General features: G+C 60.7%; 108 protein-coding genes, 4 tRNA genes and 2 pseudogenes (1 of these 114 running past the window's edge). 43 read left to right on the top strand and 71 right to left on the bottom strand.

The annotated features are described in order from the left end of the window. The 12 genes from ACINK1_RS08770 to ACINK1_RS08715 form a co-directional block, all read left to right on the top strand. Window positions 1-37: the 3' portion of an aromatic amino acid lyase gene (locus tag ACINK1_RS08770; protein ID WP_376803759.1), read on the top strand. 1,493 nt of this gene lie to the left of the window's left edge; only the last 37 of its 1,530 coding nucleotides appear in the window; its start codon lies off the left edge, out of view; its stop codon occupies window positions 35-37. A gap of 155 nt (window positions 38-192) precedes the next feature. Beyond that, a complete protein-coding gene (locus tag ACINK1_RS08765) occupies window positions 193-1,752 on the top strand; it encodes an ABC transporter substrate-binding protein (protein ID WP_376800874.1) in 1,560 nt (519 codons plus the stop codon). Between the two features lie 26 nt (window positions 1,753-1,778). Further along, window positions 1,779-2,762 carry an ABC transporter permease gene (locus ACINK1_RS08760; RefSeq protein WP_395760078.1) on the top strand — a complete coding sequence of 328 codons (984 nt, stop codon included), beginning with the start codon at window positions 1,779-1,781 and terminating at the stop codon, window positions 2,760-2,762. After that, window positions 2,759-3,613, top strand: coding sequence for an ABC transporter permease (locus ACINK1_RS08755; protein WP_376800876.1), 855 nt, complete (start codon window positions 2,759-2,761; stop codon window positions 3,611-3,613). The genes ACINK1_RS08760 and ACINK1_RS08755 overlap by 4 nt, the downstream gene beginning before the upstream one ends. Next, window positions 3,579-4,595 (top strand): ABC transporter ATP-binding protein, encoded by a 1,017-nt coding sequence (locus tag ACINK1_RS08750; protein ID WP_376800877.1) that lies wholly within the window; start codon window positions 3,579-3,581, stop codon window positions 4,593-4,595. The genes ACINK1_RS08755 and ACINK1_RS08750 overlap by 35 nt, the downstream gene beginning before the upstream one ends. Further along, a complete protein-coding gene (locus ACINK1_RS08745; protein WP_376800878.1) occupies window positions 4,592-5,542 on the top strand; it encodes an oligopeptide/dipeptide ABC transporter ATP-binding protein in 951 nt (316 codons plus the stop codon). Before ACINK1_RS08750 ends, ACINK1_RS08745 begins: the two co-directional genes overlap by 4 nt. Then, window positions 5,539-6,723 carry a mandelate racemase/muconate lactonizing enzyme family protein gene (locus ACINK1_RS08740; RefSeq protein ID WP_376800879.1) on the top strand — a complete coding sequence of 395 codons (1,185 nt, stop codon included), beginning with the start codon at window positions 5,539-5,541 and terminating at the stop codon, window positions 6,721-6,723. The genes ACINK1_RS08745 and ACINK1_RS08740 overlap by 4 nt, the downstream gene beginning before the upstream one ends. A gap of 36 nt (window positions 6,724-6,759) precedes the next feature. Beyond that, window positions 6,760-7,761: an ornithine cyclodeaminase family protein gene (locus tag ACINK1_RS08735; protein ID WP_376801000.1), complete on the top strand. Its 1,002-nt coding sequence runs from the start codon at window positions 6,760-6,762 to the stop codon at window positions 7,759-7,761. Beyond that, window positions 7,758-8,573, top strand: a complete 816-nt coding sequence (locus ACINK1_RS08730; RefSeq protein WP_376800880.1) for a phosphate/phosphite/phosphonate ABC transporter substrate-binding protein — start codon at window positions 7,758-7,760, stop codon at window positions 8,571-8,573. Before ACINK1_RS08735 ends, ACINK1_RS08730 begins: the two co-directional genes overlap by 4 nt. Window positions 8,574-8,692: 119 nt before the next feature. Then, the gene (locus ACINK1_RS08725) at window positions 8,693-9,502 is read left to right on the top strand and encodes an ABC transporter ATP-binding protein (RefSeq protein ID WP_376800881.1); all 810 of its coding nucleotides are present in this window, start codon (window positions 8,693-8,695) and stop codon (window positions 9,500-9,502) included. After that, window positions 9,499-10,302: an ABC transporter permease gene (locus tag ACINK1_RS08720; RefSeq protein ID WP_376800882.1), complete on the top strand. Its 804-nt coding sequence runs from the start codon at window positions 9,499-9,501 to the stop codon at window positions 10,300-10,302. The genes ACINK1_RS08725 and ACINK1_RS08720 overlap by 4 nt, the downstream gene beginning before the upstream one ends. After that, a complete protein-coding gene (locus ACINK1_RS08715; protein WP_376800883.1) occupies window positions 10,299-11,351 on the top strand; it encodes an ABC transporter substrate-binding protein in 1,053 nt (350 codons plus the stop codon). The genes ACINK1_RS08720 and ACINK1_RS08715 overlap by 4 nt, the downstream gene beginning before the upstream one ends. Before the next feature lie 3 nt (window positions 11,352-11,354). On the opposite strand, the gene mog is transcribed toward ACINK1_RS08715, so the two are convergent. From mog to ssb, 10 genes are all read right to left on the bottom strand, one after another. Further along, a complete protein-coding gene (mog, locus tag ACINK1_RS08710; RefSeq protein ID WP_376800884.1) occupies window positions 11,355-11,906 on the bottom strand; it encodes a molybdopterin adenylyltransferase in 552 nt (183 codons plus the stop codon). Further along, window positions 11,899-13,056, bottom strand: a complete 1,158-nt coding sequence (gene tgt / locus ACINK1_RS08705; protein WP_376800885.1) for a tRNA guanosine(34) transglycosylase Tgt — start codon at window positions 13,054-13,056, stop codon at window positions 11,899-11,901. The genes mog and tgt overlap by 8 nt, the downstream gene beginning before the upstream one ends. 4 nt (window positions 13,057-13,060) lie before the next feature. Then, entirely contained in the window at window positions 13,061-14,128 is a 1,068-nt protein-coding gene (gene queA / locus ACINK1_RS08700) for a tRNA preQ1(34) S-adenosylmethionine ribosyltransferase-isomerase QueA (protein WP_376800886.1), read from the bottom strand. Between the two features lie 39 nt (window positions 14,129-14,167). Next, the gene (locus tag ACINK1_RS08695) at window positions 14,168-14,605 is read right to left on the bottom strand and encodes a peptidylprolyl isomerase (RefSeq protein ID WP_376801001.1); all 438 of its coding nucleotides are present in this window, start codon (window positions 14,603-14,605) and stop codon (window positions 14,168-14,170) included. 215 nt (window positions 14,606-14,820) lie between these two features. Continuing rightward, complete coding sequence (locus ACINK1_RS08690; RefSeq protein WP_376800887.1) at window positions 14,821-15,027, bottom strand: hypothetical protein; 207 nt, start codon at window positions 15,025-15,027, stop codon at window positions 14,821-14,823. 7 nt (window positions 15,028-15,034) lie between these two features. Then, window positions 15,035-15,592, bottom strand: a complete 558-nt coding sequence (locus tag ACINK1_RS08685; protein WP_376800888.1) for a peptidylprolyl isomerase — start codon at window positions 15,590-15,592, stop codon at window positions 15,035-15,037. 40 nt (window positions 15,593-15,632) lie between these two features. Continuing rightward, window positions 15,633-16,124: a pantetheine-phosphate adenylyltransferase gene (coaD, locus tag ACINK1_RS08680; RefSeq protein ID WP_376800889.1), complete on the bottom strand. Its 492-nt coding sequence runs from the start codon at window positions 16,122-16,124 to the stop codon at window positions 15,633-15,635. A gap of 3 nt (window positions 16,125-16,127) precedes the next feature. Then, window positions 16,128-18,878: a DNA gyrase subunit A gene (gyrA, locus tag ACINK1_RS08675; protein WP_376800890.1), complete on the bottom strand. Its 2,751-nt coding sequence runs from the start codon at window positions 18,876-18,878 to the stop codon at window positions 16,128-16,130. Window positions 18,879-19,161: 283 nt separating this feature from the next. After that, on the bottom strand, window positions 19,162-20,277 hold the full coding sequence (locus tag ACINK1_RS08670; RefSeq protein ID WP_376800891.1) for a M20 family metallopeptidase: 1,116 nt from the start codon (window positions 20,275-20,277) through the stop codon (window positions 19,162-19,164). A 52-nt stretch (window positions 20,278-20,329) separates the two neighbouring features. Further along, on the bottom strand, window positions 20,330-20,806 hold the full coding sequence (gene ssb / locus ACINK1_RS08665; RefSeq protein WP_376800892.1) for a single-stranded DNA-binding protein: 477 nt from the start codon (window positions 20,804-20,806) through the stop codon (window positions 20,330-20,332). Between the two features lie 240 nt (window positions 20,807-21,046). Here ssb and ACINK1_RS08660 point away from each other — a divergent pair, with 240 nt between their 5' ends. The 4 genes from ACINK1_RS08660 (at window position 21,047) to trmFO (ending at window position 27,729) form a co-directional block, all read left to right on the top strand. Then, on the top strand, window positions 21,047-22,195 hold the full coding sequence (locus ACINK1_RS08660) for an alkane 1-monooxygenase (RefSeq protein WP_376800893.1): 1,149 nt from the start codon (window positions 21,047-21,049) through the stop codon (window positions 22,193-22,195). Between the two features lie 68 nt (window positions 22,196-22,263). Next, a complete protein-coding gene (gene uvrA / locus ACINK1_RS08655; RefSeq protein ID WP_376800894.1) occupies window positions 22,264-25,224 on the top strand; it encodes an excinuclease ABC subunit UvrA in 2,961 nt (986 codons plus the stop codon). A 259-nt stretch (window positions 25,225-25,483) separates the two neighbouring features. Next, a complete protein-coding gene (locus ACINK1_RS08650) occupies window positions 25,484-26,329 on the top strand; it encodes a patatin-like phospholipase family protein (protein ID WP_376800895.1) in 846 nt (281 codons plus the stop codon). Beyond that, on the top strand, window positions 26,326-27,729 hold the full coding sequence (gene trmFO / locus ACINK1_RS08645) for a methylenetetrahydrofolate--tRNA-(uracil(54)-C(5))-methyltransferase (FADH(2)-oxidizing) TrmFO (RefSeq protein ID WP_376800896.1): 1,404 nt from the start codon (window positions 26,326-26,328) through the stop codon (window positions 27,727-27,729). The genes ACINK1_RS08650 and trmFO overlap by 4 nt, the downstream gene beginning before the upstream one ends. Window positions 27,730-27,732: 3 nt before the next feature. Here trmFO and ACINK1_RS08640 read toward each other — a convergent pair whose 3' ends face one another. The 6 genes from ACINK1_RS08640 to yajC form a co-directional block, all read right to left on the bottom strand. Then, complete coding sequence (locus ACINK1_RS08640) at window positions 27,733-28,842, bottom strand: sulfite oxidase (RefSeq protein ID WP_376800897.1); 1,110 nt, start codon at window positions 28,840-28,842, stop codon at window positions 27,733-27,735. A gap of 90 nt (window positions 28,843-28,932) precedes the next feature. Continuing rightward, complete coding sequence (locus tag ACINK1_RS08635; protein ID WP_395760081.1) at window positions 28,933-29,814, bottom strand: phytoene/squalene synthase family protein; 882 nt, start codon at window positions 29,812-29,814, stop codon at window positions 28,933-28,935. After that, complete coding sequence (locus ACINK1_RS08630) at window positions 29,814-30,200, bottom strand: Mth938-like domain-containing protein (protein WP_376800899.1); 387 nt, start codon at window positions 30,198-30,200, stop codon at window positions 29,814-29,816. The genes ACINK1_RS08635 and ACINK1_RS08630 overlap by 1 nt, the downstream gene beginning before the upstream one ends. Beyond that, window positions 30,197-31,144 (bottom strand): protein translocase subunit SecF, encoded by a 948-nt coding sequence (secF, locus tag ACINK1_RS08625; RefSeq protein ID WP_376800900.1) that lies wholly within the window; start codon window positions 31,142-31,144, stop codon window positions 30,197-30,199. Before secF ends, ACINK1_RS08630 begins: the two co-directional genes overlap by 4 nt. A 15-nt stretch (window positions 31,145-31,159) precedes the next feature. Further along, the gene (gene secD / locus ACINK1_RS08620; protein WP_376800901.1) at window positions 31,160-32,758 is read right to left on the bottom strand and encodes a protein translocase subunit SecD; all 1,599 of its coding nucleotides are present in this window, start codon (window positions 32,756-32,758) and stop codon (window positions 31,160-31,162) included. A gap of 31 nt (window positions 32,759-32,789) precedes the next feature. Continuing rightward, the gene (gene yajC, locus ACINK1_RS08615; RefSeq protein WP_376800902.1) at window positions 32,790-33,125 is read right to left on the bottom strand and encodes a preprotein translocase subunit YajC; all 336 of its coding nucleotides are present in this window, start codon (window positions 33,123-33,125) and stop codon (window positions 32,790-32,792) included. A 169-nt stretch (window positions 33,126-33,294) separates the two neighbouring features. On the opposite strand from yajC, the gene ACINK1_RS08610 reads away from it, so the two are divergent. Next, entirely contained in the window at window positions 33,295-34,146 is an 852-nt protein-coding gene (locus ACINK1_RS08610; RefSeq protein ID WP_376803756.1) for an ATP-binding protein, read from the top strand. A 4-nt stretch (window positions 34,147-34,150) separates the two neighbouring features. Here ACINK1_RS08610 and ACINK1_RS08605 read toward each other — a convergent pair whose 3' ends face one another. The 12 genes from ACINK1_RS08605 to ACINK1_RS08550 all read right to left on the bottom strand — a co-directional run bounded on the left by ACINK1_RS08605 (window position 34,151) and on the right by ACINK1_RS08550 (window position 47,245). Next, window positions 34,151-35,431 carry a M23 family metallopeptidase gene (locus tag ACINK1_RS08605; protein WP_376800904.1) on the bottom strand — a complete coding sequence of 427 codons (1,281 nt, stop codon included), beginning with the start codon at window positions 35,429-35,431 and terminating at the stop codon, window positions 34,151-34,153. 140 nt (window positions 35,432-35,571) lie between these two features. Then, window positions 35,572-36,267: a protein-L-isoaspartate(D-aspartate) O-methyltransferase gene (locus ACINK1_RS08600; RefSeq protein WP_376800905.1), complete on the bottom strand. Its 696-nt coding sequence runs from the start codon at window positions 36,265-36,267 to the stop codon at window positions 35,572-35,574. Window positions 36,268-36,276: 9 nt separating this feature from the next. Beyond that, window positions 36,277-37,041: a 5'/3'-nucleotidase SurE gene (surE, locus tag ACINK1_RS08595; protein WP_376800906.1), complete on the bottom strand. Its 765-nt coding sequence runs from the start codon at window positions 37,039-37,041 to the stop codon at window positions 36,277-36,279. 12 nt (window positions 37,042-37,053) lie between these two features. After that, window positions 37,054-38,340, bottom strand: coding sequence for a serine--tRNA ligase (serS, locus tag ACINK1_RS08590; protein WP_376800907.1), 1,287 nt, complete (start codon window positions 38,338-38,340; stop codon window positions 37,054-37,056). Between the two features lie 66 nt (window positions 38,341-38,406). After that, complete coding sequence (gene tatC, locus ACINK1_RS08585; protein ID WP_376800908.1) at window positions 38,407-39,219, bottom strand: twin-arginine translocase subunit TatC; 813 nt, start codon at window positions 39,217-39,219, stop codon at window positions 38,407-38,409. A gap of 64 nt (window positions 39,220-39,283) precedes the next feature. After that, complete coding sequence (gene tatB, locus ACINK1_RS08580; protein ID WP_376800909.1) at window positions 39,284-39,817, bottom strand: Sec-independent protein translocase protein TatB; 534 nt, start codon at window positions 39,815-39,817, stop codon at window positions 39,284-39,286. Between the two features lie 140 nt (window positions 39,818-39,957). Next, window positions 39,958-40,737 (bottom strand): SMC-Scp complex subunit ScpB, encoded by a 780-nt coding sequence (gene scpB, locus ACINK1_RS08575; protein WP_376800910.1) that lies wholly within the window; start codon window positions 40,735-40,737, stop codon window positions 39,958-39,960. Next, the gene (locus ACINK1_RS08570; RefSeq protein ID WP_376800911.1) at window positions 40,730-41,545 is read right to left on the bottom strand and encodes a segregation and condensation protein A; all 816 of its coding nucleotides are present in this window, start codon (window positions 41,543-41,545) and stop codon (window positions 40,730-40,732) included. The genes scpB and ACINK1_RS08570 overlap by 8 nt, the downstream gene beginning before the upstream one ends. Further along, on the bottom strand, window positions 41,538-42,608 hold the full coding sequence (gene nagZ, locus ACINK1_RS08565) for a beta-N-acetylhexosaminidase (protein ID WP_376800912.1): 1,071 nt from the start codon (window positions 42,606-42,608) through the stop codon (window positions 41,538-41,540). Before nagZ ends, ACINK1_RS08570 begins: the two co-directional genes overlap by 8 nt. Window positions 42,609-42,725: 117 nt before the next feature. Next, window positions 42,726-44,195, bottom strand: coding sequence for an SPOR domain-containing protein (locus ACINK1_RS08560; protein ID WP_376800913.1), 1,470 nt, complete (start codon window positions 44,193-44,195; stop codon window positions 42,726-42,728). 62 nt (window positions 44,196-44,257) lie between these two features. After that, window positions 44,258-46,018, bottom strand: coding sequence for an arginine--tRNA ligase (argS, locus tag ACINK1_RS08555; RefSeq protein ID WP_376800914.1), 1,761 nt, complete (start codon window positions 46,016-46,018; stop codon window positions 44,258-44,260). Between the two features lie 24 nt (window positions 46,019-46,042). Continuing rightward, complete coding sequence (locus ACINK1_RS08550; protein WP_376800915.1) at window positions 46,043-47,245, bottom strand: deoxyguanosinetriphosphate triphosphohydrolase; 1,203 nt, start codon at window positions 47,243-47,245, stop codon at window positions 46,043-46,045. Window positions 47,246-47,345: 100 nt separating this feature from the next. On the opposite strand from ACINK1_RS08550, the gene erpA reads away from it, so the two are divergent. The 3 genes from erpA to ACINK1_RS08535 all read left to right on the top strand — a co-directional run bounded on the left by erpA (window position 47,346) and on the right by ACINK1_RS08535 (window position 48,896). Beyond that, complete coding sequence (gene erpA / locus ACINK1_RS08545) at window positions 47,346-47,684, top strand: iron-sulfur cluster insertion protein ErpA (RefSeq protein ID WP_376800916.1); 339 nt, start codon at window positions 47,346-47,348, stop codon at window positions 47,682-47,684. Between the two features lie 63 nt (window positions 47,685-47,747). Continuing rightward, complete coding sequence (xth, locus tag ACINK1_RS08540) at window positions 47,748-48,539, top strand: exodeoxyribonuclease III (protein WP_376801002.1); 792 nt, start codon at window positions 47,748-47,750, stop codon at window positions 48,537-48,539. A gap of 51 nt (window positions 48,540-48,590) precedes the next feature. Further along, complete coding sequence (locus tag ACINK1_RS08535) at window positions 48,591-48,896, top strand: hypothetical protein (RefSeq protein WP_376800917.1); 306 nt, start codon at window positions 48,591-48,593, stop codon at window positions 48,894-48,896. Window positions 48,897-48,966: 70 nt separating this feature from the next. Here the strand turns inward: ACINK1_RS08535 and ACINK1_RS08530 are convergent, their stop codons facing one another. From ACINK1_RS08530 to ACINK1_RS08450, 17 genes are all read right to left on the bottom strand, one after another. Further along, window positions 48,967-49,665, bottom strand: coding sequence for a tetratricopeptide repeat protein (locus ACINK1_RS08530; protein ID WP_376800918.1), 699 nt, complete (start codon window positions 49,663-49,665; stop codon window positions 48,967-48,969). A 97-nt stretch (window positions 49,666-49,762) separates the two neighbouring features. Next, entirely contained in the window at window positions 49,763-51,487 is a 1,725-nt protein-coding gene (gene ilvD, locus ACINK1_RS08525) for a dihydroxy-acid dehydratase (RefSeq protein ID WP_376801003.1), read from the bottom strand. Window positions 51,488-51,749: 262 nt separating this feature from the next. Then, the gene (locus tag ACINK1_RS08520; RefSeq protein WP_376800919.1) at window positions 51,750-54,614 is read right to left on the bottom strand and encodes a valine--tRNA ligase; all 2,865 of its coding nucleotides are present in this window, start codon (window positions 54,612-54,614) and stop codon (window positions 51,750-51,752) included. 91 nt (window positions 54,615-54,705) lie between these two features. Beyond that, window positions 54,706-55,464 carry a PopZ family protein gene (locus ACINK1_RS08515; RefSeq protein WP_376800920.1) on the bottom strand — a complete coding sequence of 253 codons (759 nt, stop codon included), beginning with the start codon at window positions 55,462-55,464 and terminating at the stop codon, window positions 54,706-54,708. A gap of 270 nt (window positions 55,465-55,734) precedes the next feature. Next, window positions 55,735-57,138 carry a TolC family outer membrane protein gene (locus tag ACINK1_RS08510; RefSeq protein ID WP_376803754.1) on the bottom strand — a complete coding sequence of 468 codons (1,404 nt, stop codon included), beginning with the start codon at window positions 57,136-57,138 and terminating at the stop codon, window positions 55,735-55,737. A 174-nt stretch (window positions 57,139-57,312) separates the two neighbouring features. Further along, on the bottom strand, window positions 57,313-57,978 hold the full coding sequence (locus ACINK1_RS08505) for a protein-L-isoaspartate O-methyltransferase (protein WP_376800922.1): 666 nt from the start codon (window positions 57,976-57,978) through the stop codon (window positions 57,313-57,315). A 90-nt stretch (window positions 57,979-58,068) separates the two neighbouring features. Further along, a tRNA-Cys gene (locus ACINK1_RS08500) sits at window positions 58,069-58,142 on the bottom strand. A 97-nt stretch (window positions 58,143-58,239) separates the two neighbouring features. Then, window positions 58,240-59,685 (bottom strand): SET domain-containing protein-lysine N-methyltransferase, encoded by a 1,446-nt coding sequence (locus ACINK1_RS08495; protein ID WP_376800923.1) that lies wholly within the window; start codon window positions 59,683-59,685, stop codon window positions 58,240-58,242. Continuing rightward, window positions 59,682-60,767: a hypothetical protein gene (locus ACINK1_RS08490; protein ID WP_376800924.1), complete on the bottom strand. Its 1,086-nt coding sequence runs from the start codon at window positions 60,765-60,767 to the stop codon at window positions 59,682-59,684. Before ACINK1_RS08490 ends, ACINK1_RS08495 begins: the two co-directional genes overlap by 4 nt. Continuing rightward, a complete protein-coding gene (locus tag ACINK1_RS08485) occupies window positions 60,764-61,864 on the bottom strand; it encodes a hypothetical protein (protein WP_376800925.1) in 1,101 nt (366 codons plus the stop codon). Before ACINK1_RS08485 ends, ACINK1_RS08490 begins: the two co-directional genes overlap by 4 nt. Continuing rightward, window positions 61,836-62,294, bottom strand: a complete 459-nt coding sequence (locus ACINK1_RS08480) for an SET domain-containing protein-lysine N-methyltransferase (protein WP_376800926.1) — start codon at window positions 62,292-62,294, stop codon at window positions 61,836-61,838. The genes ACINK1_RS08485 and ACINK1_RS08480 overlap by 29 nt, the downstream gene beginning before the upstream one ends. Before the next feature lie 364 nt (window positions 62,295-62,658). Beyond that, window positions 62,659-62,735, bottom strand: a tRNA-Arg gene (locus ACINK1_RS08475). A gap of 10 nt (window positions 62,736-62,745) precedes the next feature. Further along, window positions 62,746-63,051 carry an ETC complex I subunit gene (locus ACINK1_RS08470; RefSeq protein WP_376800927.1) on the bottom strand — a complete coding sequence of 102 codons (306 nt, stop codon included), beginning with the start codon at window positions 63,049-63,051 and terminating at the stop codon, window positions 62,746-62,748. Between the two features lie 44 nt (window positions 63,052-63,095). After that, window positions 63,096-63,172, bottom strand: a tRNA-Pro gene (locus ACINK1_RS08465). Window positions 63,173-63,267: 95 nt separating this feature from the next. Beyond that, window positions 63,268-63,696, bottom strand: a complete 429-nt coding sequence (locus ACINK1_RS08460; RefSeq protein WP_395760077.1) for a DUF192 domain-containing protein — start codon at window positions 63,694-63,696, stop codon at window positions 63,268-63,270. A 186-nt stretch (window positions 63,697-63,882) separates the two neighbouring features. After that, the gene (locus ACINK1_RS08455) at window positions 63,883-64,461 is read right to left on the bottom strand and encodes a cold-shock protein (RefSeq protein ID WP_376800929.1); all 579 of its coding nucleotides are present in this window, start codon (window positions 64,459-64,461) and stop codon (window positions 63,883-63,885) included. A 154-nt stretch (window positions 64,462-64,615) separates the two neighbouring features. Then, window positions 64,616-65,377 carry a Sir2 family NAD-dependent protein deacetylase gene (locus ACINK1_RS08450; RefSeq protein ID WP_376800930.1) on the bottom strand — a complete coding sequence of 254 codons (762 nt, stop codon included), beginning with the start codon at window positions 65,375-65,377 and terminating at the stop codon, window positions 64,616-64,618. Between the two features lie 200 nt (window positions 65,378-65,577). Here ACINK1_RS08450 and ACINK1_RS08445 point away from each other — a divergent pair, with 200 nt between their 5' ends. From ACINK1_RS08445 to ACINK1_RS08390, 12 genes and pseudogenes are all read left to right on the top strand, one after another. Beyond that, entirely contained in the window at window positions 65,578-66,036 is a 459-nt protein-coding gene (locus ACINK1_RS08445; RefSeq protein WP_376800931.1) for a VOC family protein, read from the top strand. A 111-nt stretch (window positions 66,037-66,147) separates the two neighbouring features. Further along, window positions 66,148-66,222: transfer RNA gene (locus tag ACINK1_RS08440), tRNA-Glu, on the top strand. 270 nt (window positions 66,223-66,492) lie between these two features. After that, on the top strand, window positions 66,493-68,277 hold the full coding sequence (locus ACINK1_RS08435; RefSeq protein ID WP_376800932.1) for a cation:proton antiporter: 1,785 nt from the start codon (window positions 66,493-66,495) through the stop codon (window positions 68,275-68,277). Window positions 68,278-68,324: 47 nt separating this feature from the next. After that, entirely contained in the window at window positions 68,325-68,561 is a 237-nt protein-coding gene (locus tag ACINK1_RS08430; RefSeq protein ID WP_376800933.1) for a hypothetical protein, read from the top strand. Window positions 68,562-68,564: 3 nt separating this feature from the next. Then, window positions 68,565-69,548, top strand: a complete 984-nt coding sequence (locus ACINK1_RS08425) for a D-2-hydroxyacid dehydrogenase family protein (protein WP_376800934.1) — start codon at window positions 68,565-68,567, stop codon at window positions 69,546-69,548. A 67-nt stretch (window positions 69,549-69,615) separates the two neighbouring features. Then, entirely contained in the window at window positions 69,616-71,013 is a 1,398-nt protein-coding gene (gene tcuA / locus ACINK1_RS08420; protein WP_376800935.1) for an FAD-dependent tricarballylate dehydrogenase TcuA, read from the top strand. Next, window positions 71,000-72,106, top strand: a complete 1,107-nt coding sequence (gene tcuB / locus ACINK1_RS08415; protein ID WP_376800936.1) for a tricarballylate utilization 4Fe-4S protein TcuB — start codon at window positions 71,000-71,002, stop codon at window positions 72,104-72,106. The genes tcuA and tcuB overlap by 14 nt, the downstream gene beginning before the upstream one ends. A 96-nt stretch (window positions 72,107-72,202) precedes the next feature. Continuing rightward, entirely contained in the window at window positions 72,203-73,219 is a 1,017-nt protein-coding gene (locus ACINK1_RS08410; protein WP_376800937.1) for a DctP family TRAP transporter solute-binding subunit, read from the top strand. A 68-nt stretch (window positions 73,220-73,287) separates the two neighbouring features. Continuing rightward, window positions 73,288-73,845: pseudogene (locus tag ACINK1_RS08405) on the top strand (TRAP transporter small permease); the annotation flags it as partial. Between the two features lie 213 nt (window positions 73,846-74,058). Next, complete coding sequence (locus ACINK1_RS08400) at window positions 74,059-75,345, top strand: TRAP transporter large permease (RefSeq protein ID WP_376801004.1); 1,287 nt, start codon at window positions 74,059-74,061, stop codon at window positions 75,343-75,345. Between the two features lie 111 nt (window positions 75,346-75,456). Continuing rightward, entirely contained in the window at window positions 75,457-76,563 is a 1,107-nt protein-coding gene (locus tag ACINK1_RS08395) for a 4-oxalomesaconate tautomerase (RefSeq protein ID WP_376800938.1), read from the top strand. An 8-nt stretch (window positions 76,564-76,571) separates the two neighbouring features. Continuing rightward, window positions 76,572-76,958 carry a hypothetical protein gene (locus ACINK1_RS08390; RefSeq protein ID WP_376800939.1) on the top strand — a complete coding sequence of 129 codons (387 nt, stop codon included), beginning with the start codon at window positions 76,572-76,574 and terminating at the stop codon, window positions 76,956-76,958. A 56-nt stretch (window positions 76,959-77,014) separates the two neighbouring features. On the opposite strand, the gene ACINK1_RS08385 is transcribed toward ACINK1_RS08390, so the two are convergent. The 3 genes from ACINK1_RS08385 to ACINK1_RS08375 all read right to left on the bottom strand — a co-directional run bounded on the left by ACINK1_RS08385 (window position 77,015) and on the right by ACINK1_RS08375 (window position 79,866). Further along, complete coding sequence (locus ACINK1_RS08385) at window positions 77,015-77,986, bottom strand: MBL fold metallo-hydrolase (protein ID WP_376800940.1); 972 nt, start codon at window positions 77,984-77,986, stop codon at window positions 77,015-77,017. 321 nt (window positions 77,987-78,307) lie between these two features. Next, on the bottom strand, window positions 78,308-78,889 hold the full coding sequence (locus ACINK1_RS08380) for an amino acid synthesis family protein (protein ID WP_376800941.1): 582 nt from the start codon (window positions 78,887-78,889) through the stop codon (window positions 78,308-78,310). 44 nt (window positions 78,890-78,933) lie between these two features. Further along, window positions 78,934-79,866 (bottom strand): ketopantoate reductase family protein, encoded by a 933-nt coding sequence (locus ACINK1_RS08375; RefSeq protein WP_395760076.1) that lies wholly within the window; start codon window positions 79,864-79,866, stop codon window positions 78,934-78,936. A gap of 361 nt (window positions 79,867-80,227) precedes the next feature. Here ACINK1_RS08375 and ACINK1_RS08370 point away from each other — a divergent pair, with 361 nt between their 5' ends. From ACINK1_RS08370 to cynS, 4 genes are read left to right on the top strand one after another with little or no spacing between them, the layout of a single operon-like run. Beyond that, the gene (locus ACINK1_RS08370; protein WP_376800943.1) at window positions 80,228-81,607 is read left to right on the top strand and encodes a CmpA/NrtA family ABC transporter substrate-binding protein; all 1,380 of its coding nucleotides are present in this window, start codon (window positions 80,228-80,230) and stop codon (window positions 81,605-81,607) included. Window positions 81,608-81,611: 4 nt separating this feature from the next. Beyond that, window positions 81,612-82,451: a nitrate ABC transporter permease gene (gene ntrB, locus ACINK1_RS08365; protein WP_376800944.1), complete on the top strand. Its 840-nt coding sequence runs from the start codon at window positions 81,612-81,614 to the stop codon at window positions 82,449-82,451. Between the two features lie 5 nt (window positions 82,452-82,456). Continuing rightward, complete coding sequence (locus ACINK1_RS08360; RefSeq protein WP_376800945.1) at window positions 82,457-83,362, top strand: ABC transporter ATP-binding protein; 906 nt, start codon at window positions 82,457-82,459, stop codon at window positions 83,360-83,362. A gap of 34 nt (window positions 83,363-83,396) precedes the next feature. After that, window positions 83,397-83,882, top strand: a complete 486-nt coding sequence (gene cynS, locus ACINK1_RS08355; RefSeq protein ID WP_376800946.1) for a cyanase — start codon at window positions 83,397-83,399, stop codon at window positions 83,880-83,882. 66 nt (window positions 83,883-83,948) lie between these two features. Here cynS and infA read toward each other — a convergent pair whose 3' ends face one another. The 15 genes from infA to ACINK1_RS08280 all read right to left on the bottom strand — a co-directional run bounded on the left by infA (window position 83,949) and on the right by ACINK1_RS08280 (window position 100,448). Next, on the bottom strand, window positions 83,949-84,224 hold the full coding sequence (gene infA, locus ACINK1_RS08350; protein WP_376800947.1) for a translation initiation factor IF-1: 276 nt from the start codon (window positions 84,222-84,224) through the stop codon (window positions 83,949-83,951). A 115-nt stretch (window positions 84,225-84,339) separates the two neighbouring features. Continuing rightward, on the bottom strand, window positions 84,340-85,068 hold the full coding sequence (locus ACINK1_RS08345) for a DUF1028 domain-containing protein (RefSeq protein ID WP_376800948.1): 729 nt from the start codon (window positions 85,066-85,068) through the stop codon (window positions 84,340-84,342). A gap of 3 nt (window positions 85,069-85,071) precedes the next feature. Next, the gene (locus ACINK1_RS08340; protein WP_376800949.1) at window positions 85,072-86,877 is read right to left on the bottom strand and encodes a gamma-glutamyltransferase family protein; all 1,806 of its coding nucleotides are present in this window, start codon (window positions 86,875-86,877) and stop codon (window positions 85,072-85,074) included. Between the two features lie 23 nt (window positions 86,878-86,900). After that, window positions 86,901-87,773: an ABC transporter permease gene (locus ACINK1_RS08335; RefSeq protein WP_376800950.1), complete on the bottom strand. Its 873-nt coding sequence runs from the start codon at window positions 87,771-87,773 to the stop codon at window positions 86,901-86,903. Continuing rightward, window positions 87,770-88,708: an ABC transporter permease gene (locus ACINK1_RS08330; protein ID WP_376801005.1), complete on the bottom strand. Its 939-nt coding sequence runs from the start codon at window positions 88,706-88,708 to the stop codon at window positions 87,770-87,772. The genes ACINK1_RS08335 and ACINK1_RS08330 overlap by 4 nt, the downstream gene beginning before the upstream one ends. Window positions 88,709-88,868: 160 nt before the next feature. After that, window positions 88,869-90,386, bottom strand: a complete 1,518-nt coding sequence (locus tag ACINK1_RS08325) for an ABC transporter substrate-binding protein (RefSeq protein ID WP_376800951.1) — start codon at window positions 90,384-90,386, stop codon at window positions 88,869-88,871. Further along, on the bottom strand, window positions 90,383-91,510 hold the full coding sequence (locus tag ACINK1_RS08320) for an ABC transporter ATP-binding protein (protein WP_376800952.1): 1,128 nt from the start codon (window positions 91,508-91,510) through the stop codon (window positions 90,383-90,385). The genes ACINK1_RS08325 and ACINK1_RS08320 overlap by 4 nt, the downstream gene beginning before the upstream one ends. Further along, on the bottom strand, window positions 91,507-92,550 hold the full coding sequence (locus ACINK1_RS08315; protein WP_376800953.1) for an ABC transporter ATP-binding protein: 1,044 nt from the start codon (window positions 92,548-92,550) through the stop codon (window positions 91,507-91,509). The genes ACINK1_RS08320 and ACINK1_RS08315 overlap by 4 nt, the downstream gene beginning before the upstream one ends. A gap of 69 nt (window positions 92,551-92,619) precedes the next feature. Then, a complete protein-coding gene (locus ACINK1_RS08310) occupies window positions 92,620-92,940 on the bottom strand; it encodes an EscU/YscU/HrcU family type III secretion system export apparatus switch protein (RefSeq protein ID WP_376800954.1) in 321 nt (106 codons plus the stop codon). Continuing rightward, window positions 92,937-94,490: a flagellar hook-length control protein FliK gene (locus ACINK1_RS08305; RefSeq protein WP_376800955.1), complete on the bottom strand. Its 1,554-nt coding sequence runs from the start codon at window positions 94,488-94,490 to the stop codon at window positions 92,937-92,939. The genes ACINK1_RS08310 and ACINK1_RS08305 overlap by 4 nt, the downstream gene beginning before the upstream one ends. Window positions 94,491-94,579: 89 nt before the next feature. Beyond that, entirely contained in the window at window positions 94,580-96,400 is a 1,821-nt protein-coding gene (gene recJ, locus ACINK1_RS08300) for a single-stranded-DNA-specific exonuclease RecJ (protein WP_376800956.1), read from the bottom strand. Then, window positions 96,401-97,396, bottom strand: coding sequence for a class II fructose-bisphosphatase (gene glpX, locus ACINK1_RS08295; protein ID WP_376800957.1), 996 nt, complete (start codon window positions 97,394-97,396; stop codon window positions 96,401-96,403). It lies immediately after the preceding gene. A 27-nt stretch (window positions 97,397-97,423) separates the two neighbouring features. Then, window positions 97,424-98,737 (bottom strand): homoserine dehydrogenase, encoded by a 1,314-nt coding sequence (locus ACINK1_RS08290; protein WP_376800958.1) that lies wholly within the window; start codon window positions 98,735-98,737, stop codon window positions 97,424-97,426. Window positions 98,738-98,748: 11 nt separating this feature from the next. Next, the gene (locus ACINK1_RS08285) at window positions 98,749-99,966 is read right to left on the bottom strand and encodes an LL-diaminopimelate aminotransferase (RefSeq protein WP_376800959.1); all 1,218 of its coding nucleotides are present in this window, start codon (window positions 99,964-99,966) and stop codon (window positions 98,749-98,751) included. A gap of 107 nt (window positions 99,967-100,073) precedes the next feature. After that, window positions 100,074-100,448: a hypothetical protein gene (locus ACINK1_RS08280; protein WP_376800960.1), complete on the bottom strand. Its 375-nt coding sequence runs from the start codon at window positions 100,446-100,448 to the stop codon at window positions 100,074-100,076. Between the two features lie 165 nt (window positions 100,449-100,613). Between ACINK1_RS08280 and phaC the strand changes: the two genes are divergently transcribed. Further along, on the top strand, window positions 100,614-102,431 hold the full coding sequence (gene phaC / locus ACINK1_RS08275; protein WP_376800961.1) for a class I poly(R)-hydroxyalkanoic acid synthase: 1,818 nt from the start codon (window positions 100,614-100,616) through the stop codon (window positions 102,429-102,431). Window positions 102,432-102,444: 13 nt separating this feature from the next. After that, window positions 102,445-102,870 carry a thioesterase family protein gene (locus tag ACINK1_RS08270; RefSeq protein ID WP_376800962.1) on the top strand — a complete coding sequence of 142 codons (426 nt, stop codon included), beginning with the start codon at window positions 102,445-102,447 and terminating at the stop codon, window positions 102,868-102,870. An 88-nt stretch (window positions 102,871-102,958) separates the two neighbouring features. On the opposite strand, the gene argC is transcribed toward ACINK1_RS08270, so the two are convergent. From argC to ACINK1_RS08245, 5 genes are all read right to left on the bottom strand, one after another. Continuing rightward, a complete protein-coding gene (gene argC / locus ACINK1_RS08265) occupies window positions 102,959-103,930 on the bottom strand; it encodes an N-acetyl-gamma-glutamyl-phosphate reductase (RefSeq protein WP_376800963.1) in 972 nt (323 codons plus the stop codon). Between the two features lie 200 nt (window positions 103,931-104,130). Continuing rightward, window positions 104,131-105,099, bottom strand: a complete 969-nt coding sequence (gene speB / locus ACINK1_RS08260) for an agmatinase (protein ID WP_376800964.1) — start codon at window positions 105,097-105,099, stop codon at window positions 104,131-104,133. A 141-nt stretch (window positions 105,100-105,240) separates the two neighbouring features. Then, complete coding sequence (rpsI, locus tag ACINK1_RS08255; protein ID WP_376800965.1) at window positions 105,241-105,735, bottom strand: 30S ribosomal protein S9; 495 nt, start codon at window positions 105,733-105,735, stop codon at window positions 105,241-105,243. A gap of 1 nt (window position 105,736) precedes the next feature. Beyond that, entirely contained in the window at window positions 105,737-106,198 is a 462-nt protein-coding gene (gene rplM, locus ACINK1_RS08250; protein WP_376800966.1) for a 50S ribosomal protein L13, read from the bottom strand. 172 nt (window positions 106,199-106,370) lie between these two features. Further along, the gene (locus ACINK1_RS08245; RefSeq protein ID WP_376801006.1) at window positions 106,371-106,787 is read right to left on the bottom strand and encodes a PaaI family thioesterase; all 417 of its coding nucleotides are present in this window, start codon (window positions 106,785-106,787) and stop codon (window positions 106,371-106,373) included. Between the two features lie 169 nt (window positions 106,788-106,956). On the opposite strand from ACINK1_RS08245, the gene ACINK1_RS08240 reads away from it, so the two are divergent. The 3 genes from ACINK1_RS08240 (at window position 106,957) to ACINK1_RS08230 (ending at window position 109,671) form a co-directional block, all read left to right on the top strand. Next, window positions 106,957-107,760 carry an enoyl-CoA hydratase gene (locus ACINK1_RS08240; protein ID WP_376801007.1) on the top strand — a complete coding sequence of 268 codons (804 nt, stop codon included), beginning with the start codon at window positions 106,957-106,959 and terminating at the stop codon, window positions 107,758-107,760. Between the two features lie 3 nt (window positions 107,761-107,763). Next, window positions 107,764-108,300: a CoA-binding protein gene (locus ACINK1_RS08235; RefSeq protein ID WP_376800967.1), complete on the top strand. Its 537-nt coding sequence runs from the start codon at window positions 107,764-107,766 to the stop codon at window positions 108,298-108,300. A gap of 75 nt (window positions 108,301-108,375) precedes the next feature. Then, on the top strand, window positions 108,376-109,671 hold the full coding sequence (locus ACINK1_RS08230; protein WP_376800968.1) for an O-acetylhomoserine aminocarboxypropyltransferase: 1,296 nt from the start codon (window positions 108,376-108,378) through the stop codon (window positions 109,669-109,671). Here ACINK1_RS08230 and ACINK1_RS08225 read toward each other — a convergent pair. Next, the gene (locus ACINK1_RS08225; protein ID WP_376800969.1) at window positions 109,641-110,720 is read right to left on the bottom strand and encodes a COX15/CtaA family protein; all 1,080 of its coding nucleotides are present in this window, start codon (window positions 110,718-110,720) and stop codon (window positions 109,641-109,643) included. The two genes, ACINK1_RS08230 and ACINK1_RS08225, sit on opposite strands and share 31 nt — an antisense overlap. Before the next feature lie 75 nt (window positions 110,721-110,795). Here ACINK1_RS08225 and ACINK1_RS08220 point away from each other — a divergent pair, with 75 nt between their 5' ends. Next, a complete protein-coding gene (locus ACINK1_RS08220) occupies window positions 110,796-111,014 on the top strand; it encodes a DUF2842 domain-containing protein (RefSeq protein WP_376800970.1) in 219 nt (72 codons plus the stop codon). 16 nt (window positions 111,015-111,030) lie between these two features. Here the strand turns inward: ACINK1_RS08220 and ACINK1_RS08215 are convergent, their stop codons facing one another. After that, a complete protein-coding gene (locus tag ACINK1_RS08215; protein ID WP_376800971.1) occupies window positions 111,031-112,089 on the bottom strand; it encodes a polysaccharide deacetylase family protein in 1,059 nt (352 codons plus the stop codon). A gap of 158 nt (window positions 112,090-112,247) precedes the next feature. Here ACINK1_RS08215 and ACINK1_RS08210 point away from each other — a divergent pair, with 158 nt between their 5' ends. Then, entirely contained in the window at window positions 112,248-113,432 is a 1,185-nt protein-coding gene (locus tag ACINK1_RS08210) for a GNAT family N-acetyltransferase (RefSeq protein ID WP_376800972.1), read from the top strand. Here the strand turns inward: ACINK1_RS08210 and ACINK1_RS08205 are convergent. Further along, a pseudogene (locus ACINK1_RS08205) lies at window positions 113,429-114,680 on the bottom strand (hypothetical protein); the annotation flags it as partial. The gene ACINK1_RS08210 and the pseudogene ACINK1_RS08205 sit on opposite strands and share 4 nt — an antisense overlap.

Genomic DNA, 114,680 nt, shown 5'->3' with positions numbered 1-114,680 from the left:
GCGCGCCATCATCATGGCGCAGGGAGGGCTGACCTAATAAGACGCGCCCGGCAGGAGCGATTTCGCGACCGTCCGGCCTATAAAATGCCTTGCGGTTAAACGGTATTTGCGTTTCGATTACTGCCAAGCCTGATCTGAATTTATTGTTCGACAGCAGCAATTCTCACTTCTGAATCACAAAGGAGCCCTGACATGAGCTTGAAGATCAATCGCCGTGATATTCTCGCCGGAACGGCCGCCTTCGGCCTTGCCGGGCTGGCATCCGCCCCCGAGCGCGGGCTTGCCCAGGATGCGCCGCGCCGCAATATCGCTGTGCGCGTCGAACGCGATCCCGAGGTGATCGACCCGATCGAGCGCAAGGGTCCGCATGATGGCAATATCTGCCGCGTCGTGTTCCAGAATCTCGTGCGCAACAAGCCCAATAGTGCAGAGCTGGACAATGATGCAGCCGAGGAGATCAAGCAGACGTCGCCGACCATGGTCGATTTCAAGCTGAAGCCGGGCCAGATGTTCACCGATGGCTTTGGCGAAATGAGTGCGGAGGACGTCAAATTTTCGTTTGAACGGATCGGCATCGCCAAGGAAGGCGCCAAGCCATCCACCTACCGGGGCGACTGGACCAATCTGGAGCGGGTTGAGGTTACCGGCCAGTATACGGGCCGCATCGTTCTGTCGAAGCCGAATGCCGCGCTGTTCCAGATTGCGATCGGTGATATATCAGGTGCGATCGTGTCGAAGAAGGCGGTCGAGGCGCGGGGCGGCGAATTCTCAGCCAAGCCGGTTGGGTCCGGCCCCTTCGTCCTTGCCAGTCTCGAGCGCCAGCGCGGCGCCGTGCTGAAGGCAAGCCCCACCTATAAGGGGCCGAAACCGGCATTTGACGAGATCGCCGTGCGCTTCATACCCGACAACAAGGCGACCGAACTGGCGCTGCGTTCCGGCGAGCTTGATTTTGCGGTCGTACCACCACCGACCGCCGAGGCCCTCAAGGGAGCGGCTGGCGTGACGATCTCGCCGCAGCCCGGCCTCCAATATATCTGGTTGGGGCTCAACGTCGAAAAGGGGCCGCTCGCCGATCTGCGCGTGCGCCAGGCTATCCGCCTCGGCCTTGATGTCGATCAGATGCTGCTTGCCGGCTATAATGGCGTCGTGCCGCGGCTCAACGCGCTCATTCCAGCCCCCATTCTCGGCAACTGGAAGGACGCGCCGCTCTACAAGCGCAATGTCGAGGAAGCGCGCAAGCTTCTGAAGGAGAGCGGGCAGAGCAATATCAAGCTGAAGCTGCTGGTTCTCAACCAGCCGGCCTTCCAGAACATGGCGCTCGTCGCCCGCGCCCTGCTGCAGGAGATCGGCATCACGGTCGAGGTTGATGCGCGTGATGGTGGAACGTTCTGGACGGCTGGAAAAGGTGATGCCGGCAAGGACATCGAAATGTATATGACAGTCTTCAACGGCAAGCTTGATCCAAACTTCCTGACGCAGTGGTTTGTCACCAGCCAGATCGGCAACTGGAACTGGCAGCGTTTTGCCAATCCCACTTTCGACATGCTGGTCAATGAGGCTGCCGGCGAGCTCGACCCGGTCAAGCGAGCCGCGCTCATCATTGCCGCACAGAAGGAAATGGACAAATCCGCTGCCTTCGTCTGGCTCACGAATAACGCGGCGCTGGTGGCGCATCGCTCGTGGCTCAAGCCCGCTTCCATACCGGGCTGGCTTGATTGGCAATACGCCAATTTCGCCGCCGGCAGCGCCTGATCCTCGATCCAAGCGCGGCATTGGGCATGGGTATCACAGCAGAGACGGCGCGCTATCTGGCGAGCCGTCTCGTGACGTCCATCATCATCGTGTTTGGTGCGATGCTGTTGTTGTTCACGCTGTCAGCGCTCGTGCCCGGCGATCCGGCAGTGACGCTGCTCGGACCCCAGGCGACCCCTGAACTTGCTGCCCATTTCATCAGGGAAATGGGGCTCGACCAACCCCTCCACATCCGCCTGTGGCGCTTTTTCTCCAATGTGCTTACCGGCAACCTCGGTCAGGACGTTTTGTCGGGTCGTTATGTGACCGGTATGGTGGGTGCGGTGCTGCCTTCAACCATCATACTGACGTTTATGGCAATTTTTCTTGCCGTGCTGTTCGGCGTGCCGCTGGGATGTTTTGCTGCCACGCATCGCGGCAGTTTTTTTGATCATGTGCTGGCGATCCTCTCGGTCACGTTAATCGCCATTCCTTCGTTTGTGGTGGCGATTTTTCTCCTGCTGGTTTTCGCCATCTGGCTGGACTGGCTGCCGGTGCTGGGCACCAGCGGCACGGGTTCGTTTGCCGATGAGGCAAAGCGCATGATCCTGCCGACCATTGCGCTGGCTATCGGCTGGATCGGTTTCATCGCCCGCCTTGTGCGGTCATCCATGCTGGAAATTCTCGGAGAAAACCATATCCGCACCATGCGCGCCTATGGCCTGCCGGAGCGTCTTATCGTCTACAAATACGCGTTGAAGAACGCCTGCATTCCGATCATCGCCATTCTCGGACTGGGCATCGGGCGCCTTCTTGGCGGGGCGGTTCTGGTCGAGATCGTCTTCTCACGGCCGGGCCTCGGACGCCTCGTCTATGATGCGATCGCAGCGCGCAACTATCCCGTGCTGCAAGGCTCGGTGCTTGTGGTGGTGCTGCTGTTTGTGGTCACCAACCTGCTTGTCGATCTGTCTTATTCGGCAATCGACCCGCGCATTCGCCGCCGCGCCGAGCGTGAAGGCATGCCCAAATGATCGTGTTGCGCGCAACGTGGAAGATCCTCACGCAGGTTGCCCGCAGTTTCGGTGGCGGGCTTGGATTGATAATCGTGCTGACCGTGCTGTGCAGCGCGGTTTTTGCGCCGCTCATTGCCACGCACGACCCTGATCGCATCGACGTCCTGCATCGCTTTGCGGCGCCGACGCTTGAGCACATCATGGGCACCGATCATCTGGGCCGCGACATGTTCTCGCGCCTCGTTCATGGCTCGACCGTGGCGATGACGGTTGCGCTCTGCGCCATCCTCTTCGCGCTCACAAGCGGTACGATCCTGGGTATCGTCGCTGCCTTCCTGTCGACACGGGCCGAGCGCCCCATTCTGGTCTTGTTCGACGTCATCTCATCCTTTCCCAGCCTCGTCCTGGCACTCGCTATCGTTGGCGTGTTCGGCGCATCGACCAGCCTGGTCATTGTTGTTGTGGGCATCACTCTGCTGCCGCATTTCGGACGCGTGGCGCGCGCGCAGGTGCTGACATTGAAGAATGCGCCCTTTCTCGAAGCGGAGCGACTGCTGGGGGCATCGACGATGCGGATCATCTTCGTCCATCTGCTGCCAAATATCGCCGGGCCATTGGTGGTGCTGGCGTCGATGGATATTCCGCTGGTGATCACGATCGAGGCAGGGTTGTCGTTCCTTGGCCTCGGCGTCAGGCCACCACTGGCAAGCTGGGGCACGCTCATCCAGGACGGCTACCAATTTCTCTCCCAGAGCGCCGTTCCGGTGACGGTGGCCAGCGTCGCTCTTGGCGTCGCGACACTCGGCTTCACGCTTTTTGGCGAAGCGTTGCGCGATGCGGTTGATCCCCGGCTGGCACGGGCGCATTGAGATGACCCTGTCGCCGCTGATGCAGATTGAAAATCTGTCGGTTGATGCGGCGACCGAGCGCGGGACGGCGCATCTGCTGCACCATGTCAGCCTCGATATTGCGCGCGGACGCATCCTTGGAGTTGTGGGCGAATCGGGGTCGGGCAAGTCAACACTCGCCTCGTGTCTGCTGCGGCTGTTGCCCTCTAACGTCACGCGGGTCGAGGGGCGCCTGATCTTCGACGGCGTCGACCTCATGACGCTTGATGCTGACGCCATGAATGCCTATCGCGGCCGGCGGATCGCCATGATCTTCCAGGACCCGATGACGGCACTCAATCCGCTCTTTACCATCGGCACGCACCTCATCGACGTGCTGCGCCGCCGCGATTCCGGGATTGACCGCGAACTGGCGCTGGCGACGGCGGAAGCCATGCTGACGACGGTTGGCGTACCTGATGCCAGGCTCAGGCTTGGCGCCTATCCGCATCAATTGTCAGGAGGCATGCGCCAAAGGGTGATGATTGCCATGGCGCTGCTGGTGGAGCCTGACCTTCTGCTTGCCGACGAGCCAACGACGGCACTTGATGCCACGATTGAAGCGCAAATCGTGCAACTTTTCGATGAGCTGAGACAGCGCTTTTCCGGCTCGATTGTGTTTATTTCGCATCATCTCGGCCTGGTCGCCGAGTTGTGCGATGATCTGTGCGTCATGTATGGCGGCACCGTGGTTGAAACCGGCCCGGTGGCGGATGTGGTCGCCGATCCGCGTCATCCCTACACGAAGGCGCTGCTGGCCTGCGAAATCGATCCGGATGGCGACGGCAAGCTGCTGTCGATCAGAGGCGATGTGCCTGATCCGGTCAATGAGGGCGGCCAATGTGTTTTCGCGCCGCGTTGTGGCCATGTGATCGCCGGGTGTGTGAGCAACGAGCCGCCGTTGCAGGCGATCGGCGAGGTGCGCCGCGCAGCCTGCATTCGCGCCCATGAGATACTGCCATGACCAAGCAACCGCTCATCGCCATGACAGGTATCAGTGTTGTCTACGAAGGTGGCGTGCGGGCGTTGGACGACGTGACGCTGGAGATCGCAAGAGGTTCGGTCGTTGGCCTTGTGGGTGAATCGGGCTCTGGCAAGACCACCTGCTGCCGCGTGCTGACCAATCTCGTCGAACCGACCTGCGGCACTGTGGCGATCGACGGCGTGCCTCTTGCCGAAATAATCGGGCGTGGGGATCTGGCATTTCGCCGCCGCATCCAGATGCTGCTCCAGGACGCTGTCGCCTCGCTCAGCCCCCGCCTCTCGGTCAGCGCGCTGGTTGAAGAGCCGCTGCGCATCCATGGCGAACCGGTCGCCGAGGGACGCGTACGTATCAGCGAATTATTCCGCCGCCTTGGCCTGCCGGCTGATATCGGCAGCAAATACCCGCACCAGATTTCCGGCGGACAGGCGCGGCGCGTGGCGATTGCCCGGGCACTCGTGCTGCGCCCCGAGGTCATCATCGCTGACGAGCCAACGGCTGGTCTCGACGTTTCGGTTCAGGGTGATCTCCTCAATCTGCTGCAGGAGCTGCGCAGCGAGTTTTCCCTGACGTTTCTTATCGTCAGCCATAATCTGTCGGTCGTCAGGCGCATTACCGAGCGAACGGCGGTGATGTATCTGGGCCAGATCATCGAGGAAGCGCCGACGCCGCAGCTTTTTAAGGCGCCGGCCCATCCTTACACAGCAGCGCTTCTGTCAACCAATCCCTCGCTTGATCCGGGCCGGCGCCGGGCGCGCATCGTGCTGAAAGGCGAGATACCTTCCGTCGTCAATCCGCCATCGGGCTGTCGCTTCCATACGCGTTGCGCTCATGTGCAGGAGCGCTGCCGAACGAACGTACCGCAATTGCGCCCTGCTGGCGAAGGTCGGCAGGTGCGCTGTCATTTCCCGCTCGCGGGGACGGCATGAGGATCACCGGCATCCGCGCAACGCCGGTCAATCTGCCGCTCGAAGCGCCGTATCTGTGGTCGTACGGCTCGCTTGCCGGTTTTTCCAAGACCATCGTCGAGGTTGAAACCAGCGACGGACTGATCGGGCTGGGCGAGGCCCCCTCGCCTGCTGCGGCCCACCTCATCGAAACCTCGTTAGCGCCGCGCCTCATCGGCCGCGACCCTTTCGATGGTCAGGGCGCGGAGGAAGTCTGCGTGCCGGGCTGGCGCGGGCTTGGAACCGACGTCGATTTCGGGCTGGTGCGGGCATTTGCGTCGATCGACATCGCGCTATGGGATATCCGTGGGAAAGCCTGGGGACAACCTGTGTACAAATTGCTTGGCGGCGCGCATCGCACGGCCATTCCGTTCACGGATTACTTTTCATTCCGCGAGCAGGGCGAGACCGCCGGTGGCGAGCGCACCATCGAGGCGGTTGTCGATTACTGCCTGCGACTGAAGGCGGAGCACGGCACGACGATGTTCGAGGGCAAATTCTCGGACAGCCCTCCGGCTGTGTCGATCCGGCTGCTTGAAGCGCTGCGCCAGGCGCTGGGGCCCGAGGCGTTACTCAGGATTGATTCCAACAAGGCCTATTCCCTGACCGAGGCGCGGCGGATCGCCAGCGCGATTGCGCCGCTTGATATCCGCTGCTGGGAGGATCCGGTTGGCAGTTTTGAGGAGATGGCGGCATTGCGTCGTCACTGCTCCATCCCCTTTTCAGTGCATACGCCTGATCTGCGCCGTGCGGTCGCGCTTGGCGTGCCTGATGTCATGTGTACCGACATCTGCGTTCATGGCGGCATAGGTCGCACGCAGCGCTTTATCGCTGCTTGCGAAGCAATGGGTGTCGATTTCTGGTTTTATTCAGGCGATTCAGGAATCGCCAGTGCCGCCTATATGCATCTGGCAGCGGCGACCCCTCATATCCGCGAGCCAAGCCAGTCCCTGTTTCGCCAGCAGCCCGTCGACGTCATCAACGAAGGACCCTTCACGCCGCACCATAATTGTGTCGAGGTGCCGCACGGACCAGGCCTCGGTGTGACGTTGGCACCCGACAAACTCGCCTATTGCCACCGGCATTTTGTTGAAAATGGTGCTTTTGACAAATTCCACGATCCCGACCGCCCCGGCATGCTCAGACGCCTGCCACTTATGTGAAGCCTGAAAGGTTGAGTTATGGACGAATACAAAGCGATGCCACCGCTCTACATCACCTATTTCAACCGCTTCGATGTCGAGGCACTGGGCATGACGGATGACGATGTTCTGACGGCAATCGAGGGCCAGCTTCGTGTGCAAGGCAAGGGCGAGGCGGTGATAGAACCCCGCATGCATCTGGAGCCCGGCGTGGCGCGCGGCCATTTCAACGTGCTGCGTGGTTCGCTCGGCGGCGAGGTCAATGCGGCTGGCGTCAAGGTCGTTTCGGATTTTTACGACAACTACCTCCACAACCTGCCATCAGAGCTGGCAATGCTGATGCTCTTTGATCGCCATAAGGGTGTGCCGACAGCAATCATCGATGCCTCCGCCATCACCGACATGCGCACCGGCGCCATCACCGCGCTTGGCGCCAAGCATCTGGCACGCAAAAATTCCAAAATCCTTGGCCATATCGGCGCGCGCGGAACCGCCTACTGGAATGTGCGGTTGATGGACAAGCTGTTTGATTTTGATGAAATTCGCGTTCACTCGCGGCGCAAGGAGAGCCGCGATGCCTTTGGCGAGCGGCTGTCACGCGATCTGAAGAAGAAGATCGTTGTCACTGACGACTGGGAATCATGCGTGCGTGGCGCCGACATCGTTGTCGAAGCCTCGCGCCTCGTCGAGCCGGAGCCTCTTCTCAAGACGGAATGGATCAAAAAAGGCGCTCTGGTGATGCCTTACGGCACGATGAGCGCGGTTGAATTATCGCTTGCCGATATTGCCGACAAATTCCTCATGGATGATTTCGGCCAGGCTCGTGCCGGCCGCTTCGGGGCACTGCGCCCCCATTTCGAAGCGGGGAAGCTCAATGAATCGCGCTACCACGCTGAACTCGGACAGGTGGTCGCAGGGCTGAAACCCGGTCGTGAGAGCGATGACGAAACCATCCTTTTCTGGCATCGCGGTCTCTCTTTGTCCGATATCGCGCTCGGCCACGCCATGCTTGAAAAAGGTAAGACGCTCGGTATCGGCCAGAGGCTGCGCTACGCGTGAGCGCCCTTGTTGCCAATGCGCGCATGTATGCGGTCACGCCGCGAATTGAACAGGCGTGGCAGGCGCTGCTCGAGAACATCGCCAGCGATGCGGGGGTGAGTTTGACCTATCTCCCCTACCCGGCGCCGCAACCGCTGGAGGTATTATGGCAGCGCGACGATCTCGGCTGCGCCTTCATGTGCGGCTTTCCGATTGCACTTGAAATTGCGGCGGTAACACCGCTCGCAAGCCCAATACCGGTGATGCCATGGGCGCAGGGGCGCGCCGTCTACCGGAGCGATTTTATCGTTCGTGCCGATTCAGCCATCGCCAGGTTTGAAGAGAGCTTTGGCAAGCGGGCGGGCTGGACGGTCGCGCATTCACATTCCGGTTTCAACGCCTTCCGCCATCATCTCCTGGCCTATCGCACGCCCGGACGCCCGACGCTCTATGGCGCGATGAGCGGTGAGTTGGTGACCGCGCGACGCGTTCTTGATGAGGTGACAGCCGGCACCATCGACATCGGTCCGCTTGATGCCTACTGGCACCATTTGCTGCGCCGCGAACGCCCGGAGCTGTTCACCAATATCCGTGTCGTTGCCTCCAGTGATCTCGCGCCCATGCCGGCCTTTGTCGCCGGGCCGCAGGCAAGTGGGCGAGACATCGAAGCGTTGCGTGCCGCTTTTCTCTCTGCATCCTCACAGCCGTGGTTTTCATCACTCGCAGACGACCTTCAACTCGAAGGATTTGCTGCGGTTGATCATACGAGCTTCGCGCTGACATTGCGCTGGCACGAGGAAGCGCTTGCTGCCGGGTATCGTTTTCCCGCCTGAACTCTACTTCATACTGTCATGAGCGCTTATCGATGGCGCCAAGGGCTTGCGTCGGGTTTCCTTTTTCATGCTAGCATGACGGCAAGTTCCGCAGCTGACGGAACACGAGCAGGAAGCGCATGAACGAGGTTGTTGCCGAGCGGCTTGGATCGGGTGTCGCGGCGTTATCAGCGATCGGGGTTCGCGATCTTGATGTGTGTTTTGGTAGCGACCAGCCTGTGGTGGCGCTCGACAAAATCACGTTTGACGTTGCTGACGGCGAATTCCTGGCGGTCGTCGGGCCCTCGGGTTGCGGGAAATCAACACTTCTCAAAGTGCTGGCCGGGCTGCTGGCGCCAACTGCCGGCCATGTATCGCTGCGTGGCGAGGTGGTATCCCGCCCGCGCCGCGATATCGGCGTTGTCTTCCAGTCGCCGGTGCTCTTTCCCTGGCGCAGTGTCATGGAAAACGCCCTTTTGCCAGCTGACGTGATTGGCCTTACCGGTCCGGCGATCACGTCCCGCACCCAGGCGCTTCTGAACCTCGTCGGCCTTGCCGGCTTCGAGAAACGGTATCCGCGCGAATTGTCGGGTGGCATGCAGCAGCGTGTGGGCATCGTCCGCGCACTCGTCCATAATCCGTCGGTCCTGCTGATGGATGAGCCCTTCGGCGCGCTTGACGCGCTGACGCGTGAAATCATGAACCGTGAGCTGCAACGTATCTGGCTCGAAGAGCGCAAGACGGTGCTCTTCATCACTCATTCGATCGCAGAAGCAGTTTACCTCGCCGACCGCGTTCTGGTGATGACACCGCGTCCGGGGCGCGTCGCGCTTGAGGTCAGGGTCGATTTTCCGCGCCCACGGCCCCTCTCGGTTGTGAACACCAAGGAATTCGGCGCGCATGTTGCCCGCATCCGTGACGTGCTTGATGCCAGCGGAGGGATCGAATGACGAAGGGGCTGACCGGCTGGAGTTTAAGGCTGGCGTTGATCGCGGCGCTCCTGCTCGTCTGGGAGGCGCTGACCGTTCTTCTCAAAGTACCAAGTTTCATCCTGCCGGCGCCAAGCCAGATATTTATTGCCCTTTATCGCGGCCTCAGCACCGGTATCTACGCCGAGCACATCCTTGTCACCTTATGGGAGACGTTGCTGGGTTTTGCGCTCGGTGCCACTCTGGCACTGGTGCTGGGAACCGCGCTCGCACTCAGTCGGCGGGTCGAGTATTTCGTCTATCCGCTCATCGTCATGTTCCAGGCGATGCCGAAAGTAGCGCTGGCGCCGATGATCGTGGTGTGGTTCGGGCTTGGTCTCACCTCGAAAGTCGTGAGCGCGGCACTTGTGGCCTTTTTTCCGCTGATGGTGAATACGGTAGTCGGCTTGCGCTCGGTTGATGAAGACCGGATCAATCTCATGCGTTCGCTGGCCGCCTCGCACCGCCAGATCTTCACCATGCTGCTGTTGCCCAACGCGCTGCCATATATTTTTGCGGGGCTGGAGGTGGCGATGGTGTTTGCGCTCATCGGGGCGATCGTCGCCGAGTTCATCGGTGCGCAAGCGGGGCTCGGCATGCTGATCCAGAGCATGAATTCGACGCTTGATGTCGCCGGGCAATTCTCGATCCTGCTCATTCTCTCGCTCATCGGCGTCAGTCTCAATTCTTGCGTTGTGGCGGTCAGGCGCCGCGTCTTGTTTTGGGATCGGCCACGCGATCTGCTGGCGCCCTCATCCACCAGTTCAGGGAGGACGACATGATACGATTTCTTATCCTCGTCATAGGCATTGTGTGGGCGTTTGCAGCGCCGGCGCAGGCACAGACAACCGTCAAGGTCGGCTTTTGCGCCCGCACTGTCAGCGCTGCCGCGGCGCCGTTCGCCATTGCCACCAAATTTGGCTGGTTTGCGGAAAAAGGCATCAAGGTCGAACTGGTGCCGCTGCCTGGATCAACCGATTGCGTCAAGCTGGTGGCGACCGGTGAAATCCCCTATTCGATACCCTCCATCGAACCCGTCGCGATCATCCGCGCTTTGGGCGTCAAGGTCGTTAATTTCTACACCGCCTACCAGGGCAACATCTACGGCATGGCGGTGCCCGCCGACAGCCCGATCAAAACGCTCGATGACCTGAAGGGCAAAACGATCGGCGTCACCTCGATGGCCTCTGGTGGCGTGCTGACGGCACGCGCCCTTGTCGCCAATCGTGGCCTCGACCCGGCGAAAGATGTGCGGATCGTGGTCGCTGGCGAAGGGGCGCAGACTGCGGCTCTGCTGCGCACCAACCAGATCGACGCCATTTCGCAGTTCGATACGCAGTATACGCTGGTTGAGAACGCAGGCGCGGCGCTGCGCTATCTTGATGTTGGCGAACTTGCAAGCTACCCGTCCAACGGTTTTGTTGCGACCGAGGAAGTGTTGACCAAACGCCGTGGCGATGCGGTCGCACTCGGTCAGGGCTATGCCAAGGGGACGATCTTTGCCATGGCCAATCCGGAAGCAGCGATCCGCATCCTCTACGAGGTCTATCCCTTCACCCGCGCCACCGGCAAGGACGAGGCGACGGCGATTGCCGATGACATCAAGACGCTGAACGCACGCGCCAAGAACTGGCGGCTTGAAGCCGGCCGGGTCAGCAAATGGGGCGAGAACAACGTCGCCAACTATCAGGCCTATCTCGATTTCCTGCTGCAGTGGAACGTGCTTAAGGAGAAGGCGAACGCAAGCGAGCTGGTATCCAACGAGTTGATCGCCGACATCAACGCCTTTGATCAAGCAGCGATCGCAGCGCAGGCGAAGGCCTACAAATAGGCGCTATTTCACCGCCGCGCTTTTGGGGCGGAAAGCCACCACCACCGCCGGGTCGGTTTCGATGAACGGACCACCGATCAGGTCGATGCAATAGGGGATCGCCGGCAGCACCGCTGACAGGCATTCGCCGATCGCCTTCGGCTGGCCCGGCAGGTTGACGATCAGACATGTGCCGCGAATGCCCGCCGTCTGGCGCGACAGGATGGCGGTCGGCACGTATTTGAGGCTGACGGCGCGCATGAGTTCGCCAAAGCCCGGCATCATCTTGTCGCACACGGCTTCTGTTGCTTCTGGCGTGACATCGCGCGGCGACGGCCCGGTTCCGCCCGTGGTGATGACAAGGGCGCAGCCCTCATCATCGGCCAGCATGCGCAATGCCTGCTCGATCAGACCCTGCTCGTCGGCAACGATCCGGCGCATCGGCTCCCAGGGCGAGGCAAGCGCGCGCTTCAGCTCTGCCTCGATAGCCGGGCCGCCGCGATCCTCGTAGATGCCTTGCGAGGCGCGGTCGGAGATCGTGAGAATGCCGATCCGGGCGGTCTTCAATTCAGGCATGATCGGGCTCCTGCCAGGGTGCAATGTCGCCACGTGCCCACCCCTCGCGCACGGCTGCGGCGTAATCCTGCAAACCGCCAGCAGCGATGGCCTGACGCGCTCCCGCCATCAGTTCCTGATAATAACTAAGATTGATGGCCGAGAGCAGCATGGCGCCCAGAAATTCGCCGCAGCGTACGAGATGGTGAAGATAGGCGCGTGAATAATCGCGCGCGGCCGGGCAAGCAGCGTGTTCATCCAGCGGGCGCGGGTCGTCGTGGTGGCGCGCATTGCGCAGGTTGATCTTGCCAAACCGCGTGAAGACCTGCCCATGGCGACCAGAACGTGTGGGCATCACACAATCGAACTGGTCGACACCCAGGGCTATCGCCTTTAGCAGATCATCGGGCGTGCCAACGCCCATCAGATAGCGAGGTGACGTTAACGGCAGATGCGGCACGCTGGCAGCGATCATGTCGAGCATCACCGCCTGCGGTTCGCCGACAGCCAGACCACCAATGCCATACCCTTCAAAACCGATATCGACGAGCGCACGCGCGCTCTCAGCCCGCAAAGCAGGCTGATCACCGCCCTGAACGATGCCATATTGCGCATAGCCCTCAGTGTGGCGGCCGCTTGCGAGAAACGCGCGGCGTGCGCGTTCGCCCCAACGCATCGACAGGCGCATTGCGCGCTCAACGTCTGCCGGTGTGGCCGGCAGTTTGACGCATTCATCGAGTTGCATCTGGATGTCAGCACCGAGCAGGTTCTGGATATCAACCGCGCGCTCGGGCGTCAGCTGATGGGCCGAACCGTCGATATGGCTGCGAAACGTCACGCCGCTTTCATTCAATGTACGCAGGCCGGCCAGCGACATCACCTGGAAGCCGCCGGAATCGGTCAGGATAGAGTGCGGCCAGTTCATGAAAGAATGGAGACCACTGAGCCTGGCGACGCGCTCAGGCCCTGGACGCAGCATCATGTGATAGGTGTTGACCAGAAGGATATCGGCTCCGCTCTCGCGCACTTCGTGCGGATGCATGCTCTTCACGGTAGCCGCTGTGCCAACCGGCATGAAGGCTGGTGTGCGGATGACACCGTGCGGTGTGGTGATCTCGCCCGTGCGAGCCGCGCCATCGAGCGCCTTGAGCGCAAATGAAAAGCGGGGCATGGCGTCAGCCCTCCGGCAGCAGCAGGCAGGCATCGCCATAGGAAAAAAAGCGATAGCCTGTGGCAATGGCGTGGGCATAAGCCTGACGCATGACATCATAGCCGGCAAAGGCACACACCAGCATGAAGAGGGTCGAGCGCGGAAGATGGAAATTGGTCATTAGCCCGTCGACAGCCGCAAAGCGATAACCGGGTGTCATGAAGATGTCCGTTTCACCACGAAAAGCGTTGACTGAACCTGATGGGCGTGCCGCGCTTTCGAGCAGGCGGGCTGCCGTGGTGCCAACCGCAATCAGTCTGCCGCCCCCTGCCCGCCGTGCTGCGAGGCGGGCAGCGGTCGCACTGTCGATTTCACCCCATTCGGCGTGCATGCGATGGTCAGCGATCGCCGCGCTTTTGACCGGCAGAAAGGTACCGCCACCGACATGCAAGGTGACGCGTTCGAGCCCGATCTCGTGTACTGCAAGGCGCGTCATCATCTTCTCGGTCAGATGAAGCCCGGCCGTCGGCGCCGCGACCGAGCCATCGCGGCTAGCATATATCGTCTGATAATCGGAGCGATCACGCTGGTCAGCGGCTCGGCGCGAGGCAATATAGGGTGGCAACGGCATATCGCCGACAGCCGCAACCGCTTGGTCGAGCGCCACGCCGGCGCGATCAAATTCCAGCAAAACCTCCCCACCTTCACCCTTTTCACACAGCCTTGCCATGACGGTGAGTTTTTCGTCGGCAGAAGAAAACACAAGCATGTCGTCAACCGCCAGCCGGCGTCCGGGTTTTGCAAAGGCCCACCAGGCATCCCCGCGTGTGCGCCGGTGCAACGTGACATTGAGCGCAACGCGCGCCTCGCCACGCTGACGATACCCTTTGAGCGCGCAGGGTATGACCCGCGTATCGTTGACAATCAGCGCATCGCCACCGCGCAAATAGAGCGGCAAGTCGGCAATGGTTGTTTCGGCGATGATGCCGCGATGTCGCTTGATCACCAGCAGGCGGGCGCATTCGCGCGGCACCGCCGGGCGCAGGGCTATGCGCTCTGCTGGCAACTCGAAATCAAAATCATCGGTCTGCATTGCCGCTTGCCGGCCACGCAAGTCTGCCGGCTGCCGCCGTCAGGCCTCGGCACCTACACGCATCGTGACGATCTTGTCCGGGTTCTTCGGCGGTTCGCCCTTGGCAAGCGCGTCAATGACGTCCATGCCCTCGGTCACCTGACCCCAGGCGGTATACTGGCGGTCAAGGAAGGTCGCATCGTCGAAGACGATAAAGAACTGCGAATTTGCCGAATGCGGGGCATTGCTGCGTGCCATGGAGCAGACGCCGCGCACATGCGGCTCGGCGTTGAACTCCGCCTTGAGATCGGGAAGGTCCGACCCGCCCGTGCCGCGGCCATCAGGACAGCCGGTCTGTGCCATGAAGCCGGCAATCACGCGATGAAAAATGATCCCGTCATAAAATCCCTGCCGCGCCAGTGTCTTCATGCGCTCGACATGGTTAGGCGCCAGGTCGGGGCGCAGGGCAATGGTTACCCGGCCTTTTGTGGTTTCCATGACGAGGGTATTTTCAGTGTCGAGCGCCACGCTGGTGATTCCTGTTCGTTGGTGTCGTGAACAAAACGCAGGCGGTTCACGCGGCCTGCGATCCTGCTGCCAAGGCTCGCTGATAGCGGAACCGGGGTACAGACTTCAAGCATATTGAAGACGGCAGCACGATATTTTTTGCGCAGCCCGGTGAAACGTGCAGGTGAAAAATAGCTGATCGACGGTTAGCCGATGACGCTACCATCACTGCGCAGGGCAAAGGAAAACGTGACTTCAATCCTCACGCCCGGCAGCGTTTCGCGTGGTGGAACCCAGCAGCGCGACAAATAAGCGCCTATTTCTTTGTAATCATACACCAACTTCTCTTCGGCCTTCACCTTGCCGGGACACAGAAAAATACCCCCGACAATGATCAGAAAATAGCGGCTCAACACGCGCTCATTCAGCCGCAAGACGTACCTTTATCATGCGATCCGGCGGTGCGGTCACAAGACCATTTCCGCCAGTGCCGCGCTTGATTGCGTCAACAAATTCCATGCCTGAGACCACTTCGCCAAAGACAGTATACTGGCCGTCCAGCCATTGTGAGCGCTCGAAACAAATAAAGAACTGGGAATTGGCTGAATCGGGGCTCTGCGAGCGCGCCATGCCGAGCGTGCCGCGGCCAAAGGGTGCCTGGGTGAACTCAGCCTTGAGATTGGGCAGATCGGAGCCTCCGCTCCCCGTCCCGGTCGGGTCGCCCGTCTGCGCCATGAATTTGTCGATGACGCGGTGGAAGACCAGCCCGTCATAAAATCGACGTTTGGCCAATTCCTTGATGCGCTCGACATGTTTGGGCGCAAGGTCCGGGCGCAGTTTGACGATGACCGTTCCGCCCTTGAGTTCAATCAGCAAGGCATTCTGTGGATCAATCTCGGCAGGCAATTTGGGCGTTTGGGCGAAAGCTTTGCCGGCAAAAAGCGAGCCGGCTGCGATCAGCACATGGCGTCTGTTCATCGAACTGTCCTCGTTTGATATTGCGGAGCGCGTTGTGGCGTCATGAAAACTTGCGGGCGAGATGCTTGGCAACGGCAGGAGGCACAACACCCGACACATCGCCACCCATCGCGGCGATCTGGCGCACCAATGTCGCTGTAATGTGGCGATGCCCTGGCAATGCCGGCAGGAACACCGTTTGCAAGTCGGGCGCTAGCCCGGCATTCATTCCCGACATCTGCATTTCGTAGTCGAGATCTGTTCCATCGCGCAGGCCACGAATGATCAGCCCGGCTTTTTTTGTGCGCGCGAAATCGACAACGAGATTATCGAAAGTGGCGATTTCGAAGTCGGCGCCAGCCGTCTTTGCCATCGGGGCTACAACGTTCCTGATCATCGTCATGCGCTCACGGGTGGTGAACAGCGGCTTTTTGGCCGGATGAACGCCGATGGCGATGATCAGGCGATCAACAAGGCGCAGTGATGCCTCCAGCATGCCGACATGGCCGTTGGTCAGCGGATCGAACGATCCCGGATAAACGCCGATGCGCATGGATCAGCCCTCGTCACCATCAACGAGCGGGGCCGCATCGTCGCTGATGTCCTCACCCTGATCGGAAATACGTTCGACCGACACGACTTTCTCGCCATCGGCGGTGTCAAAAATCGTAACGCCTTGGGTGTTGCGCCCGGCGATGCGTATGTCATCAACCGGAACGCGGATCATCTGGCCGCCATCGGTCACCAGCATGATCTGATCGCTTGGCTCCACCGGGAAGGCGGCGACCACTCCGCCATTGCGGGCGTTGGTGATCATGGCGACGATACCTTTGCCACCACGCCCGGTGACACGATATTCGTAGGCAGATGAGCGCTTGCCAAAACCGCGCTCCGAAACGGTGAGCACGAATTGTTCGCCGGCTGACAGGCCAGCGTAACGCTCCTGCGACAATTGAACGTCGGCATTGATTTCCTCGCCTTCCGGCTCGCCGGGCTGCCCTTCTTCGCCGGCCGTCACAGCGCGGCGCATGCGCAGATAAGAGGAGCGCTCCTCGGCTGACGCCTCGACATGGCGCACAATGGCCATCGAGATCACCGCATCGCCTTCGGCGAGCAGGATACCGCGCACGCCGGTCGAATTGCGGCTCTGGAAGACGCGGACTTCAGGCACCGCAAAGCGGATTGACTGGCCAAGCTTGGTGGTGAGCAGAATGTCATCGTCCTCGGTGCACAGCTGCACATCGACGATCGAGGTATCGCCCTCCAGCTTCATGGCGATCTTGCCGTTGCGGTTGATCTGTACAAAATCGGCGAGATCATTGCGGCGGATATCACCGTCAGTGGTGGCAAACACCACGTGGAAGCGCGCCCATTCGGCCTCATCCTCCGGCAGCGGCATAACGGTGGTAATGCGCTCGCCTGCCGCCAGCGGCAACATGTTGACCAGGGCCTTGCCGCGCGATTGCGGAGCGGCAATCGGCAGGCGCCACACCTTCATCTTGTGGACGATACCGCGCGATGAGAAAAACAGCACCGGCGTATGGGTCGAGGCGACAAAAAGGCGAGTGACGAAATCCTCCTCGCGGGTGGCCATGCCGGCTCTGCCCTTGCCGCCGCGCCGCTGCGCACGATAGGCGGAGAGCGGCACGCGCTTCACGTAGCCAGCATGCGAGACGGTCACCACCATCTCTTCACGCTGGATCAGATCCTCATCCTCGAAATCGCCCTCGGCTTCGAGGATTTCGGTCTGACGCGGGGTGGCAAAGGCTGCCTTGGCCGCCAGCAATTCGTCGCGAATGATCTCCTGGACGCGGGCGCGAGACGTGAGGATCGCCAGAAATTCGCGGATTTCAGCTGCAATCTTTTCCAGTTCAGCCTGGATTTCCTCGCGGCCCAGCGCAGTCAGGCGCTGCAGGCGCAGGTCGAGGATAGCTTTGGCCTGTTCTTCGGAGAGATGAATGGTGCCGTCATCGGCGAGCCTGTGGCGCAGATCGTCGATCAGGCCGATAATTGTGGTGATCTCGCGGGCGTCCCAGGCGCGGCTCATCAAACGCACTTTGGCGGTTGCCGGATCGGGGGCGGTGCGGATGGCGGCGATCACCTCATCGATATTGGCCACCGCAATCGCCAGCCCCACCAGCACATGGGCGCGGGCGCGGGCCTTGGCGAGCAGGAATTTGGTGCGCCGCGTGATCACCACCTCGCGTGATGACAGGAACGCTTCGAGCAGGTCCTTGAGGTTCATGACCTCCGGGCGCCCGCCATTGAGCGCCACCATGTTGACGCCAAAAGAGCTTTGCAGCGGCGTGTAGCGGTAGAGCTGGTTCAAGACGACGTCGGCAACCGCATCGCGCTTCAGTTCGATGACGATGCGGATGCCTTCGCGGTTTGATTCGTCCGCGACATTGGAAATGCCCTCGATACGTTTATCACGCACGAGTTCGGCGATTTTTTCAATAAGCGTCGATTTGTTGACCTGATAGGGAATTTCGCTGACGACGAGCTGTTCGCGGTCCTTGGCGCGCGTTTCGACCTCGACACGGGCGCGCATGATCACCGAGCCGCGGCCGGTATTGTAGGCCACGCGGATACCGCCGCGCCCCAGAATTGTTCCGCCGGTTGGAAAATCAGGCCCAAGGACGATCTCGTTCAGTTCCTCGATCGTCATCTCCGGTTTGACGATGAGGCCCACAACCGCATCGACGAGTTCGCCAAGATTATGCGGAGGTATGTTGGTTGCCATGCCAACGGCGATGCCGCCGGCACCATTGAGGAGCAGATTGGGTATGCGCGAGGGCATAACCACCGGCTCGCGCTCGGTGCCGTCGTAATTGGGCTGGAAATCAACCGTATCCATGTCGAGATCATCGACAATCTCGCCGGCAATCCGCGCCAGCCTCACCTCGGTGTAGCGCATGGCGGCCGGGCGATCCCCATCGATGGAACCAAAATTGCCCTGGCCGTCAACCAGCGGGGCGCGCATGGCAAAGTCCTGCGCCATGCGGGCGAGCGCGTCATAGATCGACTGGTCGCCATGGGGATGATATTTACCGATGACGTCGCCGACGATGCGGGCCGATTTGCGATAGGCCTTGTCGTAGGTAAAGCCGTTCTCGTACATCGAAAACAGGATCCGCCGATGAACGGGCTTCAGCCCGTCCCGTGCGTCAGGCAGCGCCCGGCTGACGATGACGCTCATCGCATAATCGAGATAGCTGCGCCGCATCTCGTCGGCAATCGACACCGGCCTGATTTCAGACGGATCGCTGCCGGGCAGGCCTACGGTATCCTTGTTATCGCCGCTCACAGGCTTCTCCTCAACCGGCTGTCTGGCAGCTGCCTGGCACTGGGGGCCTCAGGCCCCCAAAGCCGCGCTTGCTGTTGCCTGTCATCACTGTCGCTGTCTCGAGGTCGGCTGCACCCGCGCGCATGAGCGCCTGAAACATTGCCACCTGAATGTAATTAGGCGATTCCGTCGTGATCGCCAATCAAAACAGGCAGTATCGATAGCCGATATGACCGTCGCCATGCAAATGGCAAAGCGGCAGATGTCACAGCAAAGCGCGTTGGCCGGTCACGCTCAGCTGTCATCAGGCAAGATTGCTCTCAAGCAGCCCTTCAATCAGCTTCTGGCGCGGCAGGAGCGATGATAGCAGCGCATATTCCTGAAGCGTGTGCGCGCCATCGCCATCAACTCCAAGCCCGTCAAGGGTTGGACATCCGACATCAGCCGTGAAATTACCATCTGATCCACCGCCGGTGAGCGGAACATGATCGAGCGCCCAGCCATCCCTGGCGGCGATCGCCCTGGCAATGGCGAAAAGCTTCATCGTCGCATCATTGGGGGGAAAGGGCGGACGATTAAGCCCTCCGCTTACCGCGATCGTCGTATCGGGATCATGGGTCTTAAGTTTATAGAGTGCGGCCTCGACCTCGGTGGCGCCGGCGCGGTCGATTGCCCGGAAATCCACTTCGAATCGGCAGGTCTGCGGCACGACATTGCGGGCACTGCCACCTGTGATGACACCGACATTCGTGGTGATGCCACGGGCATAATCGGTCATGGCCTCTATCGCAAGGATCTGGCGGGCCGCCTCCCGGATGGCGCTGCGCCCGCGCTCATGCTTGACGCCGGCATGGGCAGGCGTGCCGGTGATCATCACATCGACGATACCTACCCCCTTGCGTGCTGTCACGATCTTGCCGCCGTCGCGCGCCGGTTCGGTGACGAGTGCCGCGGCGGCCTTGCGTCCATAATCTTCCACAAGACGGCGGCTCGTCGGGCTGCCGATTTCCTCATCTGGCGTAAAAATAAACACCGTTGGCGCCACCAGACTGCCGCGCAGCGCTGCTGCCTTGAAGGCTTCCAGCGCGAGAAGTGCACCCCCCTTCATGTCATAGACGCCGGGGCCATAGAAGCGATCGCCATCAACCCTGATGGCAAGCGGCCCGGATTTGGTGCCTGCCGGATGAACCGTATCGACATGGGAGAGCAGCAGAACAGGCTTTGCAACGGTCGCCGGTCCGGCCTTGAGGATGATGATATCACCCAGCCCTTCACGCCCGGCGATCCGTTCGATGCTGACCGGCGCGCCCGCCACATAAGCCGCCACCGCATCCACCATGCGGTTAACGCCGGCAACATCATGGGTGAAGCTTTCGATGTCAGCCCAGTCCCGCAGCGAAGCGATCAACTTGTCGGACATGCGTCCAAACTCCGGTTGACGATCATCAACATCCGGCGTTGACGTGCACACCTCAGAACGGCACCTCGTCGTCGAGATCGCCGCGCGACATCGCGGCAGGCGCTGTACGCCTGGCGGGTGCGCGCGGTTCGCTGCTGGCGCCCATACCGCCATCCTCGACCATCCGCTCCCCGCCACCCCGGGAATCCAGCAATGTCATCTCACCGCGGAAACGCTGAAGCACCACTTCCGTGATCTTGCGCTGATTGCCATCCTTGTCGGTATACTCGCGCGACTGCAACTGGCCTTCGACATAGATCTTCGAGCCCTTGCGTACGTATTGCTCGGCCACGCGCCCGATGTTTTCGTTATAGATGACGACGTTATGCCACTCGGTCTTTTCCTTGCGCTCGCCGGACGCCTTGTCCTGCCAATTCTCCGACGTGGCGAGCGAGAATTTAACTGCCTGTCCACCTTGCGCAAAGCGTTGAACCTCCGGGTCGCGACCGACATTGCCGACCAAGATCACCTTATTGACGCTACCTGCCATCCTGTTTCTCCCAATGGCGCACCTCACCCGGCGCGAGGCTACGGCGCAAGCAAATAAATCGCTTCTCAACAGCGCAGGCAAGTAAAATGTTCTTACAATGTTCTTATTTTTCGCCTACCCTCTCGCTTGATCATCCGATGAGTCGCCGTATATCCCCGCTATCGACCTGCCTGTCGCTTCAGTCTAGAATGGGCTCATTCTGACTGTGTGCGTCCTGGTGAACGCTATGGAGTGGTCCTGATGCTTGCACGCCTGCTTGTTCACGCCCGCTATCTCACCATGAATGCTGTCCTTGCAGTGAACATCGCCGCATTATGTGTTGGCGGCGCCTGGCTGGTGAGCGGATTTGTCCTGGCGCTTTTTCTGGCAACAATCGTTGACGAAGCGGTTGGTGACGACAAGGCAGCGTTTGGACCGGCATGGACCTGGTTTCTTGATCTTCAGCTGTTTCTGGCGCTGCCGCTGCTGGCGCTCAATGTCGCGCTGTTCGCTTTCCTTTGTGGATCGAGCGATCCTTTCTCCCTCATCCCGCTCCTGCGCGGCTTCGGGGTTGATCTTGAGGCGGCGCGTGCGGCCACCGGCGCCTGGTCGCTTTTCGGCGGCATGCTCGCCATCGGCCTGTTCATCGGCGCGGCCGGCACCAATGTCGCGCACGAGCTGATCCATCGCACCAATGACCGGCTGGCGATGTTCGTCGGGCGCTTTCTTCTCGGTTTTTCCGGCGACACGTCTTTTTCCATCGAGCATGTCTACGGTCACCACATCCATGTGGCCACCGACGCTGATCCGGCGACTGCACGGCGCGGGGAATACGTCCTGCGTTTTGCCGTTCGCTCCATCATCGATGGCAATCTGTCGGCGTGGCGTATTGAAGCGGCGCGACTGGCACGGCGCAAGCTGCCGCTATGGTCGCCGTATAATCGCTGGTTACGCGGTCAGATGTTTACCCTGGCGATTTTTGCCGCCGCCGCCGTGCTGGGCGGATGGCTCGGCCTTGCGCTGGTCATCGGTTGTGCGATCCAGGGGAAGCTTTACCTCGAAGTGGTCAATTACATCGAACATTACGGGCTGGTGCGGGTTCCCGGCCAAAGGGTCGAGCCGCGGCATTCGTGGAACTGCGCCCGGCTGGTCTCGAGTGCCATTCTCTTCAATCTGCCGCGCCATTCGCATCATCACATGTTTGCAACCAAACCCTATTGGCAGCTCGCCTGCGAGGCGGATGCGCCGACGATGCCTTATGGCTACAAGACAATGATCATCATCGCGCTCATGCCGCGCCTGTGGCAAAAGGTCATGGAACCACGTTTGGAAATTTGGGATACCAGGTTCGCCAACGAGCAGGAGCGTAAAATCCTGGCCGAGCGTGGCTGGCTGCAAACGGCTGCCTGAGTCAACGCAATGCTATCTGACCAGTTTGAAGCGTCGGGAACGGCGCCTTCTTCGTTTTGGAATATGACATGACAAATCCCGCTACCCGCGCGCTGGCGTCGAAATCCATCGTCATTCGCGGCGCCCGCGAGCACAATCTGAAGAATGTCGACCTCGACCTGCCGCGTGATTCACTCGTGGTGTTCACCGGCCTATCGGGATCGGGAAAATCATCGCTGGCGTTCGACACTATCTACGCTGAGGGCCAGCGCCGCTATGTGGAGAGCCTGTCGGCCTATGCACGGCAATTTCTGGAAATGATGCAGAAGCCTGACGTCGACCAGATCGACGGGCTGTCCCCGGCCATCTCCATCGAGCAGAAGACGACCTCGCGCAATCCGCGCTCGACGGTCGGCACGGTGACGGAAATCTACGACTACATGCGCCTGTTGTGGGCGCGTGTCGGCATCCCCTATTCGCCGGCGACCGGCCTGCCGATTGAAAGCCAGACGGTGCAGGAGATGGTCGACCGGATCCTTGCGCTCCCTGAGGGTGTGCGGCTGTTTCTGCTGGCGCCGCTGGTGCGCGGCCGCAAGGGGGAATACCGCAAGGAGATTGCCGAGCTGCAGCGCAAGGGTTTCCAGCGTCTCAAGGTCGATGGCAATTACTACGACATCGCTGCGGCGCCCGTGCTCGACAAGAAGTTCAATCACGATATCGATGTCGTCGTTGACCGCATCGTCGTACGCGCCGACGCCGCCGCCAGATTGGCCGATTCACTGGAGACGGCGCTGCGGCTCGCCGACGGGTTGGCGGTGATGGAATTCACCGACGAAAAAGACAGCGATGGCAAGCCGAAGCGTCTCATGTTCTCGGAGCGTTTTGCCTGTCCGGTCTCGGGCTTCACCATCCCCGAAATCGAGCCACGGCTCTTTTCGTTCAACAGCCCGCATGGCGCCTGCCCGCATTGCGCCGGGCTCGGCTCGGAACGCAAGGTGGATGCCGATCTGGTCGTTCCCGACGATACGCTCACCTTGCGCAAGGGCGCGATTGCGCCCTGGGCCAAATCGTCATCGGCCTATTCCCTGCAGACGCTCGAGGCGCTTGCCCGACATTACCGCTTTTCGCTCGACAAGCCGTGGTCGAGCCTGACTGACACCGTCCGCAAAAAGATCCTCTACGGCTCGGAAGGCGAAGACATTGCCTTCAAGTTCGATGATGGTCTGCGCGCTTATGAGACGAAAAAGAGTTTCGAGGGCGTGGTGCGCAATCTGGAGCGGCGGTGGAAGGAAAGCGAGAGCGAATGGGCGCGCGAGGAAATCGGCCGTTACATGTCGGAAACGCCGTGTGCAGTGTGCGGCGGCGCCCGTCTCAAGCCAGAAGCGCTGGCAGTGAAATGTGCCGGACAGACGATTTCCGAGGTGACTGCATTGTCGGTGCGCAAGGCGGGCGGCTGGTTTGACACGCTGCCCGCTCACCTCAGTGAGAAGCAGAACACGATTGCCCGGCGCATCCTGAAGGAAATTCAGGATCGCCTGCGCTTCCTCAATGATGTCGGGCTTGACTATCTGACGCTGTCGCGCGCGTCGGGCACGTTGTCAGGTGGAGAAAGCCAGCGCATTCGCCTCGCCTCGCAGATCGGGTCGGGTCTCACGGGTGTGCTCTACGTGCTGGACGAGCCATCGATCGGCCTCCATCAGCGTGATAATGCGCGCCTCATCACCACGCTCAAGCGCCTGCGCGATCTCGGCAACACGGTGATCGTGGTCGAACATGACGAAGACGCCATTCATGCCGCCGACCACATCGTCGATGTGGGGCCGCTGGCAGGCATTCACGGCGGGCGGATTGTCGCCCAGGGGCAGCTTGAAGATATTCTGAGTGAGCCAAATTCGCTCACCGGCCAATATCTCAGCGGGGCACGCGAGATTGCCGTTCCGAGTGCGCGACGCAAAGGTGATCCCCGGCGCAAGCTACGGGTCGTGGGAGCGCGCGGCAATAATCTCAAAGGGATCAGCGTCGATTTTCCGCTTGGCACTTTTATCTGTGTTACGGGCGTGTCTGGCTCGGGCAAATCGACGCTGCTCATCGACACCCTTTATCTCGCAGCCGCCCGCCGTCTCATGGGCACCAAGGAAAACCCGGCTGCGCATGAGCGGATCGAAGGGCTTGAGCATCTCGACAAGGTGATCGATATCGATCAGTCACCGATCGGGCGTACGCCAAGATCAAACCCGGCGACCTATACCGGCGCCTTCACACCCATCCGCGACTGGTTCGCGGGTCTGCCGGAAGCCAAGGCGCGCGGCTATGGGCCGGGGCGCTTTTCCTTCAACGTCAAGGGCGGGCGCTGCGAAGCCTGCCAGGGCGACGGCGTCATCAAGATCGAGATGCACTTTCTGCCGGATGTCTACGTCACCTGCGATGTGTGCAAAGGCAAGCGCTACAACCGCGAAACGCTTGATGTGCATTACCGCCAGAAATCGATCGCCGACGTGCTTGACATGACGGTCGAGGAAGGCGCGGCTTTTTTCTCAGCCGTACCCTCGATCCGCGAAAAGCTCGACATGCTGGCGCGCGTCGGGCTTGGCTATGTCAAGATCGGCCAGCAGGCAACGACGCTTTCGGGCGGCGAAGCGCAGCGGGTCAAGCTTGCCAAGGAATTGTCACGCCGTGCCACGGGCCGCACGCTTTACATCCTTGATGAACCGACGACGGGGCTGCATTTCCATGATGTCGCCAAGCTTCTCGAGGTGCTGCAGGAATTGGTGGAACAGGGAAATACGGTTGCCGTCATCGAGCACAATCTCGATGTGATCAAGACAGCCGACTGGCTGATCGACATTGGCCCCGAAGGTGGCGATGGTGGCGGCGAGCTGGTGGAGCAAGGCACGCCCGAAATGATCGTCAGAAACGAGAAAAGCCATACCGGAGCATTTCTGCGGGAGCTTCTGGCGCGCCGGCTGTCGACCAGGACGTCGGTCAAGAAACCGGCCGGAACGACAGTCAAGGGTCGAACAAAGCAGATCACGCGTCCGGCGGCTGAGTAGCCGGCGTGCAAACGATTGGACGCTATCTGCCGGCGGCCTGCGTCTGGTGCGGGAATGCCACAAGGGCGGCGCAAGAAAACAGGAACGAGGTTAAGTAGGGAAGGATACTCATCGACCAGGCCGGTATGCTGTTATGGTAGGAGGAAACATCGGCGCCGGTACACAGTGGCGGTATCGCTTGTTTTGACGCCGCCACAAAGCAAGATAAATCCTGTTCCCTTGTTTCAACGCACGAAAATGTGGGCCAATGTTTGACGCAATGAGTTTCGCTGGCGGCGGCAATCGCTGCTACTGGCAAAACGGGGTCTATGAGGTGCTTGCCGAGCGCTTCGATCTCAAACCCTCGCTGGTGGTGGGGGCAAGCGCCGGCGCCTGGCAGGCCGTTGTGGCACTGCTTGGTATCGGCGCTCAAGTCCTGCCGAAAATCGTCGCGGGCTGCGATGGCAGCGTGCCCAACATCGACTGGCGGCGGCGCCACATCTCGCACGATTTGTTTCCGGTTGGCGCTCTGTATCGCTCGCTTATGGAATTCTTCGTCGATGATCAGGCCCTGAAAAAGCTCCAAGCCAAGGCGCGGGTCCTGGTGGCGGTATCACGCATTCCGCGCGGCCTGCCGACATTGCTGGCGCCGGTGGTCGGGATTGCCGCCTACCAGATCGAGAAGCATCTTTTCGGCCCGGTGCATCCACGCTTTGGCCGCGCACTGGGGTTCAAGGCGGAATTCCTGCCGGTGACCGCCATGGTGCACGGGCGTGAGCTGATCGATTGCCTGATCGCCAGCGCCGGTGTTCCGCCCTTCATGCCGATCATGCGACCCAATGGCCGTGTGGCGCTTGATGGCGGGCTGGTGGATAACGTACCGGTCGCGCCGTTGACCGAAGTCGAAGCACAGGGGGGCAAGACGCTGGTTCTGTTGTCGCGCCTTTATCGCAACCTGCCGATCGTCAAGGGTCGGACCTATATCCAGCCCTCGGAACGTATCCGCACCGGCCAGTTCGACATCACCGATGGCGAGGGAATTGCCGCTGCCCATGATCTTGGCCGGCACGATGGCGCGGCCTTCGTCAAGGACTTCGACGGCAGCAGAACGAGGATCACACGATGAGCGAACCTGTCCATGTGATCGGCGCCGGGCTCGCCGGCTCGGAAGCAGCCTGGCAGATTGCCAGCGCCGGCGTACCGGTCATTCTCCACGAAATGCGGCCGGTGCGCGGCACCGATGCTCATAAGGGCGACGCGTGCGCCGAGCTGGTGTGCTCGAATTCGTTCCGCTCTGATGACGCTGAACAAAATGCCGTTGGCCTGCTCCACCAGGAAATGCGCCGGCTGGGCTCGCTCGTCATGGCCAAGGGTGATGCGCATCAGGTTCCAGCCGGCGGCGCGCTGGCGGTTGACCGCGATGGATTTGCCGCGGCGGTGACGGCGGCACTTTCGACCCATCCGCTGATTACCATCAAGCGCAGCGAAGTCGATCGTCTGCCTCCTGAGGACTGGGACAAGGTGATCATCGCCACCGGCCCCCTCACCTCGCCCGATTTGTCAGCCGCCATCCGGCAATTGACGGGCGAAAAGGATCTCGCCTTTTTCGACGCCATCGCTCCTATCGTGCACAAGGACAGCATCGATTTCAGCAAAGCGTGGTTTCAGTCGCGCTATGACAAGGCGGGCCCCGGCGGCACCGGAGCTGACTACATCAACTGCCCGATGACCGAGGGCGACTATCGCGTGTTTCTTGATGCCCTGCTTGCCGGCGACCAGACCGCGTTCAAGGAATGGGAAGCCTCGACGCCCTATTTCGACGGCTGTCTGCCCATCGAGGTCATGGCGCAGCGAGGTGTCGAAACCTTGCGCTTCGGGCCGATGAAACCGGTTGGTTTAACCAATCCCCATAGCAGTGAGCGGCCCTACGCAGTGGTACAGCTGCGCCAGGACAATGCGCTGGGAACGCTTTACAACATGGTCGGATTTCAAACCAAACTCAAATATGGCGAACAGGCGCGCGTTTTCCGGCTCATTCCAGGCCTCGAGAACGCCGAATTTGCCCGCCTCGGCGGACTTCATCGCAATACCTATCTCAATTCGCCAAAGCTGCTGGATTCATGCCTGCGCTTGAAATCCATGCCGCGCCTGCGCTTTGCCGGCCAGATCACGGGCTGCGAGGGTTATGTCGAAAGCGCGGCTGTGGGCCTGATGGCGGGGCGCATGGCGGCCGCCGAACGGTTGGGAAAGCCATTTGAGTTGCCACCGCAGACGACGGCGATCGGCGCCCTGCTCGCCCACATCACGGGCGGACATATAGCGGTGGAGGAAGAAGGCAAACCATCATCGTTCCAGCCGATGAACGTCAATTTCGGCCTTTTTCCACCGCTGCCGCCGACACCGGGCGCCAATGGCAAGATGCGGCGACCGCCCAAGGGAATGGAGCGGCGCAAGGCGATGACCGACCGGGCGCGGACTGATTTCGGCCTTTGGCTCGGAGACGCCACGCAAGCGGCAGCGGAATAAGGCTCAGCGGCGGCGGCGCAGGGGAACGCGGTAAACGCCGTTGTTGAGATAGCCGCGCGGATTCCAGGGCGCCTGCCCGAGAGGTTGCCGGTTGCCCGCCTCATCCATCGCGCGCGATACAAGTTCGATCTCACCTTGCGGCGGACATGGAAGGCGCGCTTCAAAGCGACGCCAGCCAAACCGTGATGATGGCGCGGCGAGATGAGCGTCCTGCCAGCTTTGCCCGCCATCAGCCGATACGCCCACCTGCACTACCGGAACGTGCCCGCTCCACGCATAACCGGCGACAGCAATCTCCCCGCTGCCGATGACCTCGTCTTCCTTGGCGGGCGATGTGATCAGGGACTTCACTCGCAGATCGGTAATAACTTCAAAGTCATCCGCATCATAGGGCGTCCCCGGCGAGACGGAGTGCGTTGGCAAGCGGTAATTGAGGCCAGTCATTTTCTCGCCATCATGGACGCAAGCGCGAACCCAGACCCGATGCAGCCATTTCTGCCAGGCAGAACCCGGAAACCCCGGCGCGACGATGCGCAAGGGAAAGCCATGGACGAGCGCAAGCGGTTCACCGTTCATGGCGAAGGCCAGAAGCGTTTCCGGTGACAAAGCCTTGGCGATGGGAAGGCCGCGCGACAAAGCAGGACGCGTTGAATCATCAAGGCAACAGTCAGGGCTTTCAAAGCCGACATAGACGGCTTGCGCCGTCACGCCGGCCTGTCGCAGGACATCCATCAGGCGAACGCCGCGCCAGATCGCGCATCCAACCGCTCCCGGACCCCAGGGCAACCCATCAGTCGCGGGCGAAAAGCCGGCGCGGCCATTGCCGGCGCATTCGAGGACACTTTCAACGTCGACAATCTCGAAGGATGATTTGAGTTCATCCAGACCAATCGTGACCTGCCGCTCTACCTCCCCGTCAATCGTCAGCGTCCAGTTCGCCATCGCGCGCTCATCGAGCGCCGGCATGCCGCCATTATTGCGGACAAAAAACCGCGACAGAGGCGTCAGCGGCGCATCGAGAAGCGCAGGCGGCGTCTCGAGATTGATTTCGCGGCCCGGAATGGAACGCAGACCCTGCTTATAGGCGATTGCCTGGGTGGACAGCGACGACATGCGCTCGATCTGGCCTCCGTTTCAGATGCGCATCGCATCCCAAGGAAGTGTAGCACAAAACGTCGAAGATACCCAGTCTTGGTCGCCGGCCTATCGCCGGGACGCCTGCCAGAGGGCAAGCTGACGGCGCCATTGTGCCACATCGGCAAGGCGCGTGAACGGCCGGCTTGCGGTTCGCTCGAGTGCCCGCAGATAGGCCGGGACGAGCGCCATCGGCAGGAATGCCGCGCGCACGCTCTCGTGAATGTCGACGATTGCCCGCCGCGCTTCGCTGGCGTGGTATTCGGCCTGTTGGCGCAGCGCCAGAAGAACGCCAGCCAGTGCGTCACTGGCTTTACCGTTCACCACATCATCGCGGTCAACACCGTGATGGCGCATGATATCAAGCGGCAGATAACACTGACCGCGACGGGCATGATAGGGAAGCGCGCGCATCAAGCCGGTCAGCGCATAGGCGACACCGGCATGGCCCGCACAGCGCGCCGAATGGGGGTCAGCGCCACCCGCCAGGCAAAGCGCGGATAGCTGGAACAGGGCACTTGCCGTCTCGCCGCAATATCCTTCAAGCGCATTAAGGCTTGGCATGGGATCGTCGTACAGATCGAAAGTGCGGGCGTCGATCATGTCGAGAAGCGCTTTTCGTGGCAGACGGCATTGCACGATACAGTCGAGCAGCGCGCCGGCGACCGGGTGCGAGTGCACGTCGCCACGGGCGGTGCCCATGATGGCATCCCGCCACCACTGGAAGCGCACCTCACCGGGCATGGCGTCGGAAATCACCTCGCGCACGCGGGCAATTTCGATGTTGAACGCAGCGAGCGCGAACACAAAACGGCGCTCGAATGGCGGAATGAAGAGCGCTGCGAGATAGCGATCCTTATCGGCCCGGCGAACCAGATCCTCGCACGCCACATAGGCGCCCTCTACGCTGCGCGCGGAGGCAGGCGAAGGGGGGGAAGCCGGCTCCTGCATCACGGCACGGCCAGAAGGGCGGCGGCAACAGGGCGGCCTTCACCCAGCATGATGTTGTAGGTACGCGCAGCGGCACCCGTTGCCATGGCGTCAAGACTGATACCGGACCCGTTGAACATGTAGCGCAGCCTGTCGCCTGGCCGCAGCATGGTTGCGCCGGTTCCCAACACGAGGAAGCTCAACTCCAGACCTCTCTCCGCAAACACTGGCGCGAGGCTGGAACGACTGACGTCTGCAAGCGTGCTGGCATCCCAGGCATAGATACCGCTTGGCAGGCACAATAGCGAGCCGCGATGCGACATGGTGGAAAAGCGGAAGCCGCCATTACCATAAGCCTCGATCAGCGCCCGCCCGGGTAAATGCGGCAGCGCGTGGTGGCCGCTCATGGGCGCGTGGCGGCCTTGGCGCTGCTCTCGTCGTCAGCCTCGATCGCGACACCGTCGCGCAGGCCCAGATAGATCAGGATGGGTGACGAGATGAAAACGGCCGAATAGGTGCAAACGACAACGCCAAAGAGCATGACAGCCGCGAAGCCTTCGATGGCGCGGCCACCGAAAATCACCAAAGCGAGGATCGACAGGAAGGCGCTGGTCGCCGTCATCGCCGTCCGCGACAAGGTTGAATTGACGGAGAGATCGAGCAGTTCCTCCGTCGACATTTTCTTGTAACGGCGCATCAACTCCCGCGTGCGGTCGAAGACGACCACCGTTTCATTCAACGAATAGCCAACGATGGTCAAAATGGCAGCAATCGACGTCAGGTTGAACTCGGCCCGGGTGATGACGAAAAAGCCCATCGTCAGCATGATGTCGTGCAGGGTGCCGATGATGGCGGCGACCGCGAGCTGCATCTCGAAGCGAAACCACAAATAGATCAGCACAGCGACGACCGACAGCACAACGCCGAGCGTTCCCGTCTGCACGAGTTCGCCCGATACCCTTGGCCCGACTGATTCAACGCGGGGAAAATCATACTCGCCCTGGAACGCCGCGCGTGTTTTTTGTACGACGAGCGTTTGCGCTGCCTCGCCGCCCGGTTGCAGGGCAAACCGCAGGCTGATACCGCCGGCATTGCCGAATTCCTGCACTTCCGCTTCGCCAAAGCCCAGCCTGTCAGCGACTTCGCGGACATGGGCGGTGTTGGGGGCGCCCGCTTTCGCCTGCATCTCAATCAGCGTGCCACCCTTGAAATCAATGCCGAAATTGAGACCGTGCCACAGCAGCAGCGCAATCGTCGCCAGGCTCATGAAAGCCGAAATTGGATAGCTGTAACGACGGAAGCGGACGAAGCGAAACGTCGTTCCATCGGGGATGATACGCAGGAGGCGCATAGGTGTGATCCCCGCTCAAAAAGGTAAGGTTTTGGGTCGCGACATGCGATACCAAAGCGCGATCATCATGCGGGTCATGGTCACGGCGGTCACAACCGTCGTCAGAATGCCGAGCAGAAAGACAACGGCGAAACCGCGCACCGGCCCACTGCCGAGAAACAGCAAGATGAGGGCGGCAATCGCCATGGTCGAGTTAGAATCGATGATCGTGGCGAATGCGCGGTTGAACCCGGCTTCCAGTGTCGACACCAGGCTGTTTCCGCTTTTTGCTTCTTCGCGCATGCGCTCGTAGATCAGCACGTTGGAATCAACTGCGGTGCCGATGGTGAGCACGATGCCGGCAATGCCGGGCAGCGTCAGCGTCGCGCTCAGAAGCGAGAGCAGCGCGAAGATCATGCCGACATGGACGATGAGGGCGATATTGGCGAAGAGGCCAAACAGGCCATAGGTGATGAACATGAAGCAGACGACAAAGATCGTTGCCACATAGGTGGCGATCTTGCCGGCTTCAATTGAATCCTTGCCAAGACCCGGACCGACGGTACGCTCCTCGACAATCGACAGCGGCGCGGGCAGTGCGCCCGCACGCAGCAGGATTGACAGCTCGTTGGCGCTTTTGGGCGTGAAGGAGCCGGATATCTGCCCCGAGCCGCCGAGAATGGGTTCGCGGATGACGGGTGCTGAAATCACTTTGTTATCGAGAACGATGGCGAATGGCCTGCCGACATTTTCCTGCGTGACGGCAGCAAAGCGGCGTGAACCGTTGACGTTGAAGCGGAAGGAGACAATCGCCTCATTGGTGCGCTGATCAAAACCCGGCTGGGCGTCGATCAGGTCTTCGCCCGAGACGATCACCCGTTTTTCAACAACCGCGCGACCAGTGTCGCCATTATATGCGTCCAGCAATTCGGAATCCGGCGGCGGGCGCCCTTGCGCGACCTGTTCGGGCGATACCGACGTATCGACAAGACGGAAGGTGAGCTTGGCGGTCTGACCGAGCAGCGATTTCAGCGCCTGCGGGTCCTGAAGCCCTGGCACCTGCACCAGAATGCGGTCGCGTCCCTGACGGGTGATCGATGGCTCCGTCGTGCCCAGCTGGTCAACACGGCGGCGAACGATCTCGATCGACTGGTCAACCGCGAGCCGGACACGCTCAACGAAGCCAGCCTCTGTCATGCGCAGTACGAAAAAGCCTTGTTCCGGCTCCGCCAGCTCGTTTTCGCGCGTTGCGTTGCCAAATGACAGGGCGCTGTTCACTGGCTGCGTCAATTGCTGAAGACGTGTGCGTGCCGTTTCGATCTGGGCCACATCGCGCACGCGCACCTGAACCGCGTCATTTTGTATGGCAAGGCCCGTATAGCCGATGCGCGGCTGTTCGGTGAAGACGCGGCGGACATCATCGCGCAACGCTTCCTGGCGATCCTTGCGCAAGGCGAGCGTATCGACGGCCAGCAGAATGTGCGAACCGCCCTGCAGATCGAGCCCAAGAACGAAACGCGGCAAACGCAGCGCGTCGGCAGTCTGGCGCGGCAGGAAATTGCTCAGCGCCAGCAGCACCGCGCCCACACAGAGCACGATGATAAACGCCACATACCATCGGGAAAAACGCAGCATGGTTCAGATCAATCCTTCGCGGTGAACCAGATCAATTGTCCTTGACCGGTTCGCCCTTGCTGCGCACTTCAGCGATCATCTGTCGCAGGATGCGAACACGGACGTTGTCGGCAATATCGACCTGGATGTCATTATCCTCACCCACCTTGGCGATCTTGCCGATGAGCCCACCCGCCGTCACGACCGTATCGCCACGACGCAGATTGGCGAGCATTTCCTGCTGCTGCTTCATGCGCTTTTGCTGCGGACGCAGGATCAGCACATAGAGAATAACGAAAATGAAGGCGAATGGCAGGAGTTGCACAACCAAATCGCCTCCCGGCACACTGCTACCTGCCCCTTGAGCCCACGCACTGGTGATCAGCATTCCATTCTCCAAACCGTGACGGACCCGAATGGGCCTGATGCGGCGCGGACTATAGCGACGAAGTGCGGGAAATCAATTGCCGAACGTCGCTGGCATTTGCGCCAGGCAATCATCGTGCTAGGAGCCGCTCGCTATCATTGCGCCGGAGGCTCGCTTGCCCGAATTCGAAATGTCCGATCTTCTTGCCGAAATGCGGGCTTTGCGCCGCGCTGTCGAGGATCTGGGACCAAAGCCCCACACGGCTCTGGCACTTGAGGAGGCGGAAGGGTTCGTGTGGGTTGCCGAACAGCGCCACGCCCAGGCAGTCGCGCGCATCAACCGCGTTCCGCTCGCTCTTCTTGTCGGCATTGAGCGCCAGCGCGACACGCTGCTGGCCAATACGGAGCGCTTCGCTGCCGGCTTGCCGGCCAATAATGCCCTCCTGTGGGGCGCGCGCGGCATGGGCAAATCCTCCATCGTCAAGGCGGTCCACGCCGATGTTGCTTCGCGGGCGAGTGCTGCGCTCAAGCTGATTGAAATCCATCGTGAGGATATCAGCACCCTGCCTGATCTGATGAACCTTGTCCGCGCGCGGCCGGAGCGGATCATCGTCTATTGCGATGATCTGTCGTTTGACGCCACTGACACGTCCTATAAATCGTTGAAAGCGGTGCTCGAGGGCGGGCTTGAAGGGCGACCCGACAACGTCATTTTCTACGCAACATCAAACCGGCGCCATCTGCTGCCGCGCGAGATGATGGAAAATGAGCGATCCACCGCCATCAATCCGGGAGAAGCGGTCGAGGAAAAAGTGTCGCTCTCTGACCGATTTGGTCTGTGGATCGGCTTTCACCGCTGCAGCCAGGATGAGTATCTCGACATGGTGGCGGGCTATGTCGATCATTTAGGTCTGACGGTCGACCAGGCGACATTGCGTGCCGAGGCGCTTGAATGGGCAACCACGCGTGGCTCGCGCTCAGGGCGCGTTGCCTTCCAGTTCGCGCAGGATCTGGCCGGGCGATTAGGACAGATCAGCAGCTGAACATTCAGCCGCCTGCCAGATGCGTCATCGGGTCGACCGGTGTCTTGCCCTTGCGGATTTCAAAATGGACCTGAGGCTGGCTGACATTTCCCGTCTGGCCGGCGCGGGCGATAATCTGGCCGCGTTTGATCTGGTCGCCGCTTTTCACATCGATATTTGAATTGTGCGCGTAAGCCGTCACCCAGCCATTGGCATGGCGAACGAGCACGAGGTTGCCATAGGGCTTGAGTTCACTGCCGGCGTAAGCGACGACGCCGGCCTCGGCAGCGTGGACAGGTGTCCCTTGCGGGACCGCGATCTTGATGCCGTCAACATTACCGCCGCTCGGCTGCGGACCAAATTTGGCGATCACACGGCCGCGGACTGGCCAACGGAAGGCGAGCTTCTCCGTTTTGGCGGTCGCCGGTTCGACAGGTTCATCTTCAGCCTCTGGAGCAGGCGCCTGCGGAACGGCCGTCACCACTTTGCGTGGCTCGACCGGTGTCGGGACGGCTGCAGCTTTCGGCTCAGGAATACGCGGCGGAATGGCGGAGGTGGTAATCTTGTCTGCTTGAGGAGCATCGCTCGCCACGGGCAGGCGGACTGGTGAAGTCAACGCCAGCTTCTGTCCGATCTGGGGACGGTCACTGGGGCCAAGATGATTATAGCGGGCGATTGTCGCGGCAGGCACGCCGTATTGCGTGGCGATGCTCGCCAGCGTCTCACCGGCATGAACAGTATGGGTCGACGGTACAGCAGCGCGCGGCGCGGCGGCGGGTTGCGTCCAGGCCAAAGGTACGGCTGGCTCACTTGTCTTGGGCAATTTCAACTGCTGGCCAGAGGTCGCGATTGCGCTCTGGCGGACCGGACCGGGCGCTACAGCAACAGGCGCGGTTGGCAACGGCGCGAGCTTGGGCGAAGCGGGTTGCGACCATTGTGGCGGAGTAGCCGGCGGCGTCCATTGCGCTTTCGGCGCGGCGACTGGCGGCAGCGCCGTTACGGGCGGAAGCGGCTTGGCGTAGACGGTACGGGCTGCGTTCACGGATGCGTCTGGCTGGATAGAGCCTGTCACATCGCTGTTCTGCGGCTGCCAGGCAGGGGCTGCCGATTGCTGCCAGGACGGCGCAGACTGCCCCTGACCCTGCCAGCCCGTTTCCTGCCCAGCCACCGGGGGGCGCTGCGAAAACGTCTGATTATATTGCTGTTGTGCTGAACTCCAGGGCGGCGGCGGCGCGTAACGGGCGCCATCGCTCGCGCAGGCCGCCAATGTCAGCGCGCATCCCAGGGACGCCGTATATTGCAGCATTCGATAGGGTGCACCGCGCTTCGACGTAACTGACATGACGCTCACTCACGCAAGAGAAATAACTCCAACGCGGCGATTAAACGCGAATTAAGTAAAATTCGACTTAACATCTCGAAATCGACGTCAGTTTTTCGCTGCAATCAGATCGCCGCCGCAAGGCCCGGCGTCAACGGCACAAACCGTACCTCGCCAAGGTCGATGGTTGCCGGATGGCCGCGCCCCTGGCGAAAAACCAGCAGGCGCTGGGCGGTATGGGGTGGTCCGACGGCGGCGATGATCGCGCCATCAGGGCGCAATTGGTCGAAGAGCGGGCGCGGGATTTCGTCAAGCGACCCGCCAACCAGAATGCGATCAAAGGGCGCGTGGTCCTTGTCGCCGGCCAGACCATCCCTGACGAGCACGGTCGCATTGCCGACACCATGGGCCCCCAGATGGCCGCGAGCGATTTTGGCCAGCGTCCGATAGCGCTCCAGCGAGATGACCTGGGCGGCCAGCGCCGCAAGGACCGCCGTCAGCCAGCCGCTGCCCGTACCGATTTCAAGAATCTTATGGGCCTTCGAGATATCGAGCGCCTCAACCATGCGGGCAGCGATACTGGGACGCTCGATCATCTGCCCGCAGGCAATCGGCAGTGAGCGGTCAGCGAGGGCGAACTCGGCGAATTCCCGGGCGACAAAAAGGTGGCGTGGCACCCTTTCAAGCGCGGACAGAACATCGCGCGAGCGCACGCCGCGCGCGCGCATCTCCATGATGAAGCCGGCGCGCCGTTCGGTATCGCGCGTGTTCAGCGCGTGCGTTGCCTGGTCAGTAGCGGGCGTGTCATCATCGGCCCCCACCGCCGCCCCTCACGACATGGCAGCAGAAAGAAGCGGCATGGTATGGCGATCCGTCAGGTCAAGCTGCAGAGGAGTGACGGAGACATAGCCGGCGCGCAGCGCCGCCAGATCACTGCCCTCGGCAGCGTCCATGGTGCGACCGCGATACGTCAGCCAGTAATAATTAAATCCGCGGCCATCGATCCGCGCATCGACTTGCAGCAAATTCTGGTCGCGCTTGCCCTGACACGTGATCTTGACGCCCAACACATCACTCGCATCGCAGTCAGGAAAATTGATGTTGAGCAGAGTGCTGGACGGAATGTCGGTCGCCAGCAGGCGGGTGATCAGTTCAGGGGCCAATGTTTCCGCTGTAGCGTAACGCACGAGGTTGCGATCAACAGCGTGGTTATAGCCTTGCGACAGGGCGATGGAGCGTACACCTAGCAAGATTCCCTCCATAGCCCCCGCCACGGTTCCTGAGTAGGTGACATCATCGGCAACATTAAGGCCGCGATTGACGCCAGAAAGGACAAGATCGGGCGGATTGTCGGCAAGAATCCGGCGCACCCCCATAATGACACAATCCGTCGGCGTACCACGCACCGCGAAATGGCGCGGAGAAATCTCGCGCAGGCGCAGCGGTTCGCTCAAGGTCAAAGAATGGGCAACGCCCGACTGGTCGGTCTCAGGTGCAATCACCCACACATCATCCGAAAGGGATCTGGCGATGCGCTCCATAGCGCCCAGCCCGTCGGCATGAATGCCGTCGTCATTTGTCACCAGAATGCGCAAGGCAAGACCCTTTCAGGAAGCAGGAATGATCATATCGCGACCGCCCATATACGGTCGCAACGCCTCGGGGATGACAATGGAGCCATCGGCGTGCTGGTAGTTTTCCATCACCGCTACCAGACAGCGACCAACCGCCACGCCTGATCCGTTGAGCGTGTGCACAAAGCGCGGCGCGCCCTTGCCATCCATCGGACGGTAGCGGGCATTCATGCGCCGGGCCTGAAAATCCCCGCAATTCGAGCAGGACGAAATCTCGCGATAGGCGTTCTGCCCCGGCAGCCAGACTTCGATGTCGTAGGTTTTGCGCGCCGCAAAACCCATGTCGCCCGTGCACAGGGTGATGGTACGAAACGGCAGTTCGAGGCGACGTAAAATGGTTTCCGCCGCGTTCAGCATGCGTTCATGCTCGCTGTCCGACTGCTCGGGCGCCGTAATCGACACCAGCTCGACCTTCATGAACTGGTGAACGCGGATCATGCCGCGCGTATCGCGCCCCGCCGAGCCAGCCTCCGAGCGGAAGCACGGGGTGTGGGCGGTATAGCGATAGGGCAGCTTCGCCTCGTCCTGAATATCGTCGCGCACATAATTGGTGACCGATACTTCGGCGGTGGGGGTAAGCCAGAAATCACCACTGACGTGGAACAAATCCTCAGCGAATTTCGGCAGATTTCCCGTGCCATAGGCGGTATGTTGACGGACGAGCAGCGGGGGGTTGGTCTCGGTATAGCCATGCTCGCTGGTGTGAATATCGAGCATGAACTGGGCTAGCGCCCGCTCCAGCTGCGCAAGCTGGCCCTTCAGGACGACGAAGCGGGCGCCAGAAATCTTTGCCGCCGTTTCAAAATCCATCTGACCAAGCGCTTCGCCCAATTCGAAATGCTGCTTTGGTGCAAAATCAAACGTCTTCGGCGTTCCCCAGCGGTGGCGCTCGACATTACCGCTTTCATCGCGCCCATCAGGCACTTCGGCAGCCGGGAGATTGGGAATGGCGGCTAACAGGGCGGTGAGTTCGGCCTCAACGCGTCGCTCATCGGCTTCGAGCGCCGGCCTATCCTGCTTCAGCGCCGCCACTTCGTCCATCAGGCTCCTGGCGCGGGCCTCATCCCGGGCAGCTTTAGCCGCGCCGATTTCCTTTGATGCGGCGTTGCGCCGCTCCTGCGCTGTTTGCAGCCGCGCGATAATGCTGCGGCGCTCCTCATCAAGGCGCAGAATCTGTGGCGCCATCGGCGACAGACCTCGTCGTCCGAGCGCACTGTCGAAGGATGTTGGCTGATCACGAATCGTTTTGATGTCATGCATGGCAGTATCCTTGATCGCCCACCGCAGGCCGGCAGATCAAGCCCGGCGAATGCGCGATGCAGCTTTTCAGGTGGATGATTGGCGCAGCTTGTCAGCCGCAGCGCGACGCGCCTCGATGATTTTGACGACGTAGATGCTGGCCTCATAGAGAAGCAGCGTCGGCAATGCCAAAATAACCTGACTGCCGACATCGGGGGGCGCCAGCACGGCTGAGGCCGCAAACACACCAACAATCGCGAAACGACGCTTGTCGCGCAGCCCTTGGGACGTCACCACGCCAACCTGCGCGAGCAGCGACAAAATGACCGGCAGTTGGAACATCAGTCCAAAAGCCATCATGAAGGTCATGAGGAAGCTCAGATAGCGCTCGGTCGTGGGCAGCATCTCGATCGACACGCCAGAGAGCGAGGCACCGCCCAGTTGCTGCATGCTGGCAAAGAAGCGGAGTGCCGCTGGCGCGGCTACAAAATAAACCATCAGGCCGCCCAGCAGAAAGAAGGCCGGTGTGGCGATCAGATAAGGGCGGAACGCATTGCGCTCATGGCGGTAAAGCCCGGGCGCGATGAAAGCGTAGAGCTGGTAGAGGAGAAACGGGCAGCAGATAAAAATGCCGCCAAAGAGCGCAATCTGCAGCTGCGTGAACAGATATTCCGCCGGCCCGGTGAAGACGACGCGGGCGATCTGATCGCTCGGGAGAGCGCCCTTGTAGGGGTAGAGCAACAAGTCGAAAATCGTATTGGCAAAAAAGAAGCAGACGACGACGATGGCCAGCAGCACGACAAATGAGCGCACGATGCGCGAGCGCAACTCCAGGAGATGCGACATCAGCGGCGCGCGCGACGCCTCGATATCGTCCTTGCCATCGTCAATAACCGTCATCGGTGATGTCTACCTTCTCTCCCCGTGCAGGCGCAAGTCAAACCGCACATCGGTCTCAACCCGACTACGAGGCTTTGGCAGGGCGCGTCGTATCCTCGACCGTGGGACCTGCCTGCGCCGACGTATCCACCGAGGGCGCGGGCGTAGAGGGAGGTTCAGAGACAAAGGCCGTCAGATCGACCGGCGGGGCCGGTTCGACAGGCGGCAACATCGTTTCGGTTGGGTCCCTGGCAGCGGGTGAGGAGGGCAAGGGGGCGATTGTCTGTCCCGGTGCATCGCCCAGCAACGTCCCGGTCTGTTCGATTTCATTCTTGATATTGCGCGTTTCATCCGCAAAACGCGACAACGTCTCGGTCACCTTCTGCACAGGTGATAAATGACGCATATCGCGCACTTCATCGAGCGTCTTGCGTACATCATCGAGATTGGCATCGCGCATGGCATCGTTGAACTGCCCCTGAAATTCGCCAGCCATCTGCCGCGCCTTGTTGATAAGGCGTCCAAGCGAGCGCATGGCGTCAGGATAGTCCTGCGGCTTCAAAACCAGCAGGGCGATCACGCCAACCAGCAATATTTCGGTCCAGCCGATGCCAAACATGCGGCAAAACACTCCAGACAGCGCAGCTTTGCTGCAAAAACAGCAAATGCCTTCGAGACACCATGTGAGACATGGCGCGCAAGCAGCCAAAGGTCAATAGAAAGACGTGCCCCGCAGCACCCGCAAACAACCATCCGTGATCAGGATTGCCTGTCGATCACCGGCGGTTCGCTCACCGGCTGAGGTTCATCGCGCGCGTCGGCGTCAATTTCTTCAGCCGTCCCGTCGTTCAATGGTTCCAACTCGTCCATCGCCTCCGAGCCGTCGAGCGGATCCTCATCGGGCGCCAGCGCCGGATCGTCGGTCGGTAGCGGGATGGCAAAGCCAGCGGGCAGCCGCACATCGATCAGGCCGGTCCCCTTCAATTCGTCAAGGCCGGGCAGATCGCGGATGGCATCGAGCCCGAAATGAACCAGAAATTGTTCGCTTGTGCCCAGCGTGACCGGGCGGCCGGGCGTGCGCCGGCGGCCACGCATACGTATCCAGCCTGTATCGAGCAGAATGTCGAGAATGCCCTTCGAGGTCGCCACGCCGCGAATTTCCTCGATCTCGGCGCGCGTCACCGGCTGGTGATAAGCGATGATCGCGAGCGTTTCGATTTGCGCCCGCGTCAGTTTTTTTACTTCAACCGTTTCATCGCGCAAAAGAACCGCCAGATCATCGGCGGTGCGCAGCATCCATTTTCCGGCGATGCGGCGCAATTGCACGCCACGGTGTGCATAGTCGCTGACGAGATCGGCAAGAACGGCGGCAAGATCAACGCCGTCGGGCATGCGGCTGGCGATTTTTGCCTCGTCAAGCGGCTCTGCGGCGGCAAACAGCAATGCCTCGGCAACGCGCATCGCCTGTTGATGCGGCGTCACATCGACCGGAGGCTCAAAGAGATCATGGGGGTCGAGGCGGCGCCCGGCATCAGCCATGCGTGTCTTCCTTATGGCCATCGGGCTTGTGGCGCCTGACATAAATCGGGCGAAATGCTGCCTCCTGGCGCAATTGAACGGTTCCGTCGCGCGCCATCTCCAACGATGTCGCAAGACTTGATGCCCTTATCGTGGCGCGCTGACCAGGCTCGGCGACATACGCGATCAGATATTCATCAAGACTGGTCCACTCGCTTGCCATTCCAACCAGACGTTCGAGAGCCTGGCGCGCATCGGCGAGCGACCATACCGGTCGGCGTTGCAATGTGACGCGCGCCAGAGCGGTCTTTGATCGTTGAACCGCGTAGGCTTTCAGAAGATCGACGAGATTTGCGTCCCATTGGCTGGTGACGCTCGCCCGCACCCCCTCGGGTGCGCCACGCGCGAACACATCCAGCCCCAGGCGATGACGCGCCATCAGCCGGGCGCCCGCCTGACGGATGATATCGAGCCGGCGCAGACGCTCGGTCAGTGATTCCGCCAGATCTTCGCCCGACGGCTCGCCCTCGCCGCGCTGATCAGGGAGCAATAATTTGCTTTTCAGAAAGGCGAGCCAGGCTGCCATCAGCAGGTAATCAGCGGCGAGTTCGATACGCAGACGTCGCACCTTGTCGATAAAAATCAGATATTGCTCGGCCAGCGCAAGGATCGACAGACGCTGGAGATCAACTTTCTGCTGGCGCGCCAGATCGAGCAGCAGATCAAGCGGCCCTTCATAACCGCCAAGATCAACGACGAGGCGCGGATCGCTTTCTGCCCGCCCTTCGGCCAGATCGATGACCGCGCTCATATCAGTGCTGTCAGACATGGGCGAGGCTGCCGGGCGGCGAGGCGGCCGCCACATAGGCATCGGCGGCGCCGACGAGCGCAAGTAATTCGGTGAGCCGTGCTTCGGCCTGTCGGCGATCAAACGCTTGCGACGGCTGCAGCCGCGCCATGGCCGTAGCGCAACGGCTTTGGGCCATCCCGGTCAATCGCCCTGCGCCAGCCGCAACAGCCCGCATTTCCTCCATATTGCCGCTGCAATGGAGAACAAGATCGATCCCCGCCTCCCGGCAATCGGCGGCAAGCCTGTCCATTGATCCCGACAACGCCTTCATGCCCAGATCATCGCTCATCAGCGCGCCGCGAAAACCGATGTCACCACGAATGATGTTGCTGATCACGTCGGGCGACAGGGTGGCAGTGCGCGCGCCGTCGATGGCGTCATAAATAATATGGGCGGTCATCGCAAACGGGCAATCGGCCAAAGCGGCAAAGGGCAGAAAATCACTTGCAGCAAGAACATCTTTCGCAAGCGAGACGCGCGGTAACGCTACATGGCTATCGGCAAGACTGCGGCCGTGGCCGGGAATATGTTTAGCAACCGGAAGCACGCCCGAGGCCAGATAGGCCTCCATGCTCGCCCGACCGAGCGCCGCGATCACCGCCGGATCGCGCGACAGGGCCCGGTCGCCGATGATGTCATGGGCACCGGGGATAGAGAGATCGAGGCAGGGCGCGCACACGGCGTTGATGCCAAGCGTGGTCAGATCATCGGCGATGAGGCGCGATTGGAGTGCGACCCCTTCAAGCCCCCATTCCGGGCGCTTGTCATAGAGCAGCCCGAACCATTTCGCTGCGACAAAACTGCTCCAGAAAGGCTGGCGCAGGCGCTGCACCCTGCCCCCTTCCTGATCGATGAAGATCAGCGCCCGATCATCCTGCAGCGCGTCGCGAATAGCCGCGCAAAGTGCGATGACATCAGCCGGCTGACCGATATTACGGGCGAACAATATCGTCGCAAAAGGCCGCGTATGGTGCAGAAAATCGCGCTCGTCGTCGCGAAGGACTGTACCTGCCAGTCCGGTGATGAAAGCGCCCTGATTCATTGCCGCATTAACCGCGTGGACGGGCTGATGGTCAAGCTGCCACGTCAGGCAGGCAAACGCCATCCCCGCCTTTTATCGTGGCCAGATGCCGTTGCAGGGCGATGCAGCTGTCGCAAGCTAGCTCGCGCTCACCACGCAGCTGCCGCCCGCTGCCTTGTATTTCGTACAAAAATCCGCAGCTTCAGCGCGCGATTGCAATGGACCGACACGCACGCGGTAAAAGGTGCCTTTGCTTCCCAGATCCACTTCCTGGATGTCGGGTGACTGCCCGGACAGCAGTGAGGGGTAGCGCTTGCGCAAATTGGCAAAGCTCGCCACTGCCTCGTCGCGGCTGCGCTGCGATGAAATCTGCACCATGAAGCCAGCCGCATCATTCTGGGCCTGTGGCGCCTGAACAACCGGCGCCCGGCTGGCTGGTGGAGCTTCACGCACCACCGGCTGGGCCAGCGCGGGATTAGGCGCCTGAGCCTTGGGCTGGGCAGATGCAATGGTTGGAACGCTGACCACAGCCCCAGGCGGCACGACTGTTGATGGCAGCGGATTGCCCTGGCCATTGCCAAGCCCTGTCGGTGAGCCAGCGAGAGCGTGGGTCGTTGTCGTTTCCGGGCGAACCGCAGGGCCAGATGCCGAGGGCGGCTTTGTGGGTTCGCTTTCGAGCGACCCATCAGGCTTTACCCGGATTGTCGTTGTTGACACCCGGCGTGGCTCGGACAGTTGGGTTGCTGGCGCTGTAGCGCCGGCTGGCTCAGACGGGCGCGCCGGCAGGCTTGACGCCGGCTGTTCCTCACGCGGGACAAGACGCTCGACTGGCGCTGCCTTTCCCGCTTCAGGCACGCGATCAAAAATGACTTTGTTCGATGCCCGGCTTTCCGGAGGCAGTTCAGCGACCACGCGACTCGGCCGCGGATCGGCACGGACAATCACCGGTTCAACTCCTGCCGATTTCGTGCCCTTCCAGGCGAAAAGCGACACGCCGGCGACGGCAGCCAGGCCGACGACAACAAGGCCGAGGACGACGATGACGGTACCGAGCCCCTTCACCCGCCGGCCGCGCCTGGCTGACGCCGGCTCGTGCGGCGTGGGCGCCAGTGCGATACCATCATCGAAATGAGGCGCCGCCTCATAGTCAAAATCCGTATCGCGCGCGGACGCTTGCCCGCTGCGCGCCGCTTGTGCCGGTTTTATCGGACTGGCTGCGCTCAAGTCGCGCTCGATTGCCGAAAACATCGCCTGATCGAGTACTCTTTCCTGCGTTCTTGCGACGGGTGGCGGCGGCTCTCGTGCCGCAACATCATCCGCCGCAGCGGGACGGGGCTGGCCCTTGCTAAGCGCTGCCTCGAAGGCGGACGCGTCAATTCCAGAAAACAAGTCGTCAAGCGATGGGTCGCGACGGGGGGCAGGCGATGGCTGCGCGCGCTGCATCACGGGGCGTCGCGGATTGATCGGCGCGATGCTGCCGTTCTGACTGAGGGCGCGCTGCAATTCCTCGAGAGGATCACTGCTGGCCGAAAACGCGTCGCTTGCCGGCGCCCGCATCTGATTGGGTTGTGGCGTCCAGTTGGTCCGCCTGAGGTTACTCTCATTCATCGCTACCGCCTTGCAGTATCACCTGTCGGACCCACCGGAAGCACACCCAGCGTGAAGCAACGCTAGCGCATTTCCTGCGGCGCCGAGACGCCAAGTATTCCAAGGCCACTTGCCAATACGCATTCGACTGCACGCACCAACGCAAGACGAGCCACGGTCAACAATCTATCATCTGAGTTAATGAACCGTAATTGTGGCATGTCTTTGCCGCGACTCCAAAGCCCGTGAAACTGGCTTGCCAGTTCATAGAGATAGAAGGCAATGCGGTGCGGCTCCCTTGCATTCGCAGCGCTGGAGATCATGCGGGGATAGGCGGCGAGCAGCTTGATCAGACCAAGCTCCTGCTGTTCCGTCAGCCGCGCTACGCTTGCCAGATCCGGAACCGCATAGGGGTCAATATCGGGCATGATTTCGCGCGCGTTGCGGTAAACGGAGTGCGCCCGCGCATGGGCGTATTGCACATAAAAGACCGGATTATCCTTCGATTGCTCGACGACTTTTGCCAGGTCGAAATCGAGCGGCGCGTCGCTCTTGCGCATCAGCATCATGAAACGCACGGCGTCACATCCAACTTCGTCGATGACTTCGCGCAAGGTGACGAACTGTCCCGAGCGCTTGGACATGCGCACAGGCTCACCTGCCCTGAAGAGGCGCACCAGCTGGGTGAGAACGATATCAAGGTCAGCCTTGCCGCCGCTGATTGCTGTCACAGCCGCCTTCATGCGCTTTACATAGCCGCCATGATCAGCGCCCCAGATATCGACCTGCCGGTTGAAGCCACGCCGATACTTGCTGCGATGATAGGCAATATCGGACGCGAAATAGGTAAAACCGCCATCGGATTTCAAGAGCGGGCGATCGACATCATCGCCAAAGCGCGTTGAGGCAAACAGCGTCTGCTCGCGGTCTTCCCACTCCTCGCTCGTCTGGCCCTTGGGCGGCGGCAGGCGCCCGACATAAACCAGGTTCTGCCGGCGCAATTCCTCAAGCGATTCGGTAATCTGGTCGTCGTGACCGGCGCCGAGCGATTGTTCGGAAAAGTAGACATCATGAACGATGCCGAGCGCTGCCAGATCCTCTCGAATGAGGTCCATCATGGCGTCGATCGCGCGCTGCCGGAACAAGGGCAGCCATGCCGATTCGTCGGACGCTGCAGCGAAGCGATCACCATAATCGCGTGCCAGCGCTTCGCCGACCGGTATCAGATAATCACCAGGATAAAGCCCTTCGGGAATGGCATCGATCACCGTCCCAAGCGCCTCGCGGTAGCGCAGATAGACGGAGCGCGCCAGCACATCGACCTGCGCGCCTGCATCATTGATGTAGTATTCTTTGGTAACCGCCATGCCGGTCCGCGCCAGCAGGGCAGCGATTGCATCGCCAACCACAGCGCCACGGCCATGCCCGACATGCATCGGCCCGGTCGGGTTCGCCGACACATATTCGACGTTGACCCTGTCTTCGGTGTTGCGCGGAGAACCGCCGTACGCCTGTGGATGCTCCAGGATATCGACCAGCAACCGATGCCAGAACGCGTCACGCAGCGAAAAATTGACAAACCCCGGCCCGGCAATCGTCGCGTCAGTCACATCGCTGTCCTGCGCCAGCGCCGCAGCCAGCACTTCTGCGATCTCACGCGGCTTCAACCCGGCAGGTTTGGCCAGAACCATGGCGGCATTTGACGACAAATCACCATGGGCAGCGTCGCGCGGCGCTTCAACCGACACATGTTGCAGATCGGCATTCTTTAAAACAATATCTTTTATAACAGATGCTTGTAAATGTTTCTTTATGCGATTTGTAAAGTCGTCGAAAACATCCATATCCGTCTCCTGCGGCGAGGCTCGCTAACGCAAATCAGCGGTTTCGTCAAAAAGCCGCACACATTCCTGCAGGGCGAAGCGATCGGTCATGCCGGCGACAAAGTCGCAGACGTGGCGGGCTCGGGTCGCGGGATCGCTGCCCCCGTGAGCGAGCTGCCAGGCAGAGGGCAGCGCTTGTGGGTCGTCCATATAGCGCAAGAATAACCGGCTTACTGCGTCCTCAGCCCGGCGCCTGACCGCCATCACCGGACCTGAGCGATACATGTGATGGTAGAGGAATGTTTTCAACTCGCTTTCCGCCTGCGCCATTGCGGCGGAAAAGGCGATCACCGGCGCGTCGTGGCGGCGGATGGCGTCGGCGCCCTCGCCTGTCACGCCGGCAAGCCGCAGCTGGCTTTCGACGATCACGTCCTCGATCAGCCGGGTAATCACGCGCCTCACGACCTCATAGGCCCGCCTCTGGCTCTCAAGACGCCGGTATTTGTCGTCCACCTGCTGCAAGATATCTTTGACGAGCGGTACTTCAGCCAGGTCATCAAGGGTAAACAGGCCGGCCCGCAGCCCATCGTCGACATCGTGGGCGTCATAGGCAATGTCGTCGGCAATTGCCGCGCCTTGCGCCTCGGCGGATGGCCATGACCACAGCCACAGATCGTGGAGGCGGGCATAATCGATGACGCCGTAGGGCAATCCGGCTTTGTATCTGCCGATTGGCACGCCCTCGCGCGAGGTCAGCGGACCGTTATGCTTCACCAGGCCTTCGAGCATCTCCCAGGTGAGATTAAGCCCGTCATAAGCGGCATAGCGACGCTCAAGGCGGGTGACGATGCGCAGCGCCTGGGCGTTATGGTCAAACCCGCCGTGAGCGTCCATGCAGGCTGACAGGGCATCCTCGCCCGAATGGCCAAAGGGCGGATGGCCGAGATCGTGAGCAAGCGCCAGCGCTTCGGCCAAATCCTCATCCATACCCAGCGAGCGGGCAAGGGCGCGCGAAATCTGCGCCACCTCGATGGTATGGGTGAGCCGTGTGCGATAATGGTCCCCCTCGTCATAGACGAAGACCTGCGTCTTGTCTTTCAGGCGACGAAAGGCGGTTGAGTGGATGATGCGGTCACGGTCGCGCTGAAAATCGCCACGCGTCGGGCTTGCCGGTTCAGTAATCAGGCGTCCGCGCCCGGCCTGGCTCGACGCTGAAAATAGTGACGCACACCGTCCGACGACCGCCATGTCTCTCTCTGACGCATTGACCCTGCAGGAAAGCGTGCTTATCTGCTTATCACGATAGAGCAAGGGCTACGACTTGCGACAATGAGCTTGCGAGGAGCAAATGGCCAGCGAAACGCAACAGATTACGGTCACTGAGCGCGCGTTCAGCCGCATCGCCGAGATTTTACGCGATGAACCGGGCGCAATCGGGCTGCGGGTGTCTGTATCAGGCGGCGGATGCTCGGGGTTTCAATATGGCTTTGATATTGAAAAAGAGACGCATGCGGACGACGTGAAGGTCAGCCAGGCGGCGGCGGCGGTGATCGTTGATGAAATGTCCCTGCAATTCCTGCGGGGATCCTGCGTCGATTTCGTCGATGATCTGATCGGCGCCCGTTTCGACATCAAAAATCCCAATGCCAAATCATCTTGCGGCTGCGGCACGAGCTTTTCGTTGTGACGTCGACCGGGCGTTGCGGCGAAAGCCCGTTACTTTGACAAACGGGAAGCGGCGCTGATGCTGGTGACGATTGCAACCTTCAACGTCAATTCGGTTCGCCAACGCCTCGATGCCCTCATCGCCTGGCTGGGAGAATCCAAGGCTGACATTGTCTGTCTGCAGGAACTCAAATGCGAGGATCACGCTTTCCCGCGCCAGGCGATTGAAGATGCAGGCTATCATCTAGCCGTTCACGGCCAGAAAACCTTCAACGGTGTTGCCATCCTCTCGAAATTTCCGATCGACGATGTGCTCGCCGGCCTGCCCGGCGATGCCGAAGACCAACAGGCCCGCTATCTGGAGGCTGTAATATCCCTGCCCGGCCGCGCCATCCGCGTGGCGTCGATTTATCTGCCGAATGGCAATCCGCTCGGAAGCGACAAATTCCCCTACAAGCTTGGCTGGATGAAACGTCTGCATACCCATGTGCAGGGCCTGCTTCTTCACGAAGACCCCCTCATTCTGGCAGGCGACTACAACGTCATTCCCGAGGACAGAGATTGCCGCGACCCTGCTGCGTGGACCAATGATGCATTGGCGCAGCCCGAAAGCCGGCAGGCATGGCGGGCGTTGACACATCTGGGTCTGACGGAAGCGTTGCGTGCTATAAGCGACGATGCCGGGCGTTATACGTTCTGGGATTATCAGGCCGGCGCCTGGCAGCGCGATAACGGCATTCGTATCGACCATCTGCTGCTGTCACCGCAAGCAGCTGACAGTTTGCGTGGCGTTCGCATCGATAAACATGTCCGCGGGCGTGAAAAGCCGTCTGATCACGTGCCGGTTCTGGCACAGTTCGAGTTCGCGGCGGCGTGACGGCACAGGCGCTCGCTTGCTGTTGGCGGCAAGGGGGATTATTATCGGCTGATGATGGCCCGATGCCTCCTCGTCATTGCCTGCCTGCTGGTGAGCGGACTTGCCGATCAAAGCGCGCATGCGCAGCAGGAATTTCGACCGGGCATCGATTGCCAGTGCCGCGGCCCGCAAGGTCAGATGTTCGATCTCAAGGAAAAGACCTGCCTGCGCAGTGATGCCGGCAATCGAATAGCCACATGTGTGATGAACCAGAACGTCACATCATGGCAGTTCAGCGATGAATCCTGCGATGTATCGCTGCGTCAGGACCGCCCCAAAGGGACAAAAACAGCGAGCTTCAAAGCCGCCATCAACTGACCCCGCGACCGATAGCGATGAGCGGAAGGCCCATCCGACCCATTCGGTCATCGGACGTATATGGCTCGCATCACTTTTCCGACAAGGCAAGCTGGCGCCGCGCGATACGCGCGGCCTGGGTGCGCTCATTGATGTTGGCAAGCGTGAAGGCGTCCTCAAACGCGCTGATGACCCAGGCATCGCGCGGCAGCTTCGCACGCTCGCGGGCAATCGTCAGCCAGCCAAGACCTTCGGCGGGGCGGCGATCAAGCCCAGGCCGGCCGACAAAAATCAGTTCGCCGAGTGTCGCCTGGGCTTCCACATGGCCCTTGACGGCAGCCGTGCGCAGCCAGTTTGCGGCCATGCGAGGGTTGGAATCGACACCTGAACCGTCGAGATACATCCGGCCGATCTGATACTGCCCCTCCGGGTCACCGAAGACAGAGGCCGCATGATAAAACATGCGCCAGGCCAGCGCGAAATCCTGCTTGATTTCAGTGCCGGGAATGCCGGCGAGATAGTAGGAACCCAGCGCCACGAATGCCCGCTTGGCATAGGGCGCCTGCGGCGAACTCACATCATCATCCGCATGATTTTCGATAATCTGGCTGAACCAGTTAAAGGCCTGCAGGTCATCACGCTTGACACCCTCGCCACGAGCGTACCGCCTGGCGAGCCGCCATTGCGATTCCGCATCGCCCTGCTGGGCTGCTTCCATCAGGGTTTCTATGGCTTCGATAATGGGGTTAAGACGACGAGGACCCGCCGCCACCCCACCATCGCTCGTCACGGGTGTTCCCGTCGCCTGCGGCGATGATGGCGTACCGTCAAAGGCTGCCGCCGCACCGCAAAAGAGCGTAAAGACACACGCAAATGCGCTTGATCGACTAAACATCCGCATAGCACCGTTTCTCATGTTTGGCGCCAGGATGGGTCAGCGCGCCATCGCGGGCGCTGCCAACTTGCTGGGCATACTTCCAGAGTGCGCCGGAACCGAAATTTTCAGGCGGCTGTTTCCAGGATTTGCGACGTTCAGCCAGCTCCTGATCACTCAGGCGCACGCTCAACGTGCCGTCAATCGCGTCAATATCGATGATATCGCCATCTTTCAGTAGCCCGATGGGCCCGCCAACGGCCGCTTCCGGTCCGACATGGCCGATACAAAAGCCCCGGGTAGCGCCGGAAAACCGCCCGTCAGTGATCAGGGCCAGTTTGCCGCCCATGCCCTGCCCGTACAGAGCGGCGGTTGTCGACAACATTTCACGCATACCGGGGCCGCCCTTCGGTCCCTCATAGCGAATAACCAGAACCTCGCCCTCTTTGTAGGCGCGGCTGGCGACGGCGGCGAAACAGTCTTCCTCGCAATTGAAGACGCGCGCCGGCCCGGAAAACCTGAGTTCACTCATGCCGGCAACCTTAACGATGGCGCCTTCAGGAGCGAGATTGCCTTTCAAGCCAACGACGCCACCATTGACGGTAATCGGCTTGTTGGCGGGGCGCACCACATCCTGCTCGTCATTCCATGCCACCTTGGCAAGGTTTTCAGCCATGGTCCGACCGGTCACTGTCAGGCAATCGCCATGGAGGAAGCCGTGATCGAGCAGGGTTTTCATGACCAGCGGAATACCGCCGACTTCGTACAGGTCCTTGGCGACATATTTTCCGCCGGGTTTCAGATCGGCGATGTAAGGCGTGCGCTTGAAGATTTCAGCAACATCAAACAGGTTGAAATCAATGCCCGCCTCATTGGCGATCGCCGGCAGATGAAGGCCGGCATTCGTCGATCCCCCGGTCGCGGCAACGACCGCAGCCGCGTTTTCCAGCGATTTCCGCGTCACGATATCGCGCGGACGGATGTTGCGGGCGATGAGCTCCATCACCTTCTCGCCCGCCAGCGCGGCAAAGGCGTCGCGCAACTCAAAGGGCGCGGGTGCGCCGGTTGAGTAAGGCAGCGCTATGCCCAGCGCTTCGGCGACGCAGGCCATGGTGTTGGCCGTGAACTGGGCGCCGCAGGAGCCAGCCGACGGGCAGGCGTGACGTTCCAGCTCGTCAAGATCATCAGCCGACATGTTGCCGACCGAGTGCATGCCGACAGCCTCGAAGACATCCTGCACGGTGACAGGTTTTCCCTTGAAGGTGCCAGGCAGGATGGAGCCGCCGTAAATGAAGATCGACGGCACATTGAGACGCACCATGGCCATCATCATGCCAGGCAGCGACTTGTCGCAACCGGCAAGGCCGATCAACGCATCATAGCAATGGCCGCGCATGGTGAGTTCAACTGAATCGGCGATGCAGTCACGCGACACGAGCGATGATTTCATCCCCTCATGGCCCATGGCGATGCCGTCGGTGACGGTGATGGTGCAGAACTCACGCGGCGTGCCGTTAGCAGCAGCCACGCCCTTCTTGACCACCTGCGCCTGGCGCATGAGCGAAATATTGCACGGCGCGGCCTCATTCCAGCACGAGGCAACGCCGACAAGCGGTTGATGGATCTGCTGCGTCGTCAAGCCCATTGCGTACAGGTACGAGCGATGGGGGGCGCGTTCCGGCCCCTCGGTCACGTGGCGGCTTGGCAGCCGGCTTTTATTGAATGTCTTGGCGTCCATCATTCCCTCGCGAACCGCATGCGTGATCACCGCAGTAGCCACACGCCACCGCCAGTGATCGCCGTCTGACCTTCAGGCTTGCAGCGGACCGCCCCCGATCAAGGCGCGCTTGCCCAAATTTCCACGGACACCAAGCGTTCGACGCGTCTACTCATCCCTGTTTCATGGCCAAATCTGGGCATGTCGAGCCCATCACGCATCCGTAATGCGTGCGATCTCAAGATTGAAAATGGCTGTTGCAAAAACGCCACGAAACGCGGCGTCAACCTGCTTCCGCAAGTGCTGCGACGCCTTCTTTGACGCGCATCAGCCGGGACTGGGCACTGGCGCGGCGCTCATTTTGCTCTTCGATCACGTCCTCGGGGGCACGGGCGCGGAAATCAGGATTACCGAGCTTGGCATCGATCTTCGCGATCTCTTCGCCGAGCTTTGCCTGTTCGCGGTCAAGACGCTTTCGCTCCGCCGCCAAATCAACAATTCCGGCAACCGGCAGCGCGAGAATGGCCTCTTCGGCGACAACACGCAGGGATCCTGGCGGCGGCTGATCGGACAATACAATATCGGAAAGGCGCGCCAGACGGCGCAACGTCTCGTCGTGAACGCTGAGGCGGTCGAGGGTCGTCCTGCCGGCGCCGACGATGACGGCGGGCATCATGGCGCCGGCTGGAACGTTCATTTCGGCGCGAACGGCACGAATGTCCTGGATCAGCCGCACCAGCCAGTTGATCTCGGAGCGCGCCACCGCATCATCAAGGCCGACGAGCAGCGGCCAGTCGCTGAGAACGAGGAGTTGGTCACGCGCGCGCTCGCCCGCCATGCGCGCCCATAATTCCTCGGTGATGAAGGGCATGAACGGGTGCATGATGCGGATGATATGATCGAGAACGAACGCGGCAGTTGCCCGCGTTTCGTCCTTTGCCGGCCCATCAGGGCCTTGCAACACGGGTTTGGTCAATTCGACAAACCAGTCGCAAAATGTTCCCCAGACAAAATGATAGGCACCATTGGCCGCGTCATTGAAGCGATACGCCTCGATGGCGGCAGCAATATCGCCAATCGCTGCCTGCAACTCACCCAGAATCCAGCGATTGACCGTTGCGCTCACGCCCTCAGGCTTGAATGCCGGATCAGCGACACAGCCGTTGAATTCACAGAAACGGGCGGCATTCCACATCTTGGTTGCGAAGTTGCGATAGGATTCAGCAGTTTTGACGCCGATCTTGGGATCGCGCCCCTGGGCGGCGAAGGTGGCGATGGTAAAGCGCAGCGCGTCAGCCCCGTACTGATCGATCACCACCAGCGGGTCGAGGACGTTGCCGACGGATTTCGACATTTTCCGCCCCTTCTCGTCCCGCACCAGGCCATGGAGATAGACGGTGTGAAACGGAGGCTGCCTCTCCGCCGGCAAATTTCCTTGCGTCGCGGCTGCGGCCATCATCATGCGCGCCACCCAGAAAAAGAGAATATCGGCGGCGGTCACCAGGACGGAGGTCGGGTAATAGCGGTCAAGTTCTGCGGTCGCATCCGGCCAGCCCAGCGTTGAAAAGGGCCAGAGCGCCGATGAAAACCACGTATCGAGCACGTCCGGATCGCGAGTGATTGCGGCTTGCGATCCCCATTTGGCATCCGCCAGCTGACGCGCCTCGTTCTCGTTTTCCGCAACGACAAAATCGCCGTCCGGGCCATACCAGGCAGGAATTTGGTGGCCCCACCACAATTGGCGCGAGATGCACCACGGCTCGATATTCTCCATCCAGCGGAAGAAATCAGCCTCGCGCGCCTGCGGAACGATCCTGATCGCGCCCTCGCGCACCCATTGCATCGATTTGTCAGCCAGCGGCTTGACGTTCACGTACCATTGGTCAGTGAGGAACGGTTCGACCGGCACGCCCGAGCGGTCACCATGCGGCACCTGCTGGAGATGGGGCTCAACCTGGCGCAGCAATCCCGCCGCTACCATCAATGCAACCACCTGCAGACGCGCCTCGAACCGGCCAAGGCCGACAAGTGCGCGCGTCGTCTCGGGCACGACATCGAAATCGGCGGAGGAAAGATCAACCCGCCCGTCCTTTGTCAGCATATTGACGGTCGACAACCCGCAGCGCTTGGCGACCTCGAAATCGTTGAAATCATGGGCCGGTGTGATCTTGACGGCACCCGTGCCTTTTTCAGGGTCCGCGTACTCATCGCCAACCAGAGGAATGAGCCGTCCAACCAATGGCAGCACCGCATTGCGACCGATCAGGTGCTTCAGCTTGTCATTTTCAGGATGAATGGCAACGCCGGTATCGCCCAGCATGGTCTCGGGCCGGGTGGTGGCGACGGTAATATAAGTCGCCGAATCGTCGGCATTGAACGTTGCGCCCTCAAGCGGATAGTCAAAATAGTAGAGGTGACCGCCCGGCTCACGGGTCAGAATCTTGCGCAGGGCGGATTCGTCGAACGGTTTGGGGTTACCTTCCTTGTCCGTCTCGCCGCGATGCCAGGCGAAGCTGCCCTTAATCTCGCGCTGCTCGACCTCGAGATCAGAGATGGCGGTGAGCAGTTTAGGGTCCCAGTTGACCAGTCTCTTTGCTTTATAAAGCAATGGCTTGTTATCTTTATCTAATGTTTTGCTCAATGTCGTAAAAAACGCCACGACGGCGCGCTGCATCTGGCCGCGCTCGCCCTCCTCGCGATTACCCATGGTAAAGCGCTCGCGCGACCAGTCACACGACGCGCCAAGTCGTTTCAACTGGCTGACGATCGTCCCGCCCGATTCGGCTTTCCACGCCCAGACGCGTTCAAGGAAAGCGTCTCGTCCCATGTCGCGCCGCGATGGTTGCTGGCGCTCCATGAGCTGGCGCTCCACAACCATCTGGGTCGCGATCCCGGCATGATCAGTGCCCGGTTGCCAGAGCACATCCCTGCCCTTCATGCGCCAGTAACGGCAGAGAATGTCCTGCAGCGTGTTGTTGAGCGCATGCCCCATATGGAGCGAACCGGTGACGTTGGGTGGCGGAATGGCAATGCTGAAGGGCGGGGCACCCCGGCGCTCGGACCGGCCGGCTGCAAACGCGTCAGCCTTCTCCCAGGCTTGCGCCACGCGCGCCTCGATCTCGGCGGGAGAATAGGTTTTATCCAGCATGACGTTACGCTCACCACATCTTTGGAGCGAGGTTTGAAGCGGCAAGCGGCATGCTTGTCAACGGCACGATGTGCGCGACAGGGAAACGAACTTAACGCCTGCCACGCGCGACGCGGGAAATCTCCTCCCGGACCAGCCGTTCAACAACGGAGGGCAGATTATCGTCAAGCCAGGTCTTGATCATCGGCCGCAGCAATTCCTTCATCACGTCTTCAATGGTTCGCGGCTCATTGGAGAAGATCGCCTGGGTGAGCGAGCTGAAGGCGGCGGCAACCGAGGCTTCGGTATCCTGCGACAGCAAGGCGGGTGCTGCAGCAGCGGGCGGGCTTGCCATGGAAGCCGGCGCGCTGACCGCGCCTGTCGACCGCGTCGCCACAGGCGCCGCGGGCATCATCACAGGTGCCATCGGCTCTTCGTCAACAGGCTCTTCGAAACCGAGATCCTCCTCGACCTCGACAACCGGCATCGCCTTGGCGGCGGATTTGGCAGGGGCCGCGTTATTGCTGACATCGGCGGCCGCCCGAACCATGGCAAGATCAAGCGCTTCTTCTTCGTCGTCCGCCTCGCTTTCCGCGACTTCCGGAACGGCAGCCGGCTCGTCCTCACCGGCATCCATCGCCGCCAGCATGGCGTCGATATCATCCTGGCTGGCCGGCTCAGAGGCTTTCGGCGCAGGTGTCGGTTTAGGCGCGGCAGGCTTGGGGGCGGCAGCCTTTGGTGCCTCGGGTTTTGGCGGTTCCGACTTCGCGGCCGGGGCTGCTGGCGCGGCGTCACCATCGGTGATGATGCGGCGAATCGACGCCAGTATTTCTTCCATCGATGGTTCGGCTGCCGCGGTCGCCTTACTCATGCCTGTGATCCCACCAAACGCCTTGCTGACCTGCCCTACATATCAACCCGTCGCCCGAAGTCCCCGAACAGCGCGACACTATCGGCCTGTTCGAACCGACGCCGACCAAGCATCTGCAGTTTCGACCAGACGTCCCAAGTGGACACCAGAACGAGCAGCTGCGATGGCTGACACGCTGCCTGATAGTCATGCGCATGTCTGACTTGATTCGCAATGCAAACGCCGGCTTTTTGTTTGTATTTTCCAGAGTTTTGCGTCGTCAAATGCGACCTATTCGCCGCTTGGCGTCCGCAGCCCGTGCCAGCGATCACGCACCTGCTCGTAGTGCTGGGTCGGATCGTGAAGGGCGACGGCGAGTTGCAATTGCTCCGCACTCAGGCGGCCGATGGCGCCAAGCAGCGTGTAGGCAGCGACGGTGCGGTCATGTTGCGAGCGCACGAGCGCTACTTGCGCATTGAGCAAGATCTGCTGGGTGTTCAGCACGTCGAGGATCGTCCGCTGGCCGACGCGCGCTTCCTCCCTAATACTGTCGAAGGCGATCTTTGCCGCCTTGATCTGCGCCTGCGAGGCGTTGACCTGGGCGCGCTGGCTCTCGAGATTGCCCCATTGGGTGGCAACGAGCGCACGGATCTGATCGCGGACCACGTCAACCTGGATACGATTCTGGCCGAGCGTCTCTTTGGCCTGCCGCACCCGCGAGGGCGCAACGCCCGCCTCGTAGAGGGGCACCGTCACGCGTCCCACAACCGCGTAGGACTCCGACGTATTGTTGCCGATGGCGCGATTGAAGCCGGTTGACGCGGTGCCGCCGACGGTGATCGTCGGATAAAGTGCGGCCTCGGCGATCTGAATGGCGAAGGCGGCGGAATCAACATTATAGGCCGCTGCCCTTATCTGCGGGTGTTCGCTGGCGCCGGCTTCAATCGCTGCGGCGACGGATTTCGGCAGCGTCCGCTCGACATTGGTCTGGGGATTGAGATTTCCTGCTTCCTGGCCAATCTGCTGGCGATAATTGGCTTTGCTCGCAATCAAAGCCGCTTCAGCTGCGCTCACCTGAGATATACCGCCCTGCAATTGTGACTCTGCCTGTGCCACGTCGGTTCGCGTCACTTCGCCAACCTTGAAGCGATCACGGGTCTGCCGCAGTTGCTCGGTCAGCACGACGACGTTGTTTTTTTGCAGTTTCACGATCGCCTGATCGCGCACCACATCCATGAAGGCGGTCACGGCAAGCAACATGATGGATTGTTCGGCGGTACGCAGGGTCTCGCGCTGGGCACGTACCAGAGATTCGGCCTGACGGACCTGATTGTCAGTCGAAAAGCCGTTGAACAGCGTCTGGTTGACCGTAAAGCTGTAACCCGCAGGTGTCTGGTTTGTTTCCTGACGGCCAGCGCCCGCTGTCGTCTGCGATCCCCGACCCGTGGTGTTGATATTGTGCTGGGCGCCGAGATCGGCGTTCAGACTGACGGTCGGGCGATAGCCTGCCAGTGCCTGCGGTACGCTTTCGTTGGTGACACGAAGCGCGGCGCGCGCGGCGTTAAGCTGGGGATTGTACACGTAGGCGCTGGCCAGCGCGTCGCGGATGGTTTGCGCCCTCAGCTCACTTGCATGCCCGCCAAAAATAACACCGAAACCGAGGAGCGCGATGCATGATGGAAAACGTAAGCGCATTGTTAACCTTTTGGCCTGCACAATCCTCGACATTGCCGTTGTCGGGGTCGCTGATGCAATGCGCGAACCATAGCAGGTCCGCGCTTATTCACAATGACAGCGTCGTACAAAGCTGCGATTTGCCGCAAGTGAAGCAATGTTGCAACGTGTGAACACGTTCATTCCGCTGCCGGCCTATGCAGAAAACTCGAAAGCCGGTTGCGTTTCGAACCCCGCCAGTGTCGGGACAGCCACATCGAACATCGCCTGACCCGATACGACAGCCTCCTGGCGGCGATAAAGATGCGCCTTGGCCGTTCGCCCGCGTCCGACCACAGCGACCATACGCCCGCCGGGAGCGAGCTGTGCACTGATTGAGGCCGGCAATGCGTCGATTGCGCCTTCGAAGATGATGCTGGCAAAGGGCGCATCGCTTGGCACGCCCGCCGCCATTGCACCATGGTGAACATCGACATTGGCGACACCGTTGGCGCGCAGTGCTGATTTGGCCGTGTTCGCCACATCACGGTCAGCCTCGATGGCAACAACATGGTGGACAAGCTCGGCCAGAATAGCAGCGCCGTAGCCGCCTGCGCAGCCGATCATCAGCAGCTTGCCATCGCTTGTGGGGGCGAGAAGCTGGACGAGACGTGCCCAGGCTGCCGGCGATGGCAGCACGCGCGACTGGTTCATCTCATCGACGCCAAGCTCGCCGTCACAATAAGCGATCTCTCGCCAGGCCGGCGCAATGTAGGCCTCGCGCCTTATTTTCAGAAACGCAGCGATCACCTGCGAATCCGTCACATCGACCGTGCGGATCTGGCTGTTCACCATCGTTTCGCGGGCAAGATCGAAATCCATGACAAATCCCAGGCTTGAGTGAGCGACAAACTTTAACGACGCGCCACGTCAGTCGCAAGCCGGCATCTTGGCAGGCCGTAGCGACAAGTGTGGAGGCCTCGTCCGGAATCGAACCGGAATACACGGATTTGCAGTCCGCTGCGTAACCATTCCGCCACGAGGCCTTGCTGGAGATATCGTCCGCGCGGCGCTATAACAGGTCGAGGGCGCGACGCCAAGCTGTTCTGCGAACTGTTGTCGCAGTGGCGTTCCACAACCGTCTCATTTGCCCGGGGATCGCCGGGATGCCTCGCGGCGATCAACAGAATTTCCAGCCGTTCCGGTGACGAATCCACGGCACGATACGGCGCCGCAGCCGCAGGTGAACCCTTCTGCCGCCTCGTTGCAGAATGTCGCGTAATCGAGCGTCAATTCCTCGCCTTCGGCAATCGGGCGCAAAGCGATCACGTCGAGGCCGTCATAGCCTGTATTGGGGTCGCAGGAATGGTTCTGCGGCGCCCAATCGTTCCAGTCTTCCGACCACAGAATATAAACCTCGTCGCTGAGCGGATAGGCATATTGGGCAAACAGGCGCTGGTCGCTGTCATTCCACTTATTCGTGACATGGCGTCTGGTTGCGAGGCGCTGCGCACGCTCCTCACCTTTGAACACAATGTCGCCCGGCGCCAAAGCGCACGTTGCCTCGATACCAAGCCCCGCAAGCCCGTTGTCGCGTACGCGATAGGATTTACGGCGCGATCTGTGGCGGGCAAGCCCATCGGCAACAATCAGACGCAGGAAGGCCGCCGTCCCGAACCCGTCACGCGCCAGGATATAATCAGCGGTGCCGTGGAAGCCATCAGGATAAAAGACCGAGCAGGTGAAATTGGCATCGAGAACATGGACGGTACCATGCGCGTCCAGTCGAAAATCAAGCCGGCAATAGCCCTTGGCCCCAAAAGCGAGGAATATCCGGCGCGCCGCATCCTTCAACTGTGTCGCGAGCGCCTCATCGGTTACGGCGATGTTCAGCTCAGGATGAAACTCGGTGTTCTTCAACGCATAGGATTTGAAGCGTTCACCGGGTGGAAATACGAACTCGATCGGCGCGAAGGCGCGCGGCATGCCGGGCGATCGCGGATCAGCGGCAACCAGCACGGAAAATTCGCGGCCGCCGATGAATTGCTCGATGAGAATGTCATCAAACGCAGCCAGAAGTGCCGCGCCTTTTGCGATCAGTGCGATTTGATCATTCACCAGATTATCGCTGTCGATACCAAAGCTGTCGCCACCCTCGTTAGGCTTCAGAAAAAGTGGAAATGAGAGCAACTCGCCTGCCCGCTTTACATCCTCCAGCCGGCTCGCCCTGACAAAGCCCGGCGTCGCGACGCTGCTATAGCGCGCAATGATCTTCAGCGCGCCCTTGCGCGGCTCATAAAGATCGGCGCTTGGCCCGGTATAAGGAAGTCCGAGCGCGTCCAACGCATGGATGACGTCAATTGACGGAACGTCCCATTCGAGATGCCCCTCGCACAGGTTGACGAACATATCAAAATTGTCACGTTTCAGCGCTTTCAACTGGCGGTAGACAGTCGCTTTATCAAGAAAGACATGGGTGAATTGCCACTCCGGAACCAGCCCTGACAGATCACGGGGTGGATCATTCCTTGCGTAATCCGCCAGCATCTCGGTGCGCTGATAGGAGGGTTGAAGGACACAGATTTTCACAACGCCCTCGCCTCGCCATCCGTCAGAATAAGGGCGATCAGGTCCGCCGAAGACATCCCCGACATGGCAAGAATACCGCCGACTGACGATGTGTCGTCAGATGACAAGGCGCAATTGGCGTTAACCTCGAGGACATAGGCTTCACCCGTGCGGCGCGAGGCGCGGATGTCAACGCGCGCATAGCCACTGCCATCAACCGCGAGATAGGCGCGGCGCGCCAGATCAACCAGATGGGCGTGATCGCTCGAGGGGGCTGGCGCATAGCCGTAAAGGTCAATGCCGTCAGGCAGGCGCTCATCATGGGAATACTCTCCGCAGACGCGCTCAAAGGTGAGAAAGCGTTGATCCTCGGGCAGCGCCGGATGGAACACGCGCTCGCCGGGCTCAAGCACCCTCACACCGTGCGGCGCGCCGATATCAGCAACGCACAGCACCGTGAATTCGCGGCCATCGAGATAAGGCTCGGCGAAAAAGCCTCCCGGCGCGACATGGCAATCATGCATTCCAGCCAGCAGGAGCGTGGCATTGGCCTGCGCCTCGTCCAGCGTCCTGGCCAGTGAACGCAATGTGATGCCGGCAGCGCCAAACGAGACATCGGGCTTCAGGAACAGCGGAAAGCCGATCTCTCTGGCCGCCGTTTGCAGATCGCGGGTAACGTCGTTGATCACGACGTAAGGAGCGGTCGCGACACCGGCAGAGCGAAACCGTTCCTTCATGGCAAGCTTTGACGTGGATATCTCATAAAATCGACGGCGAGCGCCGGTAAAGGCAAGGCGCGCTGCTTCAAGCGCCCGCACGACCGACAGGCCCGGATAGCCATTGATGTCATCGCCGTCACAGAGGTTGAAAACGCTAGCGCCAGCGCGGCGCGCATCGTCGATGACGGCCTCGATGTTGTGCGCTGTGACGCGGACCCATTGCCATTGTCGGCCCAGGGCCTGCATCCATTGCGCAACATCAAAGCGCATCTCAGCCGTTTCGAAATACGGGCTGATCAGAGCCTCGCCAGCAGCGGCATAGGGTACGAAGACGTGCACGGGTGGTGGCGGGATATGGCTGGCGCGGGCGAGGGGCGCGGTCATCTCGCAGCCTCGACACTTTCGCGCAATATCAGCCGCACCAGATCGCTGAAGTCATAATGCGCGGCGGCGAGCGCTGGAGCGATGCTCAGCTCATCACGCGACAGCGAGCAATTGGCATTGACCTCAAGCAGGAAGGCAGCGTCGTCGCCATCGCGTATCCTGACATCAATGCGCGCGTAGCCTACCCCATCCACCGCTCGGAACGCAGCGATTGCCAGGCGCTTCAAGGGTTCATGAAAGACGTCGGGGGCTGTCTGATAAACAACACGAGCCGCCGTGCCCTCGTCGCGCTGATTGCCAAAGGGATCAAAATCGCGATGCCCCTTGAAGAGGATGCGCTCGCGATCAGGGATGCGGGTATCAAAGACGCATTCGACAGGCGCGAAAGCGCGCAGGCCTGTCGCCGCGCTGTCGTCCTCGACAACAAGCACACTCATTTCGCGGCCTTTTACGAAGGCCTCCACATACGGCATGCGAGCGCCAAACCCGTGGGCGAGCAAGGCCGCGTGCTCGTCTTTCAGGTCGTCAGCACCAGCCACAACCGATCGTCGGGTCATGCCGATGCCATCAGCGGAAACATCGAGCTTGAGAATACAGGGATAACCGACGACGGTCTTAGCCAGCGCGATCGCTTCATCGTGGTCAAGGCGGATGAACGGGGCCGTCGGCAGGCCGGCGGCAATGAAGCGCTGTTTCATCGCCAGCTTGGAGGACGACAAGCCATAAAACCGTGGATCGGCGCCGCTGAAAGATACTCCCGATGCCGCCAGCGCCGCGACAACGGAGGGTCCGGGATAGCCATCCTGCTCGTCACCATCGCAGAGATTGAGCACGACCGCACCGGCAGCGCGCGCCTCACTGACAGCGCGCGTCAGCGACTGCTCGTCGAGCGTAATCACGCACCAGCGCCACTCGCGACCTGGTGCAAACCAGCCTGGCAGTTCAGCGCGGAATTCGGCGGTATCATAATAGGGGCTGGCGGCGCGCCCCTCGCTCAACTGGTAGGGAACGAAAACATGGACCGGCCGCAGCCGCGCGCTTGCCGGCTGCTGATCGCGCGGGCGGTTTTCAGCCCTGATCGTCGATGCGCGAGGCAATGTAGGGCGACAGGCGGGCGGCGATACGTTGACGCTGCGGGCCGGAGAGATAACGGAAGCCTTGGACGACACGCACGCATCCGGGCTGACCACAGCCGCAGTCAAAAGGAGATGCCATCGACCATTCGGTGGTGTTGTAATCGAAGGAGAGCTCTTCGCCTGCCTCAATGGGGCGCGCAGCAACCATGCGCCGGTTGGCGACATCGACGACAAGATTAGGCTCACAGGAATGATTGACCAACCGCCACAAGGCGCGCCGCGTCAGCACGTGCTGGTTAGGCGATAACTGGATGGTGTATTTGTTTGGCGCGTCCACAATGTCGCCGGTGAGGAAGAACACAAGCTCTCCCTGACGCAGGGCCCGGACGGCGCGGATCATCTCGCCGAAGGGACCATAATCGACCTGTACGCGCATCACTGCCTGATTCATGGCGAGGACCGTTTGGCGCTGTGCCGGCAGCGCGTTGGTTTGTCGAACAGCACCACGCGGAGTACCCGCCCGGGCCGAGGCTCTCAGCAGTGAGCCTCAAGCTGCAATACATGACAGAGCGGCGACAAGCGAGAGTAAACCTCGATAATTAAAGGTTATTTTGCGGGATCTGGAGTCTATCCACAGAAAGCGACTCAACGATATCGAAGCGGTATTTATGATGGGACAAAACAAAATAAAAACTATAAACGCAGCCTGACAACGCTAACGTCTGTATAGACGTAATTTATGTATGTAACACCTCGTCCATTTTCACTTGACAAGATTTCATAATAGAGCTGTCACGAAAATCAGTATTGCCATATGGCGACCCCGGCAGGGCTCGAACCTGCGACCTAGTGCTTAGAAGGCACTTGCTCTATCCAGCTGAGCTACGGGGTCAGACGCATACTCAATGGGTCCATTGACCAATGCGCGTGAATTTGAAGTTGTCGGAGTAGGACATCGCGGGTGATTCCGATGCCGCCGATTCGCTGACTTCGTAAGCGATTCCCTGGCGCTCGGCATAGGCTGCGGCAGCTTCCCGGGTCTCAAACCACAGCTTCACCTGCGTCTGCGTGTCGCCGGATGATACCCACCCCATCAACGGATCAGCGCCACGGCGCTCGTGCGGCTGGAATTCAAGCAGCCACATCTTGGTCTTGCCGCGCCCTGACTGCATGGCACTGCGCGCTGGCTTGTAGATCCTCGCGGTCATCACCTGCTCCTGTCATCTGATGATCGATTGGCACGACGAGAGAGTGGTCGGGGCGGCGGGATTTGAACTCGCGACCTTCTGTACCCAAAACAGATGCGCTACCAGGCTGCGCTACGCCCCGAATTCTCAGTCTACCGACGGTGCGATGACACGGCTGTGCAGCGCTCGTCAAGACTTGCTGCCACCGGCCACCCGCCCGTCGGCGAGAAAACGATGTCACAGATTGCCAAAGATAACGTTGCGAATGCGGTCGCCCGGTTTCACACCGAGACGTTTCACGGTTCCGGCCGGCACTTCAAGCACGGCGCGCACCTGGACGCGCGAGGAAATGGTTGCAAGCGAGAACGGCGTTGTTTGCTCCACCACGTGCGCTACCGTTCCATCGGCTTTGATAAACACCATATCGAGCGACAAGATGGTGTTCTTCATCCACATCGTCACGATATCGTCACGGCCGAAATCAAAGAGCATTCCGCTATCGCTCGCCAGCTCGCGGCGATGCATCAGGCCGACTGATCGCTCCTCATCGCCGAGCGCCATTTCAACGGTAAAGTGATGAACGCCGCTGGCCGCCACGATATCAAGTGCCGCCGTGCGCAAACCCGTCTGCGGCTTGTCTTGCGCCAGGGAGAGGCTGGCGAACATGACAACGAGACCAAGCACTGCCGACCACAGATGCCATGATCGTCCGCGCTCAGAACGCCGGCTCGATCCCGTCCTGATGTTCCAGACTGTCGTCCGCATATGTCACCCGTCTGCCATGATGCAATGAACGCCTGTCTGCCAAAGGCAGCAGGGCGCACCGTTCATACCGACACATGATGGCATCGATCAATGCGACTGTGGAATATTTCCGCCGCTTTCGGGGCGCACTTCTGCAGCCATCAACCCTTTGGGGCCTTCACCAAAGCGGGCCATGACCGTCTGCCCCGGTCGCAATTCGGTGACACCGAAACGGCGCAGCGTTTCCATATGGACAAAGATGTCGCGACCATTCTCGCCATGGGTGAGAAAGCCAAAGCCCTTGGTCCGGTTGAACCATTTGACGATGCAGCGCTCGAGTCCCGACGTCGGGGCTACCTGAATATGGGTTCGCGCCGGCGGCAATTGCGAGGGATGAATGGCCGCTGATTCATCCATCGCTTTGACGCGTAACGCCTGCAATCCCCGTTGACGGTTCAAAACCTCAACCACCACGCGGCTGCCTTCGTAAGCCGTCTGGAAACCATCGCGGCGCAGGACGGTCACGTGCAGCAACACATCCGGCAGCCCGTTATCTGGAATGATGAATCCGTAGCCTTTAGCGACATCGAACCATTTGATGATGCCGGCGATCTCGACGACGTCGAGCCCTGCATCCGATCCCGAGCCTACATCGCGGTCGAGGCCCCGCCCCTCATTCGCACTCATTTGGCACTCCGCCGCCCCAGCAATGCTGATTAACACAAATTTAAGCTTGCCATGATTCGAGCAAAAACGAAGTAGGCGCAGTATCAAAATTCAAATAAATTGAGGCGTAATTGTATGTATTCCTCCGCATTTCCATGTTGTTGTTGCGCCTTTCCTAGGGAAAATGAGGAGGGAAACAGGCGGCGATTTCGGTGCGCAATACGAGGTCGGCTTCTTCATCCAGCGCCGTCTTCTCGCGATTGATGATGACAAGGCGGGCGCCGGCGTCCCGCGCGACAAGGGGGATGGCTGCGGCGGGATAGACGACCAGCGAGGAGCCAACGACGAGGCAAAGGTCGCATCGCTTTGCCAATTCGCCGGCGCGCGTCAACGCGCTCTGCGGCATCGCCTGACCAAATGAAATGGTCGCACTTTTCAAAACGCCGCCACACTCCATGCAATCGGGCGGCGTGCTGTGCTGCTGGAAATATGCGCGGATCGGCCCCAATTCGTGACGTTTTCTACACTGAAGGCAACGCGCATAAGTGGTGTTGCCATGAAGTTCGATGACGTCTTCCTCGCTCAGGCCGGCAGCCTGATGCAACCCGTCGATATTTTGCGTTATCACCGCCCTCGCTCGCCCCTCGCGCACCCAATTTGTCATGACATGGTGGGCGGATGTCGGCTGCGCCCCGGCGAAGCTGTCGTCCATAGCGAATTTTCGCCGCCAGCCCTCAATGCGGACCGCCGGCTCCGCGACAAAGGCCGCAAAGGGGATCGGCTTGTTGACGGTCCACAACGAGCCCGGCGAGCGGAAGTCAGGGATACCGGCATCCGTCGAGATACCAGCGCCGGTGAACGGCAGGATCGAGCGCGCGGCAGCAATCTCCTCATGCAACCGCATGCGCGCTTCATCACCATCCGTGATCAGGATCATGGCCGCCCTATTCCTGCCTGCCGGCTTTGCAGATAGGTTTTAGCCGTCCGCACCGGAAATGTGCACGGGAAAAGGGTGCGACAAAACGATCCATAATTCCAGGGGCCCTCATTGGTCGCTATGAGAAGCGGCTTGGACACAGGATAAAGACCAAGGCACATAACGAGGCTTGACCGGGATCACAGCTGAAGGAGACGATGATGCGCTATCTGCACACTATGGTGCGCGTGAGAAATATCGAAGAGAGCCTTGATTTCTACGTTACCAAATTCGGCCTCATCGAATTGCGCCGCATCGACAGTGAGGCTGGCAAATTCACCCTCATCTTCCTGTGCGCCAAGGAGGATGAAGCTGCTGCCCGCGCGGCCATCGCCGAAGGGCGGCGTGATGCGCCAATGGTCGAACTCACCTATAACTGGACGCCGGAGGATTATGGCACTGCGCGCAATTTCGGCCATCTCGCCTACGAGGTGGACGATATCTACGCGACTTGCGCCAGGCTGCAGGCTGCCGGTGTCATCATCAACCGCCCGCCGCGTGACGGGCGCATGGCTTTCATCCGCTCGCCTGATCTCATCTCGATCGAGCTGTTGCAAAAGGGCGAAGCGAAAGCGCCAGCCGAACCGTGGGCGTCGATGCCCAACACCGGCGTATGGTAAGCTTGGCGCGTGATGGGCGCATAGCGGCCTTCACAAGGCTGATCTAGCGCTTGCACCGTGCAGCGCACCACCTTATAAGCGCCGGGCGTCGGGACGAAGTTTCCGGCGCAGGCTCCCGTCGTCTAGTGGTTAGGACACCAGCCTTTCACGTTGGGTACACGGGTTCGAATCCCGTCGGGAGCGCCAAATTTTCATTATTGCAATTGCTTGTATGTTCTGACCGATCGCGTCACATCGTTGATGCAATACGATAATTCCGGATGTACATCCTGACCGCTTTCATTGACCAGGGTTGATCGGCCGGATCGCGAGCAAAAGTTTGGCCGCGTGGCAGAGTGATCGGTTGCCTCTGGCGCACAGCTGTCACCAGCCGCCATTCTCAACTGCCGACCGCATTCGACAACATGCCGCAATACAAGGCTCGAATCCGGGCCTAATATCGTTGCCGGAGGCAGGATGGCGACAGGATTCGATATACCGACCTATGGCGATGCGCTGGTCGTGCTGGGAACGGCGGGTATTGTCGTGCCGCTGGCGCGCCGCTTCGGCTGGAGCCCGGTCGTGGCCTATCTCATCGCCGGCGCGGTGGTTGGTCCCTACGGTCTGGGATCACTCGCGGCTCTTTATCCGTGGATGGCATATATATCGATATCGGATGGAAAGAACGTCGGAAACATCGCGGAATTCGGCGTGATATTCCTTCTGTTTCTCATCGGCCTCGAACTCTCCTACGAGCGGCTGATCTCCATGCGCCGGCTCGTCTTCGGGCTTGGCAGCCTGCAGATTATTGTCTCAGCTCTGACGTTGAGCGGGGTTTTACTGCTGCTTGGCCTTTCGCCATCCGTGGCGGTGGTCATCGGCTCGTGCCTGTCCCTGTCCTCCACGGCGATCATCATCGAACTCCTGTCGCAACAGGGGCGTATGGCGACGGCGACCGGGCGCGCGAGCTTCGCCATCCTGCTGGCGCAGGATCTCTCCATCGTGCCGCTGTTGATTTTCATCACTATCCTGGGCAGCCGCAGCGGTGGTTCGGTCACCATCACGGTACTGCTCGCGCTCGCGCAGGCCGTGCTGGCGATCGCTGTCATTGTCATCGTCGGCCGCCTGCTTTTGCGCCCGCTGTTCCGGCTGGTGGCAGGAGCTGCATCCAGCGATCTCTTCATTGCCGCCATCCTGTTCGTGATTGTCGCCACCGGCGTCATTGCCGCGCTTGCCAATTTGTCGATGGCGCTCGGCGCCTTCATCGCCGGCTTGCTGCTGGCTGAAACCGAATATCGCAGGGCCATCGAAACGCTGATCAAACCGTTCAAAGGGCTTCTTCTCGGCATCTTCTTTTTTACCGTCGGCATGGGCATTGACGGTCGCGTGGTTGTGCATGCGCCAGTGATGACGGCGCTCGGCATCGCAGCGCTGTTTGCCATCAAGGGGGTGATTGCGTTCGGCGCGGCGCGCAGTTTCAGGCTCAGCCGGGTGGTTGCGCTCGAAGTGGCGCTGCTGCTGGCAGCCGGCGGCGAGTTTGCTTTCGTAGGCCTCGGATTGGCGCTGTCGCTTGATGTCGTGCCGGCGGAAACCGGGCATTTTGCACTCGCCGTCACCTCGCTCACCATGCTGCTTCTGCCGGCGATCGCGACCCTGGCCCGGCGCCTGTCGCAGCGGGTCGACGCCCCCAGGCCGGTCGATCCGGCTCTGTCGCAGATGCCCGGCGAGCGCCGTCATCACGCCATTGTCGTTGGCTATGGTCGCGTCGGCAAGGTGGTGGGCGACATGTTGCGGCGCCACGGGCTTGAGGTGACGGCCATCGATTCGGATGCCCGCAGCGTCAGCGATGACCGCCGCCGTGGCCATGAAGTTTATTTCGGTGATGCGAGCGACCCGCAGTTTCTCGAAAATTGCGGCATTGCAGACGCGTCCGCCGTCGTCATCACCATCCATTCCATGGCGCTGATTGCCCGCATCGTCGAAGGACTGCGACGCCTGAGGCCCGACCTGGTCATCATTTCGCGGGCGCGCGACGGCGACCATGCCCGCCAGCTCTATGCGCTGGGCGTCACCGATGCCGTGCCGGAAACCATCGAAGCCAGCCTGCAATTGTCGGAAGCGGCGCTGGTTGGCCTCGGCAAGCCGATGGGTCCGGTCATTGCCTCGATCCATGAGCGGCGTGATGAATTTCGCAAAGCGCTGCAGGAGGCTGCAAAAACAGCCGGGCAGGCATCTTCTCATGCCGTTAAAAGGAAGGCATGATCACTCTGCGCTGCCAGGCACCCAGGCGGTAACATGAGCCCAAGCCAATGAATGACGTGATCGATGCTCCCTTGAACGCTCTGGTGGTCGACCTGCTGGCTTTTCTTGCCGCAGGCGAAAAGCCCTATGCCGACGTCATGTCGGCCTGGCGCACCTCCTGCCCGCGCCTGCCGGTATGGGAAGAGGCAAATGATCGCCGGTTTGTCGAGCGCAAGATCCGTGAGGGCCGGCAGATCGTTTGTATCACGGCACGCGGCAGCGACTTTCTCAGGCGTCAAGGCTGAACGATGAAAATCGCCATCCTCGATGACTGGCATGACACGCTGCGCGGCTTGCCGTGCTTTCGCAAGCTCGACGGCTTCGACGTTACCGTGTGGAATGATCATGTCGCAGATGTCGGCGAGCTGGCGCGCCGGCTGAGCGACACCGAGGTGCTGGTTCTGTTTCGCGAACGCACCGCCATGTCCCGCGCGCTGATCGAGAAACTGCCCAATCTCAAACTCATCAGTCAGCGCAGCGTTTATCCTCATATTGATATTGCGGCCTGCACCGCACGCGGGATCATCGTCTCGTCCAATATGCATGCCGGCACGCCGTCATATGCGACGGCTGAATTCACGTGGGCGATGGTGCTGGCCGCTGTCCGCTCGATCCCGCAACAGATGGCATCGCTCAAGGCCGGCACCTGGCAGATGGGGGTTGGCTATACGCTGCATGGCAAGACGCTCGGTGTCTTCAGCTATGGGCGGATCGGCAGGGAAGTCGCCCGCTACGGCAAAGCCTTCGGCATGAAAGTGCTGGTGTGGGGCAGCGACAAGAGCCGGGCGGCGGCGATCGCCGATGGTTATGCGCAGGCTGGCAACAAGGCTGAACTCTTTGCCGAAAGCGATGTGGTTTCGCTGCATCTGCGCCTCGTCGATGCCACGCGCGGCATTGTCACGGCGGATGATCTGGCCCGCATGAAACCCGGAGCGCTCATCGTCAACACCAGCCGGGCTGGCATCATCGCGCCGGGGGCACTGGTGGCAGCACTTGAGGCAGGACGGCCAGGCATGGCCGCCATCGATGTCTACGAGCACGAACCGATCGGCGCTGAAGGCCATCCGCTGCTTGATATGCCCAATGTGGTGGCAACGCCGCATATCGGCTTTGTGACGCATGAGGAATATGATGTGCAGTTTGGCGACATCTTCGACCAGATCATCGCCTATCGCGACGGCGCGCCCGTTCATGTCGTGAACCCTGACGCGCTGGCGACAAAGCGCGAGTGAGGCAGCCCGGCATGTTCCAACCTCCTGCCCGTTTCCTGTCGCCGCAACTGCAGGTAGAACGCTGATCATGGAATCGTGGGATCAACATTACGACACGCTGGTGGTTGGCGGCGGCAATGCGGCGCTGTGTGCGGCAATCGCGGCAGCGCGCGGAGGCGCTCGCGTTCTGGTGGTGGAGGCGGCGCCTAAATTCTACCGAGGCGGCAATACCCGCCACACACGCAACATGCGCTGCGCCCATGCCAAGGCAACCCATACGCTCACCGGCCCCTACACGCAGGACGAATTTTACGACGATCTGCTCAAGGTCACCGGTGGCAAGACCGACCCGGAACTGGCGCGCCTGATGATCGGCGAGTCCGAGGACATGCTTGACTGGATCGTCGAGCAGGGCGTGCGCTGGCAGCCCTCGCTGGGGGGTACGTTGAGCCTCGGGCGCACCAATTCATTTTTCCTCGGTGGCGGGCGAGCAATGCTCAACGCGCTTTACGCTACAGCCGAGCGCCTTGGTGTAACGATCCGCTATGACGCCGAGATCGTTGATCTGACAATTGAAGACGGTTTTTTTCTCAACGCCATTGTTGCCCATGATAACAAGCGTCACGCCGTCACGGCTGCGACGCTGATTGCGGCTTCCGGTGGCTTTGAGGCCAATATCGCCTGGCTCAAGGAGGGTTGGGGAGAGGCTGCCGACAATTTTCTTATTCGCGGCACGCCGTACAACAAGGGTACGGTGCTCAAATTGCTGCTGGATAAGGGCGTTGGGGCAATCGGCGACGCGACGCAGTGCCACGCGGTGGCCATCGATGCCCGCGCGCCGAAATTCGATGGCGGCATCATCACCAGGCTTGATTGCGTCGTGTTCGGGATTGTCGTCAACCGGCGGGCCGAGCGCTTCTATGATGAAGGGGAGGATATCTGGCCAAAGCGCTACGCCATATGGGGCCGGCTGGTGGCAGCGCAACCTGAGCAGATCGCCTACATCATCTTCGATGCCCCGTGCCTGGAGCAGTTCATGCCCTCGCTTTATCCACCGATCCGCGCCGAGACGATTGGCGACCTTGCAGGCAAGCTCGATCTTGATGGTGCAACGCTGGAAAAGACCATAACCGGGTTCAACGCCGCCGTGCGTCCCGGTACATTCGATCATACCATCCTCGATGATTGCCGCACCGAAGGATTGCACCCCGCCAAATCACATTGGGCGCGCCGCATCGAGACGCCGCCATTTTATGCCTATCCGGTGCGCCCCGGCATCACGTTCACCTATCTGGGCACGCGGGTGAATGCGCAGGCACGCATGATGATGGCTGACGGGAAGCCGTCGGCCAATATGTTCGCCGCCGGCGAGATCATGGCCGGCAACGTTCTGGGGCAAGGCTATGCGGCGGGCATCGGCATGACAATTGGCAGCGTTTTTGGACGCATCGCCGGACGGGAGGCGGCGCGCCATGCACGCAACTGAGGCGCTCAAGGAAGCAGACCGGCTGATGACGATCTGCAATTCGTGCCGCTATTGCGAAGGATTATGCGCGGTCTTTCCGGCAATGGAATTGCGCCGTGAATTTGGTGACGCTGATCTCAACTATCTCGCCAATCTCTGTCATGGCTGCGGTGCGTGCTACACGGATTGTCAGTTTTCGCCGCCGCACGAATTTGCCGTCAACGTGCCAGCGGTCCTGGCCAAGGTGAGGAATGATTCCTATCTGAGCTATGCCTGGCCACCGGCATTGAAGCTGCTGTTTGGTGCCAATGGCATGGTGGTGGGCCTTCTGACCGCCACCTGCATTTCTCTGTTTCTTCTGGGCTTTGTCGGTTGGTCTGCCGGTGGCGAGATGTTTGCCGTGCATGCCGGCCCTGGTGCTTTTTATCGTCTCATGTCGCACAATGCGATGGCGCTGCTGTTTGGCCTGGCGTTTGCCTATGCGCTGGCAGCAATGGCGATGGGCGCACGCACTTTCTGGCTTGGCTCGCGGCCGCCGGCGATATCGCCAGATGACGCGGCAATGGCCGTCAGCGATGTCGCCACGCTGCGTTATCTTGGCGGTGGGGGCGCGGGCTGCGATGTCGATGACGCAGGGAAAGATCGCCGGCGGCTTTATCACCACCTGACGTTTTACGGCTTCCTGCTATGCTTTGCGGCGACCTCGGTCGCAACGCTTTATCATTATCTTCTTGGCATGGAGGCCCCCTACCCGCCTTATGACCTGCCGGTCGTGCTGGGCAGTGTCGGCGGCATCGGTCTCATCATCGGACCGATCGGGCTGCTGCATCAAAAGTTGCGACGCGGTGCCCATCTGGGTGATGCACGCGCGTTTGGCATGGAAAGCGCGTTTGTTTTGTTGCTTGTTGCCACGAGCGTAACGGGCTTTGCGCTGTTGTTGGCACGTGAAACGGCTGCCATGGGTGTCTTGCTTGCCGTTCATCTTGGGGTGGTGCTGAGCCTGTTTCTCCTGCTTCCCTATTCCAAGATGGTGCATGGGCTCTATCGCGGGCTGGCGCTCCTGCGCAGCGCAGCCGAGCGTCGGGCACACCGTCAGCAAGGCAATACGGCATGAACACCCCAGAACCTTATACTTTGATCTAGCCAAGACTGTGGTTTTGCGGTTATGAATCAGGAAAGGCGGCGAAACGGCCGCAACAGGGAGGTACAAATGGGATCAATTTCTCGTCGTCAATTCGGTTTAGGCGTCAGCACAGCAGCGTTGGCCGCGGCCTACGGAGTTCCCGGTCGCGCGCAAGCGCCGCTGGTGATGAAATTCAGCCATGTCGCGGCTGACGACACGCCCAAGGGTAAGGGCGCGATCAAATTCCGTGAACTTGCGGAAAAATACACGGGCGGCAAGGTCAAGGTTGAAACCTACCCCAATTCGCAGCTCTTCAAGGACAAGGAAGAGATCGAGGCGCTGCAGCTTGGCGCCGTTCAGTTCCTGGCGCCCTCGACCGCTAAATTCGCGCCACTGGGTGCCAAGGAATTTGAGGCGCTCGATCTGCCGTTTGCCTTCAAGGACGAAGCCCAGTTCCAGACCCTCATCAAAGGTGAGCTTGGCCAGTATCTGCTCTCCAAGCTTGAACCGCGCGGCGTCAAGGGCCTGGCGTTCTGGGACAACGGCTTCCATATGGTGTCAGCCAATGTGCCTCTCTTGAAGCCGTCTGATTTCCAGGGGCTGAAATTCCGCATTTCGGGATCAAAGATCGCCGATCTTTATTTCCGCCGGATGGGAGCCATCCCGCAGATCCTGGCTTTCTCGGAAGTCTATCAAGCCTTGCAGACCGGAGTTGTCGACGGTTGCGAGAACACACCATCGAATTACTACACGCAGAAATTCCATGAGGTGCAAAAGCACATCACCAATGGCAAGCACGGGCATCTGCAATACGCTGTTATCGTGAATGCTAAAATCTGGGCCGGGCTGCCCGCCGACATCCGTGTGCCGCTCGAAAAGGCGATGGACGAGGCGAGCGTTTACGCCAATTCGATTGCACTGGAAGAGAACAGTGATGCGCTGAAGGCCATCATCGCCTCAGGGCGCACGACCATTCACAATCTGACGGAAGCGCAGAGAGGCGAATGGTATAAGGCGATGGCTCCGGTCTGGCAGCAGGCGGAAAGCCGGGTTGGCAAAGAAGCGATAGATGTCATGCGCAAGGTAACTGGTCAGACGGCTTGATCGCCTGAATTGTCCTTGCTGTCTTGTCGGGCCGGGATCAAGTCCCGGTCCGTTTTGTGGGTGCTGCCATGACGACTGCTGCGGTTTCGGCTTCTGTTCCTCTGCTTTCCAGGCTCCTCAATCGTCTGGAAGAATTGATCATTACCTTCCTCATCGCAGTAGCGACCGTCATTATTTTTATCGCCGTCATCCACCGCTACGGTACGGCAGCATCGGCTGACTGGTCGAAACTGGCAATCGCCAACGGCCTGCCGGGGGTTGGCGCGTTTTTTCAATCCATTTTCATGTGGATGGTCGCCTGGGACCTGTCGTGGGCGCAGGAACTCTGCATCTACCTGTTCGTTTGGATGGCCAAGTTCGGCGCTGCCTATGGGGTGCGGACCGGCATCCATGTCGGCGTCGACGTCTTCGTCCTCATGCTGCCGGAGCGCAGGCGCAAACGCGTCGTTCTGTTCGGCCTGCTGTGTGGCGCGCTGTTTACGGGCATCATCGCCACACTTGGCGCCGATTTCGTCTATCACATCAACCAGACGGGACAGGTTTCGAACGATCTCGAAGCGCCCATGTGGGTGGTCTATCTTGCCGTGCCTGTCGGCTCGGCCCTCATGTGCTTCCGCTTCCTGCAGGTCGCGTGGACTTTCTCGAAGACCGGCGAGCTGCCGCACCACGACCATATGCAGGTGGAAGGTGTCGAGGAGATCAAGGCGCCAGCGCCCGGCTCCACCATCACGGTGCGCGGTGAGCGCAAGACCCTCGGGCTTTTGCTCATCCTCATTCCCTTATTGATTGTCCTGGTGTGCATCGGTCAGAAGGCGGGAATTTTCGACGTTCCCGCCACATTGCGCCCGGTCATCGTCTTTGCCCTGCTGTTGTCGCTGATGCTGACCGGCATGCCGGTATCAATCGCGCTTGGCCTGACGGTGCTGACGTTCCTGTTCACCCTCACCCAGGTTCCTGTCGCCTCGGTGGCGCTGAAGCTCTTCACCGGCATCGAGAAATTCGAGATCATGGCGATCCCGTTCTTCATCCTCGCCGGTAATTTCCTCACCCATGGCGGCGTGGCCCGGCGCATGATCAATTTCGCCAGCGCGATGGTCGGCCACATGCATGGCGGCCTTGGGCTGGCGGCAGTGCTCGCCTGCGCCTTGTTTGCCGCCATCTCGGGATCATCGCCTGCAACCGTGGTTGCCATCGGCTCGGTCATCCTGCCGGCCATGATCTCGCATGGCTTTCCGCCGCGTTTCGGCGCCGGCGTCGTCACCACATCCGGCGCGCTCGGCATTCTCATCCCGCCGTCGATCGCCATGGTCATCTATGCGGTGTCGACCAATACGTCGATCGGCCAGCTCTTCATCGCCGGCATCATTCCGGGAATTTGTCTGGCGCTTCTGCTGGCCTTGACCACCTGGTATCGCGCCTGGCGCAATAATTACCCGCGCCTGCCCAAGGCAACAACGCGGGAGCGCTTGAAAGCGTTGAAGGATTGCCTGTGGGGTCTGCTGCTGATCGTGATCGTCATCGGCGGTATCTATGCCGGCTTGTTTACGCCCACAGAGGCGGCGGCGATGAGTGCCGTTTACGCCTTCATCGTGGCGGTTTACGTCTACAAGGATCTGAAGCTCACTGATGTTCCGCGTGTTCTGCTGTCATCGGCCAATACCAGCGCCATGCTGCTCTACATCATCACCAATGCGGTGCTGTTCTCCTTCCTCATGACGCATGAGAATATTCCGCAGGCGATGGCGCAGTGGATGATCGACCAGGGGCTTGGCTGGATCGCCTTCCTGCTTGTCGTCAACATTCTGCTGTTGATTGCCGGCAATGTGATGGAACCATCCTCCATCATCCTGATCATGGCGCCCATTCTGTTCCCGGTGGCCGTGAAGCTCGGTATCGATCCCATCCATTTCGGTATCCTGATTGTGGTCAACATGGAGATCGGCCTGTGTCATCCACCGGTCGGGCTTAATCTTTACGTTGCCTCGGGGATAACCAAGATGGGGATCACCGAGCTGACGATCGCGGTCTGGCCATGGCTGCTGACGATGCTTTGCTTCCTTGTCGTGGTCACCTATTGGCCGGGCCTGTCGCTGTGGCTGCCGACCGTGCTGGGAATGCGAGGTTAACAGCCGTACGCCTGCCTGTTGATGCTAGGCGTCCATCAACGATTGCGTCCGACGCCGTCCGGGTCTAGCACTTGGCCGTCATCGACCATTCGTTGAAGGAGGCCGTGCACCATGGGCGATCTTGTCGGCATTCCCTGCCTCTACATGCGTGGAGGCACCTCAAAGGGGCCGTTCTTCAAGGCAAGCGACCTGCCAGCCGATATTGCTGCCCGTGACCGTGTGCTACTGGCTGCCATGGGCTCGCCTGATCTGCGGCAGATTGATGGGTTGGGGGGCGCGGATACCCTGACCAGCAAGGTCGCGATCATCTCGAAATCGGAGCGCCCCGGTGTCGACATCGACTACCTCTTCGCGCAGGTCGACATCACCAAACCGCTCGTCGATACCTCGCCATCCTGCGGCAATATGCTGGCAGCGGTTGCGCCGTTTGCCATCGAAACGGGGCTTTACCCTGCATCCGAGGGTGAAACCCGGGTGATGATCTACAATGTCAACACGCAGTCGCGCATCGAGGCGATCGTCAAGACGCCGGGAAAAAGCGTCAGCTATCATGGAGACGCGCGCATCGACGGCGTTCCGGGCACTGCGGCTCCCATCATTCTCAATTTTATGGACGTGGTGGGCTCGGTATCGGGCAAGATGATGCCAACCGGACATGTCCGCGACACCATCGCCGGCATCGAGGTGTCGTGCATCGATGTGGCAATGCCGATGATCATGATGCGTGCTGCTGATTTTGGCGTGACTGGCGATGAGCCGCGCGCGGCGTTCAATGCCAACAAGGAACTTTTTGCGCGCATAGAGCCCATCCGCCTTGAGGCCGGGCGGCGCATGGGTTTTGGCGATGTCAGCGACAAGGTGATCCCCAAGGTCGGTCTCCTCGGGCGCCCGCGGGCGGGAGGAACCATCATGTCGCGCTATCTGACCCCGCATGCGCTCCACGCAGCCCATGCGGTCACCGGCGCGGTCTGCGTGTCAGCGGCCTGCGCGCTTGAAGGGTCAATCGCCCATGAGGTCGCGACAGCCTCGCCGGATAATCCGCGCACCATATGGATCGAGCACCCGTCAGGTCAGGTCGATGTGCTGCTGACGACAAGCGGCAAGGGCGCGGATATGGATGTGGTGGCTGGCACGTTGCGCACCGCGCGCCCGATCATGCGCGGCGAGGTGATGGTGCCGTCTCACCTGCTGCAAGCGACACTGGTCCAAACGAGTTGAGGGTTGCAATGCATAGATACCTGATGGTGGTGATCGTCGTCTTGATGGCTGCGCTGCGCACGGGCGCTGCGCAAACACCGGAAGCGAAATACCCCGACGTCGTGGCCGTCAAGGTTTCAGCCCGCGGCAGCAACACGTTTGACTTTGACGTCACGATGACCTCGCCCTATGACACCGCCCAACGCTATGCTGATGCCTTCCGTGTCATTGGACCGAAGGGCGAGGTGTATGGCGAGCGCGTTCTGCTGCACGATCACGCCGATGAGCAGCCCTTCACCCGCGAGCTTTACGGTGTCGCCATTCCAGCAGGCATCACATCAGTCCAGGTTCAAGGCCGTGACCAGAAATCGGGATATGGCGGGCGTCAGCAGAGCGTCGCCCTGCCCGGTCGCTGAAAGCAAAACGGCCGGATCGCTCCGGCCGCTTGCCTAATCAATCAAAGATAAGTCGTTCAGGCGACAGGCACGAAGGCGTAGCCATTGCCATCCTTGACGATGGTGCCAGCGCCCGGCACGCCCCAGTGATAGCCCGTCAGGACGGCCTTCTCGGCGATAGCCTTCTCGAACAGGCCCCGCCGATTGGTTTCGGCAAGATCGGGGATTGAGTCGAACACGATATGCCAGCCGGGATTTTTCATGTTGAGCGCCGGGATATTGGTCACGTCGCCGGTGACCCAAAGCTGCGAGGCGCCCGACCCGAGGACGTAGCTGGTATGGCCGGGTGTGTGGCCATTGGTCAGCATCGACTTGATGCCGGGCACCACCTCGGTGCCGGCTTCGGCCTGACGCAGATTTTTCCAGGTCGGGAAGGTTGCCTGAATGCGTTTGGCAAGGCCCTGGGCGGGCGCGGGCAATTTGTCGATGACGCCCGCATCCGTCCAGAATTTATACTCCATCGCCGACACGACGATTTCGGCATTCGGGAAGGTCTGGGCGTTGGTGTCTTTTGCCATGAGGCCAAAAATATGGTCGCCATGGAAATGAGTGACCAGGATGGTCGAAATACTCGCTGGATCGATACCAGCGGCCTTCATGCCGCTGGAGAAGACGAGACCGGTATTGGCGCCACCGGTCTGACCTCCGGTGCTGGAATCAAACATGATGGTCTTGCCGCCAAGTTTCACCACCGTCACCGTGAACGGGACCGGCACATGGGCGTCCGTCTGTCCGCTGGCCTTTAGCGCCGCCTTAACGTCGTCCACGGAGGCGTTGCGCACGAAATTCGGATCATGTGGCTTTTCCCACATGCCGTCGAAAATGGTCGTGACTTCGGCGTCACCCACCTTGAATTTGGCAAAGGGTTTGAACTCAGGCCCCTTCTGCGCATGGGCGCTGCCGATAAATTCAACTGGCCTGTCAAGGCCAAAAACCGCTGCCGCGCCGGCAGCCGACAACACGAAATTACGCCGGGAAAGAGACGTCATGCTTTGCTCCATTGAATGTGGCATCTGTGAATGTGGCATCTGACATTTTTTCTATACACACGTGCGGGCCGCCCGCACGCAATCGACGATCCAAAAGCCGCCATGGTGCTATATCACGCCCGGTTGATGACCGTCGAACCGTTCCCTGCCGCGCCTGATGCACGATTTCGTGTGAATCGCACCCGGCTGGAGGGTGATGGTGAATTCACCTGCATGCGCCGTCGTGATCGCCATCCTCCCATTTGATCCGTGTTGCTGCCCAGCGCATTATCTGATGTGAGGCTACGCCTCCTCTTTCAACCTTGGCAAGCAATCAGAGACTTATTTTCTCATATCCCTGACCAGCGCCTCAACCGCTGACTGGGTTGCACCACGAATGCGGGCATTGGGGCGACCGCCGGCGAGAAAAGCCACCGCCAGCAGGATTTCATCCGCCTTCGGGCCATCGGGTGCGGCAATCGTCATCGAGTCCATCGCATCATAGTTCCAGCCATCCTCGATGCCGCCGAAGATGATATCAATCGACGACCCGGCGGCGCCGACCTTGGCATTTCCCGGAATGAGAGCTGGTCCCCCTCCGGCTCCCTTGCGCATCGCAAGACCGATGCGCACATGGATCATCGCCGCGCCATGCTCAAGATCACCTGCGAGCCCGACAAGCGCGGCCTTGCCATAGCCAACAGGCGTCAAAGGCCCCAGCGCCTGCATGATCTTTTGAGTCAATATTTCACCGCAACGCACTGAGATATCGACGAGTTCAGAGAAATCATCGAGCGGTGAACTTCCCGCGAAAGGATTATGAATGATGGCCGCGGCGGCGATGCGACGCGTGGGCGTCACGAGCTGCCTGCCACCCTCGCGAAGAATTTCCTGATCAAACAACAGGATTTGGCGCACATCCATTCGAACCTGCTTTCATCATCGGGACGGGATGGCCTCGTCAGAATTCAGCCCTGCGCCTTGGCGCGCACGGCATCATAGGTCTTGAGATGGGTGGCGGCGATATCGAGTACCGGCAATGCCAGCCCGTGCCTGTGGCCGCGCGCCAGCATGTCAACCACGATATGATCGGCCTCGGTCGCCGCCCCGCGTTCGATATCGCGCAACATCGACGCCTTGAACGGCGAGCCGCGCTCCGTGAGATTGGCGACATAGGTGGTTAATGCCTGCGGGGCGGGCTTGAACCCTTCGGCAGCGGCAACCGACGTGCACTCATCCAGCAGCTGGCGGACGATACGCTCACCCGATGGCGTTTCCAGGATATCGCCGATGGCAGCGCGCATCAGGCAGGTGATCCCGGCAAGCGTGGTCAGAAAAACAAACTTGTCCCACAAATCCTGCGCGATCGCGGTAGTGAGCGTTGTCTCGATTTTTGCCGCCTTCATGCTCTCCACGAGCTTGTCGGCTATGGGCGATGGCGCATCGCTGAAGGCACCGAGGCGAAACCGGCAGAGCGGCGACATATGCTGAATGACGCCATCATCGCGCAATGTCACCGAGATATGAGCAACGCCGCCCAGTGTCACGGCTTCAGGAAAGGCCTGCTTCAGCCGATCAATATGGCTGACGCCGTTGAGAAAGGGAATGATGGCTGTTCCTTTGCCCACCCCTGACTTCACCGCAGCAATCGCCGTGTCGAGATCAAAGGCTTTGCAGGCGATGACAACGGCGTCAAATGCAGCTGGTGCGTCTTCGGCCAGCCGTGTCTTGACCGGCACGGTCAACATGCCGAGCGGGCTTTCGATACGCAGGCCATCCATTTTCAGGCGGTCGGCGCGCGCCTGCCGGACAAGAAACGTCACATCCTCCCCTGCCTCAACCAGCCTGCCACCCAGATAACCGCCGATCCCGCCGGCGCCCAAAATTAAAATACGCATCATGCCCTCTTGACGTCAGCCGGTGTCCGCCTTGTCGAGCGGTTCACACGTGGTTGGCACACTATGCCATAGGCAAAACGTGAATGAAGCCGAATTCTCGAATGGCGGCTAAACTGAAGATGGGCACCGGGAACAGTGCCGGCGCAAGGTCGCCCGTCATTGATCGCGCGATTGCTCATTTTACAGGCATATCCAGTGCATGACCCCGGCTTTGCATAATATCTAATCATCGATGCAGAGCTCCGATGACCTAATCTGTTCTTTTGTTATTAATTTCAGATATTTATTGATCGTCGGCACATGGCACGCGGATTGCTCTCTTCTTCCAGAATTGGCTGGATTCAACCAAGGGACAGGCCGCTTCATGTCGATGTTTCGAAATCCGTTTTCGCCCTCACGCCTCAACCGTTCCGGATGCGCCTGCGGGCAGCATGCAAGCCTTGAGGAGCATAATCGCTTTGCTGCCGAGGCGGTCGACACGCCGGCGGCTTCCAGTGATGATCAGATCAGCCAGATCGTTCAGTCAGCCGTGATGCGGGCTCTGTTTCCCCATGACGAGAGCCGCCGCCTGTTCCTCAAGACGGTGGGCGCCTCAACGGCGCTCGCCGCCATCTCGCAGTTCTTTCCGCTGGCAACGGCGAGCGATGTTTTTGCCCAGGGCGGGCCGCTCGAGAAAAAAGACCTCAAGGTCGGCTTTATCCCGATCACCTGCGCGACGCCCATCATCATGGCTCATCCCATGGGATTTTACGAAAAGCAGGGTCTGAACGTCGAAGTCGTCAAAACGGCGGGTTGGGCTGTCATCCGCGACAAGACAATCAACAAGGAATATGACGCTGCGCACATGCTGTCGCCGATGCCGCTCGCACTGACGGTCGGCGCTGGCTCGAACCCCATCCCCTATACGATGCCGGCGGTGGAGAACATCAACGGGCAAGCGATCACGCTTGCCGTGAAGCACAAGGACAAGCGTGACCCGAAATCATGGAAAGGCTTCAAGTTCGCCGTACCGTTCGACTATTCGATGCACAATTACCTGCTGCGCTACTATCTCGCGGAACATGGCATCGACCCTGATGCGGATGTGCAGATCCGCTCGGTCCCGCCGCCGGAAATGGTCGCCAATCTGCGTGCTGACAATATCGACGGCTTCCTTGCCCCTGACCCCGTCAACCAGCGGGCGGTCTATGACGGCGTCGGCTTCATCCACATCCTGTCGAAAGAAATATGGGACGGCCACCCGTGTTGTGCCTTCGCCGCCTCGCGGGAATTCGTGACGACGATGCCCAACACCTACAAGGCCCTGCTGAAGTCGATCATCGAGGCAACGGCCTTCGCCCAGAAGCATGAGAACCGCAAGCAAATCGCCGAAGCGATTGCCCCGGCCAATTACCTCAACCAGCCCGTGACGGTGGTCGAGCAGGTACTGACCGGCACCTTCGCCGACGGTCTCGGCGCCATCCGCAAGGTCCCGGACCGCATCGCCTTCGATCCCTTCCCTTGGGAAAGCTTTGCGGTGTGGATCCTGACGCAGATGAAGCGCTGGGGGCAGATCAAGGGCGATGTCGATTATGCCTCGATCGCCCGCCAGGTATTCCTGGCGACTGAAACAAGTGCCGTGATGAAGGAGGCGGGGCTTACTCCTCCCGCCAGCTCGACGAAGGGCTTTTCGGTGATGGGCAAGCCGTTCGACCCGTCGAAGCCGGCGGAGTATGTGGCGTCCTTCGCGATCAGGCGCGGCTGAGGGAATGACAACGTCACTGCCCTTTCGTGCCGGCCTGCTGTCGCTGGTAATCCTGGCGATTTTCCTCGGCGCCTGGCATATCGCCACCGCAGGATCGACACCGATCGCCAATATCGACCCCGAATACGCAAAATTGCTTGGACAGACTGCGACGCAGGGAAAATCGGCGATGCCCGGTCCGCTCGATGTCGGGCGGGCTTTGTGGACGCATCTGCGCGATCCTTTCTATGATCGCGGCACCAATGACAAGGGGATCGGCGTCCAGATCGCCTGGTCGGTTGCGCGCGTGGCGGCGGGATACGGGCTTGCGATCCTGGTGGCACTGCCGCTGGGGTTCGTCATCGGCATGTCGGCGTTGATCAGCCGGGCGCTTGATCCGTTCATCCAGATCATGAAACCCATTTCACCCCTCGCCTGGATGCCGCTCGCGCTCTACACCATCAAGGATTCAGGGCTGTCGGCCATCTTCGTTATCTTCATCTGTTCCTTGTGGCCGATGCTGATCAATACGGCGTTCGGTGTTGCCAGTGTCCGGCGCGAATGGCTCAACGTCGCGCGTACCCTTGAGGTCGGGCCACTGCGCAAGGCCTTTACCGTCATTCTGCCCGCCGCAGCGCCGACGATCCTGACCGGCATGCGTATTTCGATCGGCATTGCCTGGCTGGTGATCGTCGCCGCCGAGATGCTGGTTGGCGGCACAGGCATTGGCTATTTCGTGTGGAATGAGTGGAACAACCTGTCGATCACCAATGTCATCATTGCGATTTTAGTCATCGGCGTCGTTGGCATGGCGCTTGACCTGGTGCTGTCGCGCCTGACCCGCCTCGTTAGTTATCCGGAATAGGTGAGATGTCAGAGCGTTTCATCTCGATTGAGGGCATCGCCCGCGCCTATCCTGCGGCTGACGGATTGCCGATCGCGGTGTTTGAGGATTTGTGGTTTTCGATACGTCGTGGCGAATTCGTCTGCGCCATCGGCCATTCAGGTTGTGGCAAGACGACGGTATTGAACATCCTTGCGGGTCTTGATGAGCCGTCCACGGGTGTTGTCGTGGTCGACGGCAAGGGCATAGAAGGCCCTAGCCTCGACCGCGCGGTCATTTTCCAGTCGCACGCCTTGCTGCCGTGGAAAACGGTGCTCGGCAATGTCGCTTATGCGGTGAAATCGCGCTGGCCCAATTGGTCAGCCGACAAGATCAAGGCGCATGCCGAAAAAGCGCTGGGTGTGGTTGGCCTTTCAGGTGCTGAATTCAAGAAGCCTGCTGAGCTCTCCGGCGGCATGAAGCAGCGTGTCGGCATTGCGCGCGCGCTGTCGATTGAGCCGAAAATCCTGTTGATGGATGAACCCTTCTCCGCACTCGATGCACTGACGCGCGGCACGCTGCAAGACGAGGTCCGGCGGATCTGTCGCGATACGAGCCAGACAGTGTTCATGATCACCCATGACGTTGACGAAGCGATTTATCTTGCCGACAAAATTGTGCTGATGACCAATGGTCCGGGCGCTCAAATCGCCGAAATCGTTGACAACCCGCTGCCGATCGATCGCGCACGCACGGAAGTGCACAAGCACCCGGACTATTACGCGGTGCGCAATCATATCGTCGATTTTCTTGTATCGCGCTCCAAGAATTTTGCCGAGGAACAGGCGGCGCGCGTTGCCGGCGGCTTACCGCGCAATAATCGTCACCCGCCGGTTGTCCGACCGCTTGCCGCCCCTGCCCTCATGCCAGCAGCAACACGCGCCGCAAGCTAGCTTTGTTCACACATCACCCTCCAGGGAGTATTCCATGATCCGTGCTCAACTGACCGAAAAAATCCTCGATATCAAGCGTCGGAATGGCTGGACGTGGAAGTATATCGTCGACCATATCAACGGCATGGCGCCGACCCTCGTCGTGGGAGCGCTGCTTGGCCAGATGAAGCTCGTCAGGCCTCTTGCCAGGCGGGCTGCCGAACTGTTCGGCCTGTCGGCGGAAGAAGAGGCGATGCTGAACGAGGTGCCCAATCGTGGCACGCCGATGCCGCCAACCGATCCGCTGATCTATCGCTTCTACGAGATGGTGATGATCAACGGCCCGGCGTGGAAGGCGCTGATCGAGGAGGAATTCGGCGACGGCATCATGTCGGCCATCGATTTTGACTGCCATATCGAGCGCCAGCCAAACCCCAAGGGCGACCGGGTCAAGATCAATCTCACCGGCAAGTTCCTGCCCTACAAATATTACGGCAATGAGCAGGGCGTTCCTGAATATGGCTTCAAGGAACAAGGCTGAGCGCGCAGGATCATCTGCCTGCACTGCGAGAGGATCAGGGAGCCGCCTGCCAGCGGCCCCCGAGGCTCAACGACGACGAGGCGCGCCGCGAAAAGCACCACCGCCGGGAGGTGGGCCACCTTCGCCCTTATGGCGGAAGGTCAGGCGACCACGATCAAGATCGTAGGGCGTCATTTCAACCGTGACGCGATCACCGGCCAGCGTCTTGATGCGGTTTTTCTTCATCTTGCCGGCAGTATAGGCGACCACCACATGGTCGTTTTCCAGCTTCACCCGGAATTTGGCATCGGGCAGGACTTCAAGAACCGTGCCTTCAAATTCCAGTGCTTCTTCTTTCGCCATCTAGGTCGATTGCTCCATCAGCTATTCAAAATATTGCGGACCAGCTTGTCCTCGCATGTGCGCTGCACAGGCTTTTATACGGTTTTTCGCTTTCCTCAAGCACCAAACGCGCTGGTCAGCCATCCACCTTCGCGGCGGCACGCCGTGCGCGATAGGCATCAATATGAATTTCAAGCTCCGCCCGGTCAGTCATGCCAGCCGGTTTGAGGCGGGTCGCGCAAGCCTGCTGGAACGGCACGAAGCGCTCATGGGCGACGCCAAGCAGGCGGCGCAATTCGACGAGTGGCTCCCCATGATCATCAACGCGCAGGTCGAGATCGGGAAAGGCCTCGCTCGTCCATATTTTGAGGGCGGCTGACTGCTTGCCGCGTTTGTCACCGCCTGCCTGCTGGCCGGCCTCAAGCGCGCGCAGCAGACGTTCGTCAAATTCGAGATCCGCGCCGGCGATATAGGCTTTCAGTGTTTCGTCCACCACTTGCGGACCAGCCAGCATGTTACCGGCAACCGAAACGAAGGGCGCTGACACCGATCCGCACCAGTCGATGCATTCGCTACCGGTAAAGCGGGCCGTCTGGCCTTCGCGGTCGATGACGTGGAGCTGGCGATGCTCGCGCCCGCTATCGGCAGCCGTCAGAATGGCGATGACGTCGCTGGCGCTGCGTCCCTCCTGCAGAAGGCGGTGACCGTCGACCATGTAAAGCGGGTTGGTGAAGGCCTGCGAGGCGAGCGCGCCGATCAGCCCGCCACCGGCTGGCACGCGGGCGCCAACCGCAAAGGCGCAGGTGGTGACGGCGACAGCGTAGGCGCCGCTTCTTTTGTCTTTGGCGACAATCGACCACGTCATGCCTCAGCGCCCGACCGCATATGCCTGCATGAGGCGCGGCGTCGCGGCTGCGTGCAGCACGCCGTCCGGGCGGATGCCGGCAGCCGTCAGACGGCCCACCGACCATTCCGCCGCCACCTCGACGCGGTGGCCGCGCGCTTCCAGCGCTTTCAGTGCGGCATCGCCAATGGATGCTTCGACCGTCAACTGCCCAGGATTGGCCTCGCGCGGATAGAAGGAGGAGGGAAAATGCTGGGTGTGGAAGAGCGGCAGATCGATTGATTCCTGGAGGTTCAGACCGTGATGAACATGACGCAGGAAAAGCGAGAGCTGCCATTGCTCCTGCTGGTCGCCGCCCGGCGTACCAAAGACCAGACGCGGCTTGCCATCTCTCGAGGCCAGCGTCGGGGTCAGCGTCGTGCGTGGCCGCTTGCCGGGCGCGAGCGATGCCGGCAGCCCCTCCTCGAGCCAGAACATCTGCGCGCGCGTGTTGAGTGCAAAGCCAAGCTCGGGGATGACGGGAGAGGATTGCAGCCAGCCGCCCGAGGGGGTTGCCGAAATCATATTGCCCCACTGGTCGATGGCATCAATGTGGACGGTATCGCCACGGCGCGCCGTGCCAGCCGCCTGCATGCTCTGCATCGTCGGCTCGCCGAACGTGCCAGCTGTCTGCTGTACCGAGCCCAATTTGCGTACCCCTTTCAGCATGCGCGCCACCTGCAATTCATAGCCCGGTATGGTGCCCGGGCGCAGCTCGTGCGAGGCGCGCGGCCCGATCAATTTGCGCCGCTCATCGGCATAAGTCCCGGACAGAAGCTGCTCGATCGGTACCTTCACGAAAGCCGGGTCGCCGTAATAGGCCTCGCGGTCGGCGAAGGCGAGCTTCATGGCCTCGGCGAGCGTGTGGACGAAGGCTTCACCTGCCGGATCAAGGGCAGCGATATCGGTACCTTCCAGCAGCGCCAGCGTCTGCAGGAAAACAGGCCCCTGCCCCCACGGTCCCGTCTTGTGGAGCGTCCAGCCGTGATAATCGCGGGTCAGCGGCGCCTCATAGGTGGCCTTCCATCCCGCCAGATCATCGCCGGTGAGCAGCCCCTTATGGCGGCGCCCCGATGCATCGAGCACCTCTTCGGTGCGGCAGAAGCGGTCCATCGCCTCGGCGATGAAACCGCGATAATAGATGTCGCGTGCCGCCTCGAACTGGCCGTCGCGGTCAGGCGTGCGGGCTTCGGCTTCGCCGAGCAGACGGAGCCAGCAGGCGGCAAGTGCCGGATTGGCAAAAAGTTCGCGGGCTTTCGGCGCTTCGCCTCTTGGTAACCAGACCTCGCCGGACGTTGGCCATTCACTTGTGAACAGATCGCGCAGCCCGGAAATCGTATCGGCAACGCGCGGCAGCATGGGATGGCCCCTGCCGGCATAGCCGATGGCCGGCTCCAGAATATCGCGCAGCCGCAATCTGCCGTGATCGCGCACCAGCTGCATCCATGCGTCAAAGGCGCCGGGAACGACCGTTGCCAGCAGGCCGGAGCCTGGAATGAGATCAAGACCCAGTCCCTTGAAAGCCTGAATGGTGGCGCCCGCCGGCGCGCTGCCCTGTCCGCACAAGACCTCAACCTTGTCATTCTTCGCCGAATAGAAAATCGCCGGCACCTCACCGCCTGGCCCGCACAGATGCGGTTCAACGATCTGCAGGACAAAGGCCGCGGCCGCGCACGCATCAAAAGCCGTGCCGTTCCTTTCCAGCATCGACATACCGGTCTGCGAGGCAAGCCAGTGGGTGGAGGTGACGACGCCAAACGTCGCGAGGATTTCAGGGCGGGTTGTGAACATGGCTGATCCCTTTTTGTAACTATTCAGGAGCGGCGCGGGTCAAGCGCATCGCGCAGCCCGTCACCCATCAGATTGAACGCCAGAACGACCACGAAAATGGCAAGACCCGGCCATAACGACATCCACGGCGCCTGCTCGATAAAATTCTTGGCGGTGTTCAGCATGGAGCCCCAGGAGGGCGATGGCGGTTGCTGGCCAAGTCCGAGGAAGCTGAGGCTTGCTTCGGCGATGATGGCTGAGGCGGTGGCAAGCGTTGCCTGCACGATGACAGGCGCGATGACATTGGGCAGCACATGACGGATCAAAATGACATGATGGGGCAGGCCGATGGCGCGCGCACCCTCGACATAGTCCTCGGCCTTCACCGAAATCACCTGTCCGCGCGTCAGACGCACGAAGATCGGCATGGCGGCAAGGCCAATGGCGACCATGGCGTTGGCGAGCGAGGGTCCGAGAAACGCTGCCAGGGCAATCGCCAGAATAAGGAACGGGCAGGCCAGCAATGCCTCGGTGCATCGCGAGATGACCATGTCAACAAGTCCGCCGTAATAGCCCGCGATCAGACCAATCGGCAGGCCGATGGCAATGGCAATGGAGACCGAGATGACGCCGGCCATCAACGAGGCGCGAGCACCATAAAGCATGCGCGCGAACAGGTCGCGCCCGAGTTCGTCTGTTCCCAGCCAGTAGGCGAGGCCTGGTGGCTTGCGAATGGCCAGGAAATTGGTGGTGTTTGGATCGTAGCGTGTGATCAGGGGGGCCAGGATCGCCATCGCCAGGATCAGCGCGATGACACAGGCGCCGGCGACGGCGCCACGGTTGGACAGAAAACGGGTGAGCGCGCGAGAGCGCGCTCTTGGGGCAGAGATTTGTGCATTGGTGGCAAGGAGTGTCATCGCGTGCCCCTCAGGCGCGGATTGACGATCACATAGAGGATATCGGCCAGGAGATTCATGGCGATGAAGCCGACCGCCACGCACAGCACCACGCCCTGGACGACAGAATAATCCCGGTTGAAGACGCCATCGACGATGAGTTTGCCAAAGCCTGGAATGGAGAAAATCTGCTCGGTCAGAACAGCACCCGCCATCAACTCGCCAAACAGCAGGGTGGCAATCGAGACCACAGGGATAAGGGCGTTGCGGAAGGCGTGTTTCCACACGACTGCTGGTTCAAACAGGCCCTTGGCGCGGGCGGTGCGCACATAATCTTGGCTCAATACCTCCAACATCGATGATCGGGTATGGCGCATGATGGTGGCGGCAAGCGCGTTACCCAGAACAAAGGCTGGCATGATCATCGTCTGCAGAGCGCGCCACGGGTCTTCCCACAGAGAGACGAAGCCTGACGCCGGCAGCAGGCGGAAATTCACCGACACGATGAGAATAAGAATGATGCCCAGCCAGAAATTGGGGATCGACAGACCCGACAGAGCCATCGTCGACACCGCGCTGTCGACCCAGGTCCCTTTGCGGGTGGCGGCAAAGACACCCAGGGGAATACCGATCCCCAAGGCAAAGATCATGGCAAAAGCCGCCAACTGCAGGGTAACCGGCAATTTCTGCACGATGAGAGCAGATACCGAGGCACCGGTGCGCAATGAAGCGCCAAAATTACCCTGCACCACTTGTTTGATCCACGCCCAGTACTGCAGCGGAATGGGGTCGTCGAAGCGATAGAGCTCGCGCAGATAGGCCAGCACCTGCGGGTCGCGCTCCTCGCCGGCAATGACCAGAACGGGGTCCCCTGGCAGCAGTTTCTGCAGGCCAAAAACGAAAATTGACACGAGTATGAGCGTCGGCAAGGCGATCAGCAGGCGTCGGGCGATCATCTCCAGCACGACGAGCACCTCCTGATCCCAAAGGCGTCGGCGCCCTCCTGATCACCCGGACTTGCCCCGGCCGCAAGCGCCCGAGCCGGACTGTGCCCTGGCGCGAGCCAGCACCGGGGCACACTGGCAAGCTCTGTAAAAAGACACCGGTGCCTTGTGCTCATCTGGTGATTTTCATGCCATTCAACCGGATGATGCCATCAGGATAAGGCACGAAACCATCCACTTTCGCTGACACGACATAGGGCCAGTTCCAGTAGAGCAGATAGATGATCGGAAGGTCCTCCTGCACAATCTTCTGCACGGCGTCGTAAAGTTTGCGGCGCTCCGCCGGCTCGTATCTGGTCCGCGCCTCATTCATCAGGCGGTCGACCTCGGCGTTCGAATATTTGCCGTCATTCTGGCCACCGCCAGTCGTCCAGAAGACATGGGTATTGCCATCAGGATCAGCACGCCCCGACCAGCCGACCGAACTCATCTGAAAACGGCCGGCAACCTGCTCGCGCAGGAGCGTGGCAAATTCTGTCGAACGTATCTTGACGTTGAAGCCGGCTTCGCCCGCCATCGCCTGAACGACCTCGACGAGGCGCAGGAAGACGGGGTTGTTGGCAGCCTGGATTTCGACGTCGATGGGCGCCTTGTCCAACCCCGCCTCCTTCAGGAGTTGCCTCGCCTTGGCGACATCGCGGGCGGGTAACTTGATATCGGGGTTATGGGCGAAACTGGACGGCGGGAACGCCTGAATGGCGGGCGGATAGGTGCCCTCGAACACAACGTCACTCAGCGCCTGACGATCAAGCGAGAGGCTGAAGGCCTGGCGCACGCGCTTGTCGCGCCCCAGCGGGTTGTCGGCTGCCGGACCGTTGCCGACATTGACGGTCAGGCCTTGATAGCCAAGCCCGGTGATCTCGACATATTTGAGCGATGCATCGCTCTTGACGCTCTTCGTATCGGTTGGCGCCAGGCGCTCCAGCATGTCAAGATCGCCCGAGCGCAGATTGGCAAGGCGCACGGTCGTATCGGGAATGGCGCGATAGATGACGCGATCAAACGCATAGTCCTGCTTGCGCCAGTGATCAGCAAAGCGCTCCAGCACGATGCGATCATTCTGGACGCGTTCGACGAATTTATAGGGACCTGAACAGACCGGCTTTGCCGCGACATCACTGGCGAGTGATTTTGGCGCCAGCATCATCCCAGCGCGATCAGACAGTGCGTAAAGGATCGTGGCATCGGGTTTCGCCAGTTTGAGGAGGATGGTCGAGGCATCGACCACATCAACAGACGCGATCGACGCCAGCTCGGATTTACGCCGCGAGTCGGCCAGCGTCCGGGCGCGGTCGAGATTGGCTTTCACCGCCTCGCCGTCCATCGCCTCACCATCGTGGAATTTGACGCCGGCGCGCAGCTTGATGGTGATTGATAGGCCATCGGGAGAGATCGTCCACGAGGAAGCGAGCTGCGGCACCAGTTCAAGTTTGGGCGAGATATCGATCAGCTTGTCACAGAGCGCGGCAAAAACCACGCGTCCGACATAGGTATTGCCCTTGTGCGGATCGAGCGCATCAGGATCTTCCTGCAAGCCGATACGGAAGGTGGATTGCGCCGAGGCGGGCGATGCAGCAGCGCATGCCAGCAAAGCGGCAAGGCCGGTGGCGAGGAGCGGATATCGGGTCATGGTGTGATGGAACCTCCCTGAGATGACGATTGACGCAAAGCGTCGGCGAAGACAGCGATACGCTGCTGGCGTTGGATTGAAGGTGTGAAGGCAAGAGGGGCGCTCGCGCCGGCGGCGGCAATCTCGCGCCAGAAATGACAGGAAACGGAGCGACCTTCCTCAACCGTTTCGCTCACGGGCCGCTCACTTGAGCAACGCGCCCGGGCATGGGCGCAGCGCGTGTGGAAACGGCATCCCGACGGCGGACGGCTCGGGCTCGGCGGATCGCCTTCAAGCAGCGCATGCTGGCGCCGCGCTGCCGGATCAGCGATGGGGGCGGACGCGATCAGCGCCTGGGTATAGGGGTGAAGCGGCGTCTCGAACAGCGCGTCTGCGGGTGCAAATTCGACAATCTCGCCCAGATACATCACCGCCACCCGCTCGCTGACATGGCGAATGACGGCGAGGTTATGGGCAATCAGCACAAGGGTAAACCCAAGCTCGCTGCCAAGGTCCTCCAGCAGGTTGATGATCTGGGCCTGAATCGAGACATCGAGTGCTGATACCGGCTCATCGCCCACCAGCAGGCGCGGCCCGCTGGCGAGCGCCCGGGCAATCGCAATACGCTGGCGCTGGCCGCCAGAAAATTCATGCGGATAGCGGGATGCATAGGCAGCGGGCAGACCGACCAGCCCCAACATGCGCGCCACATGGTCAGCAACATCCCGGCCCTTCGCGATCCCGTGGAAGCGGATCGGCTCGCCAATCAGCGTCGCCACCGTGTGGCGCGGGTTGAGCGAGGCATAAGGGTCCTGAAAGACGATTTGCAGCGCCTTTCTTCTCTGCCGCATCGCCTTGTCATCAAGGGCCATCAGATCAACGCCCTCAAAACGAACGGAGCCGGCATCAGCCTCAATCAGCCGCAGGAGGCAGCGGCCGAGGGTTGACTTTCCACACCCCGATTCACCGACGATCGCCAGACGTTCGCCCTTGCGGACCTGCAATGAGACACCGTCAACCGCACGCACCGGATCACTGCGGCCAAACAGGCGGGATGAGCCGAACTGCTTGACGATACCTTCTGCCTCGAGAATGTGCGGACGCAGCGGGGGTGATTGTTCGGGTGCGGTATCTGCTTTGGTCATCGAACCCGCCCGCTTATGGTTTCAACCGGCGCTTCGAAGCAGGCGACACGGTGGTTGCCAACACCGAGTGCGCGCAATGGCGGGCGTTCAGATGTACATCTGGCGGTGACAAACGGACAGCGGCTGGCAAAGCGGCAGGCGGATGAAAAAGCTTCCGGCGGCGGCACGCTGCCGGGAATGGCGGCGAGCCGCCCCAAGCGTTTGCCTAGTCCTGGCATCGAGCCCAGCAAGCCAATGGTATAGGGATGCTGCGGATCATCAAAAATATCCGCAACCGGGCCGCGTTCAACCACGCGCCCCGCATACATGACTGCGACCTCGTCCGCCACTTCCGCGACAACGCCCAGATCATGGGTCACCAGCACGACGGCTGTGCCGCTTTCAGTCTGCAATTGACGAATGAGGGCAAGGATCTGCGCCTGGATGGTCACATCGAGCGCGGTCGTCGGCTCATCGGCGATGAGGAGCGTCGGGTCATTGGCAAGCGCCATGGCGATCATCGCGCGCTGGCGCATACCGCCTGACATTTCATGAGGATAGGCATCAAGGCGTGTTGCGGCTGCGGGAATGCGCACGCGCTCCAGCATGTCACGGGCACGCGCCCTGCCCTGCGCCTGGCTGCAATTGCGATGGCGCACGACGCTTTCAGCAATCTGATCGCCGATGGTGAAGGCCGGGTTGAGCGCCGTCATCGGCTCCTGGAAGATCATGGCCATACGGTCGCCGCGCAAATCAGCCAGAGCATGTTCGCTCAGCGCGAGCAGGTCCCGCCCCTCGAAGCGGACCGCGCCGGCGGTTACCGTCGCTGCTGGCTTTGGCAACAACCCCATGACCGCCAGAGAGACAATGCTTTTGCCGCAGCCTGATTCACCCACCACGCACAAGGTCTTGCCAGGGCCAACCGACAGCGACACGCCATCGGCGACATGGATGCCGGGCGGGTGGGCAGCAAACCGTATCGCCAGATCACTCACATCGAGCACCGGCACGGTCGCGGACACGTCACGACGATCTGCAACTTGCCGCTCGACGACGCCCAAAACCGCTCCTTACCCATTTTTCAAGTTTAGAATAAGGGAGTTGGCGCCGGGAGGCAAGCCTGCATTTGCCTAAGAGACAGGCAGTCCGCTCGGCTTTTGTTGAGCTTGTGGTGCGGCGGCAGGTATCTTGCCGGCGGCACGCAAGACCGAGTTGAGTACAATGGCGACGGCCTTGTAGAGTTCAACCGGTATCTGCTGATCAAGCTCGACCTGCGACAGCGCTGCGGCCAGCACCGGATTCTGGTCGATGGATATATTGTTCGCTTTCGCCGCCTCGACGATACGGTCAGCCACATGACCTTCGCCCTTGGCGATGACGGTGGGTGCCTTGCCTTTGTTTCGGGCGTAGGCAAGCGCAACGGCAATCTTGCGGGCTGGCGATTCACTCATGTCTGACGATCCACATAATGACCGCCGCCCTGGTTGGGGCGTTGCGGCTTGCCAAGGCGGGCTGCGACCTCGCCGATCGGCAGGTCAGCCTTGCGCAGATCGCGCCGCAAATCCGACAGCCCGTCGCGGAGCGCCCTCCCCGTGGTTTCGCGCTCCGCCCACAGCGTGGCGCTGACGCCACTGCTCGCATTGCCCGGTTGCCAGGTAATGACCGCGCTGACCGGACCCGCCGGCTCACTGTCAAGCGCAAACCACAGCCGATAGGTGGGAAACGCTCCACCAACGCCCGCCGGCTGCGCCTCGCGCTCAACTGCCACCTGCAACGTGGTCGTCTGCTGCCTGATCTGGACGGGAATCTCCACGTAATAAGACGTTTGCAGGGTCGGTTGCGATTTCTGATCGCTTGGCACGACCTGGTCACCATGGCGGCTGACGAGTTGCGACAGGCGAATACGCGAGAGGGCTGCTTCCGTCTGGTCGAGCAGAAGGCTGGCGATCTCGTCGACCTTTGCAGTGGCTGGAATGTCGCCGCTCGCGGGGCGCTGTGCTTCGGGGATTTCACCACGATGCGGAGGCGCGAGGCGCTCACTCTGGTCGCGACCGCCGGTCGTGCGGGCAGCGCCTTCAGGCGAAGCTGCCTGTGAGGCTTCAGGCGGAGCGCCCGGCTCCGCTGCCGTTTGAGCCGAAGGCGCACCCGCTTGCGGCACGAGTTTTGTCAACTGGTCACGCAAACCCAGCAGGACCGCTTTCAGATCAGCGCTGAGAACAGTTTTGTTATTGCCGCCAGCCAGGGCGTTTTCAAGGAAGACGCCTGAATTGGCGATCGCGTCGATCAGGCCGTTGGTGGTGATACCCTCATCGAGGCTGATATTCGCCGCAGCCGCCTTGTTCACCGCATCACGCAAGGGAGCGGGCAGATCGCGCGGGCGTTGTTGCAAGGCCACGAGATTAGCAAAAACCGGGGCCAAAGGACCCTGTTTCGCAACGCTGCTTGAGATTGCCGAGGACAGCGCGGCGTTGAGTGCAGCGGCGACCTCGCCGGTTTGGCCGGTTGTTGGCGGGGTGGCGGTGACTGGCTGTCGCGCGCGTACTTCGACGACGACGCCGTCATTCTGGGTAACCGTGTTTGATGCGCTCTGAAGCGCCCCGCCCGGTTGCGAAGCAAGCCCGGCACGCAGGTTCGCGGCACTGCCATCGCCCGCACGCGGCAAGACAAGCGCCGCTGGCGAATTGGCGCCGGTGACGATACGCGCCGCCGGGTCGACCAGTCGTGGGGGAGCGTTCTCGCCAGCGACCAGGCTCAGGGAAATCTGGCCTGTCGTGCCCAGGATCAGCAGGCGCACTCTCGAGCCAACCGCGACATCGGCTTTGGTTGCAATGTCGAGTGCGCCCTGTGCGGTTAAAACCCGCAGCACCCCATCGCCGATGATCTGCTGAACGCGCGCATCGAGCGTGCGACCGTCTACCAGGGTCAGCGGAAGCGATCCGCTCACCAGCGATCCAAGCGCTGATTGCTGGGCGGCGATCTGGGCTGTGGAAATTTCAGCCACGCGGTTCTCCCATATGATTCGCTCAATTATTATCGTTTATTCAGCAAAATTCTCCTAATCTGATCATTAAAATGGAAGATAAACAGCAATTAGAGATGGGCGCGCGCGGCATCGACAAGTCGCAACTGCACGCGCTCGCGCCCCTGCCAGCGATTGAGCGACAAATGGCCTGCGGCATGGATCGTCTTGCCGCGTGAGGCGAGCAGAAAATCGCCCAGCGACGAACCGACGGCGCGGAAGGCGATCGCCGAAATCTCGCTCCCATCGCCGGTGGCTAATGTGGCGCGGATATGCTGGGTGCCGACGATATCAGCGTAGCGCACGCGATGGGCGGGAAAGGCCAGCAAGGGCTCAGGTCGCGCCGTGCCGAAGGGTCCGGCCCGCGCCAGCTCATGCACAAAGGGGACGGTGGCGCTCGCAGCCGACATCGCCGCGTCAAAATGCCGTTCGCGTGTGCTGCGCGCCTGTTCGACGGCGGATCGTAACGCACCCACAAGATAGCCACGAAAATCGCCAAGCCGTGAGGCATCGAGCGTCACGCCGGCGGCCATGGCGTGCCCGCCTCCCTTGATGAGGATACCCTCACCCACCGCATGGCGGACAACCCGACCAAGATCGACGCCTGCAATCGAGCGACCGGAGCCGGTGGCAACGCCCTGACGAACGGCAAGCGCAAAGGCGGGACGTTCGAATTTTTCCTTGAGGCGGGCGGCGATCAGGCCAAGCACGCCCGGATGCCAATCAGGAGCACTAGCGACCACGACCGGCGGCCCCTCGCCCATGCCGATCGCCGCACTCGTCTCGTCGACGGCTTCGGCCACCGCCTGCTGCTCGATGAGCTGGCGCTCGCGATTAAGCCGGTCAAGTTCACCCGCAATCCGCGCGCACTCTTCTTCTTCGTTGCTCATCAACAGTCTGCAGCCGAGGCCGGCGTCGCCGATGCGCCCGCCGGCGTTGATCCGTGGCCCCAGAACGAAACCGAGATGGAAACTTTCGACCGGGCCATCGATATGACCAGCACCAATCAACGCGCGCAGGCCGGGCTGAGGCTGACGGTTCAAGATTTCAAGACCACGGACGACAAGAGCGCGGTTAAGACCGAGCAACGGCACGACATCAGCGATGGTCGCGAGGGCGACGATATCGAGCAGGCGTAGCAGGTCGAACTCGGCCTTGTCCTGAGTGAAAAAACCGCGTTGGCGCAGGCAACGATTAATGGCAACAGCGGCGATAAAAGTGACGCCGGCAGCGCATAGATGCCCGAGGCCTGATAGATCATCCTGGCGATTGGGATTGACCAGCGCGAAGGCAGGCGGCAACGCGGCGTCGCTTTGATGATGATCGAGCACAATCGTCTCGGCGCCAAGCGCGTTGGCGCGGGAAATCGCCTGATGGCTCATCGTGCCGCAATCGAGCAGAACGATCAGGCGAAAGCCATCGCCGACGAAATGATCCATGATGGCATCCGTCGGGCCATAGCCCTCGGTGATGCGGTCGGGGATATGAATGCGATGGGGCACGTCATAGGCAGCAAGAAGGCGGCCAAGGACAGCGCAAGATGAGGCGCCGTCGACATCATAATCACCAAACAGCGCTACCGGGTCGCGAGCCATGATCGCCTGGGCAAGCCGCTCGGCCGCCTTGTCCATGTCGGTCAGCGTCGAGGGGTCGGGCATCAGCCGCCGCAACGTCGGCTCCAAGGCATCCTCGACATCATCAATACCCGTGCCACGACCTGCAAGAACGCGAGCGAGGATATCCGACAGATCGTGTCGTTGTGCGATCGTCGCGGCGATCAGGCGCTCACGCGCGTTCAGACGGTCGCGCCACGCATGCGCGGTCGCGGAGACAGCGACACCGAGAAAATCGGCGTCTAGCTCCACCATCGCCGCCACGGTTGATAGCGGCAATCACGCATCGTCGAATTTATCAAACAGGCGATGCTGCCCTTCGACGTAGCGGATGGTGCGGGTGGCAGCGCGCATCACCACGGAGTGGGTGGTGATCAGATCATGGCCGAAATGCACACCACGAAGGAAATTGCCGTCAGTGACGCCGGTTGCCGCAAACACGACATCGCCGCGCGCCATGTCGCCCATGGCGTATTTCCGCTGCGGATCCTCGATTCCCATCTTGCGGGCGCGGGCACGCTTTTCCTCACTGTCAAGGATCAGCCGCCCTTGCATCTGGCCGCCAATGCAACGCAGGGCTGCGGCTGCCAGAACGCCCTCAGGTGCGCCACCGATACCGATATAGATATCAATTCCGGTAGTGCGCGGATCGGTCGTGTGAATGACGCCGGCGACATCGCCATCGCCAATGAGACGGATAGCTGCTCCAGTCGAGCGCACTTCGGCAATCAGCTTGGCGTGGCGTGGCCGGTCCATGATACAGGCCGAAATATCGCTTGGCGCCACTCCCTTGGCTTTCGCGAGCGCGATAATGTTGTCGATGGGCGAGCGATCAAGGTCGATCGTCCCTTCGGGATACCCCGGACCAATCGCGATCTTGTCCATATAGACGTCGGGAGCGTTGAGAAGGCCGCCTTCTTCCGTCAGCGCGATCACGCACAGCGCGTTTGGCAAATTCTTGGCGCAGATCGTCGTCCCCTCCAACGGGTCGAGGGCAATATCGACCTTGGGTCCCTCTCCGGTTCCGACCTTTTCGCCGATATAGAGCATCGGCGCTTCATCGCGCTCTCCCTCGCCGATGACGACGGTACCTGAAATCGGCAGACGGTTCAGCTCGCGGCGCATCGCCACAACGGCTGCCTGGTCCGCGTCCTTTTCGACGCCGCGCCCGCGCAAGCGCGCCGACGAGACGGCCGCGCGCTCGGTGACCCGCACCAGTTCCATCGACAGCGCCCGGTCGAGGACGGCAAGCGGACGATTATCTGACGGCAACATGGCACAACTCCCCAATGCGCACAGGCATTACAGTTTTTCGATACGGATCATTTGCGGCGGACCAACGATATGGCCGTCACGTTCAATGGCTTCCAACGCCTGGCGAATTGCGGCCTCGGTCGTTTCGTAAGTGATCAATATGACAGGCTGTGGCTCGTCAATGGGGGCACCTTCGCGCCCTGCCCGTCCACGCTGGACGATCGATTCAAGTGAAATGCGCGCTTCGGCCATGCGGGTGGCGATGGCGGCAAAGGCGCCCGGACGGTCGTTTACCGCCAGGCGCACGTAGTAGCCGCCTTCATGAGCCCGCATTTCCGCCTGCTCGTAAGGGCGCATGAGTTTCGCAGGACGCCCGAAGGGCGGCGTTATGATCCCGCGCGCCACATCGACAATATCGGCCAGAACAGCGGATGCGGTTGCCTCTCCGCCGGCGCCAGGCCCCACCAGCAACAGGGTGCGGACAAGATCGCCATCGATGGAGACCGCGTTGAGAACGCCGTCCACCTGGGCGATTGCCGCCTTGGCCGGCACCATGGTTGGATGCACGCGCTGTTCGATGCCACTATCGGTGCGCCGCGCCACACCCAACAGCTTGATGCGGTAGCCAAGATCAGCGGCGGCCTTGATGTCAGCACTGGTGATCGAGCGGATGCCTTCGACGTAAACCGCTTCAGGCGCAATCCGCGTACCGAAGGCAAGACTGGCGAGGATCGCCAGCTTGTGGGCGCTGTCATGGCCGTCGATATCGAAACCAGGATCAGCTTCGGCATAGCCCAGCGCCTGGGCGGCGGCGAGGCATTCGCCAAAGCTCAGCCCGTCACTCTCCATCCGCGTCAGGATATAGTTGCACGTGCCGTTCAGAATGCCGACAACGCGACGCGGGTGGTTGCCAACGAGCCCTTCGCGCAGCGTCTTGATGATCGGCACGCCGCCGGCAACGGCAGCCTCAAACGCAAGCGAGACATTTGATTGCTCCGCAAGCGCTGCCAGTTCAAGCCCATGGGCGGCAATGAGGGCTTTATTGGCAGTGACAACCGGCTTTTTTGCATTGAGCGCGGCGCGCACCGTGTCGTGGGCCACACCTTCCGCCCCGCCGATCAGTTCAACGACCATATCGACGCCGGGGGCGTTGGCGAGGGCCACAGGATCATCGAACCAGCGCACGAGCGAAGTGTCGAAACTGCGCGGAAGCGACTGATCGCGGCCGCTAACCGCACGCACCGCGAGCGAGGCTCCAGCGCTTTCAGCCAGGCGTTCACGATTGCTCATGAGAAGACGCGCAACTGCGGCACCTACTGTGCCGATACCGGCGATGCCGATGCCGATTTCCTTGCGCGCCATGGAACGGACCTTCAGCGGTGGGCGGCGAGCGAAACGACGTTGTGCAACGTCTTGTCGGCGCCGGCGAGGAAACGCTTGATGCTGCGGGCCGCCTGACGGATACGCTGCTCGTTTTCAACCAGGGCGATGCGCACATGCTCATCGCCATGCTCGCCGAACCCGACACCAGGCGCGACCGCCACGTCAGCCTTTTCCACCAGCAGCTTGGAGAATTCGAGACTGCCTATTTCACGAAAAGCTGGAGGAATCGGAACCCAGGCAAACATCGAGGCTGCGGGCGGAGGAACCTCCCAGCCGGCGCGCCCGAAACTCTCAACCAGCACGTCACGGCGGCGATGGTAGACGCCGCGCATCTCGTCGATGCACTCCTCGCCACCGTTGAGCGCGGCAGCTGCCGCAATCTGGATTGGTGCGAAGGCGCCGTAATCGAGGTAGGATTTGACGCGCGCCAGCGCGCCGATCAACCGTTCATTGCCAACCGCAAATCCCATGCGCCAGCCCGGCATGGAAAACGTCTTTGACAGCGAGGTGAATTCAACCGCAACATCCATGGCGCCCGGCACCTGCAGGACGGAAGGCGGTGGCGCGCCCTCGAAGTAGATTTCGGCATAAGCCAGATCCGACAGGACAAAGATGTCATGCTTTTTGGCGAAGGCAACGACTTCTCGGTAAAAATCAAGATCAGCGACCGCTGCAGTCGGATTGGCGGGATAACACAGAATGACGGCAATCGGCTTGGGGATTGAATGGCGCACAGCGCGGTCCATGGCGCGCAGCAATTCATCGCCCGGCTCGGCTGGCAGCGAGCGGATGACGCCACCTGACATGATGAAACCGAACGCATGAATGGGATAGGTGGGATTGGGGCACAGCACGACATCGCCCGGCGAGGTGATCGCCTGGGCGAGGTTGGCAAAGCCTTCCTTGGAGCCCAGCGTTGCAACGATCTCGGTCTCGGGATTGAGACGGACACCGAAACGACGGTCATAATAGGCTGCCTGCGCCTTGCGCAGCCCGGGAATGCCCTTTGACATTGAATAGCGGTGGGTGCGCGGATCCTCGACGCTTTGCACCAATTTCTGGACGATATGGGCAGGCGTGGCGAGGTCAGGATTGCCCATGCCAAGGTCGATGATGTCAGCACCGCGGTCGCGGGCATGCTTCTTCAGCTTGTTGACCTGTTCGAAGACGTAGGGCGGGAGACGTCTGATGCGATGAAATTCGCTCATCCTGCTTAACCGATCTGTTCGTGACGGGAGCATCAGCGAAACGCGCCGATTCCTCCCTGCATTCGAAGGCTTACCCCCTGCGCAGACCCCCTGCCAAGGGAATTTTGTCAATAAACCTGGTTTTGAAAATCTGCCGGCAGGTTTGGATTTTTCTTCACCGCCGTTGCCGGCTGTGGTGGCGGAGGGAGAGGAAGGGGCTTGTCAACCGGCGAGGTTGCCAGTGTTTTGACGCGGGCGCGGGCCGCGAGCAATTCCTGCTCGATGGTCTGGCGCTCGGCAATCGACAGATCGGGCACCGGCAATGGCGGCGTCACACCAACGGGAATAAAACCGCCAGGGCGGACGGTCTCGGCGCTGCGAACATCGGACGTTGGCGTGATGCCGCTGTCAACGATCGCCCGACCCGTACGCCCGGGCGAGGAGCAGCCGCCAGCGCCGGCAAGCGCAAGGATGAGAGCCACAATTGTGAAATGTATGCTCACAGGTGATCTCTTGGTCATATGAATGACATTGCCGCAATGATTGATGGGAAGCCGGACAAGGGGCCAGTGACGCGCATTATTCCCGTTTTTTTTATCCCGAAGGTGTTTATGATGTGGCCAGGAAACGACCAGGGTCGGAACAAGACTTTTTCATCGAGTGCTCATATGGCCGATAAAGATAAAATTCCAGCCAATGGCCTGGAATCCGCAGTTGTTCTACCTGATCCGGAGACGATGGCGCGTAATTTCGCGTTGATGTATGAGGAATACGGCAAGGCCATGTCTGCCTTCCTGGCACCGCGCGAGGAGGGAAAAGCACCTCTCAGCATGCCTGACGAGAGCACTGAAATTGTAAAAACTCTCGGAAAAGTTGCAGAAAGCTGGCTGTCTGATCCCCAGCGTGCGGTTCAGGCGCAAAGCGAGCTTTGGCAGGGTGTCATCGCCCTGTGGGCGGCTTCGACCAACAGGATGATCGGTCAGCCGGCAGACGTTGTGGCGCAGCCCGCTGCCGATGACAAGCGCTTCAAGGACCCCGACTGGACGAACAATGTCTATTTCGACTTCACCAAGCAGCTTTATCTGTTGACCACGCGCTGGGCGGAGCATCTGGTCAAGGACGCCGATGGGCTCGACGAGCACACGCGCCACAAGGCCGAATTTTATATCCGCCAGATCGGCGCAGCGATGTCGCCTTCCAATTATCTGATGACAAACCCCGAGGTGATGAAGGAAACCCTGGCGTCAAACGGCGAAAATCTGGTGCGTGGCATGCGCATGCTGGCCGAGGACATGAAAGCCGGCCATGGTGATCTGCGCATCAGGCAATCGGACCCCAACACCTTTGAGGTTGGCAAGAATTTGGCACTGACGCCTGGAAAGGTCATCTTCCAGGATGATTTGATGCAGCTCCTGCAATACAGCCCGACGACGCCGCAGGCATTGCGCACACCGGTGCTGATCGTGCCGCCATGGATCAACAAATTCTACGTCCTCGACCTCAACCCCGAGAAATCCTTCATCCGCTGGATGGTTGACCAGGGGCTCACGGTGTTTTGTATTTCATGGGCCAATCCGGACGAGCGACTGGCGCAGAAATCCTTCGAGGATTACATGCGCGAGGGCATTTTCGCCGCCTGTCAGGCGATCGAACTGGCGACCGGCGAGCCGCGCGTTCATGCCATGGGCTATTGCGTGGGCGGGACGCTGTTGTCGGTGGCACTTGGCTATGCGGCAGCCATGCAGGATGACCGCTTCGCGTCCGCCGCGCTGCTGACGACACAGGTTGATTTCACCCATGCGGGTGATCTCAAAGTGTTCGTCGACGAGGAGCAATTGCAGGCGCTCGAGGAATCGATGAGCCATCGCGGCTACCTGGAAGGCCGGCGCATGGCGAACGCCTTCAACATGTTGCGCGCCAACGATCTGATTTGGCCCTACATCGTCAATAATTACCTTAGAGGGAAAGCGCCACTTCCTTTCGACCTGCTGCACTGGAACGCTGATTCCACCCGCATGCCGGCGGCCAATCACGCCTTCTACATGCGCAATTGTTATCTTGAGAACCGCCTCAGCCGCGGCCAGATGATGATCGGTGGCAAAATGCTCGATCTGAAGAAAGTCATGACGCCGATCTACAATCTGGCGACGCGTGAGGATCACATTGCACCGCCGCGCTCGGTCTTCCTCGGATCATCGACATTTGGCGGGCCGGTTGATTTCATTCTTGCCGGATCGGGCCACATCGCCGGCGTCGTCAATCCTCCCGATCGCAACAAGTACCAGTTCTGGACGGGCGGGCCCGCCACCGGCCAGTTGGATGATTGGGTGAAGACCGCAAATGAGCATGCCGGTTCATGGTGGCCGCACTGGAAGTCCTGGATATCGGAAAAGACGCCGGACCTCGTCAAGGCGCGTATTCCCGGCAAAGGAAAACTGAAAGCAATCGAGGATGCGCCGGGCTCCTACGTCAAGGTGCGCGATTAAAGCAAGGTGACCCATGGCGCATCCGCCGCTTGCCGCCTATCCGCATGCACTCACGCATCAATTGCGCTATGGCGATACTGACCGCCAAGGCCACATCAATAATGCCGTTTATGCGACGTTATTTGAGTTCGGGCGCACGCAGCTGTTCTTCGACCTCAAGCCGCCATTGCTCATTCAGGGCAGTGAGCCGGTGATGGTGCGCCTCGTCATCGATTATCTGAGCGAGTTGCACTGGCCGGGCGAGGTCATTGTTGCAACAGCGGTGCAGAAAATGGGCCGCACCTCGATGACGCTGGCACAGGCGGTGTTCGGCCCGACCGGATGTGCAGCGGCTGGCGAAGCGATCATCGTTCAACTCGATAGCACCAGCCGCCGCCCGAAACCATGGGACGACAGCCAGCGCGCGGCCATGGCGCCGTTCGCACTCAAGGGCGGCTGAGCCAATGAGCCGCCATGCTCGACCCCGCCAGATGCTTCAGGAACTGAATCCGTTACCGCCTGTAAGTAATTAAACTATCAGCGTTTTGTCAGGCTGGCTGTTCACGCAGTCCCAGCATCAACCGCATGTTCTGCACGGCTGCACCCGAAGCCCCCTTGCCGAGATTATCGAGGCGGGCGACCAGCAGCGCCTGGCCATGGCGATCATTGCCGAAGACGAAAAGTTCAAGCCGGTTGCTGTCGTTCAGAGCTTCCGGTTCGAGCTTGCCGACAAGCGCCTGTGTCGCCTCCGCCGAGGCAACGTGGACATAATTTGACCCAGCATAATATTTGACAAGCAAGTCACGCAGATCATCCGTGCTGACTGCCCCTGCCAACGTCGAAAGATGGAGCGGGATGCTGACCAGCATGCCTTGACGGAAATGGCCTACTGAGGGGACAAAAATCGGCCGGCGTGTGAGCCCGGCATGAATCTGGATTTCAGGCAGGTGCTTGTGCTCAAGCCCGAGACCGTAAAGCTCGAATTGCGGGCTTGCGGCGCTTTCCCAGGTCTCGATCATCGTTTTGCCGCCACCGCTATATCCGGAGACGGCGTTGATGGTCACCGGATGGTCAGCGACCATGACAGCGGCATCGACCAGCGGACGCAGCAGCGCCAATGCGCCTGTCGGGTAGCAGCCGGGATTGGCCACCCGCTCGGCCTCAGCGATCCGGCCTGCCTGATCGGGCGACAGCTCGGGAAATCCATAAACCCAGCCAGGCGCGGTGCGGAATGCGGTACTGGCATCGATGATGCGCGGCCTGCCGGCGCCAAGCTCATCGGCCAGCGCCACCGTTTCCTTTGATGCTGCGTCCGGCAGGCAGAGCACGACCAGATCGACGGCCTCCATCATCGCCTTGCGCGCCTGCGGATCCTTGCGCAAAGCCGGGTCGATGCTTTTCACCTCGACGTCGCTCAAGGCCGCCAGTCGCTCGCGAATGCCGAGGCCGGTGGTGCCGGCTTCGCCATCGATGAAAATGGCAGGCCTGGCGGCAACGGGCTTAAGGGCTGGCTGGCTCATGATGTGATCTCGTCATGATGTCGGGAATGGACGGGACGCTGGCGACAATAAAAAACCGCGCTTTCAAGGGCGCGGCGTGGCTGGGATCGCTCAATCAGCAATAAACAGCTCAGCGCGCGCCTCGCGGGCGGCGGCATGTGTCTCGGCGGATGGAGCAGCTTGTCGTCATGGCGTTCCTATGATGGTTTTTCTGCGAGCTGTCAATGAACGCCTTTGTTGGCACGCATCGCAATCGCACACAGAAAATGCTGGATGATGGCGACCGCAGCGTTGGCCGTCATGTCGGCATGGTCGTAGGCCGGCGCCACCTCGACAAGGTCAAAGCCGACGACATCAAGATCGGCGATACCGCGCAGAATGGCGAGCGCCTCGCGGGTCATGAGGCCACCGGGGACCGGCGTGCCGGTGCCGGGCGCAAAGGCCGGGTCGAGGCAATCGATATCGAAGGTGAGATAGGCTTTCGCCGCGCCCACCCGCTTGCGGATGGCATGGATGGTGGCGGCGATGCCCTCGTTTGCCACCGCCTCGGCATCGAAGACAAGAACGCCCGCATTCGTCGGCGCAATCGTGCGGATACCGATCTGCACGGATTGCGCAGGGACGATCAGACCTTCGGCAGCCGCCCGCAGAACGAAATTGCCATGGTCGATGCCGCCTCTGGCATCACCCCAGGTGTCCTGATGGGCATCAAACTGGATCAGCGCCAGCGGCCCGTGCCGCGCCGCATGGGCTTTGAGTAGCGGATAGGTGATGAAATGATCGCCACCCAATGAGACGAGGGTCGCGCCACTTTCGAGATGCCTTGCCGCCTGTCGCTCGATCTGCGCCGGGATCGCCGAAGGATCAGCATAATCCCACACGGCGTCGCCAACATCGACGATGGCGAGTTGCTCCAGCGGATTGATCCCCTGCGGCCAGGCGGGATCGGTTGGTGGATAAAGCGCCGAGATGCGGCGGATCGCCTGCGGGCCAAAGCGGGCGCCGGGGCGGTAGGATGTGGCGACATCGAGCGGGATGCCCATGATCGCCACATCGGCGCCCTCGCTGCTTGCCGCATAACGCCGGCGCATGAAGGAGAGCGCGCCGGCATAGGCCGGCTCGTGCCAGGTGCTGGTCAGCGTCGTGGCGCGAAACGCTGCATCACCCTTGTTGTCCGCGCCTGTTCCCATATCCGCGCCTTGCCCTGTGCTCGCGCGTCCTTCCTAGGACAAATCGCGTTTACAGGAAACCGCCGCTGCGTTGCGCGAACCTCGCAAACACAAAAAACGCAGCCGAAGCCGCGTTTTCCGTAAACCTGATAACAAGAACGATCAGCGCTTCGAGAACTGGAAGGAGCGGCGGGCCTTTGCCTTGCCGTACTTCTTGCGCTCGACCACGCGGCTGTCGCGGGTGAGGAAGCCGAACTTCTTCAGCGCGCCACGCAGATCAGGCTCCTGCAGGGTCAGCGCCTTCGACAGGCCGTGGCGCAGCGCCCCCGCCTGACCGGAGAGACCACCGCCGGCAACCGTGCAGACGATGTCATACTGACCGACACGATTGACGACGAGCAGCGGCTGCTGCAGCAGCATCTGCAGTACAGGGCGGGCGAAATAGGTCTTGAAATCCCTGCCGTTGACAGTGATGACACCTGGACCCGGCTTCACCCACACGCGCGCGACCGCATCCTTGCGCTTGCCGGTCGCGTAAGAGCGGCCCTGTGCATCAACCTTGCGCACCCGCTGGGGCGCCGGCGCGTTATCGGAAGAAGCAGGCCGGCCGGCCATGGCGCTACCGAGGGCTTCGAGAGACTGGATGGCTGCGTTCATTTCACGCCCTCACATTCTTGCGGTTCATGATTGCAACATCAAGGGCCAGCGGCTGCTGCGCCTCATGGGGATGGGCGGGGCCGGCATAGACCCGCAGATTGCTCAGCTGCTTCTTGCCCAGCGGCCCTTCCGGCAGCATGCGCTCGACGGCTTTGCGAATGATGCGGTCCGGGAAGCGGCCATCGCGCACTTCAAAGGCGCGCCGCTCCTTGATGCCGCCGGGATAGCCGGTGTGCCAGAAATAGGTGTGCTGCTGCCATTTGCGGCCGGTGAACACCACTTCCTTGGCATTGACGACGATGACATAGTCACCATCATCCATGTGCGGGGTGAAGGAGGGCTTGTGCTTCCCGCGCAGACGCGCGGCGATCACCGAAGCGAGGCGTCCAACCACCAGCCCCTTGGCATCGATCACCACCCATTTCTTGTCGATTTCGGCGGTCTTGGTCGTATAGGTTTTCATGATGTGAACCCGGCTAGAAGCGGCGTTCGGTCAAGCAAGGCGTTGCGACGCTGCCGGGAACAACCGCGAGAGGGGCTCGTTCTAGGCAAGTCGTGCGGCACTGTCAATGCGATGGCACGTTTAATACTTCAATGAAATCAAATGATTATAATTTAGGTATTATAATACCACATTATTTTCTGTCTGGAATGGCGTAGGTGGCGGTTGCGTGCGCAACCAAAGCCTCGACGCCTTCCGACCGCAGCGAGATGTCGCCGACGGCAAGGCGCTTGCCAAGCTTGATGAGGCGGCAACGGGCCAGAAGCGCGCCCGGCGAGGGCTTTCTCAGGAAGTTGATGTTGAGGCTTGTGGTCACGGCAAGGGCAACCGGGCCGATGGCACTGAGCAAGGCCACATACATGGCCAGATCGGCAAGCGTCATCATCGCGGGGCCGGAAATGGTGCCGCCGGGGCGCAGATGGCGCTCGCTGGCGTTCAGTCGCAGGATCGCGGCATGAGGCGTCACCTCGTCAACGACATAGGCACCACTTGCCATATTGATCTGCGGAAATTCGCTGGTGAGGAAGGCGGTTATATCGTCTGCCGTCATCTTGATGGTCGCTGTCACCCTGCCCTCCTCGCCCGATGATCGCTAGCAATGCGCAACGTCACGCCCGCTGGCAAGCTCTTGTGTTGGTGAGCGGCCTCGATGCTGATAGGGTTGCAGTGTTTCGATTTCACAGGATTGACCCGTGTCCGCACTCATAGCCGGCAAGACGATAGATGACGACCGCAGCGCGCCGCTGTTGCGCAGCGATCATGGCGGCATTGTTCGCCTGACTATGAACAATCCGGCGCAGCGCAATGCCTTGTCCGAGGCCATGCTGGCCGCGCTCCAGGCTGCTCTTGATGCCATAGCCCATGATCCGACCGTCCGCGTCGTCATCGTGGCCGGAGAGGGGCCGGCGTTTTGTGCCGGGCATGATCTGAAGGAAATGACGGCGCACCGGGGCGATGCCGACAGGGGCCGCGCCTATTTTGCTGAAATGATGCAGCGTTGCGCGACACTGATGATGTCGATCGTCAAACTGCCGCAACCGGTGATTGCCGAAGTGGCAACGATGGCAACCGCAGCCGGCTGCCAGCTGGTTGCAAGCTGCGATCTGGCGATTGCAGGCGAAGGCGCGCGGTTTTGTACGCCGGGCATCTCGATTGGTCTCTTCTGTTCCACACCGATGGTGGCGCTGTCACGCAATCTCGGCCGCAAGCAGGCGATGGACATGTTGCTGACCGGAGACGTCGTCTCGGCCGAGGAGGCGTGCCGCATCGGGCTTGTCAATCGCGTCGTGGCGGCAACGCTCTTGCGGGCGGAAACCACAAAACTCGCGGCCTCGATTGCCGCGCGCTCACCGCTCACGATCAAGATCGGCAAGGAGGCCTTCTATCGCCAGGCCGAGATGGGGCTGGAAGAAGCCTATGCCTATGCAAGCCAGGTGATGACGGACAACATGCTGGCGCGCGACGCCGAAGAAGGAATCGGCGCGTTTCTCGCAAAGCGGGCGCCCGAGTGGAGCGGCAACTGACGCATGGACCATGATCATTATGCAGACAACTACATCCGCGATCTGCTTGATGAGGTGAAGACGATTGCCGTCGTCGGCGCTTCGGCCAATGCGGCGCGCCCGTCTTTCTTCGTCGTGCGCTACCTCGCGCAGAAGGGGTACGATGTGTATCCCGTCAACCCCGGCCACGCCGGCAAACAGATCGCCGGGTGTATGACCTATGCAAGTCTAGGTGCAGTACCGGTTGCCATCGATATGGTCGACATCTTCCGCAATTCCGAGGCAGCTCTGGGGGTTGTGCAGGACGCGCTGGCGCTCCAGCCTTTACCCAAGGCCATCTGGATGCAATTAGGCGTGCGCAACGATGAGGCGGCGGCGCTGGCGCAAGAGCACGGAATCAAGATCGTCATGAATCGCTGCCCGAAGATCGAGTTCGGCCGGCTTTCAGGGGAAATCGGCTGGGTTGGTGTCAATTCGCGGGTTCTATCGTCAAAACGCGCCACGCTCCACGGCAAAGGCTTCCAGCAATTGGGCCTCGCCAGCCGGCGCGACAAGCCGTAAATTCGCCGCAACAATAGCTGCCCGTGACCCAGGCTGCGCTTGTAGTAAGACGTCAACCGACCAAGGAGTTGCATTGTGACGAGTGATCATCAGCCCGGTTTTTCAACGCTTGCCATCCACGCCGGCGCCCAGCCTGACCCGACGACCGGGGCGCGTGTCACGCCGATCTACCAGTCCACAGGCTTTGTCTTTGATGATGTCGAGCATGCTGCTGCCCTTTTCGGCCTGCAAAGCTTCGGCAATATCTACACGCGCATCGGCAACCCCACGCAGGCGGTCCTGGAAGAACGCGTGGCAGCGTTAGAGGGCGGCACAGCCTGTCTGGCGGTAGCCTCCGGCCATGCCGCGCAACTCATCGTCTTCCATACGCTGATGGAACCAGGAGACGAGTTTATCGCCGCCCGCCAGCTTTACGGCGGCTCGGTCAACCAGTTCACCCATTCATTCAAGAAATTCGGCTGGACAGCGAAATTCGTCGACATGGACGATATCAGCGCGTTTGAAAAAGCCGTCACTCCGCGGACCAAGGCAATCTTCATTGAAAGCCTGGCAAACCCCGGCGGGCGCGTGAGCGACATCGCGGCAATTGCGGCCGTGGCCAAGCGGGCCGGCGTGCCGCTCATTGTCGATAACACGATGGCGACTCCCTATCTGTGCCGCCCCATCGAGCATGGCGCCAATATTGTCGTCCACTCGCTCACCAAATTCATGGGCGGCCATGGCAATTCGCTGGGTGGCGCGATTGTGGATGCAGGCAATTTCGACTGGTCACGCGAGGGTCGCTATCCGGCCCTCTGCGAGCCGCGCCCTGATTATTCGGGCATGGTTCTGCATGAGACGTTCGGGAATTTTGCCTTTGCCATCGCCTGCCGGGTTCTCGGCCTGCGCGATCTAGGGCCCTGCATCTCGCCTTTCAACGCCTTCCAGATCCTGACCGGCATCGAAACGCTTCCGCTGCGCATGCAGCGCCATTGCGACAATGCGCTCAAGGTTGCCAACTATCTGTCACAGCATGGCGAGGTCGAGTGGGTGAACTACGCCGGATTGCCCGGCGACCGGCATCATGGGCTGGCGCAAACCTATCTGCCAAAGGGTGCGGGCGCGGTGTTCACCTTTGGCGTCAAGGGCGGGTATGAAGCCGGCGTCGCTGTTGTTTCAAACGTCAAGCTCTTTTCCCATCTGGCCAATATCGGCGATACGCGCTCGCTCATCATTCATCCCGCCTCGACCACCCATCGTCAGCTCTCCGATGCAGCCAAGAAATCAGCGGGCGCCGGGCCGGAAGTCATTCGCCTGTCGGTGGGGATTGAAGATGCTGACGATCTGATCGCCGATCTCGCTCAGGCGCTTGCGGTCGCCGCAAAAGCCTGAGGCCGTGAGCGATCATGGGCGTGCCGCAGGGCGGCAATGAGGACGACCAGCAATCCCGCCTGGTGGCCTAGCGCCACCAGCAGGTTCATGCCGCTGAGCAAGGTCGCGATACCCAGACCCGCCTGGCCGCATACCAGGATGAGCACCACGATCGCCCGACCTGGCGCGCCTGAATTGCCGCGCTGCCAGATGGCGGCGTTGGCGAGGGCCAGGGCCAGCAAGGCATAAGCGGTCAGACGGTGCAGGAATTGCACCAGCGCCGCATTTTCAAAGACATTCCGCCACAGCGGCGTGATCTCGAAGAGGGTCGAGGGTATCAGCGCGCCGTCCATCGTTGGCCAGGTCTGGAACACATAACCGGCGCGGTTGCCGGCGACCAGGGCGCCGAGGAAAATCTGCAGGAAGATCACGGCCACGATCAGCAGCGGTCCGCGCGTCTGCCAGGTGCTGAGGGGACTGTGACGTGCCGGCGCGCGGCGCGATTGCGCCAACCAGATCAGACAAGCGAAGATGACGCAGGCAAGCGTGAGGTGGATCGCCAGCCGGTAGGGTGCAACATTCACGCGATCAAAGAGGCCTGAATGCACCATCCACCAGCCGATGGCCCCCTGAAGGGCGATCAGCAGGCCAACACCCAACAGCTGGCGAAACAAGGGCTGGCGCCGATCATAAGCGCCACACCACCAGAACCAGACAAAGCCGGCGAGATAAACCGTGCCGATCACCCGACCGATCAACCGATGCGACCATTCCCAAAGATAGATGATCTTGAAATCATCTAGCGTCATCCCCTGATTGAGATCGCGGTACTGGACGGTGCGGCGATATTTTTCAAATTCATCGAGCCATACCGTCACGTCGAGCGGTGGCAGGATACCACTCACCACATTCCATTCAGTGATCGACAATCCTGATTCAGTCAGACGCGTGCCACCACCGACGATGACGGCAACCGCCACCAGCGCCGCCATGCCGAGAAGAAAGCGGCGGAGCTGATCGTCAAGGCCAATTGCGGCAGATCGGCCCATGGTGGTGGTGGCTGTGGTCATCTGGTGCCCGCTCGTTTATCGAGAAGCCCGGTTTAGCGGTGCCGGCGCATCGCCTCAAGCAAAATGGAGGGCCATATGGCCGCAGGGACAAAATTGCCGATCCGTCTACGCAAGCTCATCGGCACGCTCCTGCTCGTCCCCTACACGGTCATCTACGCGCTCGTCATCATGGCAATCGCGGTCCGGGTCCTGCCGGACACGCCGAGTGTTTTTGCCGTGCTGTTCTTTCTGGCTGGCGGCGCCATATGGCTGCCGGTCGCGATGCTCATCATCTGGTGGATGAGCAGGCCGTGATCGATGTCACAACCCGTCACGCCACATTGCAGCGCTCGAAGCGGTTATAGACATAGGTCGGCAGGCCCGACATCAGGACATCGATATAGCGCTTTTTCTGAAAGCGTCCGTTCAGCGACACGCGCGGCAGCGCGGTCAGATGGCGGGCATGATCGCTGAACAGCAGGCCCGGACGCGTGGTGACTGCGGTTGCATAGCCCTCTTCGCGCGCCAGGCAAAATTCGCGCGGCCCAGCGGCATCCACCCAGCCATAGGGAAATGAAAAATGGCGCGGCCGTACGCCGGTTGTCGTTTCAATGACGTTCGCGCTCTCACGCATTTCAAAGCGCGCCTGCTGCTCGCTCAGACCGGCGAGAGAGAAATGATTGACGGAATGAGCGCCGATCGTCACTCGCGGATCGCCGGCAAGCTCCTGGATTTGCGTCCAGTTCATGATCAGTTCGCGACACAGCGCATCAAGATCGACGCCGTACAAGGCGCACAGGCTGGTAATTTCCTTTTCCTGCTCGGCCGGCGAGAGGCCGCGCAACCAGCGGTGAAGCGCGGCATATGCCTGATATTTGTCGTCGGCCCGGCGCGTTTCGAGAAGGCGGCGCTGCCCCTCGATCTCGACGACAATCATATCCCTGCCGGCGATGATGCGCTCAAGCGCCGTCCACCACAATTTACCACGGCCTTCAGGGAAAGCGGTTGGAACATAGATCGTGAACGGCACTTTCATCCGCCGCAGCGCGTGCCAGGCGACCGCATGATTGTCGACATATCCATCATCGAAGGTCAACACAACGAAGCGGCGCGCAAGGCTGGAATCACGCAGGCGGTCAACCGCGTCATCAAGGTCGATAATATCCACCCCCGCACGCTTGAAGCCGGTGACGACGTCTTCGAGAAAGGCAGGCGTGATTTCCAGCAGGTCGTTTGGCTGAAATTGGCCGCGCTGACGCTCGCGCACACGATGCATCGTCAATATTGCCCCAACGCCGCCAAAAAAGTGCTGCGCTACAGCATGGGCACCACTGAAATAAAGTGCCTCCAGCCCGGCCCTGATGGCGTTGGTACGCAAATGAACTCGCATCCATGAAACCAGTTTCGCAACGAAGAGAGCCGAAGAATAGGCGCAATTGATTACGCCTTGCTGAACGCTTGCCCGGTGCTGGTGCAACTGACCCGCCGTTAGGACTTCCTGAGCGAGTACGGATTTATATTCCAGCACGATTTGCGGTGAGGGTTTTCGTGACGGCAGGCGTTGTAGACCAAAAGATCATCCATGCGGCGGCCTCGGCGGCAGCCGGCTTGCGCGCTGCTGTCTGCCTGTTTGACGATCACGGCAAGGCGATGTGGCAAGACTGCGAGCAGCGCCTTGTTGCCACGCCCTATCAGACGACATCGTTTGCGTGCGCCTGGCTGTCATCGCAAGGAGCGCGAGCGCGCGAAAAGGTCCGGCTGATTTCTGTGCACGACGTGCAGGGACGCATCATATTGCTGTTGCCGATCATCCTGCGCCAGCTGGGGTTATGGCAGGTCGCGCAGCCCATCGCCGGCAGTCATGCCAATTTCATGGCGCCTCTCTTTGATGCTCAGGCATGCACCAGCCTCGGCGCGGCACAGATATCAGCGGCACTTGACGACGGCCTTTTCAAAGCGGGGGCTGATCTGGCCTATCTGCCGCACGTGCCGGCAGCATGGTGCGGACAGGCCAATCCGCTAGGCGGTTTGACTGATCGAGTATCGGTCAACCCCGCGCGTCAGGCTGTGCTCTCAAGCGACGTGTCCGCCACGCTGCACTCGCTGCGAAGCAAGGACTCGCTGCGGAAAATCGCCGGCAAGAGACGTAAACTCGCGGCGCAGGGTAAGCTGCAAATTGGTCGCGCCGCCACTCGGGAAGAAAAATTGGACCTCTTGTCGGCCTACCGCGTGCTCAAGGACAGGTGGTCGGCACAACGACGCATCAACAACGAATTCGGTGACGCGGCGGTGGACGGCTTTTACCGCACATTGGCGGGCGATCCTCATTTCGTCCTCTGGTACATCAAAGTCGACGATCAGGTGATCGGTGTCAGCGCAGGGCTCCAGCGCGACCATCATTTTTCGATGATGATCATTTCAAGCGAACAGGATTTATTTGCCGCCTATTCTCCCGGCGATATCCTGGTTGACTTCATCATGCGCGACCTCTGCGCCGCTGGCTTCACATCGGTAGATTTTGGCACTGGTGATGCCGAGTACAAACGCCGCTGGCTGCCCGCCCCCGTCGAACTGCGCGATGTCATTTACCCGCTGACATTCAGCGGGCAGATTGCCGGCGCCGGGCTGGGTGCCGCTCACACTGTGAAAGCCTTCATCAAAGCCCGACCGCAGCTCACAAGCCTTGCCCACCGCCTGGCCTTTGCGACATCGCGGTTGACAGCTTGGCCTTAAGCGGCGCGGCGAGCCGCTGATGTCCGGTTTCTTTCCTGTCGCGGCAGAATGAGAATGTCGCCAACGCCCGCAAGTGCCAGCGACCGTTCGGCGGCCTTCGCCAGAGGATCGTCTGCGTCGGGCGCTTCGATGGCAATCGTTGCGGCGCCGCCAGCGTGGCGTACAAGATCGCGGCCCTGCCCCAGTGAGGCAACACGGACCAGCACGCTGTCATAGCTCAATCCTAGCGCCTCCAGCGCCATCGACAGGCGCGGGGTGGAAAAATCGAGCGCATCGGAATCGGCGCCCCCGTCGCCAAGCAGATGCGCAGCCATGCCCGGAATGGGCTGGATTGCTGCAGCGAGCCCGATCCGGCCTGTGGCAATATCTGACAGGGAGTGAGCGAGCGTTACTCCCACTTCGCCAGCCAATGTTTCAGCGCCGCGATGAGCATCAAGGACGATGACACGCCGGCCGCGCGCGGCGAGCCCCGCAGCCAATTCAAGGGTGAGCAACGCTTCACCGCGCGCGTTGGTGACACCCGTCACGACGACCAGTTTAGCAGCCAGTCGTGCCATGCCGAAATTTCTGTGCTCCTGCTCATCAGGACGGGCGAGCGCTGCTGCGGCGGCAAAAGGCGCATCGCGGTGATCGTCCTTCTCACGTTCGAGATCTTCCTGCCACGCGGCTATTTCATCTGGCGTGTCACGACGGGCAATCTCGGGAGCGCTCTCCTCCTGATCGACGGGAAGAGCCATCGCTGCTTCAGGTTCTATCATCCGCTCACCAGTTGGAACTGCAGGCTCCGGATCAGCCGCACCGAATACCGGATAGGATAATTCCGGCTCGCGGCGCTCCAGCGGCTGCACACGGGCGTTTTCCTCGCCTGCGCCCGCTGTCAGAGCCATGCCGACGACGGCGGCGACAGCGACCGACGCAACGGTCAGGATCGTGATCAGGACGATTGGAAGCTTCTTGGGAAAGACAGGAATATTCCCCGGTTCGGCACGTGATACGACACGGGCATTGGCAGCGCGCGCGTCAAGGGAATCGCGCGCGGCAGCATCGCGATAAAGCGCAAGCCAGTCCTCGAGAAGATCGCGCTGTGCTTTTGCTTCGCGCTCCAGCGCACGCAATGCAACTTCCTTGTCGCCATTTGAATTGGTGCTGCGCTTCTTTTCTTCCAGCGCCTGCTGGATGGCACGCATGCGATCACCGGCCGAGCGCGCATCGTTCTCGATCCCGCGAATGATGCGCTCGGCCTGACCA

Origin of the sequence: Raskinella chloraquaticus (SeqCode) (genome assembly GCF_021731865.1) — a bacterium.
Lineage (GTDB): Bacteria > Pseudomonadota > Alphaproteobacteria > Rhizobiales > UBA4765 > Raskinella > Raskinella chloraquaticus.
This window is presented reverse-complemented; position numbering and strand designations above follow the sequence as displayed.

Coding starts and splice junctions, on each gene's coding strand:
- ACINK1_RS08220 (WP_376800970.1), top strand. CDS start 110,796: ATGGCCGCAGGGACAAAATTGCCGATCCGTCTACGCAAGCTCATCGGC.
- ntrB (WP_376800944.1), top strand. CDS start 81,612: ATGACAACGTCACTGCCCTTTCGTGCCGGCCTGCTGTCGCTGGTAATC.
- ACINK1_RS08430 (WP_376800933.1), top strand. CDS start 68,325: ATGAATGACGTGATCGATGCTCCCTTGAACGCTCTGGTGGTCGACCTG.
- ACINK1_RS08425 (WP_376800934.1), top strand. CDS start 68,565: ATGAAAATCGCCATCCTCGATGACTGGCATGACACGCTGCGCGGCTTG.
- ACINK1_RS08745 (WP_376800878.1), top strand. CDS start 4,592: ATGACCAAGCAACCGCTCATCGCCATGACAGGTATCAGTGTTGTCTAC.
- ACINK1_RS08535 (WP_376800917.1), top strand. CDS start 48,591: ATGATGGCCCGATGCCTCCTCGTCATTGCCTGCCTGCTGGTGAGCGGA.
- ACINK1_RS08660 (WP_376800893.1), top strand. CDS start 21,047: ATGCTTGCACGCCTGCTTGTTCACGCCCGCTATCTCACCATGAATGCT.
- ACINK1_RS08715 (WP_376800883.1), top strand. CDS start 10,299: ATGATACGATTTCTTATCCTCGTCATAGGCATTGTGTGGGCGTTTGCA.
- tcuA (WP_376800935.1), top strand. CDS start 69,616: ATGGAATCGTGGGATCAACATTACGACACGCTGGTGGTTGGCGGCGGC.
- nagZ (WP_376800912.1), bottom strand. CDS start 42,608: ATGAATCAGGGCGCTTTCATCACCGGACTGGCAGGTACAGTCCTTCGC.
- infA (WP_376800947.1), bottom strand. CDS start 84,224: ATGGCGAAAGAAGAAGCACTGGAATTTGAAGGCACGGTTCTTGAAGTC.
- secF (WP_376800900.1), bottom strand. CDS start 31,144: ATGCGCCTCCTGCGTATCATCCCCGATGGAACGACGTTTCGCTTCGTC.
- ACINK1_RS08385 (WP_376800940.1), bottom strand. CDS start 77,986: ATGACGTCTCTTTCCCGGCGTAATTTCGTGTTGTCGGCTGCCGGCGCG.
- ACINK1_RS08755 (WP_376800876.1), top strand. CDS start 2,759: ATGATCGTGTTGCGCGCAACGTGGAAGATCCTCACGCAGGTTGCCCGC.
- ACINK1_RS08735 (WP_376801000.1), top strand. CDS start 6,760: ATGCCACCGCTCTACATCACCTATTTCAACCGCTTCGATGTCGAGGCA.
- ACINK1_RS08610 (WP_376803756.1), top strand. CDS start 33,295: ATGTCCGATCTTCTTGCCGAAATGCGGGCTTTGCGCCGCGCTGTCGAG.
- ACINK1_RS08285 (WP_376800959.1), bottom strand. CDS start 99,966: ATGAGCGAATTTCATCGCATCAGACGTCTCCCGCCCTACGTCTTCGAA.
- tcuB (WP_376800936.1), top strand. CDS start 71,000: ATGCACGCAACTGAGGCGCTCAAGGAAGCAGACCGGCTGATGACGATC.
- phaC (WP_376800961.1), top strand. CDS start 100,614: ATGGCCGATAAAGATAAAATTCCAGCCAATGGCCTGGAATCCGCAGTT.
- ACINK1_RS08605 (WP_376800904.1), bottom strand. CDS start 35,431: ATGCTGCAATATACGGCGTCCCTGGGATGCGCGCTGACATTGGCGGCC.
- ACINK1_RS08245 (WP_376801006.1), bottom strand. CDS start 106,787: ATGACGGCAGACGATATAACCGCCTTCCTCACCAGCGAATTTCCGCAG.
- tatC (WP_376800908.1), bottom strand. CDS start 39,219: ATGACGGTTATTGACGATGGCAAGGACGATATCGAGGCGTCGCGCGCG.
- ilvD (WP_376801003.1), bottom strand. CDS start 51,487: ATGGACGCCAAGACATTCAATAAAAGCCGGCTGCCAAGCCGCCACGTG.
- ACINK1_RS08570 (WP_376800911.1), bottom strand. CDS start 41,545: ATGTCTGACAGCACTGATATGAGCGCGGTCATCGATCTGGCCGAAGGG.
- ACINK1_RS08455 (WP_376800929.1), bottom strand. CDS start 64,461: ATGAGTGCGAATGAGGGGCGGGGCCTCGACCGCGATGTAGGCTCGGGA.
- ACINK1_RS08380 (WP_376800941.1), bottom strand. CDS start 78,889: ATGGATGTGCGCCAAATCCTGTTGTTTGATCAGGAAATTCTTCGCGAG.
- argS (WP_376800914.1), bottom strand. CDS start 46,018: ATGGATGTTTTCGACGACTTTACAAATCGCATAAAGAAACATTTACAA.
- ACINK1_RS08470 (WP_376800927.1), bottom strand. CDS start 63,051: ATGACCGCGAGGATCTACAAGCCAGCGCGCAGTGCCATGCAGTCAGGG.
- glpX (WP_376800957.1), bottom strand. CDS start 97,396: ATGTTGCCGTCAGATAATCGTCCGCTTGCCGTCCTCGACCGGGCGCTG.
- ACINK1_RS08460 (WP_395760077.1), bottom strand. CDS start 63,696: ATGTTCGCCAGCCTCTCCCTGGCGCAAGACAAGCCGCAGACGGGTTTG.
- ACINK1_RS08375 (WP_395760076.1), bottom strand. CDS start 79,866: ATGATGCGTATTTTAATTTTGGGCGCCGGCGGGATCGGCGGTTATCTG.
- ACINK1_RS08630 (WP_376800899.1), bottom strand. CDS start 30,200: ATGAGCGGCCACCACGCGCTGCCGCATTTACCCGGGCGGGCGCTGATC.
- ACINK1_RS08445 (WP_376800931.1), top strand. CDS start 65,578: ATGCGCTATCTGCACACTATGGTGCGCGTGAGAAATATCGAAGAGAGC.
- ACINK1_RS08650 (WP_376800895.1), top strand. CDS start 25,484: ATGAGTTTCGCTGGCGGCGGCAATCGCTGCTACTGGCAAAACGGGGTC.
- ACINK1_RS08215 (WP_376800971.1), bottom strand. CDS start 112,089: ATGCGAGTTCATTTGCGTACCAACGCCATCAGGGCCGGGCTGGAGGCA.
- rpsI (WP_376800965.1), bottom strand. CDS start 105,735: ATGAACGCAGCCATCCAGTCTCTCGAAGCCCTCGGTAGCGCCATGGCC.
- tatB (WP_376800909.1), bottom strand. CDS start 39,817: ATGTTTGGCATCGGCTGGACCGAAATATTGCTGGTTGGCGTGATCGCC.
- ACINK1_RS08490 (WP_376800924.1), bottom strand. CDS start 60,767: ATGACCGCGCCCCTCGCCCGCGCCAGCCATATCCCGCCACCACCCGTG.
- ACINK1_RS08765 (WP_376800874.1), top strand. CDS start 193: ATGAGCTTGAAGATCAATCGCCGTGATATTCTCGCCGGAACGGCCGCC.
- ACINK1_RS08340 (WP_376800949.1), bottom strand. CDS start 86,877: ATGTTCACAACCCGCCCTGAAATCCTCGCGACGTTTGGCGTCGTCACC.
- ACINK1_RS08395 (WP_376800938.1), top strand. CDS start 75,457: ATGGGCGATCTTGTCGGCATTCCCTGCCTCTACATGCGTGGAGGCACC.
- ACINK1_RS08480 (WP_376800926.1), bottom strand. CDS start 62,294: ATGAATCAGGCAGTGATGCGCGTACAGGTCGATTATGGTCCCTTCGGC.
- trmFO (WP_376800896.1), top strand. CDS start 26,326: ATGAGCGAACCTGTCCATGTGATCGGCGCCGGGCTCGCCGGCTCGGAA.
- ACINK1_RS08520 (WP_376800919.1), bottom strand. CDS start 54,614: ATGCTGGATAAAACCTATTCTCCCGCCGAGATCGAGGCGCGCGTGGCG.
- ACINK1_RS08550 (WP_376800915.1), bottom strand. CDS start 47,245: ATGGCGGTCGTCGGACGGTGTGCGTCACTATTTTCAGCGTCGAGCCAG.
- ACINK1_RS08640 (WP_376800897.1), bottom strand. CDS start 28,842: ATGTCGTCGCTGTCCACCCAGGCAATCGCCTATAAGCAGGGTCTGCGT.
- ACINK1_RS08335 (WP_376800950.1), bottom strand. CDS start 87,773: ATGACACTCCTTGCCACCAATGCACAAATCTCTGCCCCAAGAGCGCGC.
- uvrA (WP_376800894.1), top strand. CDS start 22,264: ATGACAAATCCCGCTACCCGCGCGCTGGCGTCGAAATCCATCGTCATT.
- ACINK1_RS08685 (WP_376800888.1), bottom strand. CDS start 15,592: ATGAACAGACGCCATGTGCTGATCGCAGCCGGCTCGCTTTTTGCCGGC.
- ACINK1_RS08505 (WP_376800922.1), bottom strand. CDS start 57,978: ATGGATTTCGATCTTGCCCGCGAAACGATGGTGAACAGCCAGATCCGC.
- yajC (WP_376800902.1), bottom strand. CDS start 33,125: ATGCTGATCACCAGTGCGTGGGCTCAAGGGGCAGGTAGCAGTGTGCCG.
- ACINK1_RS08235 (WP_376800967.1), top strand. CDS start 107,764: ATGGACCATGATCATTATGCAGACAACTACATCCGCGATCTGCTTGAT.
- ACINK1_RS08635 (WP_395760081.1), bottom strand. CDS start 29,814: ATGCAGGAGCCGGCTTCCCCCCCTTCGCCTGCCTCCGCGCGCAGCGTA.
- ACINK1_RS08370 (WP_376800943.1), top strand. CDS start 80,228: ATGTCGATGTTTCGAAATCCGTTTTCGCCCTCACGCCTCAACCGTTCC.
- ACINK1_RS08410 (WP_376800937.1), top strand. CDS start 72,203: ATGGGATCAATTTCTCGTCGTCAATTCGGTTTAGGCGTCAGCACAGCA.
- ACINK1_RS08760 (WP_395760078.1), top strand. CDS start 1,779: ATGGGTATCACAGCAGAGACGGCGCGCTATCTGGCGAGCCGTCTCGTG.
- ACINK1_RS08310 (WP_376800954.1), bottom strand. CDS start 92,940: ATGAGTGAATCGCCAGCCCGCAAGATTGCCGTTGCGCTTGCCTACGCC.
- ACINK1_RS08435 (WP_376800932.1), top strand. CDS start 66,493: ATGGCGACAGGATTCGATATACCGACCTATGGCGATGCGCTGGTCGTG.
- ACINK1_RS08330 (WP_376801005.1), bottom strand. CDS start 88,708: ATGATCGCCCGACGCCTGCTGATCGCCTTGCCGACGCTCATACTCGTG.
- ACINK1_RS08450 (WP_376800930.1), bottom strand. CDS start 65,377: ATGATCCTGATCACGGATGGTGATGAAGCGCGCATGCGGTTGCATGAG.
- rplM (WP_376800966.1), bottom strand. CDS start 106,198: ATGAAAACCTATACGACCAAGACCGCCGAAATCGACAAGAAATGGGTG.
- ACINK1_RS08360 (WP_376800945.1), top strand. CDS start 82,457: ATGTCAGAGCGTTTCATCTCGATTGAGGGCATCGCCCGCGCCTATCCT.
- erpA (WP_376800916.1), top strand. CDS start 47,346: ATGGCCAGCGAAACGCAACAGATTACGGTCACTGAGCGCGCGTTCAGC.
- ACINK1_RS08270 (WP_376800962.1), top strand. CDS start 102,445: ATGGCGCATCCGCCGCTTGCCGCCTATCCGCATGCACTCACGCATCAA.
- cynS (WP_376800946.1), top strand. CDS start 83,397: ATGATCCGTGCTCAACTGACCGAAAAAATCCTCGATATCAAGCGTCGG.
- tgt (WP_376800885.1), bottom strand. CDS start 13,056: ATGCCCCGCTTTTCATTTGCGCTCAAGGCGCTCGATGGCGCGGCTCGC.
- coaD (WP_376800889.1), bottom strand. CDS start 16,124: ATGCGCATCGGCGTTTATCCGGGATCGTTCGATCCGCTGACCAACGGC.
- ACINK1_RS08290 (WP_376800958.1), bottom strand. CDS start 98,737: ATGGCGCGCAAGGAAATCGGCATCGGCATCGCCGGTATCGGCACAGTA.
- mog (WP_376800884.1), bottom strand. CDS start 11,906: ATGCCTGAATTGAAGACCGCCCGGATCGGCATTCTCACGATCTCCGAC.
- speB (WP_376800964.1), bottom strand. CDS start 105,099: ATGGGAACAGGCGCGGACAACAAGGGTGATGCAGCGTTTCGCGCCACG.
- ACINK1_RS08225 (WP_376800969.1), bottom strand. CDS start 110,720: ATGACCACAGCCACCACCACCATGGGCCGATCTGCCGCAATTGGCCTT.
- ACINK1_RS08670 (WP_376800891.1), bottom strand. CDS start 20,277: ATGTCCGACAAGTTGATCGCTTCGCTGCGGGACTGGGCTGACATCGAA.
- argC (WP_376800963.1), bottom strand. CDS start 103,930: ATGAGCCAGCCAGCCCTTAAGCCCGTTGCCGCCAGGCCTGCCATTTTC.
- ACINK1_RS08750 (WP_376800877.1), top strand. CDS start 3,579: ATGCGGTTGATCCCCGGCTGGCACGGGCGCATTGAGATGACCCTGTCG.
- serS (WP_376800907.1), bottom strand. CDS start 38,340: ATGCATGACATCAAAACGATTCGTGATCAGCCAACATCCTTCGACAGT.
- ACINK1_RS08325 (WP_376800951.1), bottom strand. CDS start 90,386: ATGACCCGATATCCGCTCCTCGCCACCGGCCTTGCCGCTTTGCTGGCA.
- ACINK1_RS08320 (WP_376800952.1), bottom strand. CDS start 91,510: ATGACCAAAGCAGATACCGCACCCGAACAATCACCCCCGCTGCGTCCG.
- ACINK1_RS08740 (WP_376800879.1), top strand. CDS start 5,539: ATGAGGATCACCGGCATCCGCGCAACGCCGGTCAATCTGCCGCTCGAA.
- ACINK1_RS08725 (WP_376800881.1), top strand. CDS start 8,693: ATGAACGAGGTTGTTGCCGAGCGGCTTGGATCGGGTGTCGCGGCGTTA.
- queA (WP_376800886.1), bottom strand. CDS start 14,128: ATGCAGACCGATGATTTTGATTTCGAGTTGCCAGCAGAGCGCATAGCC.
- ACINK1_RS08345 (WP_376800948.1), bottom strand. CDS start 85,068: ATGACGTGGTCGATTGTCGCCAAAGACAAAAGAAGCGGCGCCTACGCT.
- ssb (WP_376800892.1), bottom strand. CDS start 20,806: ATGGCAGGTAGCGTCAATAAGGTGATCTTGGTCGGCAATGTCGGTCGC.
- ACINK1_RS08390 (WP_376800939.1), top strand. CDS start 76,572: ATGCATAGATACCTGATGGTGGTGATCGTCGTCTTGATGGCTGCGCTG.
- ACINK1_RS08515 (WP_376800920.1), bottom strand. CDS start 55,464: ATGAGTAAGGCGACCGCGGCAGCCGAACCATCGATGGAAGAAATACTG.
- scpB (WP_376800910.1), bottom strand. CDS start 40,737: ATGGCTGATGCCGGGCGCCGCCTCGACCCCCATGATCTCTTTGAGCCT.
- ACINK1_RS08560 (WP_376800913.1), bottom strand. CDS start 44,195: ATGAATGAGAGTAACCTCAGGCGGACCAACTGGACGCCACAACCCAAT.
- ACINK1_RS08695 (WP_376801001.1), bottom strand. CDS start 14,605: ATGGAAACCACAAAAGGCCGGGTAACCATTGCCCTGCGCCCCGACCTG.
- ACINK1_RS08720 (WP_376800882.1), top strand. CDS start 9,499: ATGACGAAGGGGCTGACCGGCTGGAGTTTAAGGCTGGCGTTGATCGCG.
- secD (WP_376800901.1), bottom strand. CDS start 32,758: ATGCTGCGTTTTTCCCGATGGTATGTGGCGTTTATCATCGTGCTCTGT.
- ACINK1_RS08510 (WP_376803754.1), bottom strand. CDS start 57,138: ATGCGCTTACGTTTTCCATCATGCATCGCGCTCCTCGGTTTCGGTGTT.